The organism is Nitrosospira lacus (assembly GCF_000355765.4).
GTDB lineage: Bacteria > Pseudomonadota > Gammaproteobacteria > Burkholderiales > Nitrosomonadaceae > Nitrosospira > Nitrosospira lacus.
On record NZ_CP021106.3, the window covers coordinates 1,958,249 to 2,073,591 of the forward strand.

103 protein-coding genes and 2 tRNA genes (2 of these 105 running past the window's edge) are annotated in these 115,343 nt (G+C 54.0%); 65 read left to right on the forward strand and 40 right to left on the reverse strand.

Going from position 1 to position 115,343, the window contains the following annotated elements:
* The 7 genes from EBAPG3_RS08765 to EBAPG3_RS08795 all read left to right on the forward strand — a co-directional run.
* Positions 1 to 471, forward strand: the 3' end of a protein-coding gene (locus tag EBAPG3_RS08765) for a hypothetical protein (RefSeq protein ID WP_004178496.1). The gene continues 690 nt to the left of window position 1, outside the view; 471 of the gene's 1,161 nt are visible here — the last part of the coding sequence; its start codon lies beyond the left edge, outside the window; the stop codon is at positions 469 to 471.
* A 7-nt stretch (positions 472 to 478) separates the two neighbouring features.
* Positions 479 to 2,230, forward strand: coding sequence for a hypothetical protein (locus EBAPG3_RS08770; RefSeq protein ID WP_004178497.1), 1,752 nt, complete (start codon positions 479 to 481; stop codon positions 2,228 to 2,230).
* Complete coding sequence (locus EBAPG3_RS08775; RefSeq protein ID WP_004178498.1) at positions 2,231 to 2,575, forward strand: hypothetical protein; 345 nt, start codon at positions 2,231 to 2,233, stop codon at positions 2,573 to 2,575.
* Positions 2,575 to 4,011 (forward strand): GNAT family N-acetyltransferase, encoded by a 1,437-nt coding sequence (locus EBAPG3_RS08780; protein ID WP_004178499.1) that lies wholly within the window; start codon positions 2,575 to 2,577, stop codon positions 4,009 to 4,011. Before EBAPG3_RS08775 ends, EBAPG3_RS08780 begins: the two co-directional genes overlap by 1 nt.
* A 246-nt stretch (positions 4,012 to 4,257) precedes the next feature.
* Positions 4,258 to 4,557 (forward strand): hypothetical protein, encoded by a 300-nt coding sequence (locus EBAPG3_RS08785; RefSeq protein WP_227869188.1) that lies wholly within the window; start codon positions 4,258 to 4,260, stop codon positions 4,555 to 4,557.
* Positions 4,557 to 4,745, forward strand: a complete 189-nt coding sequence (locus EBAPG3_RS08790) for a hypothetical protein (RefSeq protein WP_040852535.1) — start codon at positions 4,557 to 4,559, stop codon at positions 4,743 to 4,745. Before EBAPG3_RS08785 ends, EBAPG3_RS08790 begins: the two co-directional genes overlap by 1 nt.
* Before the next feature lie 249 nt (positions 4,746 to 4,994).
* Positions 4,995 to 5,768 (forward strand): hypothetical protein, encoded by a 774-nt coding sequence (locus EBAPG3_RS08795; RefSeq protein ID WP_004178506.1) that lies wholly within the window; start codon positions 4,995 to 4,997, stop codon positions 5,766 to 5,768.
* A gap of 70 nt (positions 5,769 to 5,838) precedes the next feature.
* On the opposite strand, the gene EBAPG3_RS08800 is transcribed toward EBAPG3_RS08795, so the two are convergent.
* The 4 genes from EBAPG3_RS08800 to EBAPG3_RS08815 all read right to left on the reverse strand — a co-directional run bounded on the left by EBAPG3_RS08800 (position 5,839) and on the right by EBAPG3_RS08815 (position 11,460).
* Entirely contained in the window at positions 5,839 to 7,797 is a 1,959-nt protein-coding gene (locus EBAPG3_RS08800; RefSeq protein WP_004178508.1) for an ATP-dependent nuclease, read from the reverse strand.
* A 178-nt stretch (positions 7,798 to 7,975) separates the two neighbouring features.
* Positions 7,976 to 9,121 carry a glycosyltransferase family 4 protein gene (locus EBAPG3_RS08805; protein ID WP_004178510.1) on the reverse strand — a complete coding sequence of 382 codons (1,146 nt, stop codon included), beginning with the start codon at positions 9,119 to 9,121 and terminating at the stop codon, positions 7,976 to 7,978.
* Positions 9,121 to 10,404 (reverse strand): O-antigen ligase family protein, encoded by a 1,284-nt coding sequence (locus EBAPG3_RS08810; RefSeq protein ID WP_004178511.1) that lies wholly within the window; start codon positions 10,402 to 10,404, stop codon positions 9,121 to 9,123. Before EBAPG3_RS08810 ends, EBAPG3_RS08805 begins: the two co-directional genes overlap by 1 nt.
* Before the next feature lie 243 nt (positions 10,405 to 10,647).
* Positions 10,648 to 11,460, reverse strand: coding sequence for a class I SAM-dependent methyltransferase (locus tag EBAPG3_RS08815; RefSeq protein ID WP_004178513.1), 813 nt, complete (start codon positions 11,458 to 11,460; stop codon positions 10,648 to 10,650).
* 290 nt (positions 11,461 to 11,750) lie between these two features.
* Here EBAPG3_RS08815 and EBAPG3_RS08820 point away from each other — a divergent pair, with 290 nt between their 5' ends.
* The 3 genes from EBAPG3_RS08820 to EBAPG3_RS08830 all read left to right on the forward strand — a co-directional run bounded on the left by EBAPG3_RS08820 (position 11,751) and on the right by EBAPG3_RS08830 (position 13,623).
* Entirely contained in the window at positions 11,751 to 12,461 is a 711-nt protein-coding gene (locus EBAPG3_RS08820) for a hypothetical protein (RefSeq protein ID WP_004178516.1), read from the forward strand.
* Between the two features lie 239 nt (positions 12,462 to 12,700).
* Positions 12,701 to 13,030: a hypothetical protein gene (locus EBAPG3_RS08825; protein ID WP_004178520.1), complete on the forward strand. Its 330-nt coding sequence runs from the start codon at positions 12,701 to 12,703 to the stop codon at positions 13,028 to 13,030.
* Positions 13,031 to 13,170: 140 nt separating this feature from the next.
* Entirely contained in the window at positions 13,171 to 13,623 is a 453-nt protein-coding gene (locus tag EBAPG3_RS08830) for a cupin domain-containing protein (RefSeq protein ID WP_004178522.1), read from the forward strand.
* A gap of 205 nt (positions 13,624 to 13,828) precedes the next feature.
* Here the strand turns inward: EBAPG3_RS08830 and EBAPG3_RS08835 are convergent, their stop codons facing one another.
* On the reverse strand, positions 13,829 to 14,083 hold the full coding sequence (locus tag EBAPG3_RS08835; protein ID WP_040852539.1) for a hypothetical protein: 255 nt from the start codon (positions 14,081 to 14,083) through the stop codon (positions 13,829 to 13,831).
* A 176-nt stretch (positions 14,084 to 14,259) separates the two neighbouring features.
* Here EBAPG3_RS08835 and EBAPG3_RS08840 point away from each other — a divergent pair, with 176 nt between their 5' ends.
* Both EBAPG3_RS08840 and EBAPG3_RS08845 read left to right on the forward strand, forming a co-directional pair.
* Positions 14,260 to 16,452 (forward strand): TonB-dependent receptor family protein, encoded by a 2,193-nt coding sequence (locus EBAPG3_RS08840; RefSeq protein ID WP_004178530.1) that lies wholly within the window; start codon positions 14,260 to 14,262, stop codon positions 16,450 to 16,452.
* Between the two features lie 209 nt (positions 16,453 to 16,661).
* A complete protein-coding gene (locus tag EBAPG3_RS08845) occupies positions 16,662 to 17,579 on the forward strand; it encodes a hypothetical protein (protein WP_151898908.1) in 918 nt (305 codons plus the stop codon).
* A 55-nt stretch (positions 17,580 to 17,634) separates the two neighbouring features.
* Here the strand turns inward: EBAPG3_RS08845 and EBAPG3_RS08850 are convergent, their stop codons facing one another.
* Complete coding sequence (locus EBAPG3_RS08850; protein ID WP_040852565.1) at positions 17,635 to 17,952, reverse strand: putative signal transducing protein; 318 nt, start codon at positions 17,950 to 17,952, stop codon at positions 17,635 to 17,637.
* Positions 17,953 to 18,405: 453 nt separating this feature from the next.
* Between EBAPG3_RS08850 and EBAPG3_RS08855 the strand changes: the two genes are divergently transcribed.
* The 3 genes from EBAPG3_RS08855 to EBAPG3_RS08865 all read left to right on the forward strand — a co-directional run bounded on the left by EBAPG3_RS08855 (position 18,406) and on the right by EBAPG3_RS08865 (position 22,080).
* Positions 18,406 to 18,900 carry a hypothetical protein gene (locus tag EBAPG3_RS08855; protein WP_040852544.1) on the forward strand — a complete coding sequence of 165 codons (495 nt, stop codon included), beginning with the start codon at positions 18,406 to 18,408 and terminating at the stop codon, positions 18,898 to 18,900.
* 142 nt (positions 18,901 to 19,042) lie between these two features.
* A complete protein-coding gene (locus EBAPG3_RS08860) occupies positions 19,043 to 20,407 on the forward strand; it encodes a SulP family inorganic anion transporter (RefSeq protein ID WP_004178540.1) in 1,365 nt (454 codons plus the stop codon).
* Between the two features lie 491 nt (positions 20,408 to 20,898).
* Positions 20,899 to 22,080, forward strand: a complete 1,182-nt coding sequence (locus tag EBAPG3_RS08865; RefSeq protein ID WP_004178544.1) for an NAD(P)/FAD-dependent oxidoreductase — start codon at positions 20,899 to 20,901, stop codon at positions 22,078 to 22,080.
* Between the two features lie 336 nt (positions 22,081 to 22,416).
* On the opposite strand, the gene EBAPG3_RS08870 is transcribed toward EBAPG3_RS08865, so the two are convergent.
* The gene (locus EBAPG3_RS08870) at positions 22,417 to 23,751 is read right to left on the reverse strand and encodes a TrkH family potassium uptake protein (protein ID WP_004178547.1); all 1,335 of its coding nucleotides are present in this window, start codon (positions 23,749 to 23,751) and stop codon (positions 22,417 to 22,419) included.
* Positions 23,752 to 24,143: 392 nt separating this feature from the next.
* Positions 24,144 to 24,794 (reverse strand): potassium channel family protein, encoded by a 651-nt coding sequence (locus EBAPG3_RS08880; RefSeq protein WP_004178549.1) that lies wholly within the window; start codon positions 24,792 to 24,794, stop codon positions 24,144 to 24,146.
* A gap of 324 nt (positions 24,795 to 25,118) precedes the next feature.
* Between EBAPG3_RS08880 and EBAPG3_RS08885 the strand changes: the two genes are divergently transcribed.
* The gene (locus EBAPG3_RS08885) at positions 25,119 to 26,030 is read left to right on the forward strand and encodes a universal stress protein (RefSeq protein ID WP_004178551.1); all 912 of its coding nucleotides are present in this window, start codon (positions 25,119 to 25,121) and stop codon (positions 26,028 to 26,030) included.
* Between the two features lie 69 nt (positions 26,031 to 26,099).
* On the opposite strand, the gene EBAPG3_RS08890 is transcribed toward EBAPG3_RS08885, so the two are convergent.
* Positions 26,100 to 27,383, reverse strand: coding sequence for an esterase-like activity of phytase family protein (locus EBAPG3_RS08890; RefSeq protein WP_227869189.1), 1,284 nt, complete (start codon positions 27,381 to 27,383; stop codon positions 26,100 to 26,102).
* Between the two features lie 312 nt (positions 27,384 to 27,695).
* On the opposite strand from EBAPG3_RS08890, the gene EBAPG3_RS08895 reads away from it, so the two are divergent.
* The 5 genes from EBAPG3_RS08895 to EBAPG3_RS08920 all read left to right on the forward strand — a co-directional run bounded on the left by EBAPG3_RS08895 (position 27,696) and on the right by EBAPG3_RS08920 (position 33,493).
* Positions 27,696 to 28,568 (forward strand): hypothetical protein, encoded by an 873-nt coding sequence (locus EBAPG3_RS08895; protein WP_151898909.1) that lies wholly within the window; start codon positions 27,696 to 27,698, stop codon positions 28,566 to 28,568.
* A 19-nt stretch (positions 28,569 to 28,587) separates the two neighbouring features.
* Positions 28,588 to 29,007: a hypothetical protein gene (locus EBAPG3_RS08900; protein WP_004178562.1), complete on the forward strand. Its 420-nt coding sequence runs from the start codon at positions 28,588 to 28,590 to the stop codon at positions 29,005 to 29,007.
* A 447-nt stretch (positions 29,008 to 29,454) separates the two neighbouring features.
* Positions 29,455 to 30,501: an HlyD family secretion protein gene (locus EBAPG3_RS08910; RefSeq protein WP_004178565.1), complete on the forward strand. Its 1,047-nt coding sequence runs from the start codon at positions 29,455 to 29,457 to the stop codon at positions 30,499 to 30,501.
* Complete coding sequence (locus EBAPG3_RS08915) at positions 30,498 to 32,318, forward strand: ATP-binding cassette domain-containing protein (RefSeq protein ID WP_004178567.1); 1,821 nt, start codon at positions 30,498 to 30,500, stop codon at positions 32,316 to 32,318. The genes EBAPG3_RS08910 and EBAPG3_RS08915 overlap by 4 nt, the downstream gene beginning before the upstream one ends.
* Positions 32,315 to 33,493 (forward strand): ABC transporter permease, encoded by a 1,179-nt coding sequence (locus tag EBAPG3_RS08920; RefSeq protein ID WP_004178572.1) that lies wholly within the window; start codon positions 32,315 to 32,317, stop codon positions 33,491 to 33,493. Before EBAPG3_RS08915 ends, EBAPG3_RS08920 begins: the two co-directional genes overlap by 4 nt.
* A gap of 97 nt (positions 33,494 to 33,590) precedes the next feature.
* On the opposite strand, the gene EBAPG3_RS15180 is transcribed toward EBAPG3_RS08920, so the two are convergent.
* Positions 33,591 to 33,803: a hypothetical protein gene (locus EBAPG3_RS15180; protein WP_004178575.1), complete on the reverse strand. Its 213-nt coding sequence runs from the start codon at positions 33,801 to 33,803 to the stop codon at positions 33,591 to 33,593.
* 78 nt (positions 33,804 to 33,881) lie between these two features.
* Between EBAPG3_RS15180 and EBAPG3_RS08930 the strand changes: the two genes are divergently transcribed.
* The 3 genes from EBAPG3_RS08930 (at position 33,882) to EBAPG3_RS08940 (ending at position 37,667) form a co-directional block, all read left to right on the forward strand.
* The gene (locus EBAPG3_RS08930; RefSeq protein ID WP_004178577.1) at positions 33,882 to 34,991 is read left to right on the forward strand and encodes an ABC transporter permease; all 1,110 of its coding nucleotides are present in this window, start codon (positions 33,882 to 33,884) and stop codon (positions 34,989 to 34,991) included.
* Between the two features lie 393 nt (positions 34,992 to 35,384).
* A complete protein-coding gene (locus EBAPG3_RS08935) occupies positions 35,385 to 36,620 on the forward strand; it encodes a vanadium-dependent haloperoxidase (RefSeq protein WP_004178578.1) in 1,236 nt (411 codons plus the stop codon).
* A 261-nt stretch (positions 36,621 to 36,881) separates the two neighbouring features.
* On the forward strand, positions 36,882 to 37,667 hold the full coding sequence (locus EBAPG3_RS08940) for a GAF domain-containing protein (RefSeq protein WP_004178580.1): 786 nt from the start codon (positions 36,882 to 36,884) through the stop codon (positions 37,665 to 37,667).
* Between the two features lie 29 nt (positions 37,668 to 37,696).
* Here EBAPG3_RS08940 and EBAPG3_RS15185 read toward each other — a convergent pair whose 3' ends face one another.
* From EBAPG3_RS15185 to EBAPG3_RS15005, 3 genes are read right to left on the reverse strand one after another with little or no spacing between them, the layout of a single operon-like run.
* On the reverse strand, positions 37,697 to 37,939 hold the full coding sequence (locus tag EBAPG3_RS15185; RefSeq protein ID WP_004178582.1) for a galactose oxidase early set domain-containing protein: 243 nt from the start codon (positions 37,937 to 37,939) through the stop codon (positions 37,697 to 37,699).
* Positions 37,936 to 38,451 (reverse strand): Kelch repeat-containing protein, encoded by a 516-nt coding sequence (locus tag EBAPG3_RS15190; RefSeq protein WP_004178583.1) that lies wholly within the window; start codon positions 38,449 to 38,451, stop codon positions 37,936 to 37,938. Before EBAPG3_RS15190 ends, EBAPG3_RS15185 begins: the two co-directional genes overlap by 4 nt.
* A gap of 8 nt (positions 38,452 to 38,459) precedes the next feature.
* Complete coding sequence (locus EBAPG3_RS15005) at positions 38,460 to 38,642, reverse strand: hypothetical protein (RefSeq protein WP_004178585.1); 183 nt, start codon at positions 38,640 to 38,642, stop codon at positions 38,460 to 38,462.
* 147 nt (positions 38,643 to 38,789) lie between these two features.
* Between EBAPG3_RS15005 and EBAPG3_RS08955 the strand changes: the two genes are divergently transcribed.
* Complete coding sequence (locus EBAPG3_RS08955) at positions 38,790 to 39,743, forward strand: alpha/beta hydrolase family protein (RefSeq protein ID WP_004178587.1); 954 nt, start codon at positions 38,790 to 38,792, stop codon at positions 39,741 to 39,743.
* Positions 39,744 to 39,749: 6 nt separating this feature from the next.
* Here EBAPG3_RS08955 and EBAPG3_RS08960 read toward each other — a convergent pair whose 3' ends face one another.
* Positions 39,750 to 43,196 carry a tetratricopeptide repeat protein gene (locus EBAPG3_RS08960; RefSeq protein ID WP_085922000.1) on the reverse strand — a complete coding sequence of 1,149 codons (3,447 nt, stop codon included), beginning with the start codon at positions 43,194 to 43,196 and terminating at the stop codon, positions 39,750 to 39,752.
* A gap of 120 nt (positions 43,197 to 43,316) precedes the next feature.
* Between EBAPG3_RS08960 and EBAPG3_RS08965 the strand changes: the two genes are divergently transcribed.
* From EBAPG3_RS08965 to EBAPG3_RS09010, 9 genes are all read left to right on the forward strand, one after another.
* Positions 43,317 to 44,045, forward strand: coding sequence for a hypothetical protein (locus tag EBAPG3_RS08965; RefSeq protein WP_004176626.1), 729 nt, complete (start codon positions 43,317 to 43,319; stop codon positions 44,043 to 44,045).
* 322 nt (positions 44,046 to 44,367) lie between these two features.
* Positions 44,368 to 48,042, forward strand: coding sequence for a P-loop NTPase fold protein (locus EBAPG3_RS08970; RefSeq protein WP_004176628.1), 3,675 nt, complete (start codon positions 44,368 to 44,370; stop codon positions 48,040 to 48,042).
* A gap of 170 nt (positions 48,043 to 48,212) precedes the next feature.
* Complete coding sequence (locus tag EBAPG3_RS08975; protein WP_004176631.1) at positions 48,213 to 49,430, forward strand: hypothetical protein; 1,218 nt, start codon at positions 48,213 to 48,215, stop codon at positions 49,428 to 49,430.
* Between the two features lie 241 nt (positions 49,431 to 49,671).
* Positions 49,672 to 50,562 carry a S8 family serine peptidase gene (locus EBAPG3_RS08980; protein WP_004176633.1) on the forward strand — a complete coding sequence of 297 codons (891 nt, stop codon included), beginning with the start codon at positions 49,672 to 49,674 and terminating at the stop codon, positions 50,560 to 50,562.
* Positions 50,559 to 50,801 (forward strand): hypothetical protein, encoded by a 243-nt coding sequence (locus EBAPG3_RS08985; protein WP_004176635.1) that lies wholly within the window; start codon positions 50,559 to 50,561, stop codon positions 50,799 to 50,801. Before EBAPG3_RS08980 ends, EBAPG3_RS08985 begins: the two co-directional genes overlap by 4 nt.
* A gap of 69 nt (positions 50,802 to 50,870) precedes the next feature.
* Positions 50,871 to 51,821: a cyanobactin maturation protease PatG family protein gene (locus EBAPG3_RS08990; RefSeq protein WP_004176636.1), complete on the forward strand. Its 951-nt coding sequence runs from the start codon at positions 50,871 to 50,873 to the stop codon at positions 51,819 to 51,821.
* 279 nt (positions 51,822 to 52,100) lie between these two features.
* The gene (locus EBAPG3_RS08995) at positions 52,101 to 52,346 is read left to right on the forward strand and encodes a hypothetical protein (protein WP_040851894.1); all 246 of its coding nucleotides are present in this window, start codon (positions 52,101 to 52,103) and stop codon (positions 52,344 to 52,346) included.
* Positions 52,347 to 52,904: 558 nt separating this feature from the next.
* The gene (locus tag EBAPG3_RS09005; protein WP_004176638.1) at positions 52,905 to 53,300 is read left to right on the forward strand and encodes a hypothetical protein; all 396 of its coding nucleotides are present in this window, start codon (positions 52,905 to 52,907) and stop codon (positions 53,298 to 53,300) included.
* A gap of 147 nt (positions 53,301 to 53,447) precedes the next feature.
* Positions 53,448 to 54,500, forward strand: coding sequence for a DUF2278 family protein (locus EBAPG3_RS09010; RefSeq protein ID WP_004176639.1), 1,053 nt, complete (start codon positions 53,448 to 53,450; stop codon positions 54,498 to 54,500).
* A 213-nt stretch (positions 54,501 to 54,713) separates the two neighbouring features.
* Here EBAPG3_RS09010 and EBAPG3_RS09015 read toward each other — a convergent pair whose 3' ends face one another.
* Positions 54,714 to 55,205 carry a Spy/CpxP family protein refolding chaperone gene (locus EBAPG3_RS09015; RefSeq protein WP_004176640.1) on the reverse strand — a complete coding sequence of 164 codons (492 nt, stop codon included), beginning with the start codon at positions 55,203 to 55,205 and terminating at the stop codon, positions 54,714 to 54,716.
* A gap of 225 nt (positions 55,206 to 55,430) precedes the next feature.
* Between EBAPG3_RS09015 and EBAPG3_RS09020 the strand changes: the two genes are divergently transcribed.
* The gene (locus tag EBAPG3_RS09020) at positions 55,431 to 56,129 is read left to right on the forward strand and encodes a response regulator transcription factor (RefSeq protein ID WP_004176641.1); all 699 of its coding nucleotides are present in this window, start codon (positions 55,431 to 55,433) and stop codon (positions 56,127 to 56,129) included.
* 2 nt (positions 56,130 to 56,131) lie between these two features.
* The gene (locus tag EBAPG3_RS09025) at positions 56,132 to 57,499 is read left to right on the forward strand and encodes an ATP-binding protein (RefSeq protein ID WP_004176642.1); all 1,368 of its coding nucleotides are present in this window, start codon (positions 56,132 to 56,134) and stop codon (positions 57,497 to 57,499) included.
* On the opposite strand, the gene EBAPG3_RS09030 is transcribed toward EBAPG3_RS09025, so the two are convergent.
* Entirely contained in the window at positions 57,500 to 57,775 is a 276-nt protein-coding gene (locus EBAPG3_RS09030) for a hypothetical protein (protein WP_004176644.1), read from the reverse strand. It lies immediately after the preceding gene.
* A 298-nt stretch (positions 57,776 to 58,073) separates the two neighbouring features.
* Between EBAPG3_RS09030 and EBAPG3_RS09035 the strand changes: the two genes are divergently transcribed.
* Complete coding sequence (locus tag EBAPG3_RS09035) at positions 58,074 to 61,205, forward strand: ATP-binding protein (protein ID WP_004176646.1); 3,132 nt, start codon at positions 58,074 to 58,076, stop codon at positions 61,203 to 61,205.
* A 218-nt stretch (positions 61,206 to 61,423) separates the two neighbouring features.
* Here the strand turns inward: EBAPG3_RS09035 and EBAPG3_RS09040 are convergent, their stop codons facing one another.
* From EBAPG3_RS09040 to crcB, 5 genes are all read right to left on the reverse strand, one after another.
* Positions 61,424 to 61,882, reverse strand: a complete 459-nt coding sequence (locus EBAPG3_RS09040; RefSeq protein ID WP_040851898.1) for a hypothetical protein — start codon at positions 61,880 to 61,882, stop codon at positions 61,424 to 61,426.
* Between the two features lie 253 nt (positions 61,883 to 62,135).
* Positions 62,136 to 62,792 carry a response regulator transcription factor gene (locus EBAPG3_RS09045; protein ID WP_040851900.1) on the reverse strand — a complete coding sequence of 219 codons (657 nt, stop codon included), beginning with the start codon at positions 62,790 to 62,792 and terminating at the stop codon, positions 62,136 to 62,138.
* A 12-nt stretch (positions 62,793 to 62,804) separates the two neighbouring features.
* Complete coding sequence (locus EBAPG3_RS09050) at positions 62,805 to 64,574, reverse strand: sensor histidine kinase (RefSeq protein ID WP_004176649.1); 1,770 nt, start codon at positions 64,572 to 64,574, stop codon at positions 62,805 to 62,807.
* A gap of 340 nt (positions 64,575 to 64,914) precedes the next feature.
* Positions 64,915 to 66,927: an ATP-dependent DNA helicase gene (locus tag EBAPG3_RS09055; RefSeq protein ID WP_004176652.1), complete on the reverse strand. Its 2,013-nt coding sequence runs from the start codon at positions 66,925 to 66,927 to the stop codon at positions 64,915 to 64,917.
* Between the two features lie 127 nt (positions 66,928 to 67,054).
* Entirely contained in the window at positions 67,055 to 67,441 is a 387-nt protein-coding gene (crcB, locus tag EBAPG3_RS09060) for a fluoride efflux transporter CrcB (RefSeq protein WP_004176655.1), read from the reverse strand.
* 364 nt (positions 67,442 to 67,805) lie between these two features.
* Here crcB and atpD point away from each other — a divergent pair, with 364 nt between their 5' ends.
* From atpD to EBAPG3_RS09115, 11 genes are all read left to right on the forward strand, one after another.
* A complete protein-coding gene (atpD, locus tag EBAPG3_RS09065; RefSeq protein ID WP_040851902.1) occupies positions 67,806 to 69,242 on the forward strand; it encodes a F0F1 ATP synthase subunit beta in 1,437 nt (478 codons plus the stop codon).
* 20 nt (positions 69,243 to 69,262) lie between these two features.
* The gene (locus EBAPG3_RS09070) at positions 69,263 to 69,652 is read left to right on the forward strand and encodes a F0F1 ATP synthase subunit epsilon (RefSeq protein WP_004176660.1); all 390 of its coding nucleotides are present in this window, start codon (positions 69,263 to 69,265) and stop codon (positions 69,650 to 69,652) included.
* Entirely contained in the window at positions 69,645 to 70,010 is a 366-nt protein-coding gene (locus EBAPG3_RS09075; RefSeq protein WP_004176661.1) for an AtpZ/AtpI family protein, read from the forward strand. The genes EBAPG3_RS09070 and EBAPG3_RS09075 overlap by 8 nt, the downstream gene beginning before the upstream one ends.
* 59 nt (positions 70,011 to 70,069) lie before the next feature.
* Positions 70,070 to 70,387, forward strand: coding sequence for an ATP synthase subunit I (locus tag EBAPG3_RS09080; RefSeq protein ID WP_004176662.1), 318 nt, complete (start codon positions 70,070 to 70,072; stop codon positions 70,385 to 70,387).
* Positions 70,377 to 71,102, forward strand: a complete 726-nt coding sequence (locus tag EBAPG3_RS09085) for a F0F1 ATP synthase subunit A (RefSeq protein ID WP_004176663.1) — start codon at positions 70,377 to 70,379, stop codon at positions 71,100 to 71,102. The genes EBAPG3_RS09080 and EBAPG3_RS09085 overlap by 11 nt, the downstream gene beginning before the upstream one ends.
* A gap of 106 nt (positions 71,103 to 71,208) precedes the next feature.
* Positions 71,209 to 71,490 (forward strand): F0F1 ATP synthase subunit C, encoded by a 282-nt coding sequence (locus EBAPG3_RS09090; RefSeq protein ID WP_004176664.1) that lies wholly within the window; start codon positions 71,209 to 71,211, stop codon positions 71,488 to 71,490.
* 3 nt (positions 71,491 to 71,493) lie between these two features.
* Entirely contained in the window at positions 71,494 to 72,417 is a 924-nt protein-coding gene (locus tag EBAPG3_RS09095) for a F0F1 ATP synthase subunit B family protein (RefSeq protein WP_004176665.1), read from the forward strand.
* Positions 72,414 to 74,012, forward strand: a complete 1,599-nt coding sequence (locus tag EBAPG3_RS09100) for an alternate F1F0 ATPase, F1 subunit alpha (protein ID WP_004176666.1) — start codon at positions 72,414 to 72,416, stop codon at positions 74,010 to 74,012. Before EBAPG3_RS09095 ends, EBAPG3_RS09100 begins: the two co-directional genes overlap by 4 nt.
* A complete protein-coding gene (locus EBAPG3_RS09105; RefSeq protein ID WP_004176668.1) occupies positions 74,009 to 74,983 on the forward strand; it encodes a F0F1 ATP synthase subunit gamma in 975 nt (324 codons plus the stop codon). The genes EBAPG3_RS09100 and EBAPG3_RS09105 overlap by 4 nt, the downstream gene beginning before the upstream one ends.
* Before the next feature lie 682 nt (positions 74,984 to 75,665).
* Positions 75,666 to 79,007, forward strand: coding sequence for a hybrid sensor histidine kinase/response regulator (locus EBAPG3_RS09110; RefSeq protein WP_004176672.1), 3,342 nt, complete (start codon positions 75,666 to 75,668; stop codon positions 79,005 to 79,007).
* Positions 79,004 to 79,897, forward strand: coding sequence for a GGDEF domain-containing response regulator (locus EBAPG3_RS09115; protein ID WP_004176673.1), 894 nt, complete (start codon positions 79,004 to 79,006; stop codon positions 79,895 to 79,897). The genes EBAPG3_RS09110 and EBAPG3_RS09115 overlap by 4 nt, the downstream gene beginning before the upstream one ends.
* Positions 79,898 to 80,109: 212 nt before the next feature.
* Here the strand turns inward: EBAPG3_RS09115 and EBAPG3_RS09120 are convergent, their stop codons facing one another.
* From EBAPG3_RS09120 to EBAPG3_RS09145, 6 genes are all read right to left on the reverse strand, one after another.
* Complete coding sequence (locus EBAPG3_RS09120; protein WP_151898910.1) at positions 80,110 to 81,186, reverse strand: hypothetical protein; 1,077 nt, start codon at positions 81,184 to 81,186, stop codon at positions 80,110 to 80,112.
* A 12-nt stretch (positions 81,187 to 81,198) separates the two neighbouring features.
* A complete protein-coding gene (locus EBAPG3_RS09125; RefSeq protein WP_085922003.1) occupies positions 81,199 to 83,751 on the reverse strand; it encodes a 3-keto-alpha-glucoside-1,2-lyase-like domain-containing protein in 2,553 nt (850 codons plus the stop codon).
* 576 nt (positions 83,752 to 84,327) lie between these two features.
* Positions 84,328 to 84,756 (reverse strand): OsmC family protein, encoded by a 429-nt coding sequence (locus EBAPG3_RS09130; RefSeq protein WP_004178047.1) that lies wholly within the window; start codon positions 84,754 to 84,756, stop codon positions 84,328 to 84,330.
* Positions 84,757 to 85,032: 276 nt separating this feature from the next.
* On the reverse strand, positions 85,033 to 86,871 hold the full coding sequence (gene nhaA, locus EBAPG3_RS09135) for a Na+/H+ antiporter NhaA (RefSeq protein WP_004178046.1): 1,839 nt from the start codon (positions 86,869 to 86,871) through the stop codon (positions 85,033 to 85,035).
* A gap of 297 nt (positions 86,872 to 87,168) precedes the next feature.
* The gene (locus EBAPG3_RS09140) at positions 87,169 to 87,483 is read right to left on the reverse strand and encodes a hypothetical protein (protein ID WP_004178044.1); all 315 of its coding nucleotides are present in this window, start codon (positions 87,481 to 87,483) and stop codon (positions 87,169 to 87,171) included.
* 96 nt (positions 87,484 to 87,579) lie between these two features.
* Entirely contained in the window at positions 87,580 to 87,846 is a 267-nt protein-coding gene (locus tag EBAPG3_RS09145; RefSeq protein ID WP_081607271.1) for a hypothetical protein, read from the reverse strand.
* Positions 87,847 to 88,124: 278 nt separating this feature from the next.
* On the opposite strand from EBAPG3_RS09145, the gene EBAPG3_RS09155 reads away from it, so the two are divergent.
* From EBAPG3_RS09155 to EBAPG3_RS15530, 7 genes are all read left to right on the forward strand, one after another.
* On the forward strand, positions 88,125 to 89,048 hold the full coding sequence (locus tag EBAPG3_RS09155; RefSeq protein ID WP_040852354.1) for a mechanosensitive ion channel family protein: 924 nt from the start codon (positions 88,125 to 88,127) through the stop codon (positions 89,046 to 89,048).
* 364 nt (positions 89,049 to 89,412) lie between these two features.
* Positions 89,413 to 89,631, forward strand: a complete 219-nt coding sequence (locus tag EBAPG3_RS09160) for a hypothetical protein (protein WP_004178040.1) — start codon at positions 89,413 to 89,415, stop codon at positions 89,629 to 89,631.
* Between the two features lie 95 nt (positions 89,632 to 89,726).
* Complete coding sequence (locus EBAPG3_RS09165) at positions 89,727 to 90,023, forward strand: hypothetical protein (protein ID WP_004178038.1); 297 nt, start codon at positions 89,727 to 89,729, stop codon at positions 90,021 to 90,023.
* Positions 90,024 to 90,522: 499 nt separating this feature from the next.
* Positions 90,523 to 91,656, forward strand: coding sequence for a PEP-CTERM sorting domain-containing protein (locus EBAPG3_RS09170; protein ID WP_004178037.1), 1,134 nt, complete (start codon positions 90,523 to 90,525; stop codon positions 91,654 to 91,656).
* A gap of 346 nt (positions 91,657 to 92,002) precedes the next feature.
* Entirely contained in the window at positions 92,003 to 92,563 is a 561-nt protein-coding gene (locus tag EBAPG3_RS09175; RefSeq protein ID WP_227869190.1) for an acyloxyacyl hydrolase, read from the forward strand.
* A 109-nt stretch (positions 92,564 to 92,672) separates the two neighbouring features.
* Entirely contained in the window at positions 92,673 to 92,957 is a 285-nt protein-coding gene (locus tag EBAPG3_RS15525; protein WP_004178034.1) for a DUF4142 domain-containing protein, read from the forward strand.
* The gene (locus tag EBAPG3_RS15530; protein WP_004178033.1) at positions 92,954 to 93,199 is read left to right on the forward strand and encodes a DUF4142 domain-containing protein; all 246 of its coding nucleotides are present in this window, start codon (positions 92,954 to 92,956) and stop codon (positions 93,197 to 93,199) included. The genes EBAPG3_RS15525 and EBAPG3_RS15530 overlap by 4 nt, the downstream gene beginning before the upstream one ends.
* A 1,600-nt stretch (positions 93,200 to 94,799) precedes the next feature.
* Here the strand turns inward: EBAPG3_RS15530 and EBAPG3_RS09195 are convergent.
* The 3 genes from EBAPG3_RS09195 to EBAPG3_RS09205 form a co-directional block, all read right to left on the reverse strand.
* Positions 94,800 to 95,042: a hypothetical protein gene (locus EBAPG3_RS09195; protein ID WP_040852348.1), complete on the reverse strand. Its 243-nt coding sequence runs from the start codon at positions 95,040 to 95,042 to the stop codon at positions 94,800 to 94,802.
* 83 nt (positions 95,043 to 95,125) lie between these two features.
* Positions 95,126 to 95,467, reverse strand: coding sequence for a hypothetical protein (locus EBAPG3_RS09200; RefSeq protein WP_151898911.1), 342 nt, complete (start codon positions 95,465 to 95,467; stop codon positions 95,126 to 95,128).
* Positions 95,468 to 95,820: 353 nt separating this feature from the next.
* On the reverse strand, positions 95,821 to 96,141 hold the full coding sequence (locus EBAPG3_RS09205) for a hypothetical protein (RefSeq protein ID WP_151898912.1): 321 nt from the start codon (positions 96,139 to 96,141) through the stop codon (positions 95,821 to 95,823).
* A gap of 243 nt (positions 96,142 to 96,384) precedes the next feature.
* On the opposite strand from EBAPG3_RS09205, the gene EBAPG3_RS09210 reads away from it, so the two are divergent.
* Positions 96,385 to 97,629 carry an OprO/OprP family phosphate-selective porin gene (locus EBAPG3_RS09210; RefSeq protein ID WP_004178026.1) on the forward strand — a complete coding sequence of 415 codons (1,245 nt, stop codon included), beginning with the start codon at positions 96,385 to 96,387 and terminating at the stop codon, positions 97,627 to 97,629.
* Between the two features lie 88 nt (positions 97,630 to 97,717).
* On the opposite strand, the gene efp is transcribed toward EBAPG3_RS09210, so the two are convergent.
* Entirely contained in the window at positions 97,718 to 98,284 is a 567-nt protein-coding gene (gene efp, locus EBAPG3_RS09215) for an elongation factor P (RefSeq protein WP_004178024.1), read from the reverse strand.
* Positions 98,285 to 98,343: 59 nt separating this feature from the next.
* On the opposite strand from efp, the gene EBAPG3_RS09220 reads away from it, so the two are divergent.
* From EBAPG3_RS09220 to EBAPG3_RS09245, 6 genes are all read left to right on the forward strand, one after another.
* Entirely contained in the window at positions 98,344 to 99,012 is a 669-nt protein-coding gene (locus tag EBAPG3_RS09220; RefSeq protein ID WP_004178023.1) for a uracil-DNA glycosylase, read from the forward strand.
* A 13-nt stretch (positions 99,013 to 99,025) separates the two neighbouring features.
* The gene (locus tag EBAPG3_RS09225; protein ID WP_004178021.1) at positions 99,026 to 99,214 is read left to right on the forward strand and encodes a tautomerase family protein; all 189 of its coding nucleotides are present in this window, start codon (positions 99,026 to 99,028) and stop codon (positions 99,212 to 99,214) included.
* Between the two features lie 8 nt (positions 99,215 to 99,222).
* Positions 99,223 to 101,040 (forward strand): excinuclease ABC subunit UvrC, encoded by a 1,818-nt coding sequence (gene uvrC, locus EBAPG3_RS09230; RefSeq protein WP_040852371.1) that lies wholly within the window; start codon positions 99,223 to 99,225, stop codon positions 101,038 to 101,040.
* A 204-nt stretch (positions 101,041 to 101,244) separates the two neighbouring features.
* Positions 101,245 to 101,817, forward strand: a complete 573-nt coding sequence (gene pgsA / locus EBAPG3_RS09235) for a CDP-diacylglycerol--glycerol-3-phosphate 3-phosphatidyltransferase (RefSeq protein ID WP_004178019.1) — start codon at positions 101,245 to 101,247, stop codon at positions 101,815 to 101,817.
* Positions 101,818 to 101,896: 79 nt separating this feature from the next.
* Positions 101,897 to 101,971 (forward strand) — tRNA-Gly (locus tag EBAPG3_RS09240).
* A 132-nt stretch (positions 101,972 to 102,103) separates the two neighbouring features.
* Positions 102,104 to 102,177: transfer RNA gene (locus EBAPG3_RS09245), tRNA-Cys, on the forward strand.
* 67 nt (positions 102,178 to 102,244) lie between these two features.
* Here EBAPG3_RS09245 and EBAPG3_RS09250 read toward each other — a convergent pair.
* Positions 102,245 to 102,730: a thermonuclease family protein gene (locus EBAPG3_RS09250; RefSeq protein WP_081607269.1), complete on the reverse strand. Its 486-nt coding sequence runs from the start codon at positions 102,728 to 102,730 to the stop codon at positions 102,245 to 102,247.
* A 242-nt stretch (positions 102,731 to 102,972) separates the two neighbouring features.
* The gene (locus EBAPG3_RS09255; protein WP_004178016.1) at positions 102,973 to 104,127 is read right to left on the reverse strand and encodes a glycosyltransferase family 4 protein; all 1,155 of its coding nucleotides are present in this window, start codon (positions 104,125 to 104,127) and stop codon (positions 102,973 to 102,975) included.
* Between the two features lie 430 nt (positions 104,128 to 104,557).
* Between EBAPG3_RS09255 and EBAPG3_RS09260 the strand changes: the two genes are divergently transcribed.
* Complete coding sequence (locus tag EBAPG3_RS09260) at positions 104,558 to 105,736, forward strand: ATP-grasp domain-containing protein (protein ID WP_004178014.1); 1,179 nt, start codon at positions 104,558 to 104,560, stop codon at positions 105,734 to 105,736.
* Positions 105,737 to 105,955: 219 nt separating this feature from the next.
* Here EBAPG3_RS09260 and EBAPG3_RS15635 read toward each other — a convergent pair whose 3' ends face one another.
* Both EBAPG3_RS15635 and EBAPG3_RS09270 read right to left on the reverse strand, forming a co-directional pair.
* Positions 105,956 to 106,681, reverse strand: a complete 726-nt coding sequence (locus tag EBAPG3_RS15635) for an N-acyl amino acid synthase FeeM domain-containing protein (protein ID WP_418304112.1) — start codon at positions 106,679 to 106,681, stop codon at positions 105,956 to 105,958.
* A gap of 1,205 nt (positions 106,682 to 107,886) precedes the next feature.
* Positions 107,887 to 108,750, reverse strand: coding sequence for a DUF72 domain-containing protein (locus EBAPG3_RS09270; protein WP_004178001.1), 864 nt, complete (start codon positions 108,748 to 108,750; stop codon positions 107,887 to 107,889).
* A 196-nt stretch (positions 108,751 to 108,946) separates the two neighbouring features.
* Between EBAPG3_RS09270 and EBAPG3_RS15285 the strand changes: the two genes are divergently transcribed.
* Positions 108,947 to 109,216, forward strand: coding sequence for a hypothetical protein (locus EBAPG3_RS15285; protein ID WP_004177999.1), 270 nt, complete (start codon positions 108,947 to 108,949; stop codon positions 109,214 to 109,216).
* Positions 109,217 to 109,261: 45 nt separating this feature from the next.
* On the opposite strand, the gene EBAPG3_RS09280 is transcribed toward EBAPG3_RS15285, so the two are convergent.
* Together EBAPG3_RS09280 and EBAPG3_RS09285 are read right to left on the reverse strand one after the other, a co-directional pair.
* Positions 109,262 to 109,675, reverse strand: coding sequence for a response regulator (locus EBAPG3_RS09280; protein WP_004177998.1), 414 nt, complete (start codon positions 109,673 to 109,675; stop codon positions 109,262 to 109,264).
* Positions 109,672 to 111,588, reverse strand: a complete 1,917-nt coding sequence (locus tag EBAPG3_RS09285; RefSeq protein ID WP_004177996.1) for a Tar ligand binding domain-containing protein — start codon at positions 111,586 to 111,588, stop codon at positions 109,672 to 109,674. Before EBAPG3_RS09285 ends, EBAPG3_RS09280 begins: the two co-directional genes overlap by 4 nt.
* Before the next feature lie 156 nt (positions 111,589 to 111,744).
* On the opposite strand from EBAPG3_RS09285, the gene EBAPG3_RS09290 reads away from it, so the two are divergent.
* Complete coding sequence (locus EBAPG3_RS09290) at positions 111,745 to 111,948, forward strand: CHRD domain-containing protein (RefSeq protein WP_004177995.1); 204 nt, start codon at positions 111,745 to 111,747, stop codon at positions 111,946 to 111,948.
* A 61-nt stretch (positions 111,949 to 112,009) separates the two neighbouring features.
* Here the strand turns inward: EBAPG3_RS09290 and EBAPG3_RS09295 are convergent, their stop codons facing one another.
* The 3 genes in view from EBAPG3_RS09295 to EBAPG3_RS09305 are tightly spaced (at most 58 nt apart) and all read right to left on the reverse strand, a layout consistent with a single transcriptional unit that may run on beyond the window.
* Positions 112,010 to 112,579, reverse strand: a complete 570-nt coding sequence (locus tag EBAPG3_RS09295) for a hypothetical protein (protein WP_051049012.1) — start codon at positions 112,577 to 112,579, stop codon at positions 112,010 to 112,012.
* On the reverse strand, positions 112,548 to 113,093 hold the full coding sequence (locus EBAPG3_RS09300; protein WP_040852334.1) for a helix-turn-helix domain-containing protein: 546 nt from the start codon (positions 113,091 to 113,093) through the stop codon (positions 112,548 to 112,550). Before EBAPG3_RS09300 ends, EBAPG3_RS09295 begins: the two co-directional genes overlap by 32 nt.
* A gap of 58 nt (positions 113,094 to 113,151) precedes the next feature.
* Positions 113,152 to 115,343, reverse strand: the 3' portion of a protein-coding gene (locus EBAPG3_RS09305) for a bifunctional diguanylate cyclase/phosphodiesterase (protein ID WP_161493786.1). The gene runs 1,294 nt beyond the window's last position; the window shows 2,192 of its 3,486 coding nt (coding positions 1,295-3,486); the start codon falls outside the window, past its right edge; it ends in the stop codon at positions 113,152 to 113,154.

The following is a 115,343-nucleotide window of genomic DNA, read 5'->3' on the forward strand; positions in this document are numbered from 1 at the left end:
GTTCCCTTCCCCTGCAAGATCAGCTCAATTGCGGCGGTGATGAATGTGCAGGGAAATTACGCGATGGAGCTGTACTCAACTCCGCTTGGCACGCCATCGCTGATTGAGTCCATCCCGGTAAATTTCAGGCAAGTGGGCGGAACGTCAAATCGGATGCACATCAAGCGGTTGATGACTCCGAGATTGCTCTCAGCTAATACCGATTACGCAATTGGCATCAAGCAGACAACAGCTACGGCACAAACCATCTCGCAGCGCGATATTAATGTGGCCGCTCAATTCGAATCTTGGGGATTGGGGGCGGAGTGCTATGGAGCCACATCAACAGCCGGGGGCACCTTCTCGCCGGATAATTCCGGATTAAGGAGGTATGCGATTCACACCATGATTTCGGCGCTGGACGATGGGGCCGGCGGAGGCGGCGCTGCCGGGATGAAGCAGTCATTCATGAATGCAAACTTTTCGGGGTAGGTAAGTCATGCTGCACACATTCAAGAATGGTCAAGGTTCCGTTGTATTGCGAGTCAAGTTACTGGATTCATCTTCAACCGGTGGCGCCGGGCTGACTGGACTCACCAGCGCGTCATCCGGTCTGATTGTATCCACCATTGCCGACAACGAGGCGGCCGCAACAACCTACACCGCGGCCGGATCAACGATTGAGGGCATTACTACTCTCGGTACGTACGCCGCGCCCACGGCCACAAAATGCCGGTTTAAAGAGGTTGACGCCACCAATCACAAGGGCGTCTATGAACTCCAATTTGCGGATGCACGCTTCGCCGTGTCGGGCGCCAAGTCGCTGTTGGTGAGCATTGCGGGCGCGACAAATCTTGCCCAGGCCGATTTCGTGGTGCAGTTGCAGAGTGATGACCCATATGTTGCCAAGCCGACGAATTACGCCTCTCTGGCAATCGATGGAAGCGGGCGCGTGGACGCAAGTAAACTGGCTGGCCAGACGATTACCGCGGCTGCTGGCGTCACATTCCCCTCGAGTGTGGCGAGCCCGACGAATATCACGGCCGGCACGATTACAACCGTCACGAATCTGACCAATCTTCCGGCCATTACTGCGGGGTGGATTACGGCTGCTGGCATCGCGGCGGGCGCGTTCAACGGCAAGGGCGACTGGAACGTGGGCAAGACTGGATATTCACTCATCCAAGCATTCCCGGCAAACTTCAGCACCATGTCAATTACCGCTGACGGCTTGGTTGACATGGGCGCTTCCGCGGTAGCCACGGCGGTATGGAATGCGGCAACGGCCGCCTATGGCAGCGCCGGCAGCTACGGCCTGCTTATCGCAACAAATCTCGATGCGCAGGTAAGCACCGTGGGCGGCGGAAGCCTGACGGCGGCGGGCATTGCCGATGCGGTATGGGATGAGTTGTTACCGGGGCATGTAATATCCGGTTCCGCTGGCGCCGGATTATCTGCCGCAGGCTCCGCCGGGGATCCGTGGTCAATTCTTGTGCCCGGTTCTTATGCTGCCGGTACGGCCGGGTACATCATGGGGGCCATGAGCACCAAGATCAACTACCTTCCTTCTGCCACTGCTGGCGCTGCTGGCGGACTGACTATCGCCGGGGCAAATGCAGAGATGACCGTTAATATAACCGGCAATCTCACAGGTAACGTAACGGGTTCGGTGGGTAACGTAACCACCGTTTCCGACAAGACAGGCTATTCCCTATCCTCCGCTGGCGTACAGGCGATATGGGACGCGCTCACATCGGCGCTGACGACCGTTGGCAGCATCGGCAAGAGGATTGCCGATTACCTGACAGGGGATGCATACGCCCGCCTGGGCGCTCCTGCCGGCGCATCTCACGCCGCGGACAATGCCGCAATCCAGGCCGACACCACGAACATCAGAACTCGCCTTCCGGCGGCATTGGCCGGCGGGAGGATGGATAGCAACCTCGGCGCGATCAACGGCAGCACAGCCAGATTGGCGGCTTTCGATCGCGCTGTGGCAGGAAACGTGATTGGCACGGTAGGCGCGGGATCGACCACTACCACTATCGTATCGTCTGCGCTTGCTCCTGCCGGGTCGGTGATGACGCAATTCAAAGGCCGGAACATCACGTTTGCCGACAACACGACTACGGCGGCATTACGCGGCCAGATGACGGATATTACTTCATCCACCGCGTCAGCAACCCCAACATTCACAGTCACCGCGCTTACTACTGCCCCGGTCGCGGGGGATTTGTTTTCAATCACATAGATGGCCGCTAAATCCAGACCAGGTTCAGGAGGGTACGGCATCAGCCGGGCCGGCACGTTCTCCGGCAAAAACGCCGATGCCGGGATTGTGGCCGATGCCTTCCTGTCCACACGGACTGTCTCTGCCGGCATCAAGAAGCCGGGTATCCCAAGCGGTACGCCGGAATGGTTAAAAACCATGCTTGAAACCATCATTGGTCGCCGCGGCAATGCGATCGAGGTGCCTGGATTCCAGACGCTGACGTTTTCCGCAAGCCCGACCAAAGCCGAATGCGAGGCGCTTTATTCCTACACCAACCAGATACGTCAATCGGTTGAGAATATTCTTGCGAGGCTGGATAGCTGATGATCAATAATCACTTGTTCGCGATCCTCAAGATCGATATGGGAATTCCTCTCACGCCTGAACTGGCGGCCGATATCTGTCTTGCCGCGGACCAGCTGACCACGCTGATGCCGGTGGAAAACATGGGCCGCATCGAGTCGGAACAGCACGGCGGCCTGGCTTTTTCCATTGAGCGCATTGAAGACATCACCGATGAAATCAAATCGCTGCACCGGGCGCACTGGGATGAAACGGAAGTACACCGGCATGAGCTGCCCTTCAACCCGGATTACGAGACATTCATCCGCTACGAGCGTGCCGGGCGCTACGTGCTTTTCACGCTGAGAAGCGAAGCGCGACTGCTGGGCAACTGCGCGATGTACCTGGATAAAAGCGCGCATACGCAAATGCTCATCGCCACGGAAGACACGCTTTACCTGCTGCCGGAGGCTCGCAAGGGCAGGGTGGCAAAATGCTTTGTGGCGTATGTCGAGAATGCGATGCGGTTGCTGGGCGTAAGCGAAATCAATATTTCGGTGAAAACCGTGAACAAGGCCGAGAGATTCTTCCGGCTTCTGGGGTACCGTCATGTGGAGAATGGCTTAACCAAAATACTGGAGAGGTCGAAAATGTGTAGCTCGAAACCGCCGAAACCCGATCCGCTTATCGGCCAGGCCGCCATGTCCAACGCGGAACTCGCCAGGGAAATGGCCGGGGTGGCGCGCGATCAACTGGCCTGGGAGAAAAATTGCGCCGCAAGGCAGGACCCCCTGATGGAAAAAATCATCGGCCAGCAGATTGCATCGGGTGACGCCAATGCCAATCGGGCGGAATCCCAGTGGCGGATCTACCACGATCTTTTCGCCCCGCTGGAAGCCCGCATGGTGGAGGACGCCAGCGAATTCGACTCCCCCAGCCGCAAGGAAAGAATGGCCGGGGAAGCTGCGGCGGATGTCTCGCGCGGCTATCGCGGCGCGCTGGATTCCAGCCAGCGGGCACTGGGCCGGCTGGGCATCAACCCGGACTCGGGCAGATTCCAGGAGTTGATCCAGGATATCAATCTTGGGCTGGCCCGGGATACCGCCGGCGCAATGAACAAGGCACGGCGCGATACGGAATTGCAGGGCATGGCAATGCGCGAAGGTGCGGCGAAATTCGGGCGCAACATGCCGAACACCGGGCTTGCCGCCGATGCCGCAGCGCTTAATGCCGCCAATTCCGCCACAGGCAATCTCGCTACGGCTGCGGGATTGCACAACGCGGGGATGAATGCCGCGCAGGACTGGTTTGGCGGCGCAACCAGCGCGAGCACGTCCGCCGGCAATCTGGGGCTGGGGCAATATCAGGGGCAACTCGATGCCTGGCGGCAAGCAAACCAGAATTCAGCGCTGGGTGCCGCGGGATTGGGGAGCCTGCTTGGCCAGCTCGGCTCGGCCGCCATCACGAAGAAGTTGTGAAAAAAGCGTGTCATTCCGGACTGCAAACCGTACGCGACCCATATCGATGCCGCATACCGGCGGAGTCCATGCGGGAAGCGGCAAAGGACCGCATCGCTGAAGTTGCTCCAGCCCATGCATGATGCGGCATCCCGGCCTGAAAAAGGGCGAGGCTGCCGGATTCAGGCTAACCGGTCATTGACAGCCATCAGATGTACATATACTGTACATGTACAGGATGAACTTATTCATGACGCGAGGAGTTTTATGATGGCAACAGCGATTGAAAGAATTGTGGTTCAAGCCACGCCCCAGGAAAAAGAAGCGATCGTCCTCAAGGCCAGGAAACTTGGGCTTCCCGTCGCGGAATTGATGCGCCGGGGGGCTACGGCATATGAGTCCACCGCGATGGATGAAGAATTGGGCATCCTTGCCGATAAGGCCAAGGCCGCCGCGGACCGGGCATCCGAGTCCATCGACGACGTGCTGGCGTTCGTGGAAGCCAGCAATAAGCGGATAGCCGCAATGGAGGCTGAGGCGTCCACAAACATGCGCAAGGCTCTCTGATGGGCGTTACGGATCGCGTATGGGGCGCTCTAACCTCGATGATAAAGCTGGAGGATCGGGTTGTTCGTCAGAGCGAGATGATCAAAACCCAGCAGGACAAGATTGAAAACCTGACAGAGCGCGTGATCAAACTCGAAACAACGCTGGAACTGCTCATGCGGGCAAGCGAATTCAAGAAGCTCAAATAATTTTCCTTTTGTCAAAACCCCCGATGATGGGGGGATTGCCTTGCCAGGGCTCGCCTGGAGTTTGATTCTGGTGCATACGCAGGCGGGCTGGAATGATTGGAGCGCCAGCCTGAAACAGTGTGGTGGCGAATATGAACGAGACCATGGACGGAGGAACACATGTTTAACCTTGGTGCATTTGCGGGTGGGCTGGAACAATTGGAGCACCAGCCTGAAACAGTGCGGTAGCGAATATGAACGGAGGAACGCATGTTTAACTTTGGTGTATTTGCCGGTGGGCTGGCGCAAGGCGCACGTAGCGGCCAGGATATGGCGCTCAGGCAGAAACGGGCGGAGCGGATGGCGAGCGCCGATGAGCGCGAGGCGGAAATTCACGGCGCACGGATGGATAGGGCCGCTTATCACAAAGATGCGCGCGACCGGCTCAGGGCGGCCAATGATGAGATAGCCGCGGGTTGGGAGGAAGCAATAGGGGGGCAACAACCCTCCCGAATTGAGACAAACCCCATTTTCCCGTCATCCACGGGGCGCTTTCGGGTGAGTGGATTTCAGTCAGAAATTCCCGCGACACCCGCGGATCATGGTGCGGGCCTGATGAGCCTGCGCCAGGAATCCACTGGTCAAGGAAGCCACCCCGGCGCGCCCATGGCGGCCGATGAAATGATCGCCAGGCGCATGCTGACCGGCAATCTCCTGGATGACCCGGATGAGTTGACGCGAATGGCAGGCATCTACAAAAAACACGGCCTCTTGACGGAAATGGCGCCGTGGATGACCAAAGCCTGGGAAGCGAAGAAAAAGCGTATCCCCGATGCCTTGAATTTGCTGTTAAGCGGTGACGCCAAAGGCGCCAGGGCAATTCTGAAGAAGGGGGGCATAAACCTGGCGGATGATCCGATGCCAATGAATCCGGATGATCCGCAAAGCAACTGGAAATTCAAATTGGAAGATGGCGCAGAACAAGACGTAAACTTGAGGGAATTGGCAATCCGTTTTTTTCCTTCCTCCATCCTCGCCCGATAGATCAGGCATATCCCGGGCGCATGCCTTTATGCACACTCGAAATTCGGCCAGTCTAAGGAGGCCGCCGGGTTTACGGCAACAGCGCATTCAAGTCACTGAATAATTGCTCAAAGCGGGTAAGCGTCACTTTTAGATCCGCCCCAAACAGCTTTTTGATGATGTCGGATTGATGCTCCGTGAAATGGACGGCGGGCACATAACGATCGAACTCCGGAGCCGTGCCCGGAACGGTTTCCGCCTGCGTGCGGAAACGTTCCGCCGTATGGTCTACAATGCGCGACCCGGCGGGCAGGGCGGCGATGGCCTGTTTTCCCTTGAGGCCGTAACATGCACCCACGATTTCCCCATAAAGCCCCGCGCCGAGCATGTCTTCAACATCGGCCTCCCGCTGGCCGGCGTAGGCGCCCAGCGTGAAAATATGTCCATCACGCAGGATTTTCCAGCGGCGCATGTCTTCGATCCTGTCATGGGCTGAAGCCAAATCCGACAGTACCGCTACCCGCAATCGATTGCCGCCGAAAAGGCTCATGAAGGCGCTCACCTTCTCGACTCCCCCAGCCGGGCAGATGGTCCAGCGCGGATCGAGCGGAGTGCGCTTGTGCGAGCGCAGCACTTCCGACATCGCCCTCAAATAAAGCAGGTCGGATGGCCGGGTCACCAGCAGCGTGTGCTCACCGGCGGAAAGGGTTTGGGTAATCTCATAGGCCAGCGCATTCTGCAAGGGGAATAACGTGTCCGGGTCCGTGCTGAGTACATCGCCGCCAACCTTGGTACCTCGAACCTCCGGCGCTTCATCCTGATGATAGATCACGACATCCTCCACCGTGCGCGCGGAGGGAAGATCATCGGACGGCACCATGAATGGCGAATGCGTCGTGTAGACGACCTGATGGCCGGGCGCCAGACGCTCCCTGAAGTATCGCAGCAGGTCAGCCTGCGCCTTGCCGTGCAAGCTCAGCCCTGGTTCGTCCAGCAGCAGAATAATCTTCCCCTTGCTCCGTTTTTTTACCTGCGAGAACAGCGCAAGAAAGGAGAAAAACCATACGAATCCCGTGCTGCGGTCATCGAATGGAACGGTCACGTCATGAAGCTTGTTTAAAATGCGCGTCCGGAAGATGCGGCCGCTGTTGAAGGGAGGCGGGTCGCCCGGCAGCGCATGGTCGAGCCGGAAAATCACCTTGAGGAACTTGTTCTGGCTCCAATAACGGAACATTTCCGCCGAAATCTTGTTGGAGGCGCCTTCGAAGCGCGAAACCAGGCTCTCGAAATCCTGGATCGAGGCAACCTGTTCAACTGTCGTGGAAGCCATGTCGCAAAGCGCGATGAATACCTGGTCGGCGGATTCGAGCGTATTGCTCGATTCCCGCTGCCGGATCTGTTCAAGGCTGACCTGACCTTGCATTCGCTGATACTGGGAGAACAGCATGAATTTCGGCAAATCCAGCAGCTTCACAATACCCTGGGAGACCGAGTCTTCGGGAAAACCCCGATCGATTCGATGAAGGCAATGTGTCCGCCCTGGCGATGCTTCATGAACCGATCCCGCTTTCGCCTTCAGCTCGGCTACTGTCCCTGCCGCGCCGATCTGCGCCTTCTCATCATCATGAAAGCCGCTGGTATCGATAAGATGTTGAACGATCGCGGCCTCATCGAACCCCACTGTCCAGCGGGTCCGGTTGCCGTAATCTTTCTGCACCATCACCTCGTCGCTTACCAGCGACCCCACCCCAAATGCATCGGTGATCGCCTGTTTTTCGGCTGGATCGATGGTCCACCATGTCGTGATGACGGTCGCATCCTTGCCTTCATGGCGTTCTTCGTAGTCGGATAAATGGCGGCGCGGATAGTCTTTTTGCCGGTCGAACCTCGTGTCATCAAAGATTGGATTGAGCCGGTGGAGCGCCGTCAGCAGAGTGGTCTTGCCTGATTCGTTCTTTCCGACAAAGCAGGTTATGTGCTCATCAAGGGCGAATTCGTCAGAATCGTCAATACTTCGGAAATTCTGGATTCGTGCACGCACCAGTTTCATGTCAGCTCCTCTGTGTAGATGTCGATTGTAGACATATACACGATCTTAGTCAGCAATGAATTTGTGACATTAGAAGCTGGGTAATGTTCGATGGCGGTCCTGACAGGCTCTTTTTCCTCCTATTTCTACCCGGAATAAACGCATACCGATGGGGTTAATCCCTTGATGCCGATCAATATCATCGAGAAGGCCTTGTCCATACTCCATCTAATAAATCAAGCACCTCTTTAGCATATCGCTCACGACTGAAACGGCGTTCGGCCCAACTGAGTGCGGCAGCACCCAGCGTTGCTCTTTTCTCGGGATTTTCATATAAATACTGTATTTTGTTAGCAAGCTCATTATGATCGCCCGGTTTATATAATAGACCAGTTTTTCCATCTTCAATCAGTTCTCTTGTTCCTCCACTGGAGGTGCCTATTATTGGCTTCCCCGCAAGCATTGTTTCCACCGTGACTCGCCCGAATGCTTCGAAGCGCGAACACATAAGAATTACATCGGACGCATGAATCAGCGGCAATGGGTTTTTCGCGTAACCATAAAAAATGACACGTTCTTCTAGACAAAGAAATTTTATTTGCTGCCCAAGTGAATCACGAAAGCGATTGTCGCCGGTACCGACGATCAGCAACTCGGCATCAACTCCGCGGTGTACGAGTTCTGCCAATGCAATAATTGCTTCATCTTGCCCTTTTGACGCCTGTAGGGAACCGACTATGGTGCACCTGAAACGTCGCTTATTCTCGATTTGAGCCGGTAAATTTTGATTTATTCCCGATAGTGTCACCGACTGATAAATTACGCACAACTTCCGTGGATGTATGTAGCGCGCATACTCATTCTCCACTGCGTGAGATATGACAATGACGCGAGCGGAGAGATGATTGATCAAGCGTGGGGCATGTTCCCCCAAGTCGAACAGTCGTTCAAGACAATATCCAGACTCATGCAGATGCCAGATATGAGGCCGGTGTGCCAACCATGCGGCCAATGCGCCGGCACCTATGATAACGGTATTGGTATAGATTATGTCGCAACGCCATTTCACAATTGCTCGCGCCATTGGGATTGTCCAAAACAATGTCCCAAGTATTCGCGTAATACGACGAGATATTTTCCGGCGCCGAGACCCGGATGCCCAGCGGGGATAGTTAATTATCCGCCATTCAATATGCAATTGATCGAGGGCTGCCAGGAGAGGCCCTCTCTCAGGAACAAGGACCTTGCACTCGACACCAAGTTCGACCAAGCCTTTTAGCAGCTCAAGCAAAGCTAGTTCTGCACCATACCTTTCAGCCGAATGCGATATGAAACATACGCGCATCAGGCGCTTCCTCTCTGGAGAGAAGTTGTTCCATACGTTTTTTGCCAACTGACCCCAATGGCGGTAATGACAAGAAGCAGGTAAAGATTTTGCCGGAATATTACAAGCACATCTGTTAGTCCGAACAGAACGATAAAACACATCAAGGCTGCTCCCGGAATGTCTAGCTGGTGTACTTGTAGTGTTCGAAACCAGCTCCACAAGAAAAAAGCATACGCCAGCAGGCCAAGCGCGCCCACCTGCATGCCGATCTCGATCCAATCATTGTGGTAGTGATAGGTTTCAAGAAAGTCTGGTAGATTCTTATAGCGGCCGCCCTTATAGGTCTCGACGGTTTTGTCAAAATAGGGGGCCGCCATTCCCGTGCCATGCCCATATACCGGCCGCTCCCCGATCCCGTGCAGGCCGACATCCCAGATGGCAAGGCGGTACCCGATGCTGGTGTCATACTTTCCCTTCCTCGATTGTGCAATATCGCTCCCGGCCTGGGTGAGTCTTTGCTGGAAACTGTCGCTGTTGTATGCAAAAGCTGCTACCGCAACGAATAACACAGCCGTAGCGGCGAGGAGTTTATGGATTTTTTTTCTATGCAGCAGAAAAATCAAGAATGCCGATGAAACAAGAGTGGCGAGAAGCAGTCCACGCGCATTTTGATTAAATTGAATAAACAGCAGAAAAGCCGCCAGTAGCCATAACCACGCTCTTGCTTTCCTGTTGTTGGCGGTGCCCGCCAGATAAAGCGCCAGTATGACCCCAATCCCGAGCATCGAGGAGAAGTCGAGGTAAGTCATTTTAAGGGGTGGAATACCCTGTGCGCCCATGATCACCCATTGGTATATGCCGATGAGAAGCGCGCCGAAATAACCGATAAGCGCGCCGCCAATCGCCCAGGACACCCGTGTTTTGTTCAGGAGGGATAAATAGGGAATAAAGATCAGGTATGCAAAATACCTATTCCATACCTCAAACCCGAGTTTGGGATATTCGCTCCATAGAATTCCAAGGGCCAGCACGAGACACAGGATAAGCATTGCCGATACAAAAGGTTCCTTTATTGTATCCTTAAGTCTGGCCAGGCCGCCGTCCAGGGTCCAGGCCAGGATCAGAAGGTAATAGGCGTAAAGACTCAGCCCTTTGCTCCATAAGGCGATACCGAAAAAAAATAGCGCGGACTTTGCCGGCACATCGCGCCAATCAAAACCGTTTTGGGTCCGGCTGGATAAACCGGCGGGGTTGTGGTGAGCCCGATCCTCCGGATTGCGGACTTCTGATTCAAAGCTCATATTTTTGCGAGCTTGCCCTCATGATAGAAAAGTAAATACATTCTTTGAGAAAAAGAATTGAAACTGCGATTTGGTCTGGATAATTGAGGGCAGGTCGGTTTGACTTGTTGTCTATAAAAAAGATTGAAAAGCAGATTGGATGAGGTGCCAGAACATGCGGCATCAATTGCCGGAGCGAATGGGTGGATTGTTACATTCCCATGTTCTCAAAACCGGTAATGAGCGGGATGCCAGATTCATGAATCATCTGATTGATTTGTGCTTTAAAAGTCGAAAAAAATTGATGATAAGCGGCGGCACGCGATCACGAATCGCCTTGAGTTTTACTTTAGAGGTGGCTTCAGCCAGAGCACGTTCGCCAGCCAGGCGAAAAAAATTATCAAATGACTTCACGGAGGTTTCAGAGCAATTTATGGCCTGCAACAAGGGGATCACCGGGTTTGATGCCGCTGAACCCAGCGCGATCACGCCCAATCCATGTGTGTGCGCAAAATTAAAACTCACATAATCGTCCTTGATCTCGTCCCAAAGCTTCCAAACCCCGAAACCCCTTTCCCTCACGTGGGTATCATGAAACAAAATGACGCTATTTTCGGACGCCTTCGGTAGCCACGTTTCATAGTCATTCTTGACCGCTTCGTAGGTATGCAAGCCATCTATATGAATGAGATCAAGGCTGCGATTCTTGAAATCGGCCGCGGCTTCGGTAAAATCCTTTCTGAGAATATGGCCAATACCTGCGTATCTATTCTCGAGTACCCGCTTAAAGTTTTTATAAATATCTTCATTGTATTTTCCAACATGCTCATCGCCCAGCCAGAGATCGACAGCCGTCGGTGAGCAATCGATCTCAAATTCTCTTATGGCTTGGCATACCGAAAAAAAACTCATCCCGGTGTGTGTGCCGAGCTCCAGATATGTGCGTGGCCGCAGATAATTCATGAGACAAAACATGAATGGCACGTGCCCGCCCCATGCGCTCTCTCGCGCCAGCGTTTCGATTATTGTTCCGGATGGTTCTATAAACTTGAGTAACCGTGAAGTTTTCTCGCTCATGCTTGCGCCCAATATGCGGATAAAAAGTTGTGATGGATTATTCGCTAAATCACAGAGGATTCGTTTCCCGGTTCAAATAAACAGAATTTTTTTGCGAAGCGGTTATCTTGTCCTAATCGGCGGATGTTAAATTGAGAAGGTTTTTTCAAGGAAAATTTACGCAAAATAACGGAGTGGAATGACGTCACAATCCATAATACGGGGTGGTAGACTTTGATACGAATCATCCCCCTTGCTGCTTCCATGCGCCCGCCTCTTCACGTAGAGCCGTCCATTTTTTAAGGAACATCATGTCTAAAATACTGCTGCCGCTTATCCGTGTGTCCTTTGTAATGGCTGTGTTATTCTCCGCGCTCCCTGCAACAGCGCATTATATCTGGATCGAACGAGACGAAATGAATCATGCGCGCCTTTATTTCGGCGAATACCAGGACCAGGAAAGGGAAATAAGCGGTGGCAGGCTCGATGAGATAAAAGGGCCGCAGGCATGGCTGCTCGATGCGAACGGCAAGCGCCAGGCGTTGAAAGTGATCCGGAGGGCGGATCACTTCGAGTTGGGGATGACTCCCAGCCCTGTATCACCGTTAATTGCCGAGGAAGTCGGTTACGAAGTCAAGGATTGGACCAGGCACGGTATCGGTATTGTGAAGCCCATGTTTTATACCCGCTTCAGTCCGCTGTTGCCGCGCTCAGCGCCCAGGCCGGAACTTGTGCTCGATATTCTGCCGGAAAATGGAACCCCTGACGCATTCATTGTTTACTTCCGAAACGCGCCGCTGGCAAAAGCCAAGCTCATGATCTACGCTCCGAATTTCTGGATGCAGGAGCGCCACACCGACGAAAATGGCAGGGTCAACATCACCACGCCGTGGCCTGGCCAGTATGTTCTGGAGGTCATTCACCTGGAAAGGCATCCAGGGGAATTTCAAGGGCAAAAATTTGAAGCATTTCGCCACCGTGCGACGCTGAACTTCAATATGCCGGCCGGGACTTCACGATAAGTAGAGGGTCTCTCTGCTATTCCATTATCCTGATCCGGCAGCTGACCGCTCATTTCTTTCGATTCAGAGCTGCATCGCCATACCGGCGGAGCGGCGCGCATCAATGATGTGCCGCCGCACGACCTGTCATCAATTGAGGATCACGGCTTAGTACCTGAGTCCAATTGTCAAGGCCAGCCATGCTTGTAAGATAGCTCACGGATGGATGGGCAATGCAGGTATCAACCCGGGGAGAAATCATGCGTAAGACCATTGGATGGGCAGCTTCGTGGGCATTTTATTATTTGAGCGGGTATGTGGATCTCGCAAGGGCGTGTTTCGGTGGGTGGTGGCTTTCTTCCGCGTATTTCAGATTGCTGAATGCGTCTGATGACGCACAAACATGGGGCGGCGGTGGCGGTACCTGGGTTCATGGCACACCCGGCGAGAATGAACATTGGCCTTATTTAAACCCCACCTACGACAAGAACAAGCGGTTGAAGAATAATTATAAAAAAACATACAGGGCAGCCGGAAAAGTCTTGGGACGTGCGAGAAGTCTGCGTAAATTTTTCCTGTATGGGAGATAGCCCCAGGTTTCTGCGGCGACCCATGTGTAACGACCCGCATTTAGAAACGGCCTATCGGAGAACTATGGGCATTCTCGAGATTTGTTGTTATATTGAAACAATAAGTTTATGCGCGAATCCAATCGGCCGGTGGAAATGACATGAAATATAATTCAATCATATTGTTACCAAATTTTATTAAAGTATTTCCTGCTTTATTCATCGCGGGTCTTGTATGGGTGGGGTGGATAGCTGCTGCGGACGATGCGCGAGCGGGTCCGAAGTCAACCGGTATCACCCTTACACCCGTCACATCGCGGGTGCTTCCGGATGATCCCAATACCACTTTGACGACGGTCGTGGTGAATCTGGCCCCCGAGGCCAAAACCGGTAGCCATCGCCATGGAGGCATGGTGTTTGTCTATGTGCTCGAAGGGACGGTCCGCTCGCAGCTCAATAGCGGCGAAATAATCGAATACCGCCCCGGACAAAGCTGGAGCGAACCCCCGGGGACGGTGCATTCATTCATGGAAAATCCCAGCCAGACGGCGCCGGCGCGTCTTCTCGCCACGCTTATTAGCCCGACGGGCGCGCAATTGACCACTTACGACTAGCGCCGTTGGCTTGAGGAATTGAGTGAAAAAGTGACTGAGAAGGTGCTTTTTGCAGCCACTTTCCATTAAGCCAGACGTGCTGTTGGGTCTCCGGTTATAGTTCGTGGTTTTGCTGCGATACCCCTCCCGCAAACCCATTCCGGGATTCGCTGATCATCAAACCCGCCAAACCATTCGCGGGCAAGCGCATGGAATGCACTCGCGGTCATCGAAAGGGAATTACCGTTCGCTCAACGCTTACCCTGGTTGTCAGAAGCCGGGTTTCGACAGTGTGCGCGAGCTCATCTATCAGCCCCGCTGACGTGCCATTGCCGCCCTTCCTCGCGATACCTGCGATCGACTGCAGATCCGCATGCAAACGTACGGGATCGATCTGCCATCCCAGGGCGGTGACGAGCGCTTTCAGGGCATCTGTATAAGCTTCAAGAACCTGAGCATCGGTGCGCCTCAAGGTTGTCATGATTTCCTCCCGTGAATGTGAATGAGAATTAATCCTATCTCAACCACGATGAGGTGTAAAGTCCCGGATTCGAATATCGAGGGGAAGGAGCGGGCGGACTGCATCTGACGGAGGTTGATGGATAGCTTGCAATATCGCTATCATGGCCATCATGTCGAAGTAAAAACCGAAAGTCATTGAAAACCCCCCTACCTGATGGTTGCCGGGTAGCAAGCCTGGTTACCCTGGCATTTGCATCCGGCTTCTCTTCGGCTCAGCCTCCCTCCCAGCAAACTTCCTACCCGGTGGCTTCGTCTTCGAACGCCCAGCCCACGCTCAACCCCGTTGTCGTCACGGGCACCCGCGTCGATCAGTCGAGCTTCTTGCTGCCCATGTCCATCGACGTTGTTGAGTCACCTGTTATTCGGGACGGGCGGCCTCTTGTCAACCTTTCGGAAGCGCTGTCCCGCGTTCCCGGCCTGGTTATCCAGAACAGGCAGAACTACGCCCAGGATCTGCAAATATCCAGCCGTGGCTTCGGTGCACGCTCGACTTTCGGGATTCGCGGCATACGGATGATTGTGGATGACATTCCCGCCACTATGCCGGACGGCCAGGGCCAGGCGGCTACTATCAATCTGGGGTCGGTCAAACGCATCGAAGTACTGCGGGGTCCTTTTTCCGCCATCTATGGCAATGCCCCGGGCGGCGTGATACAGGCGTACACCGAGGAGGGTCCGCCGGGCACGGAGTTATCCGCCATGCTGCTGGGAGGCAGCTACGGCACGACCCGCGCGGAGCTCAAGCTTGGCGGTACACTCGGTGCAACGGGGGCTACCGGAACAGGTCCTTTCAATTACGTGGTGGACATTTCACGCTTCGAGACGCACGGCTATCGCGATCACAGCGCCGCCGCCCGCTATCAGGCGAGCGCAAAACTGACCTACCGGTTCACCCATGACGCCACCCTTACGCTGGTGACCAATGAACTGCATCAGGGCGGCACGCAGGACCCGCTCGGGTTGACGCGCGCGCAGATGAGTGTGGATCCACGTCAGGCGGACAAAAGCGCCACGACTTTCAATACCCGTAAAAGTATCGACAATACGCAGGGTGGCCTGGTTTATGAACATAAACTTTCTCCCTCGAACACGATCAAGCTGATCGGCTATGCGGGTACGCGGGAGATCCTGCAATTTCTCGCCATACCGCGCGGTGCGCAGATTCCGATTACCAGTTCCGGGGGCGTGGTCGATCTGGAGCGTCAGTTCGGTGGACTGGGTTTGCGATGGACGCACCGCACCAGCGGTCCACGGCCGTTAACGCTGACAATGGGGATCGACTACGACAGCTCGAAGGAGCGGCGCAAGGGTTTCGAAAACTTCGCCGGTACAGTGTTAGGAGTACGCGGCGATCTGCGCCGCAATGAGAACAATACGGTCACCAGCTTTGGCCAGTATGCGCAGGCCGAGTGGCAATTCGTGCCGTCCTGGATACTCTCTGCCGGGGTGCGCCATACTGAGGTGAAATTCAAATCCGAGGATTTTTTCAGCGGTACCGGCAACCCCGATGACAGCGGCGGCATGACTTTCCACAATGTGAACCCGGTACTGGGACTATTGTACAAGGCCACATCCAGCCTCAATCTGTATGTCAGCACCGGTAGCGGTTTTGAAACGCCCACGTTCGCCGAGCTTGCTTATCGGCCGGATGGCGGCAGTGGCCTGAATTTCGCGCTGCGGCCAAGCCGGAGCCTCAACATGGAGGCGGGACTCAAGTGGCTGCCAACCGGCAATACGCGCGTCAATCTCGCGCTTTTCCAGGCTTTCGTCAGCGGCGAAATCCTGCCTGCCACCAATTCCGGCGGCCGAGCCACCTTCCAGAATGCGGCCGACACCACACGGCGCGGCGTGGAACTCTCCCTCGATTCCCGTTTCGGACGGGACCTGTCCGCATTTCTATCCTATACTTATCTCGATGCTGTTTTTCAAGATGCTTATACCTATCGCCCAACAGCGGCACCGAGCAGGGTGACCGTGGCCGCCGGCAATTTTCTGCCCGGCGTGCCACGCAATACGGCTTATGCGGAGTTAACCTGGCGGCGCGGCCAACCAGGTTTTTCAGCGGCGGTGGAGGCGATCTACCGGGATAGAATCTTTGTCAACGATATCAATACCGAAGCGGCGAAGCAGTATGCAATGGCAAACCTTCGTCTCGCCTATTCGCATCAGTTTGGCGGTTGGAAATTCACCGAATTTGTTCGGGTGGATAATATCGCCGATACAAAATACAGTGGATCGGTAATCGTGAATGAAGGCAACGGCCGCTTTTATGAGCCTGCACCGGGCCGTAATTACATGGTGGGAGTGAGCGCGAGTTACACCTTCTAGGGTAGCGGGTCATTCTGTTTGGAGCTTAAGTGGCGGAAGTTGAGTATCAGTTGACCCAGATGATTCTTTGCAGGAAGTCATTGGCCCGGGCAGTCCGGACAGCGTTGAGTTCCGGGACACTTGGGCGGGGCGTAATTGCGCGTGCGTGCCATACTTTATGCTTTGGTGCCCTTCTCTTTGTCATTCTCGTTTTACAAACAGGGTGCGCATTGATTGAGCAGGTGCGTTGCGTACCTCACAACGCCCACAATGAGGAAAAACAATCGTCATATCGCGAAGAGGAACTGGCGGCGTGTCTCGGCAAGAATCCGGTAGCCCATGGAGGCGTTCGTCACTCTGTCTTCTGTTTTGGTACGGACCATTCCAGACCACCCGTCGTTTTGCTACATGAGTTACCTGGCCTCTCTGCCAAGACTCTGCAATATGCGGAAAGCCTTTCCACAGATTTTACCGTGTATGTGCCAATGCTATTCGGCACAGTGAATCAGGAATCTACTTCACGTGGAATACTCGCGTTCTGGTTTAATCGTGAATGGAATGGATCAGAACTTGACGGCAATGCCCCCATCGTGCAATGGCTTCGCAATATGATGAATCAAATAGAGAAAAGACACCCAAATCAAGATATTGGTGTGATTGGGAATTGCCTGACGGGCTCTCTGCCATTGTTATTACTTGATAACATGAATGTAAAAGCCATTGTATTGGCGCAGCCCACTCTGCCGATACCGATCTTCTACTATAGTGACGACGACCGCCGGTCTCTGGGCGTATCGAAAAGTGAATTGAACAATGCGAAGAACAATGCAATGGATCGGGACGCGAAAATATATGGGGTGAGATTCGAAAACGACTGTGTTTCGCGGCCGGAAAAACGGGAGGTCCTGATGAAGGAATTTGGCGGTCGCTATATCGATGCGCAGGTTCGAGAGTCCGAATACATGACACCGGAGCAATGTGCAACACAAGATTGCGCCAAGGCGCATAGTATATTGATAGGGGAATGGAATGCCGGAAAAAAATGCAGCCCTTCCGAAGTCAGGCGCAAAGAGGTCCGTGAATTCCTCAAGAGCCCGTCGACCTTCACTCCGGGTAGCTTACCCACATGCACCGAATCTGATCATTAACAGGGTCAGATGGAGAATGCCGCTGCCGGAGTTCAGGCATGATCTCGCCCGGTGGCTAGGATAGGGCCTCAAGCCCCGCGCCGCATTGCCAGCATAATTGAAAATTGCGCGGGTTTTCTTCACCGCACGCGCGGCAGAACACGACACGGGTTTCGCGAGGAGCTTTTTCAAAAGTGCTTACGATTGCCTGTCCCCGTGCAAAATCACTGTCGTTGATAACCCACACTTCGGGGTAGGCATGGGTGAACGGGATATCTCCCATCCCGCCCTGCGCGTGTTCATTGAATAATCTGGCGGCTATGTAGGCATGCCCGAGAAGATCCAGCATGATTTGGGCTTCCATCAGATTGGCGGCGGAGCAGAGTTTCTTCATTTGCCGTGGTATGCGAGAAATTTCATATCTTTCCATTCGAGCCAGATGATCCATCAGGTGGCTCTCCGAGCCTACTTGGTGCTGATTGTCGGTTTGCGGCCATTTTCGCCGCTTGCCCAGCGTCCCCAGACGAGGCTGTGGGTTTCTCCCAGCCGATAAAACTGCCTCGCTCTCATCTTGCGTCGGATGGATTATCCGGGTTGAAAGCAGCAAGTATGAGGCACCAGCGCCTCGCTGTTGGGTTTGAGTTTAGCCTATTTCAGGGCAGAACGTGAATCCTCCGCTATTGATCCCGGGATTACGAGCACCGTAAGCAAAACCAGTAACGTATTTCTTTTTCGTTATATCCGGTTTCGGCCACCTGTCACATAAGGGATTTCAAGGTGGACTTGACACTCCTAATGTGATGCACTAACATCAGGTGCATCACATTAGGAAACCGGAGTGCTTGTCATGCCCACGTCGAAGCCGCGCATTACCATTACGCTTACCGATCATCAGCACGCTCTCCTGCGCACGATTAGCGATGCAGGCGGTCAAAGTATGAGCGGGATCGTTTCGGAATTCATGGTGGTTGCGCAACCCACGCTTGAGCGCATGGCCACTGCTTTCCGGCAACTCAAACAGGACAGGGAATCAGACCATCAGCGCATAATCGAAATGTTTTCCGAATTGCAATCCGGCCGTGAAAATAGCGCACAGTCATCTTTGGAGCGTTTGATGCCCCTTGGGTCCGTGGGTCAAGGGGATTCAACCCTGGGTAGCAGAGCGGATGCGCTGCAGTACCGGGCAAGCGTGGATACGATACGGCCAGTCACTCCGGCTTCCCCGGACGTGCACAGCGGAATGGAGCCCGGCTATAAGAAAAAGAAAAGGAGCCGCTCGGAATCCGCCATATCTCCCAGAAACTACTCTGTTAAAGACAGGGAAAAGAATGATGAGATTTAAGGAATGTCTGAAGGAATTCCCGTATTTGCCCCGCAAGACCTCGATAACAGCTTTGCGGGATGGGATAGCCATCCTCCCGTTTTTCAATAGCCCGGTAGATGAATTGCGGTCGGATGCATCCCGTGCATGGAGACAATAATTCATGTCATCCGATCATCGTGAACCCCCGGCACCCTTACACGACCAGGACTTGACCGACACAACGAAAGAAGTCGCTTCGCCACCCGGTCCAGTGGCGTCGGCGGCATTCCAGGCTAAATACATTGCCCGCGATATCCAGGCGGGCATCATAACCGGGGCGATGGCGATCCCGCTGACGGTGGGCATTGCCTTGATGTCCGAGTACCCGATCAAGGTTGCTCTGGCAACGGTTGCATTTGCCTGTTTCATCGGCTGGATCAATGCCTTCATCAGGCCAGGCAACTATATCGGCGCGCCCGGCGTCGCGGCGGGCCTGGCGCCGGTCCTGGCGATGGGGGTTCACAGTTTCGGCATGGAAAACATGGCGTTCGTTATTTTCCTGACCGCATTCATGCAAGGCCTGATATGGAAATTCAATTGGCAGAAATATATCCTGCTGGCGGTACCGAGCTACCTCGTCGAAGGATTGCTGGCGGGAGTGGGCTTGAAGATCGCCCTCAAGTTCCTGACATTTACCTATGAGCTGCCTATTGACCAGGAATCGGCCGATGCGTTCTGGAATGGCGCACGCATACAAATGGCGCTCATCTCGCTGGCCGGTTTCGCGACGTTCGTGTATCTGTTCTCGAAATTCAAGGACACGAAACCCGCCATTCCTTACTTCCTGTTGATCGGGGCAAGCATCGTGCTGGCGCACTTCATGCCCATGTCCATGCTGCACGTGGATGATGTTCAGCTTCGCCTCGACTTTCCGATCCCGCAGTTTGACAGTGCACTGACCTGGATGTATGTGATTGGTTTTGCAGCCATGCTGGCGGTGATCGACGTAATCGAACAGGTCATGAGCAACGCCGCCATCGAGAAGATCGATCCGCTAAAACGCAAATGCAACACCAACAACAGCTTGCTGGCTATCTGGATAGCCAATATGGGTTCCAGCTTCTTTGGCGGCATGACCAATCTGGACGGCTTGGCAAAGAGCACCACCAATAAGCTGGCCGGTGCCATGACCAAGTTTTCCGTCCTCATCATCGGCATCGTGGTCACCTTCTTTGTCATGAATTCCCAGTATCTCGAATTTCTTCCCAAGTTTTCGCTCGCGGCGATCATGATATTTTCCGGGTGGAAAATGATCATGGGGCTGTGGCACGTGGCGAGTCACGGCCAATACGCCATGATACTTGCCACCCTTTGCGGATTGCTGGTCTACAAGGTGGGAATTTTCGAAGGCTTGCTGATCGCCATGGCGGTGCATGGTGTTATCAATTATGTTGTTCTTAATCAGGCCAGCAACATACCCGGTAAAACCATTATTAAAAAATACCTGCAAAAATTTTCCTCGGGTGGAGGAGGGGGCCCTGATTAACGAAGGTCTTTCACCGAATGCCAATTTTACAAGCCGGATTTCAGTTCTCTTTCCCAAATATCACAGCTTATTGGTTTTGTTAATCTTTCGGGCTAATCTGATGATATCCAAAGGGATTTCTGTCTTTCAATAGTCCTCCGAAGTCCTCCGATGATGACTGCCCGGCGCACCATTCAGTTCGGGTGAGTCAGGGATAGGGGAAGCCAAAAGAAATGCAGGGTGTCGGGGTGTCATGAGTCCTTGCAAGTTGCTCCGCTATCATTAAAGTTCGCCTACCGGTTTCAGCACTGCTCAGTGTGCTACCGTACTGAAGCATTCCATAGAATTCCCCTACCATATCTCGCTGGTCAATCAATGGTCGAGGCCCATTCCGGCATGGCGTTGCGCTCCGGATACATATTGAACATGCCATGCATGACACGCCCCGGTGGCGGCGGAATAATACGTGCATGGCTTAGCTCCTCCAACGGATAACGTTTGATAGAATTCAGATGGAAAGGGCCTATGATGTCGTTGTCATTGGCGCGGGTCCCGCGGGCTGTGCGGCTGCGCGCACTTTGTCCAGAGCCGGCTTGTCGATTGGCCTGTTCGACAAAGCTGTATTTCCCCGTGATAAAACCTGCGGGGATGCACTCATTCCCGATGCGCTTCATGCCCTGAAAAAACTGGGCCTGGCCCAACGCGTAGCCCAGATTTCCTATTCCGTTCACGGCATGCGTCTGATCAGCTGCGACGGCACCGAGGTTGTGATCCGCGCGCATGGCGCGTGCATGCAGCGTTTGAAGCTGGATGAGTTGTTGCTGGATGGCGCCATCGAAACCGGCGTCAAATTTTTACCCGGACATGATTTCTGCGCTGTTTTTGATGAGAACGAGAAACTTTATCGGGTCGAATTCAATAAGGGCGGCGAAATCGTTTCCGCTCATGCGCCGTGGGTGCTGCTGGCAACAGGTGCCCATCCCGCGCCGATCAAACGCGCCGGTTTGTTGTTGAACGCCGAGTGCAGAAGTTTCGCCGTTCGCCAGTATGTGCGTAATGAACCTCTGGCAAAAAAATTCAATGAACTGATATTTGTCTTCGATACTACTGTCAGAGGTGGTTATGGCTGGATTTTTCCAGGTCCGGATGCGGTATTCAATATCGGAATAGGGTTCTTCGGCTCCGCGCATAAGCACACTAATCCTCGCCGCGATTACGAACGCTTTATTGCCAAACTGCCACTTGCACAAGAATTGATGCGCGATGGCGAGATCGTCAGCCCCCTCAGGGGTGCGCCACTTCGCACGGGGCTGTCGGGAACACGCTTTGCCGATGGCGGTCTGCTGGGCATAGGAGAATGCGTCGGCACGACGTTTCCCCTTACCGGCGAGGGTATCGGTAAAGCGATGGAAACGGGCATTCTTGCGGCGGAAGCCATTATCGGGAAATGCCAACTGGGCCGTGCTGCGGTGGCACAAACCTATAAACGAAGCATGGACGTCCTGCAGCCCAAGTTCGCAGTCTACCGTAAAGCCGAATTCCTGTTTAACTGGCCTTATTTGACCAACCGGTTGGTAAGGCATACACGCAGAAACGAAACGACCCGCGGCAAGGTGGAAGGATTGTTTAACGAAACGACCGATCCCGCTTTTTTATTAACATTGCCCGGATGGATGAAAATTTTATTTCACTAATCGCGAGGGAGCAGTCCTGCCAGTTTTTGCCGGACTCCATGTAGATCAGCTACCAAACGTTGTCATCCCAAGCCTGAAACATGCCTTGAAACCGCCTCAGTGATGCCACATGGCCCTGTTTGCAAATGCCGGAACACTTCCTCCTGGGAAAGCGTGTGCCAATGTTCCGCCAGGTCTGGTTTCGTTGCGGGGATGGCAGCGTGATCAATCATCACAGAGTATTCTGTCGTCGTCTCGATACATGGGCGCGCCTCCAGGATTGCTTTCCTTTCATATACAGCGAAAATCAGGTAATCCGGCATTTGCTGAAGCTATCGGCCGGCTGATCCTTTTGCCTTACCCGATATTCATTTGGCCCGCAGGATACTGGATACTTTCGCCACGCGTATGTGCGAGGGTAAATGCGATGGTTAGCGGCCCCACGCGGCCGATCAGCATCAGCACGATAATGATGATTTGACCGGCGACGGATAAATCAGCCGTTATTCCCCGCGATAATCCCACCGTGCCGGCGGCCGACACTGCTTCAAATGCCACATCCAGAAAATTTCCGCCTTCGGTCACAGTGAGCAAGAATATGCCCGTACTGACACAAAGCAGCGAGATAACGATTATCGCCAGCGATTTCCGGATGATATCGAGCTGAATGCCGCGGCCGAACACGACAGGGCGCTCTTGTCCTCGCAAGAACGCCCAGGTCGCCAGCAATACAACAATGAACGTACTGAGCTTTATCCCCCCGGCCGTCGAGCCGCTGCCACCGCCGATGAACATCAGCCCCATGATGAAAAATGCAGTGGAAGGAAACAGCGCTCCGGTATCTAGCGTATTAAAGCCGGCGCTGCGCGGGGTAACGGCCTGAAACCAGGAGGTCCATAGTTTCGCGCCCCAGTCAGGCAGCGCCGCCAGCGTGGCGGGATTGCCGTATTCAAGTACCAGAATTACAGTCATTGCAACCAGATTGATAACCAGTGTGCCGACCAGCATCAGCTTGGTATGCAGCGCAAAGTGCCTGAAGCGTTTGTTGTCTATGATGTCGGCGATGACAACGAACCCTATTCCGCCAGAAATAAACAATAAGGAAATAACACTATTAACCAGGGGATTGTCCGCATAGGTCGTCAGGCTATCCGCCGCTAACGCAAAGCCCGCGTTATTAAATGCCGCAAGCGTATGGAAAAAACTGTAAAACAGCCCCTTGCCCCAACCCATTTCCGGCACCCACTGCAAGGCCAGAAAAACGGTGCCGAGCAATTCCATTATCGCGGTAAATCCAATCGCCCAGAGCATTATGCGCCGCACATCACCTTGTCCGGTATGATTGAACGTTTCGCGCAACGCCGCGCGGTGTTTCAGTGCCAATTGGCCACGCGTCAGGTGAATGACGATGATGCCGAATGTCATGAGTCCCAAGCCGCCGCATTGCATGAGGATCAGCAATATCCAGTGCCCGAACAAGGTAAAATATGTGCCGGTATCGACGACAACGAGTCCGGTAACGGTCGAAGCTGAAACGGCTGTGAATAGCGCCTGCATCCATGACACCGGCTGATGGCTGGCGCCCGGCAATTTCAGAAGCAAAGTGCCGATCAAAGACAGCCCGAGATAGGATAAGGCCAAGGCCTGAGGAGGCGTCAGGCCGAGTATCCATTTTTTTATTGACTGGAACAATTGCCTGCGAGAAATGTTTTTATCATCCTAAATCCGGCAGTTGGACGGGGTGAAGTGCGCGGTTTTGGGGTACAGGGAAAGGCGCAACGACGCGGAATGGTGCGACTGCGCAGGGCGGAGCAGTGCCTTCCGCAGGAAGGTGTGACCCCGAAGCGGGATGCGGGCGCTTTGGAACGCGGTCGCGGCATCCCCTGTGCTGCCCGATCCCCGCTTCGCGGGGTCCCTCGTGCGACGCTCCAGGGCGCCCCATTCCAAGGAGTTGCAACGCAGCCCTTTGCCACAAAAACTGTGCAATCCGCCTCGTAGCGGACTCACCCAAAAGGTGAGAATCAAATTCCCTACGAATCATAGTCCTCGACTGATAAATGAGCGGTCAACTGCCGGATTTAGGATCATAGATACTTGGTGATCTTGCGCAAATTGCCGAGGGTGCCCAGCAACAGAATCTTGTCGTTAAGCTTGAATTCATAGCCAGATGGCGGCGGTGCCATCAGTTGGTTCGCATGTTTGATCAGCAAACACTGAAGGTCATTCTCCCGCAGGTGCAATGCGTCCATGTTATGTCCCGCAAGCCTTTCCGATGCGCGTACCTCGACGGTAAACTGATCATTGCCGAGACTGATGTAATCCATGACTTCCGGGTAGGTCATGCTACGTGCAAGACGTAAACCCATTTCATGCTCCGGGTGCACGATATGATCGCAACCGAGTTTTTCGAGAATTTTATGATGGTTGGGATTGAGTGCCTTCGCCCATACCTTGGGCCTCGTCATTCCTTTGGCAATTAGCGTGGCGAGAATGTTGGCTTCGATATCTTCTCCGATCGCAACGACAACGCCATCGCATTCGTGCACGCCGAGATCGCGCAATATTTTCTCATCGCGCGCGTCGGCTATCACAGCCTGTGTAATTTTGTCGGCGATATCGTTGACGAGATTGGGATTGAGATCGATGCCCATAACATCATGGCCCAGGCGCGAAAGCTCAAGGGCAATGGTGGACCCAAAAACACCGAGTCCAACGACGGTATAGGTATGCTTCATGAATAAAATTGCAGTAGATGATCAAGAGGAGTGGAGAACGCGCACCCGCGACATATCTGTGATCCTGATGATGCGGTCTCAAGCTTCGCCCCGTAGTGCCGGCACAATCCCGGATTGCATTGATTTCTTCTGGCACAGGCCCGGCGGAATACGACCCGGATTTCAGCTGACCGGCAGGAGTATAATGTGCCCATACAATACCATACGGAATTCTGCGGGAGTTTGCACGCATACGCATCAGGATGCAACTCGCCCGAGGGGACGTCCTGTTCCCCGCCCCCACGGTTGACCACAACTTATCATGTCACTGGATCCATAAGCACAATGGAGGGTAACATTAAAAAAATTCTTGCCGCAACCGATCTTTCCGACTATTCCCTCCGCGCCACGACACGCGCCGCCATGTTATGTGCTGATCTGAAGTGCGATACGGTCGATCTGCTGACCGTAAAGGAGGCCGGGTTGCCCGAGGCGCTCGGCCTTGTGCTGAAAAGCACACCGGCAGCGGTAGAGTCCATACTGGTAGAACGTAGCCTGCGCGAATTGCAGCTCATCTCGGACCAGTTGCACGACAATTATGGGATTCACTGCACGACTACCGTCAGATTCGGGCAACCCGAGAAAGAAATCATTGCCCGTGCGGATGAGTTGTCCGCTGATTTGACGGTTATAGGCATGCGCGGGCGCAACTTTTTTACTGATCTGTTTATCGGTAATACTGCCGATAAATTGGCGCGCATGACCAAGATTCCTTTGCTGGTGGTAAAGAATCAGGCCACGCGTGCCTACCGCAACGTATTGGTTCCGGTCGATTTCTCCGAAAACTCGAGATGTGCCGCACGGATGGCGCTGAAAATCGCACCCGATGCTCATGTGATCTTTTTGCATGTATTTGATGTGGTGATCGAAGAGCAAATGCGATATATGAATGTTCCGGCGGATACGATCAGCCAATATGATATCAAGGCGCACGAAGATGCCAGGCGCGATTTGAATCAATTTATAGCCGATCTCCAGATCGAAAACCATTCACACTCCCGCACGGTGATTTTTGGTAATCCCGGGCACATCGTGTGTGACTATGCCAGGACGATGGAGCCGGATCTGATCGTGCTGGGAAAACATGGGCGATCCCGGTTCGAGGAATTCTTGCTTGGCAGCGTCACGCGGCATGCGATTGATCAGACTTCTTGCGATATCTTGGTGGTCACGGCTCGGCCGGGAAGTATCGAATAGCAAGCTACCCCATTGGTGGATTGCACAACTCCTGGTTTGGGCAGTTCATGTTTTATGGCTGGTTACCCGTCAATGGATCTGGAAGTGATTGATTTCCAATGCTATGAATTGCGTAAGCTGATTCCGGGTGAAGTTATTGTCCGCTACGAGTACAAGAGTACGCTTGTCGTTGAAGCTCGGACCCAGGGTAATACCTTCGATATTACCCACCGCAAGCGTCGAGCCATCCGTATTTTTCAGATCCGACAAATCCAGCAGCAAGATTTTTTTCACGGATTGGATGCTTCTGCCCGCGATGGATTCCATCCCTGAAATATCGGTGGCGTTGCGTGCATCGGCATAATAAAGCCGAACGGTGTAGCCGGTCGAGGCGTTGCCCGGCATGGCTGCGCCGCGTGTGAATGAGCGCTCGATAGTGATGAATTGGCGGTCCCCAATGGCAATAAAGTCGGTCAGCCCGTTGGTGGCAAAACCAATGAAGGACGCCGGAGCGAAGACTATGGGTCCGACATCATAAATATATTCGGCACCCGGTTTTCCGCTGGCGATGTCGAAGGCGAGAATGCGGGCACGTGAACCCGTAAAAATATTGGAGGGTGGAGAGTCCTGGATCAAGCCGTTTTCGGTGGCGGTGTATAAGGTATCGCCGTCGACCGATATCGCCAGGCTTTCGAATGCGAGATTGTTGTAAATGCCCTTGTCGCCCGGAAACAGGCCCATATTGGAGCCGCTCGGGTAGTAGCGAGCGGGTACTTCGAAATCGCGGCTATGGCTGCCATCGGGATTCATTTCGCGCACCGTAGGGTTCTGGAAATCGAAAATGCCGCGGTGTCCCTCATTGCTCCAGTAAATTTTATTGCGCGTGATATCGAAACGCAGGCCTTCCGGGTCCACCGAGTTGCGTGTGAACGCATCGCCACCGGGCCGCCGAATGGTGGTCACGGCGTGGAATGTCACGCCAGCCATGCCTGGCGTGGGGGAACGCTGAAACCGGGCAAGATCGAGAGACAGTTCATAGAAGCGCGCCGGACTGGTCTTGCTCCGGTCATCACTGATAGCCAGGTAACGATTGGTAAGGGGGTTATAATCCAAGGAGGACAAGCCGCCGACGGTGGTGCCAAGAAAGCTTGTCTTGTTGGGTACGATTTGCTGGCCGATATAGACCAAACTGAAATCGGCGGCGTAGCCATTCGCTTGAACGGGAGCGGCACAGCTTGCAGCGAGCACAACGGCAAGAATCATCCCGGACCCGGCGGCGGACCACTTGCTTTCCAGTTTGGATCCTCGATTTAGAATGACTTTTATTGCCACTGGATCTTTGCTGCCACGGGGTGGATCCAAGATTGTTTTCATGAACGGGACTTTATCAGAAGTCATTGAATGCTGCCGCGAAGTTCTTGCAAGCGGAGGAAATACGCTGCAGCGCAACCTGATACGCGTTCCGGCGCTCACTTTCGGCTCCTTCGCTTTCGCGTTTTAGAGCTTCTCATCTTCCAAGGCAGCATTGCATGCCTCTGGCAAGAGCATGGATTTCTTCAAGGATTCCCTGGGAATCATAAGCAGGTTTACCCATATTGGAATTCAGGCTATATTGATATTGCGCGTAGCGGATAGCCGTTGCCTGCTGGCGGCATCGTTGGCATTGATATTCACAGAAAATGATATATGATTAATCTATCTCATGATAGAGTCATAAAAAGGGGTTTTCGGCTGGCAATAGCCACTGCCGCGCTAATGGCAGCGGGCATGTCTGGATGTGCCAGCTTCAAGGAAGTCCGGACGTTTGCTTCACTTTCTGCGAACGCCGCCAGTTATGAGACGCTCACCAGAGACTATATAGGGGCGCTGGACAGACGCAAGCAGTATCAACCCGAAAAATTTCATGGCGATCTGGAGACGATGAAAATTCGCCGGGAGGCGCAGCGCACCAGCCTGGATTTACTCCAGCAAACTGTAGCAGACTATATGCAAGGTCTCGGCAATCTGGCCGCTGGCGATATCAGAACCTTCGACAGGTCGCTTGGCAATCTCAGCACCAGCCTCAACAACGCGACATTGCTGGACCGTAATGAGAAAGAAGCCATCGGCGCACTTTCGACTCTGCTCGCGCGCACCGTCACGACACTCTACCGGCAGCATGAAATGAAGCAGCTTATCCACGACGGCAACCAGCCGCTTCAGGATGTGATAGCGGCTGCCCGCAAGATTGTGAAGCGCGGTATCGTAGCCGATTTACAGACGGAATCCGCGCTGGCCGGGCGATACTATGATAACTTTATGCTGGCGCCGGGCAATCCCGTGGAGCCTGTCGCAATGGCGCTCGCAAAAGAAGCCAGGGTGGAAGCACTGGAGCGCGTGGACAACCGTATCCGGGGCGCGCAGCGCTACGATGCAGTGCTGGAGAAAATCGCGGGAGGCCATCAATATCTTTATGACCATAGAGATAGGGTCGGCCAGGATGATTTCGGCCGGCAGTTCAAGCCAGCTGTTGACGAGCTTCGCACCGCTTACCGGAGCTTGCTTGACGTTTCGCGGTAAAAAAGAGGGAAGGGCAGGCATGGAAAAATTGACGCCGGACGATGCTTTTGAGTTGGGCAACTTGTTTCGAGACGCTGCAATCGAGCTCGGAAACTGGCGCATCAAAAATCGGGCCAGCTTGAGCCAAAGCCAATGGGTCGAGCTCGATGAACGCGAAATCAGGCTTTTGAATGATGCGTCCGGGATATATACCAACGCGATAGGGTTGGTCCTGGCCGAGAGCCAGGCCCCGCTTGCTCGCCTGCAGTCCAGTGTAAAAAACGCAAAATCAGCCATTCGGCGCATCGTCATCTTCAAGCAAGCGCTTGATCTCGCGTCCGCGCTGATCCTCTTCGCCGGCGCCGTGATATCCGGCAATGTTGCGGGAATTCCCGCCGCGGTCGTCGCGCTGGAAGACGCCGCCGCAGCTATCGTTGAATCCTCTGATTCGGAATCATGATAATCCTAAATGCGGTAGCTGACCGCAATTTGACCCTCACCTGTTGGATGAGTCTGCTACCGGGCGGATTGCACGGTTCTTGCGGTACATGGCTGCGTTATAATGCCTTGAAATGGGGTGCCCTGGAGCGTCGCGTGAGGGGTCCGCGAAGCGGCGATCGGTCAGCGCAGAGGATGGCCGAGACCGCGCTCATGTTCCATGCATGCGGCGCCCCCATTCCGCTGCGGGGTCGCGCCTTTCTGCGGGAAGCACTGCTCCGCCCTGCGTTGCGGACGCACCATTCCGCGTCGTCGTACCTGACCCTGCACCCCGGAAACTGCACACTCCACCTCGTCCAACTACCGGATTTAGGATAATCTGAGATTGGCGACGTCATGATCCTCGCGATGACGCTCCGGCTTCTTGCTCGTTCACCAGCATGTCTTCATTACTGATTCCGGTGCCGCAATGCCGCAAATTGCGCATCCACCCATGAATAAAGGATTGATCATCATTGCCGCCGCATTTGTCATCGCCGTTACGGTGCTGGCGGGATGGTCTCTCGTGCGCCAGCAGGATAATCCAAATACATTGGAGCTTTTCGGCAATGTTGACATTCGCCAGGTTTCGCTGGCTTTCAATGGCAGTGAACGGGTTGCTGAAATGCGCGTGCAGGAAGGCGACCGGGTCGAGGCAGGACAAGTGCTGGCGACGCTCGATACACGTACCCTGGCACTACAAATCGCGCAGGCCCAGGCGCAGATTGATGTGCAGGAGCAGGTTTTGTTGCGGCTGAAGAACGGCACGCGCCCCGAAGAGGTGGATCAGGCCAGAGCTGACGTCGCTTCCGCCCAGGCTGACGCGGATCTTGCTGCGCAACAGCTTAAGCGCCTGCTGGATGTGGAAAAAACCGCTGATAAGGCGATCAGCCAACAGGATCTGGACAGTGCGCGCTCACGCCGCCAAGTCGCAGAGGCACAGCTTAAAAATCGTAAAAAAGCGCTGAGACTGGCGGTGATCGGTCCGCGGGAGGAAGACATCGCGCAGGCCGAGGCGCAACTGGATGTTTCCAAAGCTGAGCTGGCTTTGCTCAGGCACCAGATCAGCCTGGCCGAGTTGAAGGCGCCCATGAATGCCATTGTGCGCTCACGCCTGCTGGAGCCGGGAGATATGGCTTCGCCGCAACGGCCGGTCTATGCGCTGGCTATTACCGATCCGAAATGGGTCCGCGCGTATGTCACCGAAGTCGATCTGGGACGGATCAAGCCGGGCATGAGCGCACGCGTGACGACTGACAGCCATCCGGATCAGCCCATTCGGGGCCATGTCGGCTACATTTCTTCGGTGGCGGAGTTCACCCCGAAAATAGTGCAGACGGAAGAACTGCGTACCAGCCTGGTCTATGAAGTCCGTATCTTCGTTGACGATGCGGAAGATCGTCTGCGCCTGGGCATGCCCGCCACCGTTCGCATATCCCTGGATAATCATCGTGACGCCCCCGGGGCGGCACAGTGACGCATCCATCTGCGGCGGCACTGACCGCGCATGTCCTCCATAAGCGATTTCTGATCAAGGAATCCGGCCAGACGATTCACGCAGTCGCCGACATCACGCTGGCCATACAGGCAGGCACGCTTACAGCGCTGGTGGGTCCCGATGGCGCGGGTAAAACCACTTTGTTGCGGATGATGGCCGGATTGATGAAACCTGATGAAGGGCAACTTCACGTGTTGGGTATTGATGTCGCGGCCAACCCGCAGGCGATTCAGGATCGCATCAGTTATATGCCGCAGCGCTTCGGCCTGTATGAAGACCTCAGCGTGCAGGAGAATCTCGATCTCTACGCCGATCTGCATGGCGTGCCACAAGCCATGCGCCTGAAACGCTACGCACGGCTGCTGGAAATGACCAATCTGGCGCGCTTCACCGCGCGTCTTGCGGGCCAGCTGTCCGGGGGGATGAAGCAAAAATTGGGGCTGGCCTGCACATTGGTGCGTTTGCCGGAGCTCCTGCTACTGGATGAGCCAACGGTGGGCGTGGACCCGCTGTCACGCCGGGAGTTATGGGAAATCGTTCAGCAAATGATTGACGACGAGCAACTGACTGTCCTGGTCAGTACCGCCTACCTTGATGAAGCGGAACGCTGCGCCCGAGTATTCGTGTTGCATGAAGGCAAACTCGTGGCTCAGGGAAGCCCGGCGGAAATCCGCCATCATGCCCGCAGCCTATGTTTTATCGTCACGCCGCCGCAAGGTCAGCCACCGCGTTTTTTGCAGACACGCTTGCTGGACAATACTGAAAACATCATTGATGCAGTTCCGCAGGGGGGAGCCGTACGTTTCATTCGGCGCCCAGGGGGCGATCAGCGGCATCTTGATGCCTTGCTTGGCGGGGCTCCGGTTACGGCCGTCGAGGAACGCCTGGAAGACGGGTTTATGATGCTGCTGCACAAACAGTACGTTGCTGAGCCGAGGGAGACTATTGCGCTGAAGGCTGCCGTGCGGCTGAAAGCGGTTGAAGTCGAAAGCCTGGACAAAGGTAAAGATCATGCCGGTGATGTGATTATCGAGGTGCGCGACCTGGTGCGCAGGTTTGGTGATTTTACCGCGGTGGACAATATCTCGTTTTCGATCCGGCGCGGGGAGATCTTCGGTGTGCTGGGGCCGAATGGTGCGGGCAAGACGACGACCTTTCGCATGCTTTGCGGCCTTTTGCCGGCCAGCAGCGGTTTCCTTCGGGTGGCCGGCGTCGATCTGCGGCATGCGCGTGCGATCGCGCGTCGCAAGATCGGCTACGTATCGCAGAAATTTGCGCTCTATGGTGATCTTAGCGTGATGGAAAACCTGGAGTTCTTCGGCAGTGCCTATGGTTTGAGCGGAGAGCGCTTGCGCGAGCGTATCGCCGTTGTCATGCGACAGTTTGACTTGCAGGATAAAGAAAAGTCACCCAGCGGGCAGTTGCCCGGTGGTTATAAGCAGCGCCTCGCGATGGCAGTGGGGTTGCTGCATGAACCTGATATTCTGTTCCTGGACGAACCTACCAGTGGAACCGATCCGCAGAGGCGCCGCGAATTCTGGCGGCGCATTACCGCGTTATCAGAGGTAGGAACAACTATCATCATTACGACGCATTTCATGGAAGAAGCCGAGTATTGCGACCGTATCGTTATCCAGGATGCCGGGAAGCTGCTGGCACTCGGCACACCGCAGGAGGTCCGGACGCAAGCGGGCGGAAAAGACAGCCGGTTGAACATGGAAGAGGCGTTTATCAGCATCGTCGAGCAAGGCCGCCAGAGAGACAACGAAACCGCCGCAATGGAAATCAGGCCATGAGCGAAAAAACGGGAGCAGGCCAGTCAGACAAGAAAGGCGGCAAGGGATACAAAGGTTTCTGGCTGCGCCTGATCTCATTGACCCGCAAGGAAATCCGCCAGTTGCTGCGTGACAGGAGCAATCTTGCCATTGGTATCGGCCTGCCGATGGTATTGATCCTGATTTTCGGCTATGGCCTCTCGCTCGATGTCAAGAATGCGCCCATAGCGGTGGTGCTGGAAGATCCTTCGCCCTTGGCGGCCGATGTGATCGCGGGCCTCGAGCTTTCGGCGTATATCTCTCCTGTGATAGTCACTTCGATGCGCGAGGCCGAGCGCCTGATGCTGGCACGCGAGATAGATGGCATCGTGCGGATACCCAGTGATTTTTCCCGCCGCCTGACAGCGGGCAATGCACAGGTGCAACTTCTGGTGCATGGTTCCGAGGCCAGCCGCGCCCTCATTATCCGCAGCTATGTCAGCGGCGCCGTGGGTCAGTGGATGCAGCGTCAGTCAGACCGCGGAGCGGTGGCGGACACTGTCGGCCCAGGTATGGTTACGGTGATTGAACGCATGTGGTTCAACGCCGCCAATACCAGTACCTGGTATCTGGTGCCGGGGTTGATCGTGCTGATCATGACCCTGGTCGGCGCCTTCCTGACCGCAATGGTCATGGCGCGGGAGTGGGAACGCGGTACCCTTGAAGCATTGTTCGTTTCACCGGTGCGGCCCTGGGAGATTCTGCTGGCAAAAATTATTCCGTATTTCCTGGTGGGCATGCTGGGTCTGGTGCTGTGTCTGCTCGCCGCGCACTTTCTCTTCCAGGTGCCGAGGTACGGCTCGCTGGTGATACTGCTGATCAGCTCGATGCTCTATCTGTTAGTAGCGCTGGGTCTCGGACTGGTAATTTCTTCAATGACCAAAAACCAGTTCCTGGCTAGCCAGGTCGCACTGCTTGCGAGTTTCATGCCGGCGCTGATGCTCTCGGGTTTCCTGTTCGACCTGCGCAACGTACCCCTGGTTATTCGGCTTGTCGGCCACGCACTGCCGGCCACCTACTTCATGGAGCTGATCAGGACGCTGTTTCTGGCAGGCAACGTGTGGCCCCTGATTTTCAAGAACTGTGCGATTCTCGCCGGCTATGCCGTACTGCTGCTGGGACTGGCGCGGTTCGTTACCCGCAAGAAACTGGACTGAACCCAAACCTGGCAGTTGACCGCTCATTTATTTTGCTATTATTATGATAAATAACAATATCTTATGCGGTTTGACTTTCGCCTTTTGGGTGAGTCCGCTACAGGGCAGATTGCACGGTCTTTACGGCGCATGGCAGCGTTGCAATGCCTTGGAATGGGGCGCCCTGGAGCGTCGCACGAGGGCCCCCGCGAAGCAGGGATCGGGCAGCGCAGGGAATGCCGTGATCGCGTTCCAAAGCGCCCGCATCCCGCTTCGGGGTCACACCTTCCTGCGGAAGAAGGCGCTGCTCCGCCCTGCGCGGTCGCACCATTGCGCATCATTGCGCCTTGCCCCCCACCCCAAAAACCGCACACTCCGCCTCGTCCAACTGCCGGATTTAGGTTGAGCCATGCACGATTTTCTGCACCGCATTGCCAGCCTGTGCCGTAAAGAGCTGCTTGCCATTTTCAAGGATCCTGCCAACCGCGTCATACTCGTTTTTCCATCCCTGATAGAAAGTTTTCTGTTTGGTTATGCCGCAACCTATGATCTGGTGGATATACCCTATGCATTGCTCGACCAGGACCGCGGAGCCATCTCGACCGGACTGGTTGCGCGTTTGGACGGCACGGGTATATTTCATCGTGTCGCGACCCTGCAAACACCCGACGATATTGCGCGGGTAATCGACTCGCAGCAAGCGTTGATCGTGATCCAGATCGGCCCGCGGTTCGAGCAGCAGCTGAATGCGGGCGAATCTGCGCCGATACAACTGATACTCGATGCGCGCAATTCCAATACGGCCGGTTCTGCCGCCGCTTACCTCGGGCTTGTCATCGAGTCATATAACACGATACTGCGCGGCGGTGCCGGGCCGCCGCTCACCGTCGAGTGGCGCGCCTGGTACAACCCCAACCTGGAGACACGGTGGAACCTGTTGCCTGGCTTGATCGCATCCCTCAGCATGCTCCAGATGATGATGCTGTCCGCATTGTCCGTCGCCCGCGAACGTGAAAATGGTACGTTTGACCAATTGCTGGTGACGCCGTACTCGCCCATCGAGATCATGATCGGCAAGGCTATCCCGACCATCATGATCGGTATGGTGCAATCCACTATCGTGCTGTCGGTGTCGCTGTTCTGGTTCAAAATACCGATGGCCGGTTCGTTGCTGGCGCTCTATGCCGGGCTGGGGTTGTTCGCCATTGCGAGCGTCGGTATGGGGCTGGCGATCTCGGCGGTTTCGGCAAACATGCAGCAGGCCATGCTCTATACATTCGTACTGATCATGCCGCTGATTTTGCTCTCCGGGCTGGCCACGCCGGTGCGCAATATGCCTGAATTCCTCCAGATCGCCACGCTGGCCAACCCGTTGCGCTTCGCTATCGACCTGGTGCAACGTATTTATCTGGAGGGGGTAGGCTTGTTTACTCTCATTCACGATCTGATTCCCCTGCTGATCATTTCAGCTATTACGCTGCCACTGGCTGCCTGGCTGTTTCGCAATCGTCTTTTATGAATTTAGCATGGACATTCCTCCTATTGACGCGCAAGGCACGACTGAAACGCAAGAGGCCGGTTTCTTTTCCTCGGGCAGTCTGCTAGCATTTCCCCCGTCACGGTGAAGTGCAGCGAAATTGAAATGGAGACAATCAAACGGCATGATTTGGGGTGATTAAAAAGGGACGAATAAACTTTATGCTCCTGCTGTTCATCCACTTCCCAACGTAAAAATGATCTCCAAATCTAACTATACAAAATGGATAATAATTTCTGGACCGGAAACAACAATAGCATAACCATGGTTTGGCGGCATGCCAGAACAAACCGATGATGGGTTGCTAAAAGCGCGGGGAAGCATTAAAAATCATATATCAACGAGATTTCTGTAGAGAACCAGGAGGGAGAATCCATGATACATATCAAGCGGCATCACAGGATTGCGTTATTGATTACCGCGTCGTCGTGGTTGATAAGTTCAACGGTAATGGCCGATGCGGTCACTGACTGGAATCGCACGGCGGGCGATATCGTGGTCAATGCGGGAATGGGACCATTGCCCGCCGACCGGGCGCTGGCAATCGCTTCCACGGCGGTATATGAGGTGGTGAATGCCATCACCAAACGCTATCCGGCCAGTGGTTTGAAGCTGGAGCCAGCTTCCGGAGCATCAACCGATGCCGCGATTGCGGCGGCAAATCATGCCGTGCTAACGGAACTTGTGCCAGCTCAACAGACAGCCATCGCCACCGCCTACCAGGCGGCCTTGTCCAGGGTACCGGATGGGCCGGCGAAGGTGAGCGGCATTGCCGCCGGAGAAAAAGCAGCGAAGGCTGTCCTGGCAATGCGCGCCGATGACGGATTTGCGGCGGGGGAAAACTACCGGCCGCACACCAGCGCGGGCGTCTATGTCCCCACCGTAATTCCGGAGGCTCCGCACTGGGCGCGGATCAAGCCGTGGCTGATGACCGGCTCCGCGCAATTCCGCCCCGGCCCGCCCCCCAGCCTCACGAGCGAGTTGTGGGCACGTGATTATAATGAGGTCAAGGCGCTTGGCGGCAAGAACAGCACTCGCCGCACCGCTGCGCAAACTGATATCGCGCGCTTCTGGGAAGAGGTAATGCCTCCGATTTATCATGGTATCGCACGTTCCGTTGCCGATGCTCCAGGACGGGAGATTACGCAAAATGCACGCCTGTTCGCGGCATTGACGCAGGCTACGAACGATTCGCTGGTCGCCGTATTCGACGCCAAGTACCACTACAATTTCTGGCGGCCGGTTACCGCGATCCGCAACGCCGATATCGACGGTAACGATGCCACCGAACGAGATCCCTCCTGGGTACCCTTCATCGACACACCCATGCATCCCGAGTATCCCTGCGCGCATTGCATCATTTCCGGAGCCGTCGGCGCGGTGCTGCGAGCGGAAATCGGAGCAGGGCCTGCACCCGCCCTGACGACCGTCAGCCGGGCTGCCGGTGGTGTGGCGCGAAACTGGAAAACAATCGACGACTTTACCCAGGAAGTGGCCAATGCGCGCATCTATGATGGTGTTCACTACCGCAATTCCGGGGAGGTAGGCACTGCCATGGGTCAACAGATTGGCGAATTGGCAGTAACCAGGTATCTGCTGCGGGTCAAGTAGGCGGCAAGACTGTGCGCAGCCTGTTTCGGGGTGGGCTGGCGCCGTTATTCCATTTTCACTTTCGGAGGTGCGCGCATAATTCCAGCGCGGCCGGTTCCGCGACCGCTTGCATCGGGCTGGTCATCGAGTCGTATTGCACGACATCACGCGGGCGGCACAGAGCCGCTGCTCGGCGTCGAGCGGCGCCCCTAGTCCCCAATCGCACGATGGGACCCGTAGCCCGGCCAGGATAAAGAGTCTGGTCATAATCATGGAGTCTGAATGGACGTCAGCGGGAAAGTGGAAAATCAGCTAATCAAGCTCCAGGATATATCCTGCATCCTGGAAGAAGGGAGTTTCGACGACAAGCTGTTACAGCTCGCGGAAAAGACCGCCAGAATCCTGGGTGCCAAAAACTGTTCCATCATGCTTTTAAATGATGGCGAATCCGAGAATCCGCGCATGAGAGTTTGTGCCAGCTATGGTTCGCTGCCGGCAGCCGCGTACAAGGAATCCGTACGCAAGGGGGAGGGCATTGCAGGATATGTCGTTGCCACCGGAAAATCATTATTCATCGAGGATATCAATAAATCGGAGTTCGCCAATCAGGCGCGGCGCACCAATGATTCCCATAAAAGTCTGCTTTGCTCGCCAATACAAATTAACACTTGCATAGCAGGCGTGGTCAATGTCACGGGTTGCAATAACGAAGCATCCTTCAAACCGGGTGACCTGAATCTGCTTGATGTCATTGCCCTGTTCATCGGCAAATCGATTCAGACGATGCAACTTCAGAGCATACTGAATTCACGTTTCGCCCAGTTGGCGCTGATACAGGAGACCCAAAAAAAAATGAGCAATTCACTGGGAAGTGCTTTGCATAATCCGGATCAGATTGCAAAAATCATGGCAAAATCCTTCTATAAGGAAATGATCCGCCTGGGTTTCGGCTCGGGCCAAGTCATCAATGTTGCGTCGGATATCATTGCTCAGTTGAACACTCATTTGCAGCGGCACAGCAAACGTATGAAGCGGGGGCAAAAAGAGTCCCCCGATGAAACCCCATAACAATTTCAGTAATCCCTGTTTAGAGATTCCTAGGAAATCGCCACAAACCTCGCCTCTGATGGCACGCCCTGATTATCGACCACGAACAGCATATAGGACCCCGGTGGCGCGATATTGCCATGAGCGGGCGCCTGGGTTTCCAGGGTGCTGGCGGTACGGGAGCCAATCGGCAGTTTGATATATCGCTGTCCGGCATCGGTGGGGTGCGTCACCGAAATTGGTGCAATCAACACCACTGCATTGATATCCGCGGCTTGTGGCGTTTCAATCACAAAAGCGCTCGCATAGGTGACAGAGCAGGGGGCGCATTCGCTATCACCGGGCGCGCACCCAGACTTAGATAGCCGGGCGAGTAAAGCTCCACCGAATGCTGGTCGGGGTCCGTCGTGCCGGGGGCAACGCCGCCCGCTGCCAGAACTCTTCCATCCGGCAGCAGAATGCACACCGAGTGGTACTGGCGGGGAAAGTTTAGCGGGGCGCCGGGCGTCCAGGTATTCGCAGCCGGATCGTAGGTCTCTGTTTCGAGCACCGGGGTGGGTGACCATTTCTGACCATTGCTGTGACCGCCTATGATGAGTATCCTGCCCGTGGGTAGCGCCACGGCATTGACATTTGTTCGGCCGAAATTCATATCCGCGATACGCGCCCATGCCGAGCCTGCAATACCGCCGCTGAATTCAATCACTTCGGCGGTAGCATTATTGCGTGCCGTGGCGGGGCCGGACACGCCGCCTCCAAAGACATACAGGCTCGTGTGTTCCGGGCTCACGGTTGTGTCGATCATGAGGAGGCTCATGCCTTCCTGGCGGTCATAAAACTGCTGCTGCCCATAGTCGGTTGCGGAATAGTCGCGTCCTCATGTTCCATGTTTCTCATGCAGTCAAGCCGATGTTTATGATGCTCGGCATCATCCGGCGCGACAGGGCTGTAATTCGGTACCGCTTCGATTTTCAGGTAGATGTGTCTGATTTGCATGATCCCGGTCTCCTATTTGTCGTAAGCATCAAGATTAAAAATAGCAAAGATCCAGATAGATACAAGGAGGGAACAGGTGCCTTTAGCCGAAAGCTTCCGATTATGCTGATTGAGATATACTGATATACATTCTGAAAGGAGGGAAGCATGGCCGAGATTGTTCTCGTGCACGGCATTGACCAGCAGCAAAAATCCGCTGACAAACTGGAAAGCGCGTGGTTGCCCGCGCTGGCGGGCGGTGTGCGGGATGCCGGGTTTGCGGATGTGGCGGACCGGATTTGGCGCAACGCCGGAAAGCCCGGCAGCATCGAAACACGGATGGCATTCTATGGCAGCCTCTTCCTTGTGCCAGGTCAGCAGGGCGATGATCCCGCAGAATTTACATCCGAAGAGGCGCAGTTCGCACAGGTTCTGGCGCTGGAATGGCTAAAGCGCGCCGCCGGGCGAGCCTCGAAGCGGAAGGTTCGGGAAACGGGTGAGCTTGAGCTGGCTTACGTAACCAGGCAGATGGGCACGGAGCAGGGCGCGGGAAGCGTTGTCCGCGGCGCTATCGGAAGTCTGGGCAAAATCTCCTGGTTTGCACCGTTCGGCATGGGCTTTGCTGAGCGCTTCGTCAATCGCTCCCTTGCCCAGGTTACGCGATATCTCACCAACGACACCATCCGTTCCGCAGCCCTCGAATCGGTATTCAAGTTGATTGGTCCTGAAACCAAAATACTGATCGGGCATTCGCTGGGCTCCGTAATTGCTTATGAAGCGGCGCACCTGATGAATAAGCCACTTCCTTTGCTATTGACGCTGGGGTCTCCCCTTGGGCTCCAGACCATCGTTTACCAGCGCTTGCGGCCGCAGCCACCAGGTTTCCCGCCGGCTGTGCGGCGCTGGGTGAATATAGCCGACCGGGATGATTTTATTGCCGCCGAACCGGACCTTGAAGGCTTGTTCCACGCAGGAATACCCGCCAGCGCATCGTTCGAGGGCGGCTACACCGTGGACAACGGCGCCGATCCTCACAACTCGGATTTCTATCTCGGCAAGGCACAGATTGGCAGGGAAGTGGGAGAGATGTTTGGCGGCGATGCTGCAAACGCTGTGGGTTGACCAGATTCAGCTTGAGGTCAAACGATCAATCGATTCCTTGATAATGAGGGTATTCGGATGATCGGGGCCGAGTATGCGCTCCTGATCGGGGAGTAGTGCCTGGAACAGTCGCAATGCTTCACGGGCGTCTCCGCACTCGGCAGTGAGGTACGCGATGTTGCTGCGGATTATGAGCACGGCTGGATGATTGGGGCCGAATATACGCTCCTGGTCGGGGAGCAACAGCTGCAATAGCCGGAGCGCCTCCCGCGCATCGCCGTTGCGCGCGGTCGAGTAGGCGATATTGCTCCGAATTTTGAGCGTGTCCGGGTGATCCGGTCCCAGTAAGCGCTCCTGGTCGACGAGCAGTGCTTTGAACAGTCTTAGTGCTTCCTGAGAGTCCCCGCATTCGCCAGTCCAGAGGGCAATATTGTTGCGGGTGGTGAGCGTGAGCGGGTGATCGGGGCCCAGTACACGCTCTTGGTCAGGGAGCAGGGCCTCAGCCAGTCGCAGCCCTTCGCGAGCATCTCCGCACAGGGAGATTGAGTAGGCTATATTGCTGCGGGTCTTGAGCGTGTCCGGGTGATCCGGTCCCAGTATGCGCTCCTGGTCGGGGAGCAGCGCTCCGAACAGTCTCAGTGCTTCATGGGAGTCCCCGCATTCGCCAGTCCAGAAGGCAATATTGCTGCGGATCGCGAGCGTGTTCGGATGATCGAAGCCCAGCACACGCTCCTCGTCGTGGAACAGCGCTTCGGCCAGCCGCAATGCTTCGCGCGTGTCTCCGCTGTTGCCGGTCCAGAGCGCGATGTTGCTACGAGTCTTGAGCGTGTCCGGGTGATCCGGTCCCAGTATGTGCTCCTGGTCGGGCAGCAGTTCCTGGAACAACCTGAGCGCCTTGCGAGGATTTCCGCAATCCCCGGTCCAATGGGCGATATTATTGCGAATCGTGAGCGTGCCCGGATGACCCAAGCCCAGCACACGCTCCTCGTCGGTAAGCAGCGCTTCGGCCAGCCGCAATGCTTCGCGCGTGTCTCCGCTGTTACCAGTCCAGAGCGCGATGTTGCTACGAGTCTTGAGCGTATCCGGATGATCGGGTCCCAGTATGCGTTCCTGGTCGGGGAGCAGTTCCTGGAACAACCTGAGCGCCTTGCGAGGATTTCCGCAATCCCCGGTCCAATGGGCGATATTGTTGCGGATCGTGAGCGTGGCCGGGTAATCGGGTCCAGATACACGCTCCTGGTCGGGGAGCAGCGCTTCGGCCAGACACAATGCCTGGTGAACGTTTCCACACATGCCAGTCGAGTATGCGATATTGCTGCGGGTCTTGAGCGTATCCGGGTAATCGGGTCCCAGTACGCGCTCCTGGTCGGGGAGTAGCGCCTCAAATAGCCGCAGCGACTCACGCGGATCTCCGCATTCGCCGGTTAAGTGAGCGATGTTGTTGCGGACAATAAATGTAACCGGGTGATCTGAGCCAACTACCGTCTCTACTCGCATCAGCCAAAGCCGCCAGCGACGCAGGTTGTCACGAGGGATGGGCGAGATTCTTGCGGAAAGACTCGCCAAGGCACTGTCGGCCTCCCCAAGCGTCCATAAATGCTCTGCTTCACGCTCGAAGGCATAATGCTGAATGGCGTTATTCAAGTCTGTTGGGCCTGCGCCAGGAGGTGCGAGCGCCTCAATGCCGGCAATAAGGGCCTTGTGTGCGGCAATGATTTCTTGCGGGGCGCGGGCAGTAACGTAATCGACGAGCGTCTGGTGGAAAAGACCGGCATGCTCGTTCTCCGTACCTGCCGCACTTCGCACCGCGAGGCCCCGCAGCCGCACCAGCTGGTCGCGGACAAGCGCCGGGGACCTCGGGCCGCCAAGCGTTTCGCTTGCCTTGCATAGCAGCGGGAGCGGCAACAGGGGACCCGCCCCAGCGGCGGCAAGAATCTCGAGCACACGCCGGGGGCTCTCGTCCTCACTGACGCCACAACGCGAAAGCATCTCTTCATAGGCATCCCCCAGAGCGAGCCGGCCGGCGCCTATGGGTGCCTCGGGTTGTTCGTCAAGCAGATCGGCAAGCACGCGGGCCACGAGCCAGCTACCTTGGGCTGCCTGAGCAACCTCCGCCTGACGTGCTGGTGGAACACTGCGCTGTTCGAGATACTGATGGATTTTTTCATCTGGCGCGAAAGCAAGAGAATATGACGAAGCTTCCGATGGAAGTTCCGTATCTGGCCGGGCAGTAACCAGCAGGTGCACAAAGGCCAACTTGCCCAACTGATTCAGCGCCTCCATTACGGAGCCGCGCGCGCCGGTCGCGAGGCGATCAAGCGCATCCAAGACGATGCGTACCTCCGTGACCTGGGCTGGCTGTTCCAGCCGCCCCAGCCATGTGAGCGGACCGAGCAATTGCTTCTCCAGCGTATCCAGTTTTTGCTGTTCGTCGTAAGGAGTATCGCGCGCGAACGATTGCTGTGCTTCACGGAAGCCAGACACGGACCGGGCAAGCTGTTCGGTCAGGATACGTGCAAGCTCCCGTGGTGTCATTGCTTCATTAAGCAGGGCGATTGCATGTACGAAGCCGGCGGGAACAACCCCCGGCGCGGCCTTCGGCCAAGCCAGCGCCGCCGCCAGCGCCGATTTTCCCGTGCCTGCATCGCCCACCACCGCCACGCAGCGCTCCGCCTGCGAGCGCTTCACAATTTCATCCAGGGCAAGAGTAGACTGATATGCTCGTGTAAGTCGCTGGATTTCATCCGCCAGCGGCGTCTGTGCCCATGGCTCGCGAATACTGGCCGCATTCTTTGCCAGCCACAGCGTTGCGTCAGGATTATAGGCGGGGTTTTGCGCTTCCTGGTTCGGACAGCGTTTCTTAATAAGGGGACGCAGATTAACGCAGTGCAGGTGCTCGGAGGGTTCTGTGGCAACCCCGTCACGCAGCAATGCAACGAGGCTTCGGCTAAAGCAGCCATCCGCCGCCGGACGATCACCCGCGGCGGTGAGAACCTCGAATCGAAGTGTGCCCCCCAGGCCCCGCACCCAGGACTGTGCCGCGCCGAATCCGGCTTGACCCGAATAACAGGCATCGACCACCACAGCCAATCCATCCACTTGGCCCACGGCCTTCTTGTGCGCCTCCTTGATCAGGTTGGTGAGATGGACCGCCGTGTCGGAGTCAGGAGGATTTTCCGCATCTCGCGGCAGCAGGTAGAAGTCGTCATCCGCGCGCTCACCATGACCGATATAGGCAACGAATAGCGTGGCCTCATCTTTCGCCGCGCGCCAGTATGCTTTCTTGATGGCGTCTTTGGTATCCCGGACAGTGGGATCGATGAGCAATCCTTCCCCCTCGAGCGCGGAAACACATGCACCTCGCTCCGGATCGATCATCACCCGATAAAGTTCCTGCGCCGTCTGCGGCAGAAAACCAAGCTGGTTCAGGGCTTCGCATTGAGACCCAATGACCAGGATCCGGCGTTCACTCATGACATATGCATTTCTTCTGAAAAATAACCCTGTTTGTTTTTTTTGCTTCCTGAACTATAAAGAAGTGAAACTAATGTGTATAGAGGTCAGCCGTGATAAGACAGGGAGGTGAATCAAATCATGGAAACAATTCGTGAAGTGACGGAAGTCAGGCTTGCAGTCCTGGAAAGTTTTCCGCCCAAATTGCAGATTACCTCGGCGGGCAACGTGCCAACCGGGGGTTGGTCCAACCCTCGGCTGAGTCCCCTCGTCAATATCCAGGCACCCCCGGATGGAATTTACGATTTCGATTTCGCCGCCGATCCTCCGGCAAGTCCTGCGACGCAGGTGATTTCTCCCATCCATGCGGTTTATGTGTGGGACAGCTTTCCAGCAGGGGTCAAGGGAGTACGGGTAAACGCCGCACAAAATTCGGTCACGGCGTGGCTCGATGATCGTGACCGGCAACCCAACCGCTATATCCTCAGCAATTGCGGGGGCATCAAGCGTGTCGTTTTTTTCCCCAGGGCGCTGGGCCCCCTTGGGGCAGGTGAATCACTATCAGATGCCCAGCTTGAATACAATGGTTCGGAAGGCCAGTTTGTATTCCGGGGGGCAGATATCAGCCAGGAGCAAACCATTCTGGGGTCGCTCGTCTCAGTGACGCTTCAACCCAATGCCGATGCGGGTGGCCTGGATTTCGCCCTGGTGCTGCCGCCGGTTCAACTGGGAAGCCACGCACGGCAGGAGTTCGAAACCTTGGGAATCAAGATTCACAGCCGGGGGCGTGTGATAAGGCCGGCGGGTGCGGAACTTACTTACGAAGTCATGAAATTGAACGGCGTCGCGGAAGATATCCCTATACTTTGAGTAAATTAAATAGGCGCTGATGGGTACAGCGCAGTCCCGAAAGTCTGGATCTCATCGAACAGGAGGTGGTCACGCCGAGGGTGTAATCGACTACAAACGATATCATGGCATGTGATCCGGTATTCGATCGGGCAGATGTGGACTCAATCAAGTAATGTTTCACATTCATATGTGACAATATATATCGTATTTAATATCATGATTTGCAATGATAATTTCATATTAGAAGATTTAATTTTGAATTGCATATCCGTGCAATGCACAAAAATAAGGCTTCCGGTCCCATGACCGAAAAGGCGATTCAACCTGATAGGAAGCCCTCATGATTGCGGCATCCGGTAAAAGAATCATCCTGGTTTACGCTCGTCAGGATGACGGCTGGAGGCAAAGGCTTGAGGAGCGCCTCGTTGCCCGCGCGAATGACAGGGAACGCTTTCCGGCAGGATTGAGCGTGGAGGCATGGAGCGATGAATATCTGGCCGAGTCGGCCCGTGCGCCCGACACGCTGCGGGACGAGTTCGAGAATGTGGCGATAATGCTCTTTCTCGTTTCGGACGATCTGCTCGGTTCCCCCTGTGTGCGCGACGAATCGATCGCGGGCGTGTTGCAGAGCATATTGCTGGAAGAGCGATCGGTATCCCACGTGTTCCGCGTGCTTGTGCGGCTCTCCACGTATTTCCCCGGTTGGCTCGCGTTATTGCCCGCGATTGCAGCAACGCAGGATCAGGCGCTCGCTGATTTCCCTCCAAGCCTGTGCGATGCGGAGCTTGACCGGATAGCGGATATGGTTGCCTCACTTGCTGACACCCAGGGGAAGGTGGAAATGGCGCCCGGCGGGGACTCGAATAGTTTGAACGTCGATGGTCGCAATGAGGCAACCGCGTCAAATCAGGCAACGGAGCAGCCATCCGCGCAGACACCTGGGCAGCCGAATCGGCCATTGACCAAGGGGGCATCCGTAAAATCCCGTCAGTCCCGTCGGCAGCCAGAATCGCCAGCCCCATCCGCTACCGGGACCGTACCGCTGGCGCGGCTCTCTGAATTCAAGACTGCGAGCTCGATTCCATTCTTGATGAATCGGGCAGCAGAGATGGCGTCGGGCGTAACGCCGCCGATTGCCGTGACCACCAGCTTCATGCTGCTTGCGTTCGCCGAAGCCACCGACACGGGGGGCCCATGGACAGCACATTTCCTGCGTGAGCTGATCGACAGGCATACAAAAGAATATGACGCAATACGGGACCGCTATTTCAGAAAACGCGGATCGCGGGGTCTGCAAGCGCGATCCGAAAGCCCGGTTCGCAGCCTTCCTGTGGAGATGACAGGCTACCTGTTCGCGGCGCTGGAGCGGTCGCGCGACATTGCGCAGCGCACGACGCACGATCCCGAAATCCATGCACGCCACCTCCTGGCAGCCCTGTTGCACAGCGATACCACGCAAGAGCGTTCGGGCGCCCTTAACCGCCTCGCCGAGATGAACCTCGATCCCGTATTCGTGCGTGAGGCGCTATGCGAGTGGTTGCGCGGCCATGGAGACGACGATGACGCCTGGGAGGCGCTGCTTATCGGCACGCGCTCGGCGGTGCGCCGATTCAGCGGCTTCATCGCCGATCGCGTGGGTGGCGACGATCTCCTGGATATCCAGAACGATGTGCGCGCGCTTGCCGCATTGATAGCTGCGCGAACCGTCGTGCCGCCGCTCTCCATCGGCTTGTTCGGCGAGTGGGGCTCCGGCAAGACATTCTTCATGCGCCAGTTGCGCGCCGCTATCGACGGCCTGGCGGCGGAGGCGCGCGTGGCGAACCGGATGCAGCGCGATCTTCCCATTTACAAGAACATCGTACAGATCGAGTTCAACGCCTGGCATTATGTCGAAGGCAACCTCTGGGCGAGCCTCGTCGAGCACATCCTTGACAACCTGTATGCGAAGGAAGACCCGCGAATCAGCCGGGCATTGCAGGAGGAGCTGATCAAAAAACTGGCCGAGGAGAAGGCGCTCTCGCAGGCGACAAGCAACGCCGCCGACAGTGCGAAAGCGGCGGCCACCGCCGCGAAGGTGACCCTCGACGCCGCGCAGAAGAGTCTCAACGAAAAAACGGAAGAGCTGGCCCAGCTGAACGCTGAACACGTGCGGAAGGATTTTGTGTTGACCGGCGCCCACCAGCCGGTCGTCGATGCGCTGGAACAACTCAATCTCGGTGCAGTCGGCCGGAGCGCCGTGGAGCTCGAGGGTGCGCTGCGGCAGATCCATGGCGTGCTCGGACGGGGACAGCGATTTCTCGCCCCGCTCATGCATGCAAAGGATCGGAATCGCCGGTTCAACTGGTTGCTCCTCAGCCTTCTCGGGGCACCGGTCATGGCGATCATTATGCGCTTCGTATTGCAGATGCTCGGATCGAGCGTTACCGATATCTATGCTTATGCCACCGGTTTGGCGACGTTGATCGCGTCAGGCGTTCCCTGGCTCAAACAACAGGCCCAGTGGATGTCGCGGCGGCTCGATGAAGCGGAGACAGCGCAGAAGAAGTTCGACGAGGAAATGGCGAAAGAAACCGCTGTCCATGTGCAGAAAGTGACCCAGGCCGAGCAAAGGCTGCGCGAGCTGACAGCAGCTCTCGATTCTGCGCAGCAGAGGCATGCGGAGGCGAAGGCACGCGAGGCCGCTGCCGATGCTGAACTCAAGGCCGCGACGGCCGGCCGCCTGCTTGCCAACTTCATCACCGACCGTGCCGCGAGCAGCGATTATCGCAAGCACCTCGGCGTGCTCGCCCTGGTGCGCGACGACTTCGAAAAGCTTTCCGGGTTGATCGAGGAGGAAAACTGGTCGCTGTCGCCCGAAGATCCGTCCGAACCACCCCGCGCCGATGGCCAGAGGCGGTATGCAAGCCTGGCTGAAGAAGAGAAAGACAAGGACAAGCGCATCAATCGCATTGTGCTTTATATCGACGATCTCGATCGCTGTCCGCCAAATAAGGTGGTGGAGGTATTGCAGGCCGTGCATCTGCTGCTGGCATTTCCGCTGTTTGTCGTTGTCGTCGGGGTGGATGCTCGTTGGATCAAGCGCTCGTTGCAGACGCGCTACCGCGAATTGCTTCATGTCGACAACAGGCCGGTAAATGACGACGGTGACACGGGGCTGCTCCTCGGCTCGGCAACACCCAATGATTACCTCGAGAAAATTTTCCAGATTCCGTTCTGGCTGAGGCCAATGGACGCCGCCGCTTGTGACAACATGGTGCGCGGACTGCTGCGAACGAGCGTAAAGCATTCCAATCAGGACTCGAAAGAGGGGGGACAGGACAAAGGGGCTGGCAAGATAACGATGCCTGTGGCGGAAGCTGGAACGTCTCCCGGGATACCGGTCACGCCGCAGCAGCGGATGTCCGGGGCAAGCGCACCGGCGGCGACGCAAGCAAGGCAACAGCAGGCGGCTCAATCCGCTCCGCCGGGGTCCGCATCCGCCGGGAGCAATGCCGGCGCTACCCCAGTTCCGGCTGCCCAACCACCCGCCTACCCGACGTTCGAGAGCCTGGAAATCATTCCTGCCGAACTGGATTTCATGACAAAGCTTGCGCCGGTACTCGGTCGCTCGCCGCGCGCCCTCAAGCGGTTCGTTAACGTGTACCGGTTGATCAAGGTGGGGCTCGGCCCGCACGAGGAGCGCTCGTTCCTGCGGCCGGGCAATCCGCTGGGCCACTACCAGGCCGTGCTGCTTCTCCTCGCGGTCGATACCGGCACGCCCATGCTGGCGCGCAACTTCTTTGCGACAGTGGAAGTCGGGGCGGGTTCCGAGCCCCTGAATGAGGCTGCGCGCGATATCGGTTGGCTCATGAAGGAGATGGACCAGGCCTGGCTTGAGGATGCCCCCGGGTGGCAACGATTACGCAAGTGGCTGGAGGTGCACGATGAGGAGGTGCCTGCCGATACCAGGCTTGCGGTACTTGCACCCTGGACGAAGCGCGTGGCGCGGTTTTCGTTCGAAGTCGGCCGGTCATAAAAGGCAGAGTGCCGTTTTCCGCAATGGGTTATTTGGAATCCAGTGGTTGTAGCGAAATCACCATGAAGAGGTGAAGATCGAGTGACGCAAGAAATTTTTTTATCATGACACTAAATGAAAAATGAGCAGATAACTGCCGCATCCAGGCTTATTTAAGGAGACACATTTCAATGCGTTACCTGATCATCACCGCTGTGTTCACGCTGCTGGCTTATTTCCCCTGGGCTTACGCGCAAGATGCGCCCGCCGAAAACACTACCGCGCGCCAATCAGTTAATCCCGCATCGGCGAATGCACAGCGCGAGGGTGTCGACAAAGGCGAGCTTTATGTCGTGGGCAGAAATGAAGGGAAAAACAAGGAAGATTTCGTTTTTAGGATGGGTGAAAGAATTCATATCAAGGCAACCGGGGATGTTGCCGGAAGGTTAAAAACGGAGCTAGAAAAAACCGGCGCTTCCAGATCCCCCATTCTGCTTTTTGACGGGATCAAGATGGCCAATCTGCCTTCAGCCATATCCCAGCTTGATAATGGAAATATGCTGCGCTTCAGTTTCTATCTAGAACGCAACCCCGCGCTTAAAGAATCCCGCGAGGCATGGGACATGCTTTTCAAAAGCAAGGATGAGTATGTAATGCCCATCGAGGTGGGCATTGCGGTAGGCAGCGAGTTGCCATTGGTGGTGCAATCCGCCTACCCGTTTTTCTTCTATCTTGCCCCGGCGTCCGAAATACTCGCCACCGTCAGCGGCGCCTTGCTGATTTTATTTGTGGCCTACTATCTGATCGTCAACAAGACAAACATGTTGAAGGACCAGGACACCGGCTATTACAGCCTGGGCAAGAGCCAGATGGCCTTCTGGGGACTGATGGTCGTACTGGCATTTGTCGGCATCTGGATATTGACCGGCACCATGGAATATATTCCCCAGCAGGTACTTATCCTGCTAGGCATCAGCGGCGCCACGGGGCTGAGCGCAGTCCTGATCGGAAACAGCAAGAAATCCGGGACCGAGGACGAAATGACCAGGATTCGGGCGGAAGAACAAAACCTTAAGGAACTAAAGGAAAAAAATCCGGCCGGTTTTTCCACGGATAATGAAAACCAGTTGACGGTCCTCTCGCAAAAAATCACGGAACTATCCCATCAGTTGGGTAATCAGGCTCGGCGCACGCGGCCAAGGGGCTTCTGGCGGGAAATTTGCGATGACGGCAATGGCGTGAGTTTCCATCGTCTGCAGGTTGTCATATGGACGCTTGTGCTGGGCATGGTATTCGTGGGCTATGTGGCGGATGGCATGTCTATTCCTGAATTTCCCGAAACTTTGCTTATTTTGATGGGAATCAGCAACCTGACTTATCTGGGATTCAAAATTCCCGAGAAATCATAATGAGGTTTTAGCCACTGATATGTCGATTGGATATATATGCAATGACTTGATCAGACCGGACGGATTATTAGGGGGACCGCTATGTTAGGTAGCGCACCGAACGGCTCAAGGATAAAGAGTATTTCTACGCGCAGGAAATCAAGAAAAATTTATTAACCGTAAATAAAACAGCCGGGCCACTGGCATTGCATGCAAGGCTCCCGGCAATCTGCCATCAAGGACTCAAGGGGAGAGGCGCGCTATGGTTCCTACGGAGTTGGTCAGGCTCTCGGCATTGATGGAGCGCACCAGCGGTATTCCCGATATTAAGATTGGACTCATTGACGGTCCTGTCGTTACCCGGCATGCGGGTCTGACGGGAGGTAACCTCAGGGAGATTCCCGGAAACAATGGAGCAGCCTGCACGCAGGCTAATAGCCTTGCATGCCTGCATGGAACCTTTATAGCCGGGATCTTGTCCGCGCAACGGAATTTCCCGGCTCCCGCTATTTGTCCCGGTTGTACCCTCCTCATACGTCCCATTTTTACCGAAACGACCTCCGGGCGCGAACATATGCCCGGCTCGACGCCTCAGGAGCTGGCAGCGGCAATCCTTGAGTGCATCGGCGCAGGTGCGCGAATCATTAACCTGAGTCTTGCCCTGATGCAGCCTTCCACCAGGGGAGGGCAGGTGCTGGAAGAGGCGCTCAATCTGGCCCTCAAGCGCGGTGTGCTGATTGTGGCGGCAGCGGGCAATCAAGGCACGCTCGGCAGTTCCGCCATTACCCGCCACCCATGGGTCATTCCGGTCGTGGCCTGCGATTTGCGCGGCCGGCCGATAAATGAATCGAATCTGGGCGGTTCTATCGGTACAAGGGGTTTGAGCGCGCCCGGCGACAACATTACCAGCCTGAGCACTGATGGCCAGTCAATTACGCTGAGCGGTACGAGCGTTGCGGTGCCTTTCGTCACCGGGGCCATTGCACTGCTGTGGTCCGAATTTCCTGACGCCACCGGGGCGCAGATCAAACTCGCTATTACGCAAACCTCCATGATGAGGTTACGGCGAGCCTCGATCGTTCCTCCCTTGCTGGATGCGGATACAGCCTGGCAAACCCTGCAGACATTGAGCACAAGGAGGCGAATAGCATGATCAGGGCGAGCAAGAAAGAGGAAGCGGATGATAATGCCGGCAAATCGCCGGATAAAATCGGGCTGCAGCCCCACCGGGTGCGTTTGCCCGGGTTTATCACCGGCGATGAGATCGGGCTTGGCGCCGCGATTAAGCGAACAGGCTCCTATCTGGGGATCCAACCCTGTGGAGGCTGTGAACGCCGGGCAGCCCTGCTCAACCGCTGGCTGGTATTCACGCCTGGGCGGCGGCCCGGATAGGAGAAATCCCCGAATCCGGAATTCCAGGTTTGCTGGATGGAGTCGGTACCCATACCCAAGGAGCCATAAATGACCGAACAAACTGAAACGATGGAACACCCGTTGGAGCCACCGGTTAAAGCAAGCGATATGCGGACGCCCGCGCCTTGTTTCGAGGTTCATTCAAACGCGGCCGTCTCACCACAGGCGGGAGCGGGAACCTGTAGTAGTTGTGGAGGCGGCGGGGGAATAAGCCCCAATGATACCGGAACGATCTCCTACGTCTATGCCATTGGCCGGGTCGAAGCCCGTTTCCCGAATCTCGCCGCGGAAAAGGAATTTGCGCAGGCGACCGGGCGTACAGAGACTACCGGCAAAACCGATCAGCAGGCTTTTCATGCAGTCTTGTCGCAACGTCAGAATCGCTATCTGGTGCGTCAATTATGCTGGGTACTGACCATACAAGGCCTGGAAACCTACCTCCTGCAGCCGCGCGACCCGACGGATATAGATATGCTGGTGGATGCGATCCGGCCCATGCCCGCGCCCAATGATATCGACGTCGTTATCGGTCTGCGTGGCCCCATCGCTCCCCCGGATATGTGCAACGGCCTGATGGTGCCCATCATCGTCTTCGATCAGATTTATTCATTCGGACGCGACGAACTGATCAAGGCTATTCCGAAACCTGAGAAACTCACCGACAAGCAGTTCGGTCCGGCGGCTGAGGAACTGTTCGACAGGATCATGCAAATGACCGATAACGCCGGGGCGACCGATGAGCACCGCGTATTGAACTATCTGGCCATGCGTTATCCAGCCATTTATGCCAAGGCGGCGGAGAAATATGGCGGAGACAATTCAATGACCGGGGTGGAAGTCATCCCCTCATCGTTGAGCAGCACCCGGAAAATATTTAAGGCCATATTCTCTTACACCAACCGCAACACGGATTTTACCGAGAAATTCTTTGTGCGCGTCGATGCGACCGAAGAGTTCCCATTTCTGGTCACCAAGATGTCGCCGTACTATGATCGTTAGCTAACCAATTGAAGGGAGGCGTGAAATAAATTCCATGAGCATGTCGGGATTTATCGCGGAAATATCGATAGTAATAGTAATTGTGGCGGGAAGCAATTCACCGACTCACATCAAGACCGCTACTTCAATCCCTTTTTGGGGGATTATGATTTTATTCTTGATAGCTGGGAACGGAACGGCTGGCGCCTGTGGGCGGTATGTAACCCATAGCGTGAGCAATTGTTTCAGCGGCTTTTTTTAGCCTATCTGATTTTGAATATTTAACCAGGAGGAATTGAAATGAGCATACCACAGTTTAATGCAGAGGCATCGCTGGGTCCAGCCTTGGGCATATACCGGGGAAAGGCCGTTTTTGGCGGAATTTCCCTGGAACGTAGTGGAGGGGTCACGCCGCAACTTCGTTTCCAGTCCGATCCGGATGTGGGCGCATACTTGAGATGCAGGGCGAATGGGGGAAGCGATCTCATATGCCGTTTCTTTGGCGGGCTTCCACCCTTCACAATCGGCAGCTTGCTGATTTCCTGACCGCTCAGCCCGCATAGCGAATTGATGACTTCGGAATCCACCGCATATGGACCGCTTTAAATATTTCAGGAGGTAACGAAAATGAGGATGCCAGGATTTACCGCGGAAGCAACTCTTTACAGATCCAACCGCCAATATATAGCAGCGTCTACAGACATCGTAACGCGGGATCAATCCGTAGTGCGGCCGCAATTCTGCGGGCCGTGTGAAAACGGACGGCGTCAATGCGGTGACTATGGATGGACCTGTTACCCGGATACCGAAAGCCCGGAATGCAATTTTTTAACCGGATGTCCAATAATTTGTCATCAAGGGGGCTTCCGCACTTGGTCGATTCCTTGCGGACAGCCCCCGATTCCTTTGCCCTTTGGATCAGATTTGGCCGGGGAATGATCGTCTTCTTCCCGGAAATCCAGAGGGGATCTTGGCATAATTTTTTTGGATTTGAAGTGCTCCCCCTTGCAGATGTTTTACCCGGCAGCAAAAGTAATTATTAGCGATACGGCTCAATCTTTTCCTTAACCTCCGGCAGTGCCGGTTTATTCGATGGAGACCAACATGGCGACGCCCTTCATATCACCGAACCTGTATCAATTATCCGGCAATAATCTTCACGTTAGCTACTCAACCAGCGGGATCGATGGAAAGCCGCATTTCAGCTATCAGGATGCGCAGCACAACCTGGGTTTTACGGGTGACGACATCCGTGCAGTGGAATGCGACCTCGGTACAGTGGTAAGCGTGACCATCCAACGCACCATCGATTCGGGTTCAACCTCTTTCAGCGTCCTCATCCCTCGAGCTAACCTTGCCGCTGGTGAATCCGTGCGTATTCGCACCAAAGGTATTGTGACAATACATCGATTCTCGATCGTACCGGCTCTCAACCATGGGCAGCTTGATTTATATACCGTTACAACACTGCGTGGCACCGCTTCGCACGTTGATTTCTAGCGGTTTACCCAGCAGTTAGAATTCTCCGCGGCTTGGCCCTTTGTCATGATTCTGTTGCAATCGCCACGGCTCCCGGTATTTCATATGCAAAAGGCAAGCAACCCGTCAATACCTTGTGAGAGTGCACCGTTTTAAGAGGACAAAGAAATGCCACTGAATGCCTATGGAGTACTGAAAGGTCGCCCTGTAAACCGCCAGCTCGGCTCGGGCTCCAATCCACATTATCAGATTCATATCGTCGACGATACGACGCATTATCGCATCGCAGTGAACGTTGCTTCGCAGCTGGCTCCTTCCGAGCTTGAATTTCTTGTGGATTCAAGATTCGATCACCCAATTCTGGCGGAGCTGATCGATAAACCTCTCGGATGGCTTCCTCTGCAATCCCGGCCGGGCGGGGTGGCGCTCGACTTTATTCGCGGCAACTTGTTCGATCCGCGCAATATGCGCGTGCTCCCCTTCAATGTTCCAGGCCCGGACAATGATCTGAACGAAAAAATCGATCAGTTCGTGCAGCGGGCGATGGCCGACGAAGAGGCTTTTGTCTATGCTTTCGGCGAGCGCTGGGGGCCGGAGAACAACACGACCGACAAGATATTCGGTTTTATTCCGGGCAATGGTGTTCATGATATCCACATGAACCAGGGCAATGTGGGACGCTTTATCGGCGATGACGGAGTCTACCAGGATGGGGCTTTGCTGTTTCATTTCCCCCGGACCAGCCAATGGGTCGGCGTATTTTTGAAATTCCAGTCCCAGACCTGGCATACCGATGACAGGACAGGACATCAGATTCGCGTAGAAACCAGCGGCCCGCCATCGGATGAGAACGTTGTGACAAACCCGTTCGTTCCGGGGGGGCAACCTGGCCCCGAAATGCCCGATGGAGCAATCCGCATCATCGCGGCGCTTGTCAATAGCATCCAATCACCCGAAGTCGAGTTCGTAACGCTTCTGAACACCACAAACGAGGCCATCTCGCTGGAAGGCTGGCAGATCGCGGATCGCGACAAGAACAAGATGCGCCTGGCAGGGTCCATCGCGGCTGCAGAGACGCTGCGCATACAACTCATTCCGCCGGTTTTCCTGCCCAACAAGGGTGGAATTATTACCCTTTTGAACGACCGCGGCCTGCGCGTGGATGGAGTAGCTTACACCAAAGAACAAGCACGTAATCCAGGCTGGACGCTGAAATTCTGAACGAGCGGTGTGCCTGGGACCGAAACCCGGCAGGATTACTTTCAAAAATTATTGATATATTCACCAATTATTCTCTCCGCTACCCAAAATAATCGTGGTTGATATGCTCGGGAGCGCACTAAACGTTATACGACGAGGTATGCTGTACTGAGTGCTCTACTGGGCATGCGTTAACCATCAACCACATACACGGTAGAACACCACAGCCGCGCTTTACCCTTTATCGTGATGCCCGGGCTTATGCTCCTCGCGCATCTGTTTCATCTGTTCCCGCTGAGTATCAGTCAGTACCAGCTGGATCTCGTTGCGTATCTTGTTCCGCTGGATGATTGATTCGGTTACCAGATTACCCCGCTCTTGTGCCAGTACTTGTACCTCGCTGCTGTCACCGCTGCCATTTTGCTTGAGTTCACGTAGCGCCTTGCGATTTGTCTGCATCTTTTCCTTCAAATTCGCCATTTGAGATTTCGATTTCTGCAAAACGGCTTCGACCGATGAACGCTGCTCGGGGGTAAGTTTAAGGCGATCCGTCATCCGGTTCAGGAAACGTTCCCCACCATCCATGCCTTGCCCCATCCTGGAATGCGCACCGTGGTGGCATTCCCGCGATGCTTTTCCGGAACTCATGTCGGCTTGCGGGTCTGCCAAGGCAATGGTGCTTGCCAATAAACAGCCGATTAGCAAAATTTTCGTGATAGTTTTCATAAGCTGATTCCTCTTGATAAGTTTTTTACGAATATCGCGATGAGCCCCCACGGCCCGCGCGATATGGGCAAAGAATAAGGCAGGCCCATGTCAAGGTGAGTGATGAAAGCGTAAATGTGTGTAAAGAAGCCGGGAGTCAGCTGTATTTGTTCGCCGTAATTTGGCAATATCCGTAACACGATGAAATTACCTAGGTGTCCGTAACGGCTTTACTTCGGAAAACGGATGGCGCGCATACTACTGGCGGATGACGACATTGAGCTGAGCGATATGCTGATCGATTACCTCAGCAAGGAGGGCTTCGACATCGACGTGGCTTATGATGGCAATACCGCGCTGAGCAAGGCACTGGCCAACCCGTACGATCTACTGATCCTGGATGTCATGATGCCCAACCGCAGCGGTTTTGATGTATTGCGTGAACTTCGCGCGCATTCTTTACTTCCCGTGCTGATGCTGACGGCACGCGGAGACGACGTCGACAGTATTGTCGGGCTTGAGCTCGGCGCGGATGACTATCTGGCCAAGCCTTCCAGTCCGCGTGTACTGGTAGCGCGGATTCGTGCAATCCTCAGAAGAGTGGAGGCAAAAGGCGAGTTGCAAAATGGCGGCGAGCGGCCCGATCAGATCGCGCTGGATGATCTTGTCATGCATACGGGGTCACGCACCGTGGTGTGCGGCAATAATCCCGTATCCATGACCAGCACGGAATTCAGCGTATTGGACATATTGCTGCGCGAAGCCGGCAACGTCGTGTCGAAGGCGAATTTGTCGGAGCGGGCGCTTGGTCGCAAATTGAGCCGTTATGACCGCAGTCTTGACATGCATGTAAGCAATCTGCGCAAAAAGCTGGGTCCGTTATCCGATGGTCAGGAGCGGATTAAAACCGTTCGCGGTGTTGGTTACATTTACGCGCGGACCTGACCGTGCATAGGCTATTCTGGAAAATATTCCTGTCGTTCTGGCTGACGCTGATCATCTTTGCCGCTCTGCTCATGTTCGCGGCTTCGAGTTATCTCGAACATATCCGGACACAACAGGATATCGGCAGCATGCGCGCGCGCTTGTCGGCATACTTCGATCAAGGTCAAGCAGTTGCGAAACAGGGAGGCATGGCAGGGCTCAGAGAATGGCTGGATCGCCTGGACCATCGTGAAGCCATACCCATTTTCCTGATCAACGAGGCGGGAAAGGATCTGCTTGAACGGGAGATTCCAGCCGCCATCATTGCAAGGCTGGATCGAAGGCGAGAACATGCGGAACGCGGAGAGCGAAGAAGGTTGCCTCACCATCAGCCCATCCGGTTACCGGATGGGAGCTCCTACCGCATGCTACCTGACTTTCAGAGTATTACCCTGCTCAGGATTTTGCAGCGTCCCAGGGTTATTGCGCTTCCCGTGGCTGTTGCGGCGCTGGTAAGCGCGCTGATCTGCCTCCTTCTCAGCCGCTACCTTACCTTTCCGCTTGAACGGCTGCGGCGCGCCACCCAGCACATCGCGGCCGGCGATCTTACGCAGCGTGTCGTTCCCTCCATGGGCAACCGCCGGGATGAGATTGCCGATCTGGCAGGTGCGTTCGACAAGATGGCGGAACGGCTGGAAAAAGTATTTGGTGCGCAACGGCAGTTGCTGAGCGATGCCTCCCATGAGCTGCGTTCCCCGCTCGCACGCTTGCAGGTCGCATTGGAGCTTGCCCGGCAGCGATCGCACGGTCAGGTGGAAACCGAGCTTGACCGCATCGAGCTTGAAATAGAGCGCCTGAATGAATTGATTGGCCAACTTCTCGAGCTCTCCCGCCTGGAAGCGGGAGTGGACGCGGCACATGTCGACCAGGTTGATATACAGGATCTGCTCGAAGGACTTATAGAGGACGCACAATTCGAGGCGGGCTCAAGGGGTTGCCAGGTGAAGTTGCAGAAAGCTTTCCCAGCCATGGCCACGGCAAACGCCGTGCTGCTTCACAGCGCGATCGAAAACGTCGTTCGTAACGCCATCAAGTATACAAAACGGGATACGGCAGTTGAAATCAGCATGCTGGAATATGCCGAGGACCCGGACAGGATCACTATTCAAGTGCGCGATCACGGACCCGGGGCGCCTGAAGAAATGCTGCCTTACCTGTTTGAGCCTTTCGTAAGGGTAGAGGAGGCCAGGGATCGCTTGAGCGGCGGGCACGGGCTTGGATTAGCCATCGCCGAACGCGCTATCCGGCTATATGGTGGCGAAATCATGGCAAGAAACGAACCGGACGAAGGATTGAGTATTTACATCCGCCTTGAGCGCGCCAGGACTTGATCAGGACTCGAGAAGCACGATGCGGCCGGACGGTCTCATCGAGGTCGTTACGGATTCGCGCAATAAGACGCTGGTCTTGCCCGGATTGAGAAGCCTGAATACCCTGCTCCGTCTTGCAGAAGCGGCAAGCACGGAGGACAAGCAGGTGACTTTCGAATGTGTTTCAAGTACATTTGGAGCATCTGATTCAAGTCGAAAAAGCAGATCGTCCAGCTGATCATGACTCGATGAATCACCGCTTAAGCCAAACATATCTATCAGTTCTGATTTTTTCATTATCCATTTCCTTGGAGCCGCCGCCAGGATAGATGAATATTCGGTGCTTGACCTAAAATGGGCATCCAGGCCGCCGCAGGCAGACTGAACAATACTTAAACTCGCGCGGGAAGTCGTAAAAGAATGGTTAAATATTGGTTAAATTTCTGCCAGTCGCCGAGAGCGGGATCATGCAAAATCCTTAGCTGTAGACGAGCTTACCCGGAAGATGTGGCCCAAATAGCAAAAACATTGTTATTAATCATAATGCTAACCTGGTAAATAAGCGGTCAACTGCCGGATTTAGGATAATACCAATATGAATACCGGAATTCAGACAAGCTATTGGAAGTTCCATTCCTTCAGGCTGGACAAGGCCAACGCCATACTTTGGCATGATGATCAGGTCGTGCCCTTGCGGCCCAGGAATTTTGCCGCGTTATGTTATCTGATTGAACGGCATGGGCAGCTGGTGACAAAGGACGAGTTGCTGGATAGCGTGTGGCAGCATCGCCATGTCGGGGAGTCGGTGCTGAAAGTGTGCATCAACGAGCTGCGGCAGGCCCTCGGCGATGATGCCCGTGCCCCCGCCTATCTCGTAACGGTCGCGCGACGCGGCTACCGCTTCATCGCCCCCGTTACCCAGGTCCATCCATCAGAGCAATTGGAAGAACCTGCGAAAAAATTCCCTGCCGGCATCCGCCGCGCCCCTCAATCCGGTGCTAGAGCAAACTGGTGGATCGGCCGTGAAACAGCTCAGGCCCAATTGCTGGCTATCTGGCGGCATTCGCTGGAGGGTCTGCGCCAGATTGTTTTCCTGACAGGCGAGCCGGGAATCGGCAAAACTACCCTGGTCGAAATGTTCCTCAACGAGGTGAGCGATTATGCCCCGCTGGTTTTTCGCATGCGCTGCGTGGAGCATTTTGGTCAGGGCGAGGCACTGCTTCCGATGATTGAAGCCATCGAAAAGCATTGTCGGATGCCGGAAGGCGCCAAACTGATCGAGCTGTTGCATCGCCACGCACCGATCTGGCTTGCACAACTGCCATCAGTACTGCAACCCGAGGAACGGGAAGCTCTCCAGCGTGAAATCTTCGGCGCAAGCCGGGAGCGCATGATACGCGAAGGCTGCGAGCTGCTGGAAACTTTGAGCAAGGATGCGTCCTTGATTCTTGTGCTGGAGGACCTCCACTGGAGCGATCATGCAACGCTGGACTTTCTCGGCTTGCTGGCGCGGCGAAGCGAGTCTGCAGCCCTGCTGGTACTGGCGAGCTATCGACCAGTCGATGCCGCCTTGCAGGCGCATTCCGTCGCATTGGTTCACCGTGAATTGCAGTTGCGGGAAATAAGTTCCGAGATAGCCATTGATCCGTTTTCTCCGGACGAGGTCAGAGATTACCTTATCCGTCGCTTCCCGGCCATGGAAATGCCGGACTCTTTAAGTCGAGCCCTTTTTGCCAGGACCGGTGGACATCCGCTATTCGTCTCCAACCTGATCGAATATCTGGTGAGCCATCATCGGCAATGGCCTCCTTCACGGGAGTCGATGGTGGACAAAGCCCTGCCGGATACTATCCGGCGCGTGATCGGACGCGAAATCGAACGATTAAGCCCCGATGAGCAGCGTGTGCTGGAGATTGCCAGCGTGATAGGGGTGCATTTTTCGGTGATATTGCTCGGGGCGGTACTCGATATGGAGACTGCCGAGGTGGATCGCTCCTGCGATGCCTTGGTCAGGCGCGGCCAGATACTGCTTCCGGACGGCATGGAGCAGGGGTCGCAGGGCGATGTTGTCGGCCACTATGCATTCCGCCACGCTCTGTATGTGGAAGTGCTCTATCAACGGCTCGTTCCGGGCCAGATCATCCGATTACATTTGCGCATCGGTGAATGCCTGGAGGAGGTGCACGGCAAGTCGAGCCTGAAGCATGCCGCCGAACTGGCCTTGCACTTCGAAAAAGGGTGGGATTGGATGCGAGCGGTTCGCTATCTGACGCTATCAGCCGCTAATGCCGCGCACCGTTTCGCCAATCGCCAGGCCTACGACTATCTGGTCCGTGCGCTGGGCTTGGTTCACCGGCTGCCGGCAGAGCGGCAGGTGGAAACACGCGTGGATCTTCTGAAGCAATCGTCGGTAGTAAGACGCTCGCTGGGCGATATAGCGGGGGCCAAGGCCGACCTGGAGGAAATGCTTGCCACGGCCAGAACCTCGGGAAGTTCCCGGGCGGAGGTTTTGGCACTTATCGAACTGAGCCGTGTTCTTGTATGGCTGAACCGCCGTCAATGCCTGGAATTGGCGGAACAGGCGTTGGCGCGCAGTAAGGATCTTGATGACAAAATCCTTCAATCGGTGGTCAAGGGCATGTGGGGCGGACTGAATCTGTTATTTGGCCAGTGGCGCGAGGATTGTGCCAGCGCGTGCCGCGAAGCCATGGATGTCGCGCGGGCCGTCGCAACTCCTCAAATACTGCACACCCGGCTGACGCAGCATATCTATATCGAATTGCTGGCTTCGCGTTACAGAAGCGCCTGGACGACGGCTGAAGAAGCCTTGGCGTTATCGCGTACCCTGGGTGATGGCTACATGTTTATAGTCGGGCATTACTACTGCGGATTGGCTCTACTGCACCTGGGCGAATGGCAAAAATTGCGCGAAATTGCGGAGGAGAGCAGGCGTGCATTCGAATCCAACTGTAACGATGCAAATTTACCACTCCGTTTGCACCGTCAGATCATGATGGCGTGGCTGCATGTGGAGGCCTGCGATTTCGCAGGTGCCAAAGCATATTGCGAAGAGGTCCCGGCGGAGAATTCCGGGCCTTGGGCGACCTATATCTCGGCTCATTTTTCGGCCATACTTGGAAGGGCGCTGCTCGGACTCGGAGATCACAAGGGAGCGATTCGATGTTTTGAAATTTTTTTCCAGGCGGAGGAAAACGAATCGTTGCCCTTGTCCCGCAACTATTCCTTCCCGGCTTGCCAGGGAGCCTGTGAAGCCTGGCTATCGCTGGGAGAATTCGGAAAAGCACGCCGCTACGCTCAGCGATTGCACGATCTTGCGGCGGGTGCACCGGAGAGCACTTATCTCGCGCTCAGCTATTCCCTTTTTGCCGAAATCGCCATGAAAGAAAATATTCTGGATGAAGCTGATTCCCAAATCAGGGAGGCACTCGCTCTGGTGGAGAGCACCGAGGTTCCGCTCGCTGCCTGGCGCACGTACGCCACGGCGGCGAAATTGCATTATCTGCGGGGTGAAGAACGCAGGGCCAATGAATGCGAATTAAAGAAGCAAGGATCAGTCAGGAAACTGCTTGCGTCGCTCCAGGACTCCGACCCGTTGCGCAAACATTTATCAAGCTTTGTCGAAATGAGTACTTTGCGCGTGTATCGTACCCATAAGAAAAATAATGACTCTTCTACGCGTGGCAATATATGCTGTGATGCGGTGTGATAACCCCTGCAAACCTTAGAGTATTATCCTTCGATCGCATGAGCCGCGGATGGCCGGCTTAGCCGTGGAACACGGGGTGCACAATATGGCGGAAATTGGCGAGCATGAACCGGACAAGAGGACTGGGCATTCATATCCGTGCGCAGCTTTCCAGTTTTTTTGACGAGATAGGGATTCTTATCGTATCGAAGCCACGTTATGGCGTCGTTGCCGGAACTTTAAATCCGATCTTTGGGATCGGATCCGATCCTGGCCTTGTTTTCCCGATTTTGCTGCCCCGGCGTTTCCATGGGAGTGGCGTAATCGCGTTTCGCGAGTTCCGATGCCATTTTTTGGTGAAAAGCAGCCTGGCGGATGTTTTCCTCTGCGGCTTGCTCGTACTTGTTCACCAACGCCCAGGTACGTGATTGGAAATCTTGTGCCTGCCTGCCGTAGAGATAGCTTTTTTCTTCATAGTGCTGAAGCAATTTCTTTTGCTCCTCTGCCTTTACCCGGATTTCTTTAGCCGTATTTTCATATTGCCTTGCCAGGTTATTGTGGTCGGCATAGGTTCTGGCATGTTGCGCAGCTCTGCGACTAGTATCATTCTGCGCTTCAAGAGGGCCCATTTGCGCGCAGGAAGCCAATAAGCCAAGCATGGACAGGACCGCAACAAATGTTCCTAACCTTGTTTTCATGATAGTAATGAACCCGGATAGAATAAAAATTATCCTAACTCAATCCATACTATTGAGTATATTGGGGAAACCCTGGTTTTATGCTAAGGGAAACCCTTAGGTCACATTTGCATGACAAAAGTGACTAATGTAGATGTGGACAATATGGGAGCCGCTGTGAGGAAAATCAGCCGGACATCCTGCTATCCTGGAAGAAATCGGATCACTGAAAAATATGGGTTCCAGCATGTAGCCGAGGCAATGGCAATGCTTGTTATTGTGCTTCCGAAATCCAGTGGGTGGCATAGCGTATCAAATCGGCGCCGTCTCGCAAATTCAATTTGGTACGAATATTGAAGCGATGCGTCTCGATAGTTTTAATACTGCGGTTTAGGAGCCTGGCAATTTCCTGGCTGCTATGCCCGGATCCGATCAAATGCAGGACTTCGAATTCACTGGGGGTCAGGCTGTTGATCAATGGTTCGGGTTCCGTATTTCCGGTCGCGACCCGATTCAACAGCCTGGCGTGCATCTGCTTGCTCAGATAGACATTTCCCTTTAATACCTCGCGGATGGCGGATACCAGCACTTCACCCGGCTCCTGCTTCATCACGTAGCCGCGCGCACCAGCCCGCAGAGCGCGTTCCGCATATACGCCTTCGTCATGCATGGAGACAACGAGTACAGGCAATGCGGGGATCAGGAGGTGTATGCTTTTGATGACCTCAAAGCCGGAGAGGGTCTTGAGGGACACATCCATTAAAATGATATCAGCATGGTGTCCCGATTTCAGCGTGGCCAGCGCTTCGTCGCCATCGCCGGCCTCGGCAAATACCTCCATATCGGGCTCGAGATTGATGAGCATTGCCATGCCGTGCCGCAGCATGGCATGGTCGTCCACCAGCATTACTTGTGCTTTCAAGGCTGACATACCAGGAAACCCCTAAACCATTCGCATTTCCAGCCGCACCTCCACTCCCCCTTCGGCGCGCGACAGGAATTCCAGCGTCGCGCCAAGCTGCCGGGCACGATACTGCATAATTTTAATACCCATCCCCGGTGTCATCCCGTTTTTTGTGTCAACACCGGCAAAGCCGCTGCCGTTGTCACATATCGACAGGCGCAGCGTGTCTTCGTCGACGACCAGCGAAATTGTCACATGTTTCGCGCCACCGTGCCGTATTGCATTGTTGGTGGCCTCCTGGGCGATCCGGTAAAGGTTAAGCGCAATTCCCTTATCTTTGATAAGGACTTCATTTTCGCATATAAAATCACAAGTGATTTTATAGCTGATTGCGATCCTCGAGGTAAATGCCCGCAATGCGGCCGTCAGGCCATTGGTTTCCAGTTCAAACGGCAGCAGCCCCTGCGCGAGCTGCTTGCATTGCATCACGGCGATCTGCGCCTGGGTCGCGATGGAAGCGGCGACCGTTGCCGTGTCCCCACTTCCCGAAGCGGATATCTTTTTCTCCAGTGCCTTGGCTTGATAACCAATCGCCGCAATCTGCTGCCCGAGGTTGTCGTGCAATTCCTGTCCGATCAAACGCTGTTGTTCCTCCGCGATGGAAACGAGCGCCTCCTCCAGGCGTTTGCGCTCAAGCCATCTCTCCAGATCACTCGCGACCGCATCGATGAGCCTTTGCTCTTCCGGTACCAGGAATGGCTTGTCTTCGGGGTAGAACACGCGCAACTGGCCGCACGGTTTGCTATTGGCGCTGATCTTCGATTGTAGCTCGTGCGTCAGGCCCTGGCCGTGGTTCTCCGAGGTGAAGCGCCTGCCGTCGAGTTCGATCATGGCGGTGGCAATTTCCGGGAACTGCATGGCCGGTATCAGGTGCTCGAAAATATTCTGGCAGACATTGTCCACCGACAATTCCAGCCCCATGCCTTGGCGAATTTCGTAGAGGCAGGTGATTTCCTTCAGGCGTTCGCGCAGCGTCTCATCCATCTGCTTGCGCTCGAGCCACCTTTCCAGATCGCTTGCGACGGCGTCGATGAGCCGCTGCTCTTCCGGTACCAGGAATGGCTTGTCTTCAGGATAGAACACGCGTAATTGACCACGGAGTTCGCCATTGGCGCTGATCCTCGACTGCAGCTCGTGCGTCAGGCCCTGGCCATGATTTTCGGAAGTGAAGCGCCTGCCGTCGAGTTCGATCATGGCGGTGGCCATTTCCGGGAACTGCATGGCCGGTATCAGGTGCTCGAAAATATTCTGGCAGACATTATCCACCGACAATTCCAGCCCCATGCCACGGCGAATTTCATAGAGACAGGTGATTTCCTTCAGACGCTCATGCAGCGCCTCATCGATCTGTTTGCGCTCAAGCCATCTCTCCAGATCACTCGCGACGGTATCGATGAGCCGCTGCTCTTCCGGCACCAGGAATGGTTTGTCTTCAGGATAGAACACGCGTAACTGCCCACAGGGTTTGCCGTTGGCGCTGATCTTCGACTGCAGCTCGTGCGTAAGGCCTTGGCCATGATTTTCCGAGGTGAAGCGCCGGCCATCGAGTTCGATCATGGCGGTGGCCATTTCCGGGAACTGCATGGCGGGTATCAGGTGCTCGAAAATATTCTGGCAGACATCGTCCACCGATAATTCCAGCCCCATGCCACGGCGAATCTCGTAGAGACAGGTGATTTCCTTCAGCCGCTCATGCAGCGCCTGGCCCGCGCTTGCAGGCGCCTCTGCCGCAGGATGGACCGCGTCCATGGCGCTATTATCCTTGCAGGTCATTGAGGACTTTCATCGTTTCGATCATTCTGATGTTTTCGCCTGGTCCGTGGTCGCAACCGCAATCATCCGCCCGGTCTCATTCACCCAACCGGCATCACGAGAGTAACACATCGCCAAGTTTATCCTAAATCAAGCAGCCAGGCGGGGTGGAGGGTGTGGTTTTTTGGTTACCGGGCAAGGCGCAGCGACGATTTTATTCCAGGTCGGTGCGAACAACGCAGCCAAGCGGCGGGGCAACCGGGAATCGGGCCAGTGGTAAACCCTACATAGAGATGAACTCACGTGACGCAATAAATAGTCTCCGTGGATCATGGGGCTATGTTAAAAATGAGCGGTCAACCGCCACATCAGGTTTATAAGAGCATTCACTTTGGGCCAATTCATCACTTCTCGTAAAGAATTTCTCCACTTCCAGAAACTCGCGCGTGCGCTTCATCGGCGGCAGGCTTTGCCAGATCCTTTTTCCATAGGCTTTAGTGATGAGACGCGGGTCGCAGATCATCAGCACGCCACGGTCGGTCTCATCGCGGATGAGTCTTCCCGCTCCCTGCTTGAGGTTGATGACGGCGCGGGGTAGTTGATACTCCATGAAGGCGTTGCGTCCTTCCTTGTTGATTTTTTCGATGCGTGCGGAGAGGACCGGGTCGTCCGGGGGGGCGAAAGGCAGCTTGTCGATCACCACCAGCGACAGAGCTTCGCCGCGCACGTCCACGCCTTCCCAGAAGGATTGGCTGCCAATCAGCACGGCATTGCCTATCTTGCGGAAGCGTTCCAGCATGTGGGAGCGCGAACCCTGGCCTTGCAGCAGTATGGGATAGTCGAGTTTCTCGCGTTCGAATGCCGCCAGCAGCAATTCGTGCACGCGCTGCATCGCCCGCAGGCTGGTGCACAGGAAAAATGCGCGGCCACGGCTCGCCTTCAATACCGGAAGCACTGCTTTCACCACTTCGTCAGTGTATTCGCGGCTGTTCGGTTCGGGCAGACCGGCCGGCACATAAAGTAGGGCCTGATTGGCGAAATCAAACGGGCTTTCCCAGCAGGCGGATCGCGCGGCATTCGACGCCGTGCTCAAACCCATTTCATTCTTGTAATGCGAGAAATCGCCCTTCACCGATAACGTGGCGGAGGTGAAAACCCAGGCACGCGGCGAGCCGCTCAATTGCTTGTTGAATATTTCCGCAATGGAGAGCGGGGTGGCGTTGAGTTGCAGCGCGTGGCTGAACACTTCCACCCAGCGCACAAATCCTTCGGCTTCGGCCTGATCTCGCCAGCGCTTTATATCGCCGGTGATTTCGCGCGCGCGCTGCCAGCAGTTTTCCAGTCCCTCGGAGCGCTCCGCCTGGGTTTCCAGCATGGCCGCCAATGCATCAAGCTTTTCCAGCAGGTCATCCAGCGCACCGCCGAATTTGGCGTTTTGCATCACCGCGGCCAGCGGCATGCGCGTATTTTCGCCCTCGATAGTCAGGCGCAGATCACGCACCGCTTTTTCCATCGCCGCGATGGCCGGGGGCAGGGCGGTAAAATCCTTCGCGCCCAGCAATGCTTCGGCCTCCGTGTCGCGAGCGAGTTCCAGCAATTGGCTGGTGCTCACCGATTCGCCGAAAAACAGGCTGGCGGTTTCGGGCAACTGGTGAGCCTCGTCGAATATCACCGTATTGCAGGCGGGCAGCAGTTCCGACAATCCTTCATCGCGCAGCATGACGTCGGCAAAAAAGAGATGGTGATTGACGACCACCACATCCGCCGCAAGGGCCTGCTTGCGCGCCTCCATGACGAAGCAATTTTTATAATTCGGGCAATCGGAACCCAGGCAATTATCGCGCGTTGAAGTCACCCGTTGCCAGACCTCGGCGTTTTCAGGCACTTCGCTCAGACCGCTTTTATCGCCGCTTTGGGTAACGCCCGCGTAACGCTCGATCAGCTTCAGGTATTTCGCTTCCTCGCGGCTGGCAAAACTTGCGTGCCCATCCTGCAATGTGCGCTCCAGATGATAATGGCAGACGTAGTTCGCCCGCCCCTTCAATAACGCCACGGTGACGGGTGCCTTGAGCGCGGCCCGCACGGTGGGAATATCGCGATTGAAAAGCTGGTCCTGCAGGGTCTTGGTGCCGGTGGAAATGATGACCTTGCCCCCCGCCAGCAACGCAGGAACCAGATAAGCAAAGGTCTTCCCCGTGCCGGTGCCTGCCTCGGCTACGAGGATAGCATTGGTGGCGATGGTGCCTGCTATTGCCTGTGCCATTTCCAGTTGTTGCGCCCGCATGCTATAGCCGGGCACGGTTTTGGCAAGCGGGCCGGTGGAAGCAAAAAATGAGTCGATATCAGGCATGGAGGAGGGTGAGCGAATGGGTGCCATGATAGTGCAGGATCTTGTATTTATCCAATTTTATACTGTCATGGTCAAGCATCGGGTTTGCGATAAATCTTGGCCTCCATACAGCTTTTAGCTGTTTAGCCTAGGCTTGCGCCAGCCACTTGACCGTCATCATTCCCAATATCGTCATCACCAGGGAACCCGCCAGATGTGAAAAAATGATGAGGAACCCCCAGCCATATTGCTCGCGCAACAACAGCGTGACGGTTTCAGCGGAAAAAGTGGAAAAGGTGGTCAGCCCGCCGAGGAAGCCGGTAATGGCGAACAGTCGCGCTTCGGGCGGCAGCAGCGTGTTGTGATGAAAATATTCGAGCGCCATGCCGACAAGATAGCCGCCAGTCAGATTGGCGGCCAGAGTGCCCAAGGGAAGGGTAGGAAATACCGGATTCAGGATGATGCCGAACCACCAGCGCAGCCATGCACCCAGCGCTGCGCCCGCTCCCACTGCCGCTACCGCATAGATGCCCATTTTCCGTTCTCTGTATGGGAAGATACAAGAATACTTCGAATCAAAAGTTTCAGCCATCGTGTTTGGGACATCTGTCCGGCAAGACTCGAAATTGTTTCCGGCAGGCTGCTAGAATTAAGTAAGCATGGCATGCTATACATAAAATAGTGAGGTGTTGGAAGGGGTCGGCATGGCAACGCTATATCACCAGATATGGATAAATGCTCCGGCAGTGAAGTTGTACGAAGCAGTTTCCACTAAAAAGTCCCGGCTTTTGCAGCTATCATTGGAGCGTAGCGTTGCAAAAACTTGAACCGTGGTGAATCACAATAACTGCGCGCGGCTGAATCGCGTCATATTGCCGCCTTGTCTGCCAGGGGGAAACATGAAGACTGCGGGTGCTCTCCCGGAATCCGGCTCGGTTATTTCTGTGCGGGGAGGCATCGTGGACATACGGTTTGAAAATCGCGTGCCGCCTATCCATTCGTTGTTGCGCACCGGGCAGCAAGGGAAAATTATTATCGAGGTGTTGTCCCAGCTCGACGGGCGCAACGTGCGGGGAATCGCGCTAACCCCCACGCAAGGTCTCGCGCGGGGCATGCCAGTCACGGACACGCATGGGCCACTGCTGGCGCCGGTGGGCAACGCCACGCTCTCGCGCGTGTTCGACGTGTTCGGCAACCCTATCGACCGGGGGCCGGTGCCCGCAAACGTGGAATGGCGTAGCGTCCATCATTTGTCTCCGCCTCTGGCGCGGCGCTCCACCCACTCCGAGATCTTTGAGACGGGCATCAAGATCATTGATGTTCTGATGCCCCTGGAACGGGGAGGCAAAGCGGGCCTGCTGGGCGGCGCGGGCGTGGGCAAGACGATATTGCTCACCGAAATGATCCACAATGTGGCCAGACAGCATGAGGGTGTCAGCATTTTTTGTGGCATAGGCGAACGCTGCCGCGAAGGAGAGGAACTCTATCGTGACATGAAGGCGGCCGGTGTACTGGAGAACATGGTGATGGTGTTCGGCCAGATGAATGAGCCTCCCGGTGCGAGGTTCCGCGTAGGACATGTTGCGCTGACCATGGCCGAGTATTTTCGTGATGACGAGCATCGTGATGTGTTGCTGCTGGTGGATAATATTTTCCGTTTCATCCAGGCGGGCATGGAAGTATCCGGGCTGATGGGTCAGATGCCGTCGCGCCTGGGATATCAGCCCACGATGAGCACGGAGCTCGCGCAATTGGAAGAACGCATCGCCAATACCGACACCGGCGCGATCACATCGATACAGGCGGTGTATGTCCCGGCGGATGATTTTACCGACCCCGCGGCGGTACACGCTTTTTCTCACTTTTCAGCGTCCATCGTGCTTTCGCGTAAACGCGCCAGCGAGGGGTTGTACCCGGCCATCGATCCGTTGCAGTCCAATTCCAAGATGGCGACGCCGGGCATTACCGGTCAACGGCATTACAGGATCGCGCACGAGATTCGGCATACACTCGCACAATACGCGGAACTCAAAGATATCATCGCCATGCTCGGGTTGGAGCAGCTATCCCCGGAGGACCGCAATGTGGTGGCTCGTGCGCGGCGGCTGGAGCGCTTCTTCACCCAGCCTTTCTTCACAACCGAGCAGTTTACCGGCATCAAGGGAAAGCTCGTCAGTCTCCAGGATGCGCTGGACGGCTGCGAACGCATTCTCCAGGACGAGTTCAAGGATGTTCCGGAGCGGGCGTTATATATGATCGGAACGATTGACGAGGCGAAAATAAAGAATAATTTCGTGAAAGCGCGGGTAAAGCCGCAACCCGGGATTCCGGGATAAAGTGTGACGCAGAAATCCTCATGAATCTTAAAATTCTTCTGCCTTATCGAATTTTCGCGAACAAGACCGGCGTGGTCCGTATCGTCGCCGAAACGGGTGCGGGATCGTTCGGACTCCTGCCCAATCGGCTCGACTGCGTGGCGGCGCTGGTGCCTGGTATTCTTGTTTTCGAGACGGGAGAAGAGGGCGAGACTTACGCGGCAATCGATGAAGGCATCCTGATAAAAACAGGTGCGGACGTGCTGGTTTCAGTTCATAACGCCATAGAGGGAAGCGATCTCGCCAGCTTGCGCGAGGCCGTGAGGAATGAGTTTCTAAAGCTTGATGAACAGGAGCTGAGCTTGCGCCGGATAGTGGCGAAGATGGAAAGCGGATTTATTCGCCGCTTCGCAGAATTTCATCATGAATGAAAAGGCGGAAGAGGGGAAAGCCGGGAAGAAGCCCCCCTTAGATGAGCATGAACCGGAATTGAGCCGGCGAGTAGGTGCCAGAGCGGCACGCAAGCTCAGGGCACAACGGGTGCAACGCAGTGGTGCGCAGGTGGTCTGGTCTGGATTGGGCATGATCGGGCTGGTGGGCTGGTCGGTAGCTGTGCCAACGCTGCTGGGCGCTGCATTGGGCATCTGGCTGGATAAGAGCTATCCAGCGCGTTTTTCATGGACTCTGACCATGCTGCTAATTGGCATGATTATCGGCTGCCTGAATGCCTGGCATTGGGTAGCCAAGGAAGATAGCGTAACCCATGAGGAGCAAGAGGAGCAGGAGTAACAGGAATGTCAGGAGCAGGGGTGCGGGGATCGGAGTAGCATAAAGAAGGAGAGTGGTCGATGAGTGAAACGTGGGTGTTATCGCTGGCGGCGGGCATCCTGCTCGGAGTGATTTTCTTTGGCGGGCTATGGTGGACGGTGCGTAGTGGCATTTCATCCCGCCAGCCGGGGCTCTGGTTCATCGGCAGCATGTTGCTGCGTATCAGCATTGTCATCACGGGGTTCTATCTGCTACTTGGCTTGCCGGGTGCAAGCTGGAAAATACTGCTTACAGGTTTGCTGGGGTTTTTCATCGTGCGACTGATTGCGACGCGGCTTGTGGCTGCGGAGAAATCAAACCTCGACCATCTGGAACGGAAGACCGGCCATGCACCTTAGTCCCGACAACATTATCTTCTGGGAGTATGGATTCATAAAACTGAATGCCACGATTGTATATACCTGGGGGTTGATGCTGGTGCTGGCAGCGGGTTCAAGCGTCATTACCCGCAAACTCTCCATCGGGCTGGAACGCGCCCGCTGGCAGAATCTGCTCGAAATCATTGTTATAGCTATCCGCAATCAGATCAGGGAAGTAGGCTTGCGCCAGCCGCAGATATATTTCCCCTTTCTCGGCACGCTGTTTGTGTTTATCGCCGTGGCGACCCTGCTTACTGTCATTCCGGGGTACGAGCCGCCGACCGGGTCTCTCTCGACTACCACGGCGCTGGCGATTTGCGTGTTTATCGCTGTGCCGCTGTATGGTATCAGGGAGCAAGGGCTGGGCCGCTATCTGCGCTCCTACCTTAAGCCCATACCCCTCATGCTGCCATTCAATATCATCGGTGAGTTCTCGCGTACGCTGGCCCTGGCTATCCGGCTCTTCGGCAACATGATGAGCGGAACAATGATTCTCGCCATCCTGCTGACCATCACACCGTTTATTTTTCCGATTGTCATGAGTGTGCTCGGTCTGCTGACGGGCATGGTGCAAGCCTATATTTTCAGTATTCTGGCCACAGTCTACATTGCGGCCGCCACGTCTGATCATGCCGTCCACGCCAATGTCAATCGTGGCGAGGCGGATGCGGGAAATCAGAAGATCAGGCAATAGAGATCATGTCCATGAACAGCTTATGCAGGATGGGTAAGGCGCAAGTTATCCATCAAAACCACAGACAAATGAATACGACCCGGTACAAATAACACAAGGAGAAATTATGGATAGCATGACCCTTATCGCGATCGTATCAATTCTCGCGGCCGGCCTCACAATCAGCCTCGGGGTGATTGGTCCGGCTCTGGGAGAGGGGAAGGCGGTTGCTACGGCGCTGACTTCACTGGCGCAGCAGCCCGACGCCGCCGGAACCATTACCCGGACATTATTCGTCGGATTGGCGATCATCGAATCGCTGGCTATTTACTGTTTCGTGGTTGCCATGATTCTTATTTTCGCAAATCCGTTCTGGAATCATGTCATTGCCCAAGCTGCCGGAAAATAAGCTGTGCTGATCGACTGGTTTACCGTTGTTGCGCAAATCATCAATTTCCTCATCCTAGTATGGTTGTTGAAGCGCTTTTTGTACCAGCCCATCTTCAAGGCTCTGGACGCGCGGGAAAAGAGGATTGCCGCGGAGCTTGCAGCTGCTGCCGCAAGAAAATCAGAAGCGGAAAAGGAGCGCGATACTTTCCGGCAAAAGAATGAAGAGTTGGACCGGCAGCGGGCGGCACTTTTGAGTAAGGCCTCGGCCGAGGCGCAGGCCGAGCGCCACTGGTTGATCGAGGCCGCGCGGACGGATGCGGACAACCTGCGCGCTAGGCGGGAAGAGGCGTTGAAAACAGAGTACCAGGCCCTGAGCGAGGCACTCACCCGGCGAACATGCATGGAAGTGTTCGCTGTCGCGCGCAAGGTGCTGGCCGATCTCGCCAGTACCACTCTCGAGGCGCACATGACGGATGCGTTTATCAGACGCATGCGTGAGTTGAGTCCCGAGGAAAAGGCGAATCTGGCCTCGACAATCAAGGTGTTGCAGCCTGGATCGATGCCTGGAACGACGGCAGCGGGGCTTGGCGTTATGGTTCGCAGCGCATTCGATCTGTCCACGACGCAGCAAAACGCGATTAAAGCGGTGGTCGAGGAAAGCCTGGGTGTGAATATACCGGTTCGCTTTGCGACCGAGCCGGATCTGGTCAGTGGTATTGAATTGATTACACATGGACACAAGGTGGCGTGGAGCATCGCAGGTTATCTCGCGTTGCTGGAAAAGGAAATAGGCAAACTTCTGAAGAATCATGTCGAACCCGGGCCTGAAGCCGAAGGAGAAGCGGAGTCTGCAGTTGAAGTCGGCGATGAGCGCAAACCACGGGGACCTGCAAAAATTGAAAGATTAAACACCCCAAACCTGAAACCTTCCGTGCGTAGCCGATGACCGCAGCAACCAAAAATCTCCAGAGCGTGCTGGACGGCGCATTCGCGCAGATAGCGCAAGCGCGGCAAGCCTGGACGCCGCAACTCACGCTGCGCGAGACAGGCGTGATCACAAGCATTGCCTCCGGCATCGCGAAAGTATCCGGCCTTCCCGGTGTGGGCTTCGACGAGGTGCTGAAGTTTCCGGGTGATTCATATGGCATCGCATTCAATGTCGAAGAAGATGAAATCGGCGTAATTCTGCTCGACGACTACTCGCAACTGCATACCGGCGATGAGGTGGAACGCAGAGATCATGTCATGGACGTGCCGGTGAGCAACGGGTTGATCGGAAGAGTCGTTGACCCGCTGGGACGGCCGCTGGATGGCAAGGCGCCGGTCATTGCCACCCGCCGTCTGCCCATCGAACGCGCCGCTCCATCCATCATGGATCGCGCGCCTGTCACGGTGCCCTTGCAAACCGGCATCAAGGTTATTGATGCGCTCGTTCCGGTTGGCCGCGGCCAGCGCGAATTGATACTTGGTGACCGGCAGACGGGCAAGACTGCCATCGCGCTCGATACGATACTTAATCAACGCAACAAAAATGTGCTGTGCGTTTATTGCGCTATCGGCCAGCATGCGTCCGGCGTGGCCAATGTAGTCGCCACGCTGCGCAAAGAGGGTGCGATGAGGTACACGGTGGCCGTCGTGACGGAAGGCAATGATCCTCCCGGCCTCATCCACATTGCCCCGTATGCCGCGACCAGCATCGCCGAGTATTTTATGGAGCAGGGTCACGACGTTCTGATCGTATATGATGATCTCACGCACCATGCGCGCGCCTACCGCGAGCTGTCTCTTTTGCTGCGCCGCCCGCCAGGGCGCGAGGCCTATCCCGGTGACATTTTTTACATTCACTCGCGGCTGCTGGAGCGCGCAACGCATTTGCGTGAAGAACTCGGTGGCGGCTCGCTAACGGCCCTGCCCATCATCGAGACAGAAGCGCAGGATATTTCCGCCTATATTCCGACCAACCTGATTTCCATCACCGATGGACAGATCTACCTTTCCCCGTCATTGTTCGAATTGGGTGTATTGCCCGCGATCGACGTCGGCAAATCCGTTTCGCGCGTCGGCGGCAAGGCGCAGCGCGGCGTTTACCGTGCGGTGGCGGGGGATCTGAAGCTCGATTATGCCCAGTTCGAAGAGCTGGAAAACTTCGCGCGCTTCGGGGCGCGGCTGGATGCGGATACCCGTAGGATTATCGAGCATGGCCGGCGCATCCGCGCCTGCCTCAAGCAGCCTGAATCCGCACCGGTTTCCGTGCTTGAACAGATTGTCATACTGCTGGCGCTGACTGCCAGGCTGTTTGACGACGTGCCGCTCGATCGCATGGCGGAGGCCGAGCTGGCTGTACGGGAAGCAGCAATGAATATTCCATCGGAGGTAAGCGCGCGCGTCGAAACCGCCATGAATCTGAATGACGAAGATCGTAAATCCATACTACGGATCGCCCGCAAGGCGCTGACTGATTTTTGGTGTGCGCCGGAATCGAAACCAGAGACCGGTTCGGGGATCGGCGTCGGGATCGATCCTGAGCAGGAAAAGCAATGAGCGATACCACCGCGAGTCTGCGGCGAAAAATCGAAGGAGCCAGAGATCTGCGTGCGGTAGTTAGCACCATGAAAGCGCTGGCCGCGGCGAGTGTCGGGCAATACGAAAAATCAGTACGCGCACTGGACGATTATTATCGAACCGTGCAACTTGGCTTGAGCGTCTGCTTCCGCTCAAATGTACCCGCGAGATCGAAGGTCGGCGGGATAAAACCCATGGCCACGCGGAAAAAAGATGCCGATATGACAGGCGCTATCGTATTCGGTTCGGATCAGGGGCTGGTGGGTCAATTCAACGATGTGGTGGCGGATTACACCGTCCAGACTCTGGCGGCTCTGCCGGGTAAGAAAAAGGTCTGGGCGGTGGGCGAGCGTGTACATGACCGGCTGGCATTCACCGGTGTCCCGCTGGCGGGACTTTTCACGGTTCCACTGTCGGTAAAGGCCATTACTCCGCTTGTGGGAAATGTGCTGTTGCAACTGCTGGTACGGGAGCAGGTAGATGGCGATGTGCAGTGGAGAAAGGAGGGCAAGAACGAAGTTACGCAGCTTTATCTTTTTTATAATAACTCCAGGGCGGGAGCGGTGTATGTGCCTGTCCATCAGCGTCTGCTGCCGCTGGATGCAATTTGGCGGCGCGATCTGGCCAACCTTTCCTGGCCGACGAAGAATCTGCCGGAGGTAATGGGTAGTAGTCCCGCAACGCTACAGGCGCTCATTCGGGAGTACCTGTTCGTCTCGCTTTTCCGAGCATGTGCCGAATCCCTTGCAAGCGAGAATGCGAGCCGCCTGGCGGCAATGGAACGAGCTGAAAAAAACATCGACCAATTGAGCGCGGATCTGCATCAGACGTTCTATCGCCTGCGCCAAAGCACGATCGACGAGGAATTATTCGATGTCATATCGGGTATGGAAGCGCTGGCAGGCGCAGAGCAGGCAAGGCATCCGGCGGATAGGGGGATGGATGATTGACGGACCGGAAGAGTCTCTGCAAAGATTCGAATATAGTGTTTGTCCAGCCATGCGCGTATTGAAGTGACCGCAGCGCGCTCCCCCGCTGTCTGACCGCCGGCCCGAAGCTGCTGTAGCCAAAATTCGGGCCTATATTGCACAGAAGCGTTCCAGACCACTGCGACGCCGTTTCTCTCCAAAATTGAAGCTGAATTCTTGTGGCTTCAACGTCCCCTGATTGGTCACATAAACTGCTAGCGCCTGAATTATGCGCGAATGTAGCGATTACATGCCGGACTTTTACCTAATACATTGATTTTTAATAAAAAACCGATTAGAAGGTGTGGCAGCCTACCTGTAAAATGTTACAGCTATTTATAAATAGCCCTTCGTTATTTAATGGAGGGCCAAATCAAGGGCATAAAAGACGGATTCATACACAGGCTTAGCTCGCGAAACATTTGCCATAACTGCTTGTGGCATGTGGATTGCGCGTTCATCCTGCTACGCGATATTTTCCCGGAGTGGCATTGCATATTCTTAGAATAAGGAAACATGGCCCGATTCCGGTGGGGATGGCACACATTGACGCAGCTGCGTTGATCGAAACCCGCAGCAGCAGCGGAATAGCGAAAGCAAAGTCCGGCTTGGCTTAGCTAATGGAATTTTCTGGCGCGGGGTGGCCCGTATTGAAGGAAGAATCATGACTATCCGGAAACTGAGCTATATGTTTTATCTCGTAACCGGAGTGCTTCTTTCCCTGCTCATGTTTTTTATCGTATTTCGCTTCTTTGGGCAACAGGAGCTCGATCAGGTCCAAAGCGCTCGCTATACTTCCTTCGTTATCGCCGACGAGCTGCGCCAGTCGTCGGACGATATGACCCGCATGGTGCGCGCCTATGTCGATACCGGTGATCCCAAGTTTGAACGTTTTTATTGGCAAATACTTGCTATCCGCAACGGCGAACTGGAGCAGCCCCTTCACTATGAGCGTAGTTACTGGGATCTCGTAATGGGTGATCGCGGCTTCCGGCCCAGTCCGGGGGATCAGAAGATTTCTTTAAGAACCCAGATGGAGGGGCTCGGATTCACTGCGGCAGAATTGGAAAAACTTGTGGAAGCCGAAAGCATTTCCAACCAATTGGTGCAATTGGAACGCAGAGCGTTCAATGCAATGAAAGGGCTTTTCTTAGGCCCGACTGGCCAGTTCGATGTGAAGGGGACCCCTGACCCCGAATGGGCTCGTCGCATCCTGCATGATGAGAACTACTATATTGCGAAGGCCAGGATCATGCGACGGGTGAACGAGTTCCATGAATTATTCGGCGCACGCATGTTCAATGCGGTTGCAGTCGCCCGGCACCGCACCGACCTTCATGTATACGGCGTCTTCCTCACGCTCGCCCTGCTTGTGGCCTGGCTTGCACTTTCTTACGGCGTCGTACGGCGAAAAGTACAAAATCTCGTTTGGCTCGAAGACGAGACCAGGAATATCGGAAAAATGGATTATGTCTCTCAATTCGAGATTGATTCAAGTGATGAGATAGGCAATCTTTCTCGTGCCTTTATCACTGCGCAAGCGGAACGCGATCGTTACTTTGACCAATCTCTGGATTTTCTTGCCATCTCGGGTTTTGATGGTTTTTTCAAACGCTTGAATCCTGCCTGGGAAAAGGTCCTGGGTTTCTCACCGGAGGAATTGCTGTGCCAGCCGTTCATGGAGTTTGTCTCGCCCGGCTCCCGCGACGGGACTCGGCTGGAACTGGATAGACTCATGACGGGTATTCCGGTTTCCTTTGAAAGCCGGATGGATTGTAAGGATGACTCTTTCCGCTGGGTTTCATGGAATATCATCGCCACCCTGGATACACAGGAATTTTACTTTTCCGGTCAGGACATTACCGCAAGGAAGAGTATTGAGATGGAGCTGCACAAAGCGCGACAGGCGGCTGAGGCTGCCAGTCTTGCCAAGAGCGACTTCCTGGCAAATATGAGCCACGAGATCCGTACGCCGATGAATGGCGTGCTCGGCACCGTCGGACTGCTCCTGAATACTTCATTAACCCCATCCCAGCGCGAGCTGGCTGGATTGGCACGCGCAAGCGGCGAAACGTTGCTCAACATTATCAATGATATTCTGGATTTCTCGAAAATCGAGGCCGGTAAGCTGGTAATTGCACCCACTCCTTTTGACCTTCTTCAGGCCGTTGAAGAGGTGGCGGGCATGATTGCCATGCAGCCTTCCAGAAAGAATGACGTGAATGTGATCGTGCGATACCCCCCGGATGTGCCACGTTATGTAATTGGTGATCTGGGGCGTATCCGTCAGATATTGACGAATTTAACCAATAATGCCATTAAGTTCACCGATAAGGGCCATGTACTCATCAATGTCGAGGCTGATTCAATTAATGAAGATGAAGCCATGGTGCGCATCAGCGTGGAGGACAGCGGACTGGGAATCGCGGTAGACAAATTGGAGAGTCTTTTCGACAAGTTCACCCAAGCGGATACCTCCACCACGCGCCGCTATGGAGGGACAGGTCTGGGTCTGGCTATCAGCAAGCAATTGGTAAAATTGATGGGTGGTACCATCGCTGCAAAGAGCCGCGTTGGAGTCGGATCAACGTTCTGGTTTACCCTTCGCCTTCCCCTGCAAACGCAACAACCGACTGAAGCGAGGCCGGATGCGGGTCTGGCGCATGCTCGCGTATTGATTGTGGATGATAACTCTGTTAACCGCCTCGTGTTGCAAGAGCAAATCCGTATCTGGAAGATGCGCATCGGAAGCTGCGCTTCAGGCATGGAAGCGCTCCGGGCGCTACGCGGAGCTCATGCCGCCGGTGATCCGTATCAGATTGCAATTCTCGATTATCAAATGCCGGGGATGAACGGAGAAGGGCTGGGTCACGCCATCAAAGCGGACCCTTTGCTCCATGATATCCAACTGGTGATGCTGAGTTCACTGGGACAAGAGGGCGATATCAGGGAGCGGCTCAAGAAAATCGGTTTTGCGGCCTATCTGGTCAAACCAGCACGTCAGTCAGAATTATTGTCGACGCTGGCAAATATCTGGGATGCATATTGCCGCCGTCGCTCCATAGATCTAATAAGCGATCGCCAACTGCTTCTGGAAACTCCTGAGGAACAGATAGCTGACAGCTCAAATTCCCCATTTGCTGGCGCACATGTACTTCTGGCGGAAGACAACGTCACCAATCAGATTGTCGGTGCGACAATGCTGAGAAACCTGGGCTGTCATGTGGATGTTGCCGCCAATGGTAGGGAAGCTGCCCAGATGGTGGATGCTTTCTCCTACGAAATGGTGTTCATGGATTGCGAGATGCCGGAAATGGATGGCTTCGAAGCCACTGCCGCGATTCGTCACCGGCCCGACAGTAAATCCCGGCTTCCCATCATTGCGGTAACGGCGCAGGCCATGCTGGGAGATCAAGAATATTGCCTGCTCGCCGGCATGGATGATTACATCAGCAAGCCGGTGAAACAGGAAGATTTTGCCGCCGCTTTGAAACGATGGGGACCAGGGAGAAACCACGAATGGAAGAATGAGGCACAACAATATCGAACAAGGAATGAGAATGAGAAAGCGGTTCGCGTTGATACTTTGGACTCGTCCTTGCCCCGAATGCCTTCTTCCAATGCTTCGTGCGCATTGAGTATCGAAGTCATCGCAAATCTGCGCGCGTTGGGAGAAGCAACGGAACCATCGTTGATCAGCCGGATATTTGTGGCGTTCGTGAGCGAAAGCGCTGAGCGCATAAACCTGCTACGAAACTCCCTGGATAGGAGCGATGCCGAGCTTCTGCGCAAGACGGCTCACGCCCTCAGAGGCGCCAGTGGCAGTGTCGGTGCGCAAGACATGGCGGATATTGCTCGGCAACTGGAGGCTCTGGGTAAAGCCGGCAACATGACTGGAGGAGTCGCGTTAATGGAACGGATTGAAGGCGAATTTGACCGCGTGAGGGCTGAGATTGCTGCGCTGGGTATATATACCGAACCCACGTCTTATGGAGCCCGATCATGAAGATATTAGTGGCGGAAGACGATACTACTTCGCGCCTTTTGTTTGGTGCGACCCTCAGGAAACTGGGATACACCGTAACGGCGGTGGAAAACGGGCAGAAGGCCTGGGAGGCCTGGGAACAGGATGAGTATTCCCTGCTCATCTCTGATTGGATGATGCCGGATATCGATGGACCTCAATTGTGCAAAATGATCCGCGCCGAGCCCAGTCTGCGATATACATACATCATTCTTCTGACCGCGCTGGATGGCAAGGGCAGCTACCTGGAAGGCATGGACGCCGGCGCCGATGATTTCATTACCAAGCCTTTCGATGAAGAACAATTGGTAGCTCGGCTACGGGTTGCCGAGCGGATACTTGCATTGCATAAAAAATTGCATATCCAGGCCACATACGACCGCCTTACTGGCGTATGGAATCGGGCCGCAATCATGGACCATCTGGAAAAGGAGGTGGGCCGGGCGGCGTGCCAGAGCACTTCCATCGGTGTTTTGGTGGCCGACCTTGATCATTTCAAACGAATCAACGATGCTTATGGACATCCCGCCGGTGACACGGTGTTGCAAGAGGCAGTCCGGCGCATGTGCCTGGTACTGCGTCCTCATGATCGGATAGGACGTTATGGGGGTGAGGAATTCCTCATCATAGCGCCGGAGTGTACGGAGAATGATGTGGTGATCCTGGCCGAACAAATTCGTAATTCCATCAGCAGGGAGCCCGTCGATAGCCAGTCCGGAGGAATTCCCATGACTGTAAGCCTGGGTGTAACGATTGGCGGTAATCAGGTCGGCGGGGATGCAGGTACGCTTATCGCAGCTGCTGATAAGGCACTTTATCGAGCAAAGATAGCAGGCCGCAATCGAGTCGAATTCTCAAATCTGGAAGTATGATCCCATAATTTACAAGCATTTTAATACACGCGCTGATTCGGTTGCTCTGCCGCAGCATCAGCGCACGCACGCTGTCGGCGACCTGGCTGCTATGCGGCGCGGCAATATGCAAGGCCCATGGAAACCTGTCTGCCCGATCTGAGGGGGGCGGTGGAAGCCCATCGTGACGGCGGATAATTTATTTTGCCGGGCTCTTGCCATCGCAGTACTGGTCAGTGTGCGCTGTCGAGGGGCGAAAGACGGAAAAGATTGGGCTTGCCCGCTTGTTTGATGTCGATGCCTATCCAGGGATGCATGTCGCTGTCGATCACCAGGCCTTCCGCCTTTTCCAGCCCGGGGGGGAGCTTCCAGTAGGTGCCGCGATCCAGTCCTACCTTATTTTCGCTTGGCTTCAGGATGGGTTGCAGGCGAATCAGGGTGGAACTTTCCTGCGAGAGCAGGTAAATACCCCCATCCGGGCCGAGCGTAATCTCGCTGGCATCCGTGGCGAGTTCTCGCAGATGGTTCGAGAATTCCCACATTTTCAGCGCTACCAGCCGGCGTTGAAAAGGGAAAATAGCTCGGTTTGCGCGATAAACAATCGGGTCCTCGGAACCTGTTTTCAACCCGCTGAACGCCTCGTCTTCCTGCAGAAATGTTGTCGGCCCGTATCCCATCGGGGAGTCGCCTTCCGGTCCGAATTCAACCAGCAGGGCCGGTTTTTTCTCCTTGAGGACGAGAATATGCCCCTTTTTCATGAGGATCATCCCTTCGCCACGGGAGTTGGAGTGGACTTTCCAAAGCGAATCGAGTTGGCCGATGCTTGAGACATCCAGCGCGAAACTCCCTCGCGCTTGCTGCAAATCTTGGTCCAGGCATGAGACTTCGCTGCGGCTTTCGCTCAACATGCAGATCGTATCCTTGCCATCCGCTGCGATAGCCTCCCATTGGGATGCATCCCCCTCACTCCTGCCTATAGTGTCCGCGACATCGTGTGCTTCGATAATGACGGTGCCCGATACGCCATCAATGCGAAATTGGGCGACCTGGTAGTCCGAATCGCCAACGGCATAGAGGCTTACTTCATTTGTTCCCCCATTCCGATTTTTTATAGCGCGCACGATGGCGAGTCCCGACAGTTCTGCGATGGGAACGTTAAACTGCTCACGGATGGCCAGCGGTTTTTGCGGGATTCCGAGAGCGGCTTCGGGCCCCGAAAAGGCCACGTTCCCGAAGCTGCCCCAGGCGCAGGCAAGGTAGATGCAGGCTGCAAGCATCCGCTTCATCGATTCAAGCATGTCTCTGGCCAAGATGAAAACTCGTTAAAGTACTTTAATCTGAATTTTGCGGAACGCGACTCGCCCGGTATGGGTTTGCAAACCGATAAAACTGGGTACGCTTCCCAAACTGGGCTGGCCGCGCGCCGCATCGGGGTTGTCGTACTCAGTGATTATTATGCCATTGAGGAGTACGGTGTAGTGCTGGCCCTGGGCATGAATCTCGAACTCATTCCACTCCCCTACCGGCTTGACCGGGAGATTTGCCGGGTCATTGGGCGCGGCGAAGCCATAAATCGCGCCGGTCTTGCGAATGGGCACGCCGTCGGGACGTGCGAGCTGATCGATCTGGACCTCGAACCCGAAATTAATCGCGACGTAGGCGGTGTTGTTGTAATTCTTGCTGTCCGGGTGCGGAAAGCGGATGAACACGCCGGAATTGTCATCCTCGCGCCAGCGCAACCATTCAAGTTTAAGCACAAAGTCCTGAGGTGCGGGGTCGGTATGCCAGAACATGCCCAAGTCATTTCCAGGCACCGATTCCAGGGCGCCATTCACAAGGAGCATACCACCGGGATTATTGTTCGCCTGGTTCGTGATGGTCGACATGCGCCATTTGCCCGTGCTTGCGCCGTCGAACAGCATGGTGAATCCCGCATCCGGGTGAAAGGGCGCAACAGTGAATTGCTCCGCCAGGCGGCGTGCCAGCGCAACCCCAGTGAGCATGGGGTTTGGCGAGCCCACTGTCGGAAACAGGGCCGGTCCTGCAACATAGGTATTCTCGACAAAGTGGAAACGGGCATTGGAGTCGGTGACGGAAGAGCCTGGATCGTCGCCCATGCAGAGCGGGCCCGCCTCGTGATGGGTAGTGCCCATGCCGTCGCGGCGCCCGCCCTCCCAGCCTGGCTTATAGGGTACGAGTTGCTTCAGGTCGGCCGTTGCCGCAACGGTCTGAGGACCCGTTGCCGTGAAAACGGTGAAATCGCGGCCTCCGGCGAATACTTTGGCTACGTCATCGGAGGCCTTGTCCATGGCGTCCCATAATTCGAAGTCGTTCGCACCGAGATTGTAGGTAACCATTGCGCGCCGCATGCCCACCTCATCGGTTTCGTTCGTCAATGTGATATTGCTGCCCGGATTTTGTTCCTGGGTTTCGCCGATGCCGCGAATGGTAATGACCACCGTGTGGTCGTTTACCTCCTGCAAGGGGAGCACGCTATCCAGATCAGGAATTTTCTTGAAAAGCTCCGCCTCGGAATCTGCGCTGAGTTTATCCAGCCCCGCCGCCGTGATCTGCAAATGAAAATAACCCTTGCCTGAACCATCGGTGAAGGCGTGCCTGCCTTTGACGAATAAGGCGGATGCCTGAAGCGCTTTTACCGCCGGACTGAGACTCGACAATGATGTGCGCGGAATGCTGATAGTAAGATTGGAGCGCAGGTGCGCCATCAGATTCTGGCCTATCCTGTGGTAGTTCGTGATTCCCTGAAAAGAGAGCAGGGCAAGGCGGGCGCTTTCTATGGTGCCCAGCGCGATGATGACTTTACCATTATCCGCCACGGGGACCGTTACGCGCTGTTTTTGCACATTGGATCCGTCGCCGCAAACTGGCAGGTAAGTTTCGCATTCCACGCCGGTCACCTGCCCAAGCCCGTTCTGGATAGCCGTGACAAGCCGGATTACGCGGCAGTGAGGCACCGCCATGAATCGTTTCTTGACATCGTCGGGATAGCCGATAGCCAGTGCCGATTCGGTGGAAGCCGAGCGTGCCGCCTTGATCAGCAGAGGCGCTGCGCTGAACTTGTTAAAAGGAAAGAATCCGGAGCCTGCACGGCTCTGGACTGCCAGGGGAGCTTCCAGCTTGCACTGTTCCTTGTGTTCGGCGGATGTGGCGGGCGGCAGGTGCATGTGCAGGGGCAATTCGGCCGGCTTGATCGCCTCGGGGACCTGATTGCCGTTGATCCCGTCAAACAATTGTTTGCGCAACGCGTAATGCATGGGGCCGCTGATAAAATCATTCGTTTGATCGGTACCGATTTGTTGCGCGGCCTCCGCAAAATACCTGGTGTTCAGGTCGCTCACCACGCTGGCGGGCCACCGATCCGGCGGCATTTCGGTATCGGTGGCAGTATCCAGCAATTGCGGCGACCAGCCGCCAAAATAGAGGGAGCGCCCTCCGAAACAATAGGCCAATCCGGGGAACCCGCCCGGCACTTTTGCGGGATCCGCGCGCCAGGGCAGTCCCCAGATCTCGGCGCGCGGCACGAATGGGTCGGTTTCGGTGGGTGGCGGCACACCAAGTCCGATCGGCGGATAGTTTTGCACATGCTCTGTCAGTACCAGCGAGCCAGCGTCGAGTACCAGAATGCGGTGACTGTGCGTTTTGTCCTGCGAGAACAGGTGCTGCGCAAATACGGGTCCGAAGCTGCCGCCGCCGACGACGATTACATCGAAGGGTCGGGCATCGCTGGTGGGAGAGCCATCCGGCCGCTGCCTGTTCTTATCGGTGCTATTCAGGGCTTCATCAAGCCCATTGGCGATGTAACGGCCGAGAACGTCTTTGGTAAAGTCGGTGGTCTGGGGGGTGCTCGCAGTCATTTAAGATTTCCTCGCGTCATGGTTGCCATTGTCACGGAATGGGTCACTCACCGGGGCGGATGGCGGATGAGAAAAACGGGAATAAAGTCGCGCTAATTATCTATAGACCAATCCAGGAAACAATTCAAAGATATCTCCCGGAATTTTTTTAAATGGGATCTCGGGCTGAAGACCGCGATTCTGCTGATTTTGTCTCTCGACCATGTACTTCAGTCCAATAGGCAGCACGTTCAGAGGGGGTAAGATGCGACTTGAGGGGATACTAGGGCCTGTTAACACTTATTTCGCATCCGTGACGGTAACGGATTTCATCCAGCACGAGGCATGAGCCGCGCGGCGGAGCAGACCTCAGTAAGCGGCGAGTAACAAAGGGCTGATGAAATCCGTTCCGTCCCTCCGGGTTGCGCACAAAAAACGCCGGTGCGAAATAAGTGTTAACAGGCCCTAGCTTTCCTTCATGGTAACGGGACGATTTGGCCCGGCGGAGTAATCCTCCGCCGGGCATTTTCTGGCTGCTACAACGGTGATGGGTAACCCAGACTGCCAACCTGGCTTGGCTCGGCCACCATGCGGGAGCTATGATTCCAGCCTGGCGTCCATTGTGATTTTTGCCTTCAATAGCTTGGATACCGGGCATCCCATTTTTGCCTTGTTGGCGATTTCCTCGAATTTCGTTTTATCCGCACCGGGAATTTTTGCCGCTACAGTAAGATGGCTTGCGGTGATTTCGAAGTCCTCCCCGACTTTGTCCAGCGTTACATCAGCATGCGTTTCGATCTTCTCGGGGGTCAGCCCCGCCTCGCCGAGCATCAAGGATAGCGCCATGGAAAAACAGCCCGCATGCGCGGCGCCAATCAGCTCTTCGGGATTGGTGCCTTTGCCGTTTTCGAATCTTGCCTTGAATCCATACGGTGCTTCCTTTAACACGCCGGTTTCGGTGGAGATGGTGCCGCCACCATCCCTGATGCCGCCCTTCCAGACTGCCCATGCTTTCTTCGTCGTCATGATCGTTCCTGGTTGATAAATAAGCAGATTGCGCCCGAAATTACGCCGGGTCTGTTCGGTTCCATACGGATCGGGAGCGAAGGGCTGTAGGATGAATGGAGCGTAGCGACCCATCGTTCTGTTTGTTGTCTGCTTTCTTTCCTCCGCTGGGCGCCTCTGGACGATGTTCAGATGGTACGTTGGGTGGGTGCGTCGTGTTGTATTGATGGGTCGCGTTACCTCAACCCATCCTGCATAAGCTGTCCGGCTGCTCCGGATTAACAGAAATGTCAGGGCTTAATTTGAAGCGGACCCCGCATTCCACAATATCGCCGTTCCAATAATCGCCGATACAATCGAGCCCGCGAAGATCGCTATTTTGACAGCGGCAAAATCAGCTTCAAACTCAAAAGCTTGACTCGCTATGAAAAGCGACATGGTGAAGCCGATACCAGCCAGGGCTCCCGCCCCGCCCAGTTGACGCCAGGAGCATGCCACGGGTTTGGTTGCGATGCCCAGCCGGATGGCCAGCGCCGCCGCGGCGACGAACCCGAGCGGTTTGCCAACCACCAGTGCGACCGCGGTACCGAACATGAGTGCCATCTGACCGCCGAGCGCCCCGATCTCTATCGCCACACCGCCATTGACCAGGGCGAAGAGGGGCAGGACTATATAGCTCGATCTTGGCGCGACATGACGAAGCATGCGTTCAGCCGGGGATTCCAGCCGGTCATGGATAGCGTCCAACGCTTCAAGGGAGGGTTCGGACGGCCCATAGCGCATGACTTCTTTACCCCGCTTCGTTTCCGCTGTCAGGATCGCATCGGCTTGCAGCATCAGCGCCCTGAGGTTGGGCGGCGGGCGGGTCGGGATAAAGAGCGCGAGAATGACTCCCGCCAGAGTCGCATGGATCCCGCTGGCATGTACGCAGGCCCAGAGGCCGATTCCCAGGAATACATAAGGTGAAGCGCGATAGATGCCGCTCCGGTTGACCAGCGCCAGCAATCCCGTGATAGCAGCGGCACCGGCGAGATAGTTACCTCGCACCTCATCGGTATAAAAGATCGCCACGACAATAATGGCGCCGATGTCATCGACAATGGCGGCTGCAGTCAGAAAAACTCGCAATTCGATGGGTACCCGCCTGCCCATCATGGCAATCAGTGCAACTGCGAATGCGGTATCGGTCGCCATCGGCACGCCCCATCCCAACGACCATGCATCTTCCGGTCCTCCCGGCACCAGAAGCAGATATACCAGCGCCGGCATTGCCATGCCACCAACGGCTGCAGCGACCGGCAGCATCGCGGATTGACGACTGGCGAGATGGCCCACCGTGAATTCCCGCTTGATTTCCAGGCCGACCACCAGAAAAAAGATAACCAGCAGCCCGTCATTTATCCAGTGGTGCAGCGAGAGATGAAACGACGCGCCGCCAAAGGTGATGCCAAAGGGCTGATCCCAGAATTCGTTAAAGTCGGGACCGAAGGGGGAATTACTCAGCGCAATGGCAATCCCGGTTGTCAACAGCAGCAGAATACCGGTCGAAGGCGCCCACTTGGCGAAGTCCAGTGCGGCCGCATGGACGACATGACCCAGGGAACCGAGCATCGCCTCCGAAAGTGAGCTGGCGTCCCAGGGGCCGTCGTAGCGGCGGCCATTAATGAAAAATGTCGGCGTGACGATGACGCCGCTGGCCTCGGCGCTCTCCACATCCGCATCCACACGTGCTTTTGCACCTAGCGTACCCTCTTCATTCCGAGGGGCATTTTTCTCTTCGAGAATCTGGTCGGCGGCGATAGTGTGTAGGTCGTCCGCGGTGAGCGTGGCGGAGTGGGTCATCAGCGCGACATGCACATGCCAGAAGCGCGCCGGATCACTGTATGATTCCACAAGCTCGGCGGCGCGGCGGGCGATATCACTGCCGGGCAGCGGCCGATGGCGGAAGACGTAGCGCAAACGGTTGCCGAAACGATTGCGCATTTCAGCAACGCGCTCGTGGGCGGCGCGGGAGGAAGGGTCCGCGTAGCTACCGTATTCGACTAACGTGATCTCGGCATCGGGCGGCCCCAGTATGTGGTCGTATGCCTCGTCGACTGGCCGGTCAAGCCGATTGGCGGGGGCTTCGGGTGTCATTTATTACGTGGTGCATTCACTGGGCTCTCGCGTGGATGAAGATTGTTTCCGCTTGAAATCCCGTTCGGTCCCGAGTTGACAATCGGTGCGGCCTGGCAGCCTGTTGGAGGTAAAGGAAATCGGATGCGAAGCCGGGTCTTAAAGCATCGTGCCAGTCCATATTTCGCCGCTTTTTAGCCAATAGAACCGCTATTGGGCTTCAAAATCGTCAAAATCTGTCCTCCCGGTCGCTTTTTCGCTTCGATTCTACGGCCGACAGGCTGCTAGCGATTGCCAGCTATGCGGAGTATTCCCGGTTCAGAGAAGTTTCAGGGTTCGTGGAAAACGGCTATCCACCCATTCCCAGACATCCGGAGGCAAATATCCCGCCACAGCCACGGCAATTTCCGTCAGAAGAAATTGGAAACTGTCGCTTCCGTAATTTCCGAGGGTACTTACCAATTGTTCAGGCTCGGCATTCGTCTCAAATACGATGGCACATACGTGCTCGCCTGATGTCACGATTCGCCAATCGCTGCCGGACAAGGTTTCGACTTCATCACGGATATGCCGTACCGTTACCGCATACTCTTTCAGATAGGGGTAGCAAAACGTAAGCTGATAAAGGGCCATGATCTTTCGGGGAAAATAAACAAATGTGTGGGGTGAGGCTCAAAACTTTGAGCCACTCCCCTCGCATAGTGTACCCCACGCAAGGTAGCCGCATCATCAATAGATAAGCACACCGGTGGACGCTATTGTGGAGTCGGGAGATTCGAACTCCTGGTTTTCGATATGTGCGATCGCTCGTGATAGCGCGTCCCGAAGTTCCCGTGCCTGATCCGCGTGCATCATATAGGGCCTGCCTGGATCAGCTTCGGAGAGTTTCTGCCGATCATGCGCCAGAAAAGGGAAGCGCACAGAAAGAACTCCGTCAACCGGTACTGTTTTTATTTCCCACCCCGTAATCGGGAACAGAAAAAAATCATTGTCCATGGAAAGGCTCCTGCTGAAAGTTTGACGGCCTTTAGTGTATCAAAGGGAGTCTTCGATACTTCGTTAACTAGCGCACATAGATAAACGTCTTTATGTTGGATAATGTTCTCGTATCCTTCTCCTCATCCTCCATTGATCCTTCAGGCCGCAGTCGCCAACTTGTTGCGAAGTCTTCCGGTGAGCAGCGCTTGCTGCAAGGGACTGATTCAACGGCCTCATCAGTGGCAGTAAAATCATGGGCGGAGGAATTCAGCGGACTGATAAATCAGGATGGATAAATGGACCTAATCGCCCGGTTTTTAAATCAATTTAACTGGCAAACCCTCATGTTTGCAACCCTGCGAATCATGTTTATCAGCCTTGCGGCATGGGTACTGCTTTCGGTCATCAAGTTACTACTGGGCCGGATGCAGCGATCGCTGATTAGCAGGGCCAGCGAACAGGGAGAAATGGCTACTGAAGCGGCCAAGCGTATCGAAACGCTGATCCGGCTGTTGCGCCAGGCGGTGGTGATTATCGTTTGGGTGATCGTGGGTCTGGTGATTCTGAGAGAGTTGAATGTCGAGATAGCGCCCATTCTCGCGAGCGCGGGCGTTGTCGGTCTCGCCGTGGGCTTTGGTGCGCAGAATTTGGTGCGCGACGTGATTTCAGGATTTTTCATGATCCTGGAAAACCAGATCAGGGTGGGCGACGTGGCTATAGTCAATGGCACAGGTGGACTGGTGGAGCGGGTCAATTTTCGTACTATTGTCCTGCGCGATGAGGCGGGCACCGTGCATGTGTTTCCCAATGGGACCATTAACACACTTGCGAATATGACCCAGGAGTGGTCGGCATACGTGTTTGAGGTCAGGGTCGCTTACAGGGAAGATATGGATAAAGTCATGGCTGTCATGCGCAATACTGGCGCGGCATTGCGTAAGGATGAAACATTCGGCCCCCTGATGGTGGAGGATGTCGAGATATACGGTGTCGACAGCTTTCAGGATTCCGCGGTGGTCATCAAGGGGCGCCTGCGCACGAGGCCGATCAAACAATGGAGCGTCGGGCGCGAATATCGCCGGCGCCTGAAGCTTGCGTTTGAGCGGGAAGGTATCGAAATACCCTTTCCGCATCATTCCATCTACTTTGGCGAGACCGGCAACGCGTTGATGGCAGCGCTTATCAATCAGAAAAATGCCATGAAAACGGATGAGCTGTGAGTACCGGCTGTTCGCATATTCGAAGAGAATTTGCCTCCAGACGTTCCACGGGTGAAGGGACTGTGTAACACGTATCCCATCATACCCAGCGCCCAACCGAATCGGCGGGCTTGATTTAGCGGTGTTGTTTTACGATCTGCTATCTTTTTTTCATCAGCTACGCGCTTTACCGCCCCCCATAGCGCAACAGTTTTGCAGCGGCTTGAAGCGCCGGGAAATTTTAGATAAGATAATGCATCTTTTGGATGGCTGCCCATTTTGGGATTCGGGATAATTCCGCCGCTTCCATGAAGATGCCCCGGCCAATTCATTATACTTGCTGTTGCCTGACAAATTCAGACCTGGCTATCTCACTAGAAGGCTCATGAGGAAAATTCTATTCATTTTATTCCCCGCGTTGCTCTCCGGCCAGGTGTTTGCACAAAAAGCAGAGCCTCGGGAGTACCCTTGGGAAAAAGCCGCAAAACGTATCGAAGCGGATGAGGCAAAGGCAGGGCGGTCCAAAAAAATAGAGCAGCAGGGCGAGACCGGCACTAAAACGCCCGAGAAAAATATCGACGCCGAAAACAAGAAGGGCAAATAAAGGTCAATTCCTTCCGGTAAACGCAGCTCCCCGCATACTTCCGCAAAGCCACAGCGCCCCTACTGATAAAAGCACGGACCTTTCAGGGATTTTCCATGGGTGCGTTGATTTTTTACATCGCGATCTATTTCATTGGTTATTACGCCGCACACCTGCTTAACCAGAAGGTTGGCCGCATCTTAATTCGGAACCGCCGGATCGCGGGCCTCATTCTCGTCCTCACAGTCAGCATGGCTCACGGTTACAAGATAGTAAGCACGCTGCCGCCTCATGATCACAATGATGGGGCAGGGCATGCGCTGGGGCTATACGTCATCATGCCGGTCATGATCATCGTGATTGCGGTTTTGTATCTCATGTGGCGGGAAGGAAATGATGACGACTTATCATAGATAAGCACGGTATCCGGTACTTTCTCCCTTGCTCATATACTTGGCATGGTGCTCATAGGATCCGGGGCCTATGGATAGCACCATCTGAGGAACCGCTGGATAATCAGAAATAGGATTGGATCAGCATGGATGTAATCCAACGGCTCTCAGCCGATTGAATTCATTGCGGCAATGTGGCAAGCGAGTTTCAAGTGAGCAAATATTATTCTCCTGTACTTCAGTCCAATAGGCAACGCCTTCATATCCTGTAGGATGTAATTCGGGTGCCTACCTTCCTCCATTGGTAGCGAACCCCGGCCCGGTCGCACTGACGCTGCGCCGGGCTTTTTTGTGGTCCGTGTGCTGTATGCAGGCATTTCAGTATCATCCGTTAACTCCCTGTAATATCTGGTTTTTCCATACTGTACTTCGGTCCAATGGGCAATGCATTCGGATTCTGCAAGAATGAATCATCTTCCGTAGAACTGCTCCTCTTACAACTTTTTCCATAGGAAATGAAATGAGATTCGCACCCAGGACACTGAACCAAAAAATAACGCTTGCGTTGGGCGCCTTGACACTGATCCCATTACCGGCCAGTGCGCTTTTGATCAATACCGCGCCGGTGGGTTTTAGCAACTCCGCAAGTGTTATCGACGCCGAGGGCGGGGGTGCCAGCAATAATAATGGCGCCAGCCTCGGGACCAGTGCCATCAGCCAGTTTAATTTGAATCAGGGGGTACTGATGGGTGCCACCCTGAATCTCACCTCAACGCGGACACAAAGCACCTGGGTTAATTCCACCGCCGGGGGTGGTACCGGTGCAAACAGCACGGTTACCTCGAACGGTACCGGCAGCAGCACCGCCAGTATCTCTGGCCCGGGCTTGAATGCGAGCTTCTTACCGGCCATTAATGGTAGTGATTCGTGCGGGGACAAACACAAGGGTGCCTGTACCGGCAGCGCCACCACGAGTTCCGCAACTCCTACCAACCTGAATCAGGCCGTATCGTCAGCCAATCTTGACAGCTATGTCGGCAACGGCGATGTGACGTTGGTGCGTACAGCTCCGGTACTGGAAGCGACGCAGGGAGCCGGTGTTTTTACCGGCACGGAGACGACACAATATACGGTCACCTGGGCGGGCAATGCCGATGTTACTTATGATTACCTGTTGCACGCCGCGCCGTCCTTCGATGGTTCGTCAACGATGCTGATCCTGAACCTGGACTTCGGAACTTTCTACATGGGTGACACCGCCACCCTTGGATTCAATCTCTTCAATCTGGCGGATGCCGACCGTGTCGGCCTGGATCTCGACAGCATTTCCGGCAACGGCGATGTGGGCGCGTTTTGGACCGACCTGGGAAAATTCAGCAACCTGGGCGAAGGGTCAAGCCACAGCTGGCTTGCCATGCTGGACACCTCCGCAGCCGGGACTTTCAATGCCAGCTATTCATTAGGCCTGTCTGATGCGAATGTCGGCGCGGCATCCAGCCGGGGCATCTATAATCTCACGTTGAATCTGACCGGCATCGTGAACGAGATACCAGTTCCACCGGCGCAGGCCAGCGATGTACCCGAACCTGCCACCCTCGCACTTCTTGGCGCCGGTTTGGCGGGGTTGGGTTTCAGCCGCCGCAAGAAATCCTAAGGACAGTCCGTACATCAAAAAAACAAACCCGCTTCGGCGGGTTTTTTTGACATCATAACTATAGTGATGTTCAATACACTTTTATTGCTCATGTGGACATTGCCACGCCTGGTGGGTGGGCAGCATATGACTTGCCCGCACCGGGGTCGATCGATTTTCCATAATAGATCTGCCAGATATATGCAATAGGTCTATAAGTGTCCGTGTGGAAAACTATATAGCCTGAAAAATTGATGGAAGGAGAACCAAGAACGCCAGATACCAAATTCCTCTCATGTTGCATAGAGGGATGACATTGCCAGGATTCGAGAGATTGTAGAGTTGATGCCCCTTGAAGGCGAAAGAATTGGATAATGCGCGCACAATTATCGGGATGATGGTTTTTGGCTTTGGCTGTGGAGTTTCGTCCGTTGGCTATGCAGACGAACGAAGGCCGCCGGGATGGTTGCATGAGGTCAAGCTCGGCGTGCTTCATCACGATACCGGCGGTTTATGGAGCGGCTTCCGTCGTGAGAGTGGTGCTGATTTCAATCTGGAAGCGATTTTTTCGCCACAATACAAAATTCTGGGCGGGTTCATTCGTCCCGCCCTTGGCGGCTCGGTGAATACCGCAGGGGATACCTCCAAGCTGTATTCGGGTATTCGCTGGCAATACGATCACGCAAGCGGCATATTTTTCGGGGTTGGCTTCGGTGGCGCGGTTCATAACGGTGATCTCCATTTGCAGCACTACGACCGCAAGGCCCTCGGATCCCGGGTTTTATTCCACATTCCGGTCGAAATCGGGTATCGCGTTGGTGCCCGAAGCTCGTTATCGGTATATTTTGATCATGTTTCCAACGCAAATCTTGCCGATGCCAACGAAGGCATGGATACCTTCGGCGGACGATACGGTTATCGCTTTTAAGCGAACGCAACTCGCTCCCGCCTCATGATCATGGATTTGAGCGAGCGATCGCAGCTATTAATCCTCTCAAGGTAAATCAATGATTCCTGATTGAAGACAGGAGTTTTCCATGAAAAAAATACTCATGCTGGTCATCGCGTTGATAGTCGCGAGTCTTGAGGCCGCAGCTGAACCCAAAGCACTTAGTGATGCGGAAATCGTTGGTATCGTTCTGGCCGTAAATCAGGCTGAAATAAACGGTGGCATTCTGGCCCAATCCGCATCATCCAACCCCGAGGTAAAGGCATTTGGCCACCGTTTGACTGAAGAGCATAACGATTCCACATCGCAATTCAATGACTGGGCAAAAAATACAATATCATTTCCCGGAGCAATTCAATCAGCGATACCTTGAAGTTCGATAGTGAGAAATATCTGGAAAAACTCAGAAAGCTGAACGGCATATTATTCGATCTGGATTATGTGCATCATGAAATGGAGTCTCATCAGCAAGCACTCGATTTATGGGACGGAAAGCTGATCTCGGGCACCAGAAATGAAGAATTAAAGAATTTGCTGAACCTAAGGCGAGCAAGCCTTGTAGGCCATCTTGAACGGGCCAGGCTGATCAAAACTTCGCTGGGTAGAAAGAAATAGCGGTCGGCTTTGATCCCATGTGACCATCGCTAAATCTGCAAGAAATCATATCGATCTTGCCAGAAACGGAACATTCAGCCGCTATATTTAATAATTAATCCAACATAACCAGTTAATTATGGGCGTTCAGCTAGACTATTAATTAACTGAGTGGGACGTTTTTATAACCGTCACAGCTTCAAGTCAGTGTGGGTGGAGAGCCGCCGCATGTACGCTCGGTCGAGAAATGCGACAATTTTCTGGTCAGCCAGATTGTTTCCAGCACAAATAATGCTGGCAATCGAGGAATTCTGTGAGACGTAAACTTATGGTTGATTTCCTAATAAGTCAGTGGAAACATATTTCTACATCTTGGTAACAATACGGGCAGTGCAGGATGGGTGGCGTGCTTCAGTACACACTCACCATGGATTTAAGGCTTGCTATCGATGGACCGTTTTGCACATTTTTGTGCAGCTGGGTAATGGTGGAAATGAATCTTGCTGGGTCGCCCGGCCTAATCCTGGTTAAACTCAACCCTCCGGATCGTCGGCCTGATCGTAAACGGTTTTTTCTCCAACGGACTCCTTTCCATATCGCTACAACGTTCCCGGGTCTTCAATTGAGAATGTTGAAACATTTTTTTCGTAAATACTTCCGCACCATGATCAAGCAGAGCAGAAGAGGTCGTGAGTGCGTCATCATAATCATACTTATCCACTTTTTCCTCCTTTCTAAAGCAAAAGAAAAACTATCAAAGAATTCCGCTTTTCGTATGTATCGAACTCCGCACAGAGTTTTGGGTAGAGGATAATCTGATTACAAAAAAAAACTGTGCGCTACCGAACTTAACATGGCAATTTTGGGATTCTGGATCAATGTACACAACCAAATCCCCATAATGAAAATTTCCACTCACTGATCGTTTTGCTGTAAACCCATAGTTATATTAGTCTCCGGCGAAACGACGTTGGTTCCCCTAACCTACGTTTCCCTTGGGGCACAATTTCCTCAATGATGCGTTTTGAGGAAACCGTCTCGAGTCTCTGATGTGGAATGGACCAGCTCATCCGTTTCATCTCCAGGGGGGCTGCTGTCGGCTGCAGGGGGCGAATTTTAAGCTTTTCCATTGCTACTTTATTGTTCACAATTGCTGTGGATAAGTTTGTTGATAACCTATGAACACGGGGAGTAAGTTGCCCTTCCGTAACAATATTTTCTTATTTGCCCATTTTTTGAACTTCATAGATATTTCAATATAAACAAAAACTTATCTTGAATCCCAAGATTCATGCGGGTTTCAGCGGCGCTATTGTGCAATTTCTATTACGAATGTGGATTACTTCCCAATGTCAAGAGAAATTTTGTTCTCTTTTAGTCAAATCCACCTCATGTCCCATGTATGTTAATTGCGATGCATTGGTTGTGCGCAACCCGAAGGAACGGGACGGATTTCATCCAGCCCTTCGTTACTCGCCGCTTACTGAGGTCTGCTCCCGCCGCGCGGCTCATGCCTCGTGCTGGATGAAATCCGGGTGCGAAATAAGTGTTAACAGGCCTTAGGCTTTCTAATGGAGAGATGTTGAGGCTGTGATGTGATAGTTTGCATCGGGCCCACGCATCATGACATGATGAGCACATGAAGTATATCGACGGTATTGACACCCACGGCCCTTCCGGCCGTCTTTCCAACCAATTGCAAGGCCGCGTTATCCACGCCCCCATAGGTACTGCCCACGGTGATGTAAATGGCGCGGCCCTTATTATTGCTTTGCGCAGAAACGGATGTATTGATGAGCAGGGCCGATCCCGTCAGTAATGCATATATCAATATTATTTTTATATGCTTCGCTCTCACTGGCATGCATCACCCTGTCTGCTCAGCTAATCGCGCTCATGACAGTGTCTGAAACCAGCAGCGAATAGCCGGGTTTGAGTAATCGTAACCTAATTGGGTCCGATAGGTCCCCCTTGCTCATACTTCGGGTCCTTGATCGGTTTACCTTCCTTATCCCGGGAGAATTCCGGCACATGCGGATCTTTGCTTGGCGACGCAGGGTCTGCGGCCCGCTCTACCCGCTTCTTTTGATCGACATACCCCGTATCCATACCCTCTTTGGAACTGGTGGAACTACTTTGTCCGCTTGAGCCGCTCTGCCCTGTCGCACCGCTCTGTCCCGATGTGCCGTACTGCGCGTGGGTCACTCCAGTCGCGCCGATACCAAGAGTGGTTCCCAGTGCCAATGCGAGTACCAGCGAACGATTTGCCGATATAGAAGAAAGTTTCATGGCTGTTCCTTTATTCATCCAGCGATATTGCTGTGTTGAAAAGGTTACGCACTGTTTTACGACTCTTCAGTGCGGTAGCACACTGAGCAAGCTCCCAAGCGTGCTGCGGTGGGACCGTCATATTGGGACAGGCTGCGTAAAGCATTGAATGATGCTCTGGTTACCATTTTTGTCATCGGGTCGCAGCTATCTTCTGGAGGAAGTTACCAGCCTTCTTGCCAATGACAAGACGCGTTAATTATGGCTCCACCAATTTTTACCCGCTGGATGTGGTCGTGGCTAAGTGGGAGATGGAGCATCTGGGCAGGGGGGTGGCTGACAAAAATCCAGCTTCCTGCTCACCCCCGCAACGGCTAATATCGGCCCTTGAGCTTGGGGCCTGTACCGTCCGTTCCCGCACTCTCGTCTTTATCGTCGTATCTTTCAGTACCGTCGGTACTGTACCGGGAGTTATCACTGGAACGCCGGCTCCCGTCATAGCCGCTCTTCTTCTCATCGCGCTTTGTGCCGTAGTCGGACCCTCCGCCAGAAGTGCCCGATTGCGTGGAATTGTCGGGCTTCTGCATCGAGCCGCCTTGATCATAACCTTGCGCATGCAGGATCCCGGCCGTGCTGAAAATCAATGCACCCGTCAATACCAATGATTTTGCTGATAAAATTGAAGGAAATTTCATGATTGCCCCTTTTATTAATCCCAGCGAAATCGCTGTGATAGCAATAATACGTAGTGCTTCCCAACTGTTCAGTGCGCTACCACACGGATGAGGTAACCGGTCAAATTCCAATATCAGGGAATTCATATGCGTCTTCATCTGGTCATGGATTCAATGGGTTGAGATAAAAATCAAGGAACCATAATTAACTCATCAGTCAGATTATCGTGTAATTTTCTGAAATACTATGCCTTGGTTCTATTCATGGGCGCAAACATTGCTCCTGCCTATGCCATCAAGATCGAAACCAAGGGCGGCCCCAGAATCAAGGCCGATGACGGCAATTTTGAAATCGGTATTAATGGCCGCGCCCATCTTGATGTGCACGCTTTCAATAAGGATGGAGTGCATACGGCCTTTTCCGCATTTGGCAGCCAGATGTCATCGGAGCAGGACCACAGTGGTTTTAATTGGCGCCGTACCTATGCCACGTTAACGGGCAGAATCTATGGTTTGAATTTCAAGTTTGAGAACGATTTTGCTGCTGGCGCTTTTCCGGGCAGTATTCGCGAAACCTGGGTTTCGACCCAGTTGGGCCCGGGTCAGTTCACAATAGGACAGTTCAAGCCTTACCGTGGCATGGAAGAACTGACGAGTTCAAACGAAATAACTTTGATGGAACGCCCTTCAACCTCATCCACCGGTATTTATACTGGCCGGCAATTCCTGATGGGGATGGGTTACCGCGGCATCATTGGGGATAAATTAGGTTATGGCGTGGATGTCATGAGTTTGAACCACACCGGTTCATCTCTTAGCGGGTTAACTTACGGGGGCCGTATGGTCTGGCTGCCCTTTTCGCAGCCAGGTAACACGCTTCATTTTGGATTTTCCTATAGTGTGGATGATGCCGGCAAGGGATCACTTCCCGCGCAGGGGGTTGATATTTATGGCGGACGTCTCGGTATCAGCAAATCTCTCGGTATTGCGGGTGCGAGTGCGGGTTCATCGCGCGAAAACAGTCAAACCACTTTTGCGGCTGAGGTGGCCTATGCGCTCGGACCAGTAACTCTGCAAGGAGAGTACGCAAACTCGAGGCTGGATAACACCCATTTGGCGGGAGGTACGCAAAGGGACTCCCATATACAGGCTTACTATGTACAGGGGAGCTGGTTTGTAACCGGTGAAAGAACGGTATACAGAAAAGATCGTGGCGCCTTCGGCAAGCCAAAGCCGATCAGCAAATGGGGCGCGATTGAACTCGCGGCGCGTTATGATCTGGCGGAGAACACAAATCAGAGTCTTACCGCGGATCCGTGCCGGACTGGCACATCGAAATGCGAGGTTCGGGTCATTACGCTGGGTGCCAACTGGTATGTCCGGCAAGGTTGGCGTTTCATGCTGAATTACTATATTACCGAAGCCGACATCGGCAATGCCGGTGTCGGCACGTCTGATCGCAAAGATAATCCGTCCGTAATTTCTTTCCGTACCCAGCTAAGCTTTTAAACCACGGCAAAAGGCCGCGCTGGCGGCAGAATGGCAAACAACCGACAGCTATCATTTTGGTGGCAATCTGTTCCGGGCAAGGCTTTCCCTACATCCGTTCGATATATTCGCCGCTGTCAGTATTGATCTTGATTTTTTCACCTTGCAGGACAAATGCCGGAACCATGACAACAAGTCCCGTCTCCATCGTGGCCGGTTTGTAGGAACTGGTGGCTGTGGCGCCCTTAAGATTGGGTTCGGTGGCGGTAATGGTCAGTATTACGCTGGCCGGAAGTTGTACCCCGATGGCGCGATCGTTATGAAAATTGACTTGCACGTCGGTATTCGGCAACAGGTATTCATATTGACTTTCAAGGAATTCCTGCGACAGGCTTAATTGTTCGTAGTTTTCCTTATCCATGAAGATATAGTTATCACCTTCCTGGTAGAGATACGTCATGTCACGCGGCTCGACAAATGCACGTTCCACTTTGTCTTCGGTACGGATGCGCTGATTGGTTTTGGTACCCGCTTCAATGTCTTTCATCTCTACTTGCATGAATGCTCCACCACGGCCTCCGACATGGACGTGGTAACATTTCAGTACACGCCAGATACGTTTATCCCATTCAATCAGATTGCCGACACGAATTTCTGTTGCAAGTACTTTAGCCATTATTTTTCCAGTGAATCGAAGAGCGCGCATTTTACTATAAAAAACCAATTGGGAAGTCTATGCAATCCACGTTTTCGGCAGATTGCCGTCAGTGCCCGCGGCTGGCGAATTTTCTGGATGAAATGAAAAGCCGCTATCCCGATTATCACGCTCGTCCCGTGCCGGCTTTTGGCGATGTCGCACCTAAGCTGCTTATCATGGGTCTGGCGCCTGGCATGCATGGCGCAAACCGCACCGGTAGGCCTTTTACCGGTGATTTTGCGGGAATCTTGTTATATCGGACGCTATATAAATTTGGCTTTGCCAGCCATGAGGGGTCGGCTTCTGTAAATGACAATTTGCAGCTCATGAATTGCCGTATCACTAATGCAGTGAAATGTCTGCCGCCGCAAAATAAACCGGAGCCTGGGGAGATCCGTCAATGCAACCGGTATCTCGCGGCTGAAATTAACGATTTCAGGAAAGAAGGAGGTATTGCATTACTCGCTCTCGGGGCTATCGCCCATCAGGCAGGATTGATGGCATTGGGGCTCAAGGTCAGGGATTATAAGTTTAGCCATGGGGCCGTCCATGCGCTGCAAGGTGACCTGACACTATATGACAGCTATCATTGCAGCCGCTACAATACTCAAACCCGGCGCCTGACCGCGGAAATGTTCGAGCGGGTATTTACAGAAATTTGCGCCGGTTTGGCTTCCGATTCAGCAATTCAGCAGGATCAGGATTAAATGGAGACTTTTCATGCCCTATGTAAATATTCGCATTGCCGGCTCGCTCAGCCGCGAGCAGAAGAAAAAGATTGCGCTGGAGATTACGGACACGCTGGAACGCATTGCCCATAAACCAAAATCTTATACTTATATCGCCTTCGATGAATTGCCTAATGAAAACTGGGCTATCGCAGGCAATTTGCTGGATGAGGGAGACTGATCGCCTTGCTGGCAGAGTTCTCTTTCAATGCTAGGGCGTTCTGCTCCAGCCTGCCCTCTCAACCGGGCGTCTATCGTATGATGAATGTTGCAGGGCAGGTAATTTATGTAGGTAAGGCAATTGATCTAAAAAAACGCGTTTCCTCTTATTTCCAGAAAACCGGCTTGGGTCCCCGTACCCAATTGATGGTGTCGCAAATCTCCGGGATTGAGACCACCGTCACACGCTCCGAGGCGGAGGCGCTGCTGCTTGAAAATAATTTAATCAAGACGCTGACGCCAAAATACAACATACTTTTCCGGGACGATAAATCATATCCATATGTTGTACTGAGCGGGCATCGTTTTCCCCGGCTGGGATTTTACCGCGGGGCGTTGGATAAAAAGAATCATTATTTTGGCCCTTTCCCCAACGCCGGGATGGTGCGAGAGAGTATTCAACTCTTGCAAAAAGTATTTCGCATTCGTACCTGTGAAGATAGTGTTTTCAGCAACCGTACGCGACCCTGCCTGCTTTATCAGATCAAACGTTGCAGCGCACCTTGCGTGAATCTGGTTGCTGAGGATGCGTATCGAGAAGATGCGAGAGATGCGGCACTTTTCCTGCAGGGCAAGCAAACCGAGGTGCTGGAAAGTATTACAAAAAAAATGCGGGAAGCTGCCAATTTCCAGGAATATGAGCAAGCTGCATTGTTTCGTGATCAGATTCAATCGCTGAGAAAAATCCGCGAGAAACAATTCGTGGACAGTGGCAGAGCGCTTGATGCGGACGTGGTTGCCTGTATTGCAGAAAACAACGGGAACGGGAGAGTTTGTGTCAATCTTGCCATGATCAGGGGAGGGCGGCATTTGGGTGATAAGAGTTTTTTTCCGCAAAATGCGGAAGGATACGACCTGCCCTCGGTAGTGGAGGCTTTTCTGGCTCAGCACTATCTCAATCGAAGTACACCACACCTCATTATCGTGGGTGAAAAAATTCAACGGGAAGCATTGCAAACACTGCTCGCCGAACAATCCGGCCGTAAAGTTGCCATTAACTCCAATCCCATCGGCGATCGGCGCATGTGGCTCGATATGGCGACAGAAAATGCGCGTCTCGCGCTTGAGCAGATGCTGAGCCGTCAGGCTAGCCAGGAGGAGCGGCTGCAAGCCTTGCAACAGGCCCTGGATATGCCGGGGCTTGGCCGCATCGAATGTTTTGACGTTAGCCACACTCTGGGTGAAGCCACTATTGCATCCTGCGTGGTTTATGACAACTTCTCTATGCGCGCCAGCGAATATCGGCGCTACAATATTAATGGCCTCACGCCAGGGGACGACTATGCAGCCATGCGTGACGTTCTATCACATCGCTATCACAAAATCACCGAAGGGGAGGGCAGACTTCCTGATCTGATTCTGATTGACGGAGGCAAAGGACAGGTGGGAGTGGCGCAGGAGGTGCTGGTTGAACTCGGATTGAACGACGCGAACCTGCTGGGCGTGGCGAAAGGCGAAGAACGTAAGGCCGGCCTGGAGCAATTGATTTTCCCGGGGAAGCAAAAACCGCTACAATTGCCCAAGGATCATCCCGGGTTGCATTTGATCCAGCAGATCCGTGATGAGGCCCATCGCTTTGCGATTTATGGTCATCGCGCCAAACTTGGCAAATCGCGTACCAGCTCAAGCCTGGAACAGATCAACGGTATCGGAGCCAAGCGCCGTCAAAGCCTGCTGGCACGATTTGGTGGATTGAAGGGGGTGCTGACCGCAAGTATCGAAGAATTGCAGCAGGCCGACGGAATCAGCCGTGCGCTGGCTGAGAGGATTTACAAGGAATTGCATTGAATCGCGGTCACCTGATTGCTTGCTCATCCTCATGTATTCGGGCGCTTTTCAGATTGCCTGTTCCATTCGAATCTGGTAGTTGTAGCGAATTCCCTACAAAACACGAAGGTCAAGTGACAAAAAGGATCCTTAGGAGTCATGACGCTGACCTGAAAATGAGTGGTCGACCACCGGATTCAGGTTTGATGGCCTATCCTGATCTTTATGCCTTTTAACCTGCCCAATGTGCTTACCTGGCTGCGGATCCTCGCGATTCCGCTGTTTGTGGGCATTTTCTATTTTCCGCCTTCATGGTTGTCTCAATCCGACCAGAATCTGATTGCCACCATTATCTTTACCGGCGCGGCCATCACGGACTGGCTGGATGGTTATCTTGCGCGAGTGCTCAATCAGACCTCGGCCTTTGGCGCGTTTCTTGACCCGGTGGCGGATAAGCTGATGGTGGCGGCGGCGTTGATTGTGCTGGTTTACTTAAGCAGGCTTGATGCCCTTATTGCCTTCATCATCATTGGCCGTGAAATTACCATTTCAGCCTTGCGTGAATGGATGGCGCAAATCGGCAAAGGCAAAAGTATGGCGGTTTCTTTTCTGGGAAAATTAAAAACGGCGTCGCAAATGGTAGCCATCCCGCTGTTGCTATATCACGAAAAGATAGGTGAAGGCTTCGACCCGCAAGAAATAGGAACATGGCTGATCTATCTGGCTGCCATACTAACCCTGTGGTCAATGGGATACTATCTGAAAGTAGCGATTCCCCAGGCGTTGAAGCATGGTTGAAATCAGGTTTATCACCTGCGCTGCATTGCCTTTCCTTGACAAAGAAGCCAGCATCCTTATAATGCCAGCATTGTTTTTCGCGGGAATAGCTCAGTGGTAGAGCACAACCTTGCCAAGGTTGGGGTCGCGAGTTCGAGCCTCGTTTCCCGCTCCAGTTTGCAGGGAAAATGGATTCTTTTGCAAGAGGCCATGTACATGCATCTAATGCGCCTTTGCTGAATCCGTTTTCCCTTTTCAGTTTTTGCTATTGTATTGTCATGCGACCTCATTCCTGTGGCGCAACAATGGCGGGGTGGCAGAGTGGTCATGCAGCGGCCTGCAAAGCCGTGGACGCCGGTTCGATTCCGACCCCCGCCTCCAGTTTCATTTCATGTGGTGCAAGCATCGGGTTGCGATAAGCCTGAGCTTGGTCGGCAGATCAGCCGTGCTAGCGGTTTTCTTGCATCCACTGCCACGGTGGGATAGGGTATTTTGTTGACCATAACCCCCGCTTGGCGGCACGGGCCTCAGCTTGTAATTTGTAGAGTTCCGGATCTTTCGCGTATCCTTCATATACCCAGGCCATACCGCGTTTTACTTGTTCCGCATTGACATCCAAACCATTGCATCTAACTCTGGCTAAAGTACGTCCATATTGATCCTTTGTTATTGATGTCAGTTCCGCCTCGATCCAGAAACAAAGGTCAGAGAGAGATTTTTTTGAACGCTTGGTGTAAGGTTGCTTGCTTTCCGGGGCATCAATTTCAGCCAAGCGCACCCTTACCATTTCCCCATCGATTACGATGGTAAGCGAATCACCATCAACAATCTGAACCACCTGAGCGCGGATTCCCGGGCCGGGAAGGTCTGCACCTGCCGGAAAGGGCAGAGTAATAGAGGTGATAAGAGCAAGAGCAACAGTAATGGGTTGCATTTGACTTTTAATCAAAGCGGCAAACCGAAATCCATGTGAAAAAGTGATACGGCTATTTTTATTCGCCGCGATAAACGCCTACCGGCTGGGTTGTAGAATGAAGGTATTGCACCCAACATACGGTCAATCATGCACCATCTCGCAATTTTTGATTTCTACCTTTAACGCTGCTCACGCAGCGTGTATCTCTTGCTCTTCATGAGATCCACAAGAATATTTTTACTATTATAAATGATTCTTAATTAGACTTTGCTCAGATTAGCTTTGGCCACGACTTCGAAAAGCAGGTTGCCCACTTCTTCAGCGTATCTCTCCTGTGTAAATCGACTCTCCGCCCACTTTCTGGCATTGTTCCCAAGCCTCGCTCTTTCTCCGGGGTTGTCATGCAAATATTGTATCTTATCGGCAAGTTTGGTGTGGTTACCCCATTCATACATGAGGCCGGTTTCCCCATCCTGAATCAATTCTGACGTTGCTCCTCTGGCACTTCCTATCAGCGCTTTTCCCGTAAGCATGGCTTCAACCGCCACGCGGCCAAAAGCCTCCCATCTGGAACATACTAGCACGACATCTGCTGCCCGTATGAGGGATGCGGGATTTTCCGCATATCCGTGGAACTTGACGTGTTGCTGGAGACCATGATCCACGATTTGCTGAAGCAGTTTTACCCTGAATCGCTTGCCGCCATCGCCAACTATCAGCAGATGGGCATTCACCCCGCGATGGACAAGTTCTGCAAGCGCGAAAATGGCTTCATCTTGTCCTTTCCAAGGATGGAGTGATCCGATCATAATGCATTGGAAAAATAAGGTTGCATCAACCAGGCTGCTCGTATGCGCGATTTCCTCAGGCAAGGTGACAGACTGGTAAATCACCCGTAGCTTTTCCATGCCCAGGTAGCGCTTATAGTCTTCCTCTACGGATTTCGAGGTGACGATAATCATCTGCGAAAAATGATCCATCAAATAGGTTACGCAACGCTTTCCCAAGTCAAATTTCTGGTCAGGATTATGGTATGCGGATTCATGAGAATGCCAAACGTGGGGTCTACGGGCCAACCGTGCCGCAAATGCGCCAACGCCGACCACGACCGTATTGGTATAGACAATATCGCAACCCCATCTTTTTATTACACCCGCAATATATATTGCTGTGAGAAGCGTCTTGAGCGTTCGCCCAATACGATATGGCAACCACTTCGGCCGAGACATCCATACTGGATAAGGAATAATGCGCCATTCCACATTCAGGCTGTCTAGCTCGGCAAGGAGCGGGCCCTTTTTGGGAACAAGAACCATGCAAATAAAGCCTAGCTTGATCAGGCCTTTTATCAATTCCAGCAGTGCAAGTTCCGCGCCATACCGCTCCGCGGAATGAGATATAAAACAAACACGCATTTTCAATCAATCCCTTATAGCGTTGTGGAGTAAATCTTGCAGTAAGCTGTGTCCGATGAACATGAAGAAATCTCTCCATAATAGAGTCCGCATGATTAATACGGTAAGCCATTAGGCACTCAATCTCAGCAGTTTGGTAGCTGTAAGAACTTACAGTGGAAACGTGACGTTCAAGCGATTTCCAGCAAAGCAAGCCAATCAGCCCGCACAGTGACGGGTGCCGTCAGCAACATGGATTGTTTCCTGCGTCTGTAATTGTCGGTGGAAGTGCGAGCGGGTTTTTAGACCGGTGACATGGTGCAACGCAGGTGCCATGGTGGCCTGTAATATCTTACAGCTATGAATTGAATTGAGAAAATGATTTACTGCTCGTTTGAACCATCATGCCGTGATCGAGAGATTGACTTACGGATAAACGGGTAATAAAGCAATGCATAAGCTCGAAGCTCTTTTAATAGGCGGGTACTGGCCTGAGCTGATGATGGTTATTCTCGCATTATTAACCAGGGCGGGGTTTACTGTAGATGTCATATCCACCAGCGCCTTTCTGAAAAAGAATAAATCGATACGAAATTATTTTCTCGCAGATGAGAATGATCTTTTGGTAAAAGCTGCATCAGAAAAAATAAAGCAAGAATACACACTGATTGTTGTGGGAGATGACCCCACATTAGGAAAAATATTGAATTCAGATTTGTCTGATGAGGATAAATTAGAGTTACTTCCAGTCCTGTCAAATAAAAACCTTGGTCATATCTTTTCTAAAATCGGCTTGGCGCGCGTTCTGGATAAAAATGGAATTAACACTCCCGATTATCTTGTTGCGAATAATGAGCAGGAATTAAAAACATCTGCACGAATATTAGGTTATCCAATATTTATCAAGATCGATTCATCCGCCGGTGGATTGGGGATATTTGAATGCCTGGAGGGGAGTGATTTAGAAGGTTTATTAAAAAAAATAAAAATATATCCCGTTTTGGTGCAGAAGAAAATAACGGGTGTTGAGGTATCTGTGGAAAGTTTTTACCAAGATGGTCAATTAATTCATTTTGCCTACTCAATACCGAAAAAATCCAAATATAAATTTGGACCTACTTCGGTTAGGAACTATGTGCAACTTGCCTTTTTGGAAAAAAAAGTTTTTGATGAACTCGGTTTGCTTGGTAAAGCACTTGGCGCTCATGGTTTTGTAAATATTGGCTGCATGCAGTCCGATCAAGATAAAAAACTATATTTTTTTGAGGCTGATATGAGGCCTAATTTATGGATCGATCATCCAAAATATTTCGGCGATGACTGGGCTAAAATAATTAACAGACATTTTTCTACCGGTGAAACGATCAAGTATCCTTATCCGTTGAATTCAGGGTATCCGAAACAAATTCTTATATCGCATTATTCGAGAATGGCATTAATAGATTTAGTTTTAAATCGGCATCAGGTTTGGAACCATCTTCCTGAGAATTTTTTATATTTGACGTTACATTATAGAATCCGGGCTCAAGTGATATCGATTATGGCAAAATCGTATAGGCTTCTTTTGCCAAAATGGTGCCGGGTAATTCTTAAGAATGCCTATCATCAATTAAATATTCATTTTAAATGAGATGGTGAATGCAGCTGTATTCCAATCAGCTGAATATCAGGAATATGTCGGACGTTTAGCCGAAACAATACTTTTGCATAACATTCCGGGCAGGCTTGCAAACGGAACCAAGTAGGGGGTTGTATCGGACTTGCCCGCCTTCACTATTGCTACGCTTGATTTGAGTTGATGTGTTGATTTTTGCGAGATGTATTTGATTGTCGGCGCAATAAGTGCAATTTAAAAATCACTTAGATCTAGCGTCCTATGCAATAGGACCGCGTCCACTCCTACACGCTCGCAGCGTTTTGGGCCGGCAATCTGCAGGAATCCGAGCAGGCGTTTTTGCGCCGCAACATGGTTGGGTACGACCTCGCAGACGAGATCGGTTACATCGTTCATCAGGTGAGCGTAAACATAGACAAAGTGAAACAGCGCACCCATGACCGAGCTTGTCGGCTGGCCAGGCATGATGACGAACCTGCATAGTTCCGCTAATTTTCGGCCCGAAAGCCGCATGGCATCCAGTTCATGGGAATACGTTGCATCGCTATATAATCCGTTCGCGGAATCCAGGCGCATCATTACCGTGCCAATCACCGTGCCGCATAATTCAGCATCGAATACCATATCTGCTGATGTCATGATGTGATCCGCGGAGTAGCCCTTTCTCAAGTATGATGTTTTTACCAGACACTCTGAGCGATCGAGGGATTCTGCGGTGCTTACGACGTAGGGGCCGAAGGTTGCTTTCATGCGCCTCCCACCCCTCGGGTCGGGCGTCAGACAAGCATGGCGCAGTTTACAGGATTGATAGTTTGCCTCCATGTACTCACCTCCCCGTGAGCTGTTGTTCTTGGATTGAGGCATGAGTTGTTCATATTCCCGGCCACACCTGTCCGACAATACTATCGGTGCACCGATTGATACGATTGATAGAAGCCGAACGCTTGTTACTGCCTTCATGTTTTAATCCACGCCGCGACTGCCCGGTTGGAAGAAAAATGTGCATACCGTCAGAAGCTTCTCCATTCGTATCTGGCGAAATCAAAGATCTCTGCCTAAACCTGCCTGATCGAGATTAGGGCCTGTTAACACTTATTTCGCACCCGCGTTGCTACACAAAAAACGCGGAGGCAAGGCGCGAAGCGCAGGCCATAGCAGGTCTATGGCAAAGCTTCGCAACGCAGCATCCGCGTTCTTTTGTGCGCAACCCGAAGGGACGGGACGGATTTCATCCAGCCCTTCGTTACTCGCCGCTTACGGAGGTCTGTTCCGCCGCGCGGCTCATGCCTCGTGCTGGATGAAATCCGTCGCCGTCGCGGGTGCGAAATAAGTGTTAACAGGCCCTAGTTCATCGGTGCAATGATTATGCATATCTGGTATGGAGTGAAGTAGTTCCGACGTTGAATCCATATGTTTTCTTTGGAGGAAACACATTTTACCGGTTTTGGGCGCTTCACATACTGGACTAAAGTACACCCATGGTTCAAATGGACTAAGCGTTGCAGTAATCCGGTATTTGACCCAGCGGGAAAGTATCACTTGCATGATATATGCTGGTAATGATTATCAAGGTTGGTGGCCCGACATGAGAAAATGACATCATCTGATGTTTTTCCTGGTTGAGACGAGCCATGGTCAATGTACCGGTCATGAGAAGGTAATAGTTTTCTCCATAAAAAAAGAATACCGTGGGATACCGAATTTCTTCCTCGGAAGGAGAAAAGTTAATGCAAAATCTGGTAATGAAAGCGCCATCAAGGGGAGGGCGGTCTCTTCTCTATAAAATTCATTTATCAATGTTGACGCAATTTTTTTAGAAGATCCTCGCTGGATTGTCGAATTGATTCAAGTGCGCCATGCAGCTCCAGGAGATTCACAGCGATATATTTCTCGCAGTAGCGGCAAAAAAGTTTCGGTTCATACTTTAGCCGCGAGATTGTTTCTTCGAACTTCCCACGACAATGGGGGCACGTGATCACCATTAGTTCGGTGTCGAAATCCAGGGGCAAACGGACCTCATTGGATGAATGAACATTGCGTAAAAATAAATCTTATCATGGCCGGCAGGGCACCAGAAGAAAGCCGGGAAAATGATATCCTTCAGGCTTCGGTTCCGGCGGCGGCTCGGCAGGCTGCCGACGGCCAGGTGCGGGATCGGGTGAAAGCTAAAATTTTGTTATCAGATCGTGGGCGTCAAACGGAGCTCTCACCTTGACGTCGTTATCAAAATAGCAATAGACGTCGCGAGACTGCTGTTGCGAAGGAGACTGCGTCGAGATGAGATGTGCGTCACCCGGTTGAGAGCCTGTACGCCAGGCGCGAATTCGCGCTGACCAGCGCGCCAGTGCTTCAGGGGTATAGCCGCTTGCATAAAGTACTTTGTCGCCATGCAAGCGGAGGTAGACGAAATCGGCGGTAATATCTTCACGGTAGGGCCATTTTCCCGCCGTATCCGCAATAACCAATGCGATATTGTGTTCACGCAGCAGTTGCACGAAAGACTCATCGATGAAGCTTTCGTGCCGTATTTCAATCGCATGGCGCAATATACGGTTGGCGTCAATCGTCAGGCATACGCGCCCGGTCATATGGGATTCATGCTGCCGGGCAAGACTTAGTGCCTGCTCAGTATCATGCGGTAAGAGTTCGAAAAAATGCTTCAGCCTTTCCGGATCATAATGGAAGCTGGGTGGGAATTGCCACAAAATAGGGCCGAGTTTTTCTCGCAGCTTGAATATTCCCGAAGCGAAGAAGTTGGCGAGCGGGCCATTGACATCGCGCAGGCGCTTTATATGTGTAATATAGCGCGGGCCCTTGATACTAAAAACGAAGCCCCGTGGCGTGTCGCTATACCAGTGCTCGAAGCTTTCCGGCCTTTGCAGGGAATAGAATGTCCCATTTATTTCGATGGTCGGAAATTTACCGGAGGCGTATTCAAGCTCGCGATGCTGTGGAAGGTCGGGAGGATAAAAAACGCCACGCCATGGCGGATAGCGCCAGCCGGAAATTCCAATTCGAATTTCACCCATTGCGGATCACTCCTGTGGTGCACGACAATCCAGCGCCACCGTTAATGTAGGCAGGTGCATAGTGAGCGTCTGCAGCATGTATTGGCGCGTATTGAGAATTTCATGCTTGCGGCCTCATCGATGAGCATGGTGAGCCTTCTTCCAGACGTCAGAGCTTGCCGTTTACTGTCGCGATGCTGGTTCCTGGCCATAATACATGCAGCTACTCGTCAGTGCCATGGTAGCGATTCTCGGAACTGCACCAAAAACCATTGCTGCTGGCGCAGAGCCAGGGTTGCCGGAGAACGACGCGAAATCTGTTTTCGAACCCGCCCACAAGCATGAGCGACGCGTGCATGGAGCCTTCGCCGAAGATAGTTTGCGTGGCATTTTTCCACAGCGGGCAGGCGCGATAAGCCAAAACCCTTTGCGCAAAACCTCTCAGGAGGTTACTTTCCTCGCATTCGGTTCCCAGGGTGGAAGATGAGAATATCGTGACGAATAGGGCGCCCACGGGTGCACCACCCGGTGATCAAGGCATCTCGCTAATATTCCAATAGGCGTCAATCGAGCGCATGACTTCGACGAATCGCCGATAATCGACTGGTTTAACCACATAGCCCACAACGCCCAGGTTAAAACTGCTCATCTTGTCCTGCTGCTCTTCCGAAGTGGTCAATACAATTACCGGAATACGCTTTAATCGATCATTATGTTTTACCACCTGCAGGAATTCGATACCATTCATGATCGGCATATTCAGATCAAGCAAAATGATGCACGGTTTTTCGCTTGCGGGGTCTTGCAGATAAAGCAGTGCTTCCTCTCCGTTTTCCAGGTGCACGACCGGGTTTGTTACATGGATCTCCTTCAGGGCGCGCATGACCGTCATTGTGTCGACTTGATCGTCTTCCACCAGGAGAATGGGCCTATTGGTAGTTTTCACGTTTCTTTTCCTTTGCTGGAGTTAATATTTGCCGCGATTTTGGGTAGGGTGAAAAAAAAAGTACTGCCTTCACCGGCTTTCGATTCGACCCAGATTTGCCCACCGTACATTTCCACGATTTTTTTTACGAGGGCTAGTCCAACACCGGTACTTTCTATCCTGTCGCGTGGAGCAAGCGTCTGAAACAGTTGAAAAATTCTTTCGAAATGGCGTGATTCGATGCCGGGTCCATTGTCGGCGATACTGAACTTCCACTGCTCACCCTCAACGCGACAGGCAATGTGAATTTCACCTTGAGGCTTATCCATGTAATTAATGGCGTTGGAGAGCAGATTCTGAAATATTTGTTGGATGCGGGTGGGTTCCGCGATGATGCGCGGCAAGGGATTTTCCACCCTGATGATAATGTTTGCAGGCGGAGACAAAAGATCAATCACTTCATGCACGACCTGGTTGAGGTCTAACTCGACCAGCGCCTCCCTCACGCGGCCTACGCGCGAATATTGCAATATACCATCGATCAGATTACTCATGCGATGCACCCGGCTGACAAGCAAGCGCATATGTTCTTTGCCTTCATCATCGAATTTGTCCGCATAATCCGTGGAAAGCCAGTCTGCCAAGGCTCCGATGGCGCGCAATGGCGCCTTCAGGTCATGAGATACCACATGGGCGAAATTCCTTAATTCTTCATTGGCGCTTTCCAGTTCGTCCATCAAACGCCCTTTTTGTTCTTCCTCCAGCTTGCGTTCACTGATGTCCCGTACAATGGCGACGAACATGCGGTGTTCTCCGCCCTGCATCTCAACCACCGCAAAGTCCATGGGGAATGCGGTGCCATTCTTACGCAGGCCAGTTACTTCACTGGTAACGCCAAAAGCCTTGGGCTTCCCCGTTTCCAGATATTTCCTGAAAGAGTCGGAATCTTGCTCGCGTTCCGGTCTTGGCTTGGGGAACAGCAGGTTAATATCCTGCCCGATAATTTCGCTTCCCGCATAACCAAAAATCCGCTCGGCGGCCGGATTAAACGTTTTAATCACACCCTGTTCATCAATCGAGGCAACGCCATCAATCAGATTACTGAGTAAGGCGCGGGTATGCGCTTCGCTATCACGTATCTGGCCAATGGTGTCCACCAGACTATCCCGCATTTCCTTCAGGGCCTGCATAAGCTGGCCGATTTCATCCTTCGAACGGACCTCGATTTCTTGCATAAAATCACCGACCGCGACGCCTCGAGCGATCTTCACCACATTTTCCAAGGGGCGGAAGATTGCATCGCTGAGTACAACGCTAATGAGTGCCGCCAGCACCAGCGCGACTGCTATCGATGCGACCAGAATATTCCGAATGGTTTCGTAGCGGCTCTGCTCCCGGTCGTATTCCCGGCTGATCTCATCCAATTGCAGTTTGACCAGCGCCTTGATGCTTGCATCGACCGGCACATAAAGAGGGCGAACCTTTTCTATGAGGATTCGGTACGCTTCGCCGATTTCATTTTTACGCAAGGCGATTGCCGCTGGGTTTATACCCTCGGTGATAAATTTATCCCGATCCTCGGCGAATTGAGCGGCCAGCACTTTTTCTTCCGCACCGATATAGGTGGTCATGTAAGCTTGCCAGACTCGAGTCATCTCCTCGAGATCCCGATCAACCTCCGCGGTTTTATTTTGAATAGTTTCGGGCGTCGGCATCATCAGCGCCGCTGTGATGGCGATTCGGTTTCGCAGCAGCAGCGATTCAATTTCAGCGACTTGTTTGAGCGGGATGGCGCGATTATGATAAACGGTTTTCAAGCCGTCGATCGCGTTGCTCATGCCGAACAGGCCGAGCATTTCAATTCCCAGCAGAAATACCACCAGGACGGAAAGAATAAAGATCAGACGTGATCTAATGGTCAAATTCTTAATCATATTAACCCGGATGATTCAGAGACTGGAGCAATTATCCTGAAAGTCACGCCTCAATTTTACTGCAACCCGATATCTCTGCGGGGTTGCTTTGCGAAGTGATCCGATTAAAGAATTTCCTCCGCCGCCTCCAGTGCATTCAATGCACTGGAGGCGGGATTGAATGGAGGTACGGCCTACGCGAATATTCACTCCGTTATATTCCCCGCAGGGGAGATCCGTGGCTTTCTTGCACCTGTCCCCGAACCAGAAGCCTATGCGATGCTGCTGGCCGGTCTTGCCATGATAGGCGCGGTCGCGCCGCCGCGTCTGACCGGGAAGCAACGAGGAACACCGTTGGCCCCTCGTTCTTTGATTGAGTAGTTGTGAACCCGGTGGTTTTATCCTGATAGCCGCTCGCTGTGATCCTGCCAAAAAAATAAATTTATTGGCTGGCAGGTGTCTTAATTGGATTAATTAATGACAAATTCATTTCTTTGGCTTTTGATCTAACTGCTGTCGAGGTCCTTCCCAACTTCAGTGCGATCCGTCTCGCGGGAATATTCTGCTCCGCGAGATTTCTTAAAATTTGCTCCTGTTGCGTTGTCCAGGGTTTACCGGAATTGGTCGCCTGCTGTCGCCTATCATATTGCCGCCTTTCACCTAACCTTTGTTGATCCTCCAGGGGAGCGGTTCTCACAGGAGCCTGCCCTTGTATCTGATGCGGCTTGCAGATCCCGGATACAATCTGTAGGGCCCTTTGGCGAATGGAATCGGATGATTCCCGGGATCCTGTACCTTCGGATAAAATTTGAAGCAGACTAAGGAGCTCGTTCCGAGTACAAGGAGATAGTCCTGCCATGAGTGCCTCAAGAATGTAATGAGAACGCTCAAGTTCCTCAAGTGAATGTTCTTGCAACTGCTGCTTTGATTCAACGATTTCCATAGCTTGATTGAGTTTCCATTTACAACCCGGAACAATATTAACTTTGGCGGTTTGCTGCACTCCTTTCATATTTTCGCCTGTCTTTAGCTCCTTGCCATTTTGGGTTATCGATTTTTCTCCGTTCAACAGTCCTTCGATCTGACCAGAATGAATGAGTTGAAGTAAGCTTCCAGGCGGTACTTGCATCCTCCTGCCAACCGACACCGCGTTTTTCCTTACCAAATTTTTTACATAGTTCCGCGATTAAACGCATGTCTTCCGATGACATGGATCTCATCGCGGTTATTACATCGATAATAAGGGCCCCGGTGGACTGACCGGAGCGCATTCCTGCGTTCATGTCGCCCTCTCCGGTAGCAATCCACATCGGATAAGCGCCGATTCTGGCTTCAATATCAACTAGATTTCTTCGTGGAACACCTCTGCTTTTCCAATTATGGAGCGTTTGCTCCGAAATGTTGAGCAGCAACGCAACGGCGGCTGCATTTTTTGCTCCCTTGAGCTCCCTGGCCGCTTTTAGGAGCCGCACATAACTATCTTCCATTTGGTGGGATTTGGTCACGGTAACGTTTATTTTAAACAAAATGTTTATTCAAAAAAACTGCTTGTTTGAAATTTGTCATAAAGAAATCACGATTCCATCAAGCTGTATCCTTGCGTGAATAAAATACCTCGAACTGTTCGAATGTCAGTGGCCGGCTAAATAGGTAGCCCTGATAGGCATCGCAGCCATGCTGGGCAAGAAAACTTTTCTGTGCATTAGTTTCCACGCCCTCGGCAATTACAGATAAGCCCATGCTTTTTGCGAGAACTAGAATGGCCCGAACAATAGTAGCGTCATGAGGGTCGGTTAGCAGTTCCCGGATGAAGGATTGATCAATCTTCAGCCAGCCCAATGGCAGGCGTTTCAAATAATAAAGTGAGGAATAGCCGGTGCCAAAGTCATCCAAGGCAAAGCCCACGCCACGGGTTTTCAGCGTGGCCATTTTGGCGATGATATCTTCCACATTGTGCACAAGAAGGTTCTCGGTAAGCTCAAGTTTGAGTTTTTGCGGATCGGCGCCGGTGTGATCAAGCGCGGAAAGTACCTGATCGACGAAATCCGGATGGCGGAATTGGCGGGGGCTGACATTTATAGCCATGTTAAGTCGGGCTGTTTCCGGCCGCGCTGACCAGGCTGACAGCTGCGAGCACGCGGTTTCCAGCACCCAATGGCCGAGGGGATAGATCAGGCCGCTTTCTTCGGCGTGAGGAATAAACTCGGCCGGGGGCAGCAGGCCACGCCGTGAATGCTGCCACCGCACCAATGCCTCGGCACCTGTCACGCGCCCATTACCGTCCACCTGGGGCTGATAATGAAGGAGAAACTCTTTTTTTTCCAAACCCCTGCGTAAATCGGATTCTAGAACCACGCGGACGTTCACGACTTCCTGCATGTCCGGATCGAAAAAACACATGGCATTACGGCCTGATGCCTTGGCCTGATACATGGCAAGATCAGCCCGTTTCAGCAATTCGTCCAGTGTGGTTGGCTGGTCATTAAACAGGGCAACCCCGATGCTTGGCGTACTATGGTGCTCATACGCACCCAGATGGAATGGCTCCGTGAAGGCGGCAAGAATTCTTTCACATATCATCTTTATCTGGGCAACGGCTTCGTGGGAATGCGAGCCTAAATCCCCTGTCAGGACTACCACAAATTCGTCACCCCCCAGACGAGCCACCGTGTCATTCTCGCGCACACAAGAGACAAGGCGCGGAGCGACCTGCCGCAGCAGCAGATCTCCAGTATCATGGCCGAGCGTATCATTGAGAGTTTTGAAATTGTCCAGGTCGATAAATAACAGTGCGCCCATGTTATGACTGCGGGCACTTGCCGCCAAGGCCTGCTGCAGGCGATCCAGCAGAAGTTGCCGATTCGGCAGCTGGGTCAAGGAATCATAGAAGGCAAGATGGTGGATTTCGTCTTCCGCCGCCTTGCGCTGGGTGATGTCGGTATTGATGGTAAGAATAGATTGTGGCTGATCCTTGTCGTCCCGAACCAAGGTCCAATGGCCTTCTGTTATTAAAGTGCTTCCATCCTTGCGGCGTTGTGTGAGCTCGCCACGCCATTCATCATCACGTAATACCAATTGCATTGCCTCGTGGAAGGCTGTGGAGTCATCATATAAAATATTTTCTATGGATTTGCCGTTTACTTCCTCCAGCGTCCATCCATAAAGCCGCTCAGCACCCTGGTTCCAAAACTGAATATGATGATTGATGCTGCGGACTATAATCGCGTCTTTTGCCTTGTCGAGCAGCGACGCCTGTTCACGGATACGTGCATCGGCTTCCCTGCGTGCCAGTTCGGCGTCTTTGCGCTGTGTGATATCCGAAAAGATTACGACGGTGCCGGTCGTTTCCCCGCTCTCTACGATCGGGTGTGACGTAAATTCCACAGGCAGGCACCTACCATCTTTCCGCCAGAAAACATCGTCATCCGCATGACTGGGCCGCTGGATCCGTAGTGTCTGAAGGATTGCACACTGCTCCACCGGATAAATCGTGCCGTCAGCGCGGCGGTTGTGGGTCAATGCATGCATGTGTTGGCCTAGTAAGTCCGATACCGCGTAGCCCAGCATATGGGCTGCCGCGCTATTGATGAACATGCAGCGTCCCTCAAGATCAATCCCATAAATCCCTTTACCTGTGGATTCCAGCAACAACAGCTTCTCCTGGTACAGCTTCTCCCGTTCAGTCTCTGACCGCTTTCGCTCGGTAATATCACGAAAATAAACAGCCAGGCCTTCTTCGGAAGGATAAGCATGGACCTCGAACCACTTGCCGAGTG

Excerpts from the sequence above, each read along its gene's own strand:
- EBAPG3_RS09205 (WP_151898912.1), bottom strand. The coding sequence starts at position 96,141 with ATGAAATTTCCTTCAATTTTATCAGCAAAATCATTGGTATTGACGGGT.
- EBAPG3_RS09010 (WP_004176639.1), top strand. The coding sequence starts at position 53,448 with ATGCCACTGAATGCCTATGGAGTACTGAAAGGTCGCCCTGTAAACCGC.
- EBAPG3_RS09100 (WP_004176666.1), top strand. The coding sequence starts at position 72,414 with ATGACCGCAGCAACCAAAAATCTCCAGAGCGTGCTGGACGGCGCATTC.
- EBAPG3_RS09200 (WP_151898911.1), bottom strand. The coding sequence starts at position 95,467 with ATGAAACTTTCTTCTATATCGGCAAATCGTTCGCTGGTACTCGCATTG.
- EBAPG3_RS09020 (WP_004176641.1), top strand. The coding sequence starts at position 55,431 with ATGGCGCGCATACTACTGGCGGATGACGACATTGAGCTGAGCGATATG.
- EBAPG3_RS09080 (WP_004176662.1), top strand. The coding sequence starts at position 70,070 with ATGAGTGAAACGTGGGTGTTATCGCTGGCGGCGGGCATCCTGCTCGGA.
- EBAPG3_RS15190 (WP_004178583.1), bottom strand. The coding sequence starts at position 38,451 with ATGATCGACACAACCGTGAGCCCGGAACACACGAGCCTGTATGTCTTT.
- EBAPG3_RS08855 (WP_040852544.1), top strand. The coding sequence starts at position 18,406 with ATGCCCACGTCGAAGCCGCGCATTACCATTACGCTTACCGATCATCAG.
- EBAPG3_RS09050 (WP_004176649.1), bottom strand. The coding sequence starts at position 64,574 with ATGGACGCGGTCCATCCTGCGGCAGAGGCGCCTGCAAGCGCGGGCCAG.
- EBAPG3_RS09270 (WP_004178001.1), bottom strand. The coding sequence starts at position 108,750 with ATGGGTGAAATTCGAATTGGAATTTCCGGCTGGCGCTATCCGCCATGG.
- crcB (WP_004176655.1), bottom strand. The coding sequence starts at position 67,441 with ATGGGCATCTATGCGGTAGCGGCAGTGGGAGCGGGCGCAGCGCTGGGT.
- EBAPG3_RS09075 (WP_004176661.1), top strand. The coding sequence starts at position 69,645 with ATGAATGAAAAGGCGGAAGAGGGGAAAGCCGGGAAGAAGCCCCCCTTA.
- EBAPG3_RS09045 (WP_040851900.1), bottom strand. The coding sequence starts at position 62,792 with ATGTCAGCCTTGAAAGCACAAGTAATGCTGGTGGACGACCATGCCATG.
- EBAPG3_RS09040 (WP_040851898.1), bottom strand. The coding sequence starts at position 61,882 with ATGAAAACAAGGTTAGGAACATTTGTTGCGGTCCTGTCCATGCTTGGC.
- EBAPG3_RS09255 (WP_004178016.1), bottom strand. The coding sequence starts at position 104,127 with ATGCGTGTTTGTTTTATATCTCATTCCGCGGAGCGGTATGGCGCGGAA.
- EBAPG3_RS08800 (WP_004178508.1), bottom strand. The coding sequence starts at position 7,797 with ATGAAACTGGTGCGTGCACGAATCCAGAATTTCCGAAGTATTGACGAT.
- EBAPG3_RS15005 (WP_004178585.1), bottom strand. The coding sequence starts at position 38,642 with ATGCAAATCAGACACATCTACCTGAAAATCGAAGCGGTACCGAATTAC.
- EBAPG3_RS09105 (WP_004176668.1), top strand. The coding sequence starts at position 74,009 with ATGAGCGATACCACCGCGAGTCTGCGGCGAAAAATCGAAGGAGCCAGA.
- EBAPG3_RS09250 (WP_081607269.1), bottom strand. The coding sequence starts at position 102,730 with ATGCAACCCATTACTGTTGCTCTTGCTCTTATCACCTCTATTACTCTG.
- atpD (WP_040851902.1), top strand. The coding sequence starts at position 67,806 with ATGAAGACTGCGGGTGCTCTCCCGGAATCCGGCTCGGTTATTTCTGTG.
- EBAPG3_RS09015 (WP_004176640.1), bottom strand. The coding sequence starts at position 55,205 with ATGAAAACTATCACGAAAATTTTGCTAATCGGCTGTTTATTGGCAAGC.
- EBAPG3_RS09165 (WP_004178038.1), top strand. The coding sequence starts at position 89,727 with ATGGGTGCGTTGATTTTTTACATCGCGATCTATTTCATTGGTTATTAC.
- EBAPG3_RS08935 (WP_004178578.1), top strand. The coding sequence starts at position 35,385 with ATGATACATATCAAGCGGCATCACAGGATTGCGTTATTGATTACCGCG.
- EBAPG3_RS09090 (WP_004176664.1), top strand. The coding sequence starts at position 71,209 with ATGGATAGCATGACCCTTATCGCGATCGTATCAATTCTCGCGGCCGGC.
- EBAPG3_RS09035 (WP_004176646.1), top strand. The coding sequence starts at position 58,074 with ATGAATACCGGAATTCAGACAAGCTATTGGAAGTTCCATTCCTTCAGG.
- EBAPG3_RS09125 (WP_085922003.1), bottom strand. The coding sequence starts at position 83,751 with ATGACTGCGAGCACCCCCCAGACCACCGACTTTACCAAAGACGTTCTC.
- EBAPG3_RS08975 (WP_004176631.1), top strand. The coding sequence starts at position 48,213 with ATGCGTTACCTGATCATCACCGCTGTGTTCACGCTGCTGGCTTATTTC.
- EBAPG3_RS09030 (WP_004176644.1), bottom strand. The coding sequence starts at position 57,775 with ATGAAAAAATCAGAACTGATAGATATGTTTGGCTTAAGCGGTGATTCA.
- EBAPG3_RS08920 (WP_004178572.1), top strand. The coding sequence starts at position 32,315 with ATGAGCGAAAAAACGGGAGCAGGCCAGTCAGACAAGAAAGGCGGCAAG.
- EBAPG3_RS08885 (WP_004178551.1), top strand. The coding sequence starts at position 25,119 with ATGGAGGGTAACATTAAAAAAATTCTTGCCGCAACCGATCTTTCCGAC.
- EBAPG3_RS09145 (WP_081607271.1), bottom strand. The coding sequence starts at position 87,846 with ATGGACAATGATTTTTTTCTGTTCCCGATTACGGGGTGGGAAATAAAA.
- EBAPG3_RS08795 (WP_004178506.1), top strand. The coding sequence starts at position 4,995 with ATGTTTAACTTTGGTGTATTTGCCGGTGGGCTGGCGCAAGGCGCACGT.
- EBAPG3_RS08980 (WP_004176633.1), top strand. The coding sequence starts at position 49,672 with ATGGTTCCTACGGAGTTGGTCAGGCTCTCGGCATTGATGGAGCGCACC.
- pgsA (WP_004178019.1), top strand. The coding sequence starts at position 101,245 with ATGCCTTTTAACCTGCCCAATGTGCTTACCTGGCTGCGGATCCTCGCG.
- EBAPG3_RS08820 (WP_004178516.1), top strand. The coding sequence starts at position 11,751 with ATGTCTAAAATACTGCTGCCGCTTATCCGTGTGTCCTTTGTAATGGCT.
- EBAPG3_RS09225 (WP_004178021.1), top strand. The coding sequence starts at position 99,026 with ATGCCCTATGTAAATATTCGCATTGCCGGCTCGCTCAGCCGCGAGCAG.
- EBAPG3_RS09220 (WP_004178023.1), top strand. The coding sequence starts at position 98,344 with ATGCAATCCACGTTTTCGGCAGATTGCCGTCAGTGCCCGCGGCTGGCG.
- EBAPG3_RS09070 (WP_004176660.1), top strand. The coding sequence starts at position 69,263 with ATGAATCTTAAAATTCTTCTGCCTTATCGAATTTTCGCGAACAAGACC.
- EBAPG3_RS08930 (WP_004178577.1), top strand. The coding sequence starts at position 33,882 with ATGCACGATTTTCTGCACCGCATTGCCAGCCTGTGCCGTAAAGAGCTG.
- EBAPG3_RS08955 (WP_004178587.1), top strand. The coding sequence starts at position 38,790 with ATGGCCGAGATTGTTCTCGTGCACGGCATTGACCAGCAGCAAAAATCC.
- nhaA (WP_004178046.1), bottom strand. The coding sequence starts at position 86,871 with ATGACACCCGAAGCCCCCGCCAATCGGCTTGACCGGCCAGTCGACGAG.
- EBAPG3_RS09155 (WP_040852354.1), top strand. The coding sequence starts at position 88,125 with ATGGACCTAATCGCCCGGTTTTTAAATCAATTTAACTGGCAAACCCTC.
- EBAPG3_RS08850 (WP_040852565.1), bottom strand. The coding sequence starts at position 17,952 with ATGAAGAAACTCTGCTCCGCCGCCAATCTGATGGAAGCCCAAATCATG.
- EBAPG3_RS08990 (WP_004176636.1), top strand. The coding sequence starts at position 50,871 with ATGACCGAACAAACTGAAACGATGGAACACCCGTTGGAGCCACCGGTT.
- EBAPG3_RS09210 (WP_004178026.1), top strand. The coding sequence starts at position 96,385 with ATGGGCGCAAACATTGCTCCTGCCTATGCCATCAAGATCGAAACCAAG.
- EBAPG3_RS08940 (WP_004178580.1), top strand. The coding sequence starts at position 36,882 with ATGGACGTCAGCGGGAAAGTGGAAAATCAGCTAATCAAGCTCCAGGAT.
- EBAPG3_RS08805 (WP_004178510.1), bottom strand. The coding sequence starts at position 9,121 with ATGCGCGTATGTTTCATATCGCATTCGGCTGAAAGGTATGGTGCAGAA.
- EBAPG3_RS09055 (WP_004176652.1), bottom strand. The coding sequence starts at position 66,927 with ATGCCTGATATCGACTCATTTTTTGCTTCCACCGGCCCGCTTGCCAAA.
- EBAPG3_RS08965 (WP_004176626.1), top strand. The coding sequence starts at position 43,317 with ATGGAAACAATTCGTGAAGTGACGGAAGTCAGGCTTGCAGTCCTGGAA.
- EBAPG3_RS09195 (WP_040852348.1), bottom strand. The coding sequence starts at position 95,042 with ATGCCAGTGAGAGCGAAGCATATAAAAATAATATTGATATATGCATTA.
- EBAPG3_RS08890 (WP_227869189.1), bottom strand. The coding sequence starts at position 27,383 with ATGAAAACAATCTTGGATCCACCCCGTGGCAGCAAAGATCCAGTGGCA.
- EBAPG3_RS15285 (WP_004177999.1), top strand. The coding sequence starts at position 108,947 with ATGCAGCTACTCGTCAGTGCCATGGTAGCGATTCTCGGAACTGCACCA.
- EBAPG3_RS08815 (WP_004178513.1), bottom strand. The coding sequence starts at position 11,460 with ATGAGCGAGAAAACTTCACGGTTACTCAAGTTTATAGAACCATCCGGA.
- EBAPG3_RS08995 (WP_040851894.1), top strand. The coding sequence starts at position 52,101 with ATGAGCATACCACAGTTTAATGCAGAGGCATCGCTGGGTCCAGCCTTG.
- EBAPG3_RS08810 (WP_004178511.1), bottom strand. The coding sequence starts at position 10,404 with ATGAGCTTTGAATCAGAAGTCCGCAATCCGGAGGATCGGGCTCACCAC.
- EBAPG3_RS08985 (WP_004176635.1), top strand. The coding sequence starts at position 50,559 with ATGATCAGGGCGAGCAAGAAAGAGGAAGCGGATGATAATGCCGGCAAA.
- EBAPG3_RS09140 (WP_004178044.1), bottom strand. The coding sequence starts at position 87,483 with ATGGCCCTTTATCAGCTTACGTTTTGCTACCCCTATCTGAAAGAGTAT.
- EBAPG3_RS09285 (WP_004177996.1), bottom strand. The coding sequence starts at position 111,588 with ATGATTAAGAATTTGACCATTAGATCACGTCTGATCTTTATTCTTTCC.
- EBAPG3_RS08970 (WP_004176628.1), top strand. The coding sequence starts at position 44,368 with ATGATTGCGGCATCCGGTAAAAGAATCATCCTGGTTTACGCTCGTCAG.
- EBAPG3_RS08825 (WP_004178520.1), top strand. The coding sequence starts at position 12,701 with ATGCGTAAGACCATTGGATGGGCAGCTTCGTGGGCATTTTATTATTTG.
- EBAPG3_RS08895 (WP_151898909.1), top strand. The coding sequence starts at position 27,696 with ATGATTAATCTATCTCATGATAGAGTCATAAAAAGGGGTTTTCGGCTG.
- EBAPG3_RS15525 (WP_004178034.1), top strand. The coding sequence starts at position 92,673 with ATGAAAAAAATACTCATGCTGGTCATCGCGTTGATAGTCGCGAGTCTT.
- EBAPG3_RS08770 (WP_004178497.1), top strand. The coding sequence starts at position 479 with ATGCTGCACACATTCAAGAATGGTCAAGGTTCCGTTGTATTGCGAGTC.
- EBAPG3_RS09130 (WP_004178047.1), bottom strand. The coding sequence starts at position 84,756 with ATGACGACGAAGAAAGCATGGGCAGTCTGGAAGGGCGGCATCAGGGAT.
- EBAPG3_RS08860 (WP_004178540.1), top strand. The coding sequence starts at position 19,043 with ATGTCATCCGATCATCGTGAACCCCCGGCACCCTTACACGACCAGGAC.
- EBAPG3_RS08835 (WP_040852539.1), bottom strand. The coding sequence starts at position 14,083 with ATGACAACCTTGAGGCGCACCGATGCTCAGGTTCTTGAAGCTTATACA.
- EBAPG3_RS09260 (WP_004178014.1), top strand. The coding sequence starts at position 104,558 with ATGCATAAGCTCGAAGCTCTTTTAATAGGCGGGTACTGGCCTGAGCTG.
- EBAPG3_RS09005 (WP_004176638.1), top strand. The coding sequence starts at position 52,905 with ATGGCGACGCCCTTCATATCACCGAACCTGTATCAATTATCCGGCAAT.
- EBAPG3_RS15635 (WP_418304112.1), bottom strand. The coding sequence starts at position 106,681 with ATGAAGGCAGTAACAAGCGTTCGGCTTCTATCAATCGTATCAATCGGT.
- EBAPG3_RS08865 (WP_004178544.1), top strand. The coding sequence starts at position 20,899 with ATGGAAAGGGCCTATGATGTCGTTGTCATTGGCGCGGGTCCCGCGGGC.
- efp (WP_004178024.1), bottom strand. The coding sequence starts at position 98,284 with ATGGCTAAAGTACTTGCAACAGAAATTCGTGTCGGCAATCTGATTGAA.
- EBAPG3_RS09110 (WP_004176672.1), top strand. The coding sequence starts at position 75,666 with ATGACTATCCGGAAACTGAGCTATATGTTTTATCTCGTAACCGGAGTG.
- EBAPG3_RS15180 (WP_004178575.1), bottom strand. The coding sequence starts at position 33,803 with ATGGTGCGACCGCGCAGGGCGGAGCAGCGCCTTCTTCCGCAGGAAGGT.
- EBAPG3_RS08790 (WP_040852535.1), top strand. The coding sequence starts at position 4,557 with ATGGGCGTTACGGATCGCGTATGGGGCGCTCTAACCTCGATGATAAAG.
- EBAPG3_RS09160 (WP_004178040.1), top strand. The coding sequence starts at position 89,413 with ATGAGGAAAATTCTATTCATTTTATTCCCCGCGTTGCTCTCCGGCCAG.
- EBAPG3_RS08880 (WP_004178549.1), bottom strand. The coding sequence starts at position 24,794 with ATGAAGCATACCTATACCGTCGTTGGACTCGGTGTTTTTGGGTCCACC.
- EBAPG3_RS08775 (WP_004178498.1), top strand. The coding sequence starts at position 2,231 with ATGGCCGCTAAATCCAGACCAGGTTCAGGAGGGTACGGCATCAGCCGG.
- EBAPG3_RS09115 (WP_004176673.1), top strand. The coding sequence starts at position 79,004 with ATGAAGATATTAGTGGCGGAAGACGATACTACTTCGCGCCTTTTGTTT.
- EBAPG3_RS08780 (WP_004178499.1), top strand. The coding sequence starts at position 2,575 with ATGATCAATAATCACTTGTTCGCGATCCTCAAGATCGATATGGGAATT.
- EBAPG3_RS09085 (WP_004176663.1), top strand. The coding sequence starts at position 70,377 with ATGCACCTTAGTCCCGACAACATTATCTTCTGGGAGTATGGATTCATA.
- EBAPG3_RS08785 (WP_227869188.1), top strand. The coding sequence starts at position 4,258 with ATGATGGCAACAGCGATTGAAAGAATTGTGGTTCAAGCCACGCCCCAG.
- EBAPG3_RS08960 (WP_085922000.1), bottom strand. The coding sequence starts at position 43,196 with ATGAGTGAACGCCGGATCCTGGTCATTGGGTCTCAATGCGAAGCCCTG.
- EBAPG3_RS09170 (WP_004178037.1), top strand. The coding sequence starts at position 90,523 with ATGAGATTCGCACCCAGGACACTGAACCAAAAAATAACGCTTGCGTTG.
- EBAPG3_RS08830 (WP_004178522.1), top strand. The coding sequence starts at position 13,171 with ATGAAATATAATTCAATCATATTGTTACCAAATTTTATTAAAGTATTT.
- EBAPG3_RS08910 (WP_004178565.1), top strand. The coding sequence starts at position 29,455 with ATGCCGCAAATTGCGCATCCACCCATGAATAAAGGATTGATCATCATT.
- EBAPG3_RS09295 (WP_051049012.1), bottom strand. The coding sequence starts at position 112,579 with ATGAAAGGAGTGCAGCAAACCGCCAAAGTTAATATTGTTCCGGGTTGT.
- EBAPG3_RS08900 (WP_004178562.1), top strand. The coding sequence starts at position 28,588 with ATGGAAAAATTGACGCCGGACGATGCTTTTGAGTTGGGCAACTTGTTT.